88 protein-coding genes, 1 pseudogene and 2 riboswitches (1 of these 91 only partly in view) are annotated in these 115343 nt (G+C 48.3%); of the genes and pseudogenes, 27 read left to right on the top strand and 62 right to left on the bottom strand.

The window, feature by feature from the left end; all coding sequences use genetic code 11:
* From FB479_RS14635 to FB479_RS14560, 16 genes are all read right to left on the bottom strand, one after another.
* On the bottom strand, window positions 1-932 hold the 5' end (the start) of the coding sequence (locus FB479_RS14635) for a BglG family transcription antiterminator (protein WP_142065794.1). It extends 1174 nt beyond the left edge of the window; only the first 932 of its 2106 coding nucleotides appear in the window; its start codon is at window positions 930-932; its stop codon lies off the left edge, out of view.
* Between the two features lie 63 nt (window positions 933-995).
* A complete protein-coding gene (locus FB479_RS14630; RefSeq protein WP_142065793.1) occupies window positions 996-2426 on the bottom strand; it encodes a PTS mannitol transporter subunit IIBC in 1431 nt (476 codons plus the stop codon).
* Window positions 2427-2632: 206 nt separating this feature from the next.
* A complete protein-coding gene (locus FB479_RS14625) occupies window positions 2633-2809 on the bottom strand; it encodes a hypothetical protein (RefSeq protein WP_232030179.1) in 177 nt (58 codons plus the stop codon).
* 149 nt (window positions 2810-2958) lie between these two features.
* A complete protein-coding gene (cshA, locus tag FB479_RS14620; protein WP_106654920.1) occupies window positions 2959-4476 on the bottom strand; it encodes a degradosome RNA helicase CshA in 1518 nt (505 codons plus the stop codon).
* A 251-nt stretch (window positions 4477-4727) separates the two neighbouring features.
* On the bottom strand, window positions 4728-5585 hold the full coding sequence (locus tag FB479_RS14615; protein WP_106654921.1) for a transporter substrate-binding domain-containing protein: 858 nt from the start codon (window positions 5583-5585) through the stop codon (window positions 4728-4730).
* Between the two features lie 117 nt (window positions 5586-5702).
* A complete protein-coding gene (locus FB479_RS14610) occupies window positions 5703-7676 on the bottom strand; it encodes a methyl-accepting chemotaxis protein (protein WP_106654922.1) in 1974 nt (657 codons plus the stop codon).
* Window positions 7677-7749: 73 nt separating this feature from the next.
* Window positions 7750-7848, bottom strand: a riboswitch (cyclic di-GMP riboswitch).
* A gap of 139 nt (window positions 7849-7987) precedes the next feature.
* Complete coding sequence (locus FB479_RS14605; RefSeq protein WP_142065792.1) at window positions 7988-9616, bottom strand: formate--tetrahydrofolate ligase; 1629 nt, start codon at window positions 9614-9616, stop codon at window positions 7988-7990.
* Between the two features lie 147 nt (window positions 9617-9763).
* Complete coding sequence (locus FB479_RS14600) at window positions 9764-11128, bottom strand: FAD-binding oxidoreductase (RefSeq protein ID WP_142065791.1); 1365 nt, start codon at window positions 11126-11128, stop codon at window positions 9764-9766.
* 16 nt (window positions 11129-11144) lie between these two features.
* Window positions 11145-12419: a TRAP transporter large permease gene (locus tag FB479_RS14595; RefSeq protein ID WP_142065790.1), complete on the bottom strand. Its 1275-nt coding sequence runs from the start codon at window positions 12417-12419 to the stop codon at window positions 11145-11147.
* 7 nt (window positions 12420-12426) lie between these two features.
* Window positions 12427-12894 carry a TRAP transporter small permease gene (locus FB479_RS14590; protein ID WP_106654926.1) on the bottom strand — a complete coding sequence of 156 codons (468 nt, stop codon included), beginning with the start codon at window positions 12892-12894 and terminating at the stop codon, window positions 12427-12429.
* 64 nt (window positions 12895-12958) lie between these two features.
* Entirely contained in the window at window positions 12959-14014 is a 1056-nt protein-coding gene (locus tag FB479_RS14585) for a TRAP transporter substrate-binding protein (protein ID WP_106654927.1), read from the bottom strand.
* 62 nt (window positions 14015-14076) lie between these two features.
* Window positions 14077-14847: an SDR family oxidoreductase gene (locus tag FB479_RS14580; protein WP_142065789.1), complete on the bottom strand. Its 771-nt coding sequence runs from the start codon at window positions 14845-14847 to the stop codon at window positions 14077-14079.
* Window positions 14844-16268, bottom strand: a complete 1425-nt coding sequence (locus FB479_RS14575) for an aldehyde dehydrogenase family protein (RefSeq protein WP_142065788.1) — start codon at window positions 16266-16268, stop codon at window positions 14844-14846. Before FB479_RS14575 ends, FB479_RS14580 begins: the two co-directional genes overlap by 4 nt.
* Before the next feature lie 20 nt (window positions 16269-16288).
* Window positions 16289-17365: a tartrate dehydrogenase gene (locus FB479_RS14570; RefSeq protein WP_142065787.1), complete on the bottom strand. Its 1077-nt coding sequence runs from the start codon at window positions 17363-17365 to the stop codon at window positions 16289-16291.
* 478 nt (window positions 17366-17843) lie between these two features.
* The gene (locus tag FB479_RS14565; RefSeq protein WP_007724549.1) at window positions 17844-18074 is read right to left on the bottom strand and encodes a hypothetical protein; all 231 of its coding nucleotides are present in this window, start codon (window positions 18072-18074) and stop codon (window positions 17844-17846) included.
* Between the two features lie 261 nt (window positions 18075-18335).
* Window positions 18336-19181 (bottom strand): DUF6973 domain-containing protein, encoded by an 846-nt coding sequence (locus FB479_RS14560; RefSeq protein WP_142065786.1) that lies wholly within the window; start codon window positions 19179-19181, stop codon window positions 18336-18338.
* A gap of 236 nt (window positions 19182-19417) precedes the next feature.
* Here FB479_RS14560 and FB479_RS14555 point away from each other — a divergent pair, with 236 nt between their 5' ends.
* A complete protein-coding gene (locus FB479_RS14555) occupies window positions 19418-20692 on the top strand; it encodes a helix-turn-helix domain-containing protein (protein WP_142065785.1) in 1275 nt (424 codons plus the stop codon).
* Window positions 20693-21154: 462 nt separating this feature from the next.
* Here the strand turns inward: FB479_RS14555 and FB479_RS14550 are convergent, their stop codons facing one another.
* Window positions 21155-22882, bottom strand: coding sequence for a sigma-54-dependent Fis family transcriptional regulator (locus FB479_RS14550; RefSeq protein ID WP_142065784.1), 1728 nt, complete (start codon window positions 22880-22882; stop codon window positions 21155-21157).
* Window positions 22883-23147: 265 nt separating this feature from the next.
* On the opposite strand from FB479_RS14550, the gene adh reads away from it, so the two are divergent.
* Window positions 23148-24668, top strand: coding sequence for an aldehyde dehydrogenase (adh, locus tag FB479_RS14545; protein WP_142065783.1), 1521 nt, complete (start codon window positions 23148-23150; stop codon window positions 24666-24668).
* A gap of 3 nt (window positions 24669-24671) precedes the next feature.
* Window positions 24672-25022: a DUF779 domain-containing protein gene (locus FB479_RS14540; RefSeq protein ID WP_016739606.1), complete on the top strand. Its 351-nt coding sequence runs from the start codon at window positions 24672-24674 to the stop codon at window positions 25020-25022.
* 57 nt (window positions 25023-25079) lie between these two features.
* Here the strand turns inward: FB479_RS14540 and FB479_RS14535 are convergent, their stop codons facing one another.
* Both FB479_RS14535 and FB479_RS14530 read right to left on the bottom strand, forming a co-directional pair.
* On the bottom strand, window positions 25080-26654 hold the full coding sequence (locus FB479_RS14535) for a DEAD/DEAH box helicase (protein WP_142065782.1): 1575 nt from the start codon (window positions 26652-26654) through the stop codon (window positions 25080-25082).
* An 18-nt stretch (window positions 26655-26672) separates the two neighbouring features.
* Window positions 26673-27293: a class I SAM-dependent methyltransferase gene (locus FB479_RS14530; protein ID WP_185746375.1), complete on the bottom strand. Its 621-nt coding sequence runs from the start codon at window positions 27291-27293 to the stop codon at window positions 26673-26675.
* Between the two features lie 174 nt (window positions 27294-27467).
* Between FB479_RS14530 and FB479_RS14525 the strand changes: the two genes are divergently transcribed.
* Both FB479_RS14525 and FB479_RS14520 read left to right on the top strand, forming a co-directional pair.
* Complete coding sequence (locus FB479_RS14525; protein WP_142065780.1) at window positions 27468-28160, top strand: response regulator transcription factor; 693 nt, start codon at window positions 27468-27470, stop codon at window positions 28158-28160.
* A complete protein-coding gene (locus FB479_RS14520) occupies window positions 28138-30291 on the top strand; it encodes a sensor histidine kinase (protein WP_142065779.1) in 2154 nt (717 codons plus the stop codon). Before FB479_RS14525 ends, FB479_RS14520 begins: the two co-directional genes overlap by 23 nt.
* Before the next feature lie 64 nt (window positions 30292-30355).
* Here FB479_RS14520 and FB479_RS14515 read toward each other — a convergent pair whose 3' ends face one another.
* From FB479_RS14515 to FB479_RS14480, 8 genes are all read right to left on the bottom strand, one after another.
* Complete coding sequence (locus FB479_RS14515; protein WP_007724557.1) at window positions 30356-30619, bottom strand: HPr family phosphocarrier protein; 264 nt, start codon at window positions 30617-30619, stop codon at window positions 30356-30358.
* A gap of 28 nt (window positions 30620-30647) precedes the next feature.
* Window positions 30648-31487 (bottom strand): Cof-type HAD-IIB family hydrolase, encoded by an 840-nt coding sequence (locus FB479_RS14510; protein ID WP_142065778.1) that lies wholly within the window; start codon window positions 31485-31487, stop codon window positions 30648-30650.
* Between the two features lie 13 nt (window positions 31488-31500).
* Complete coding sequence (locus tag FB479_RS14505) at window positions 31501-32823, bottom strand: 6-phospho-beta-glucosidase (RefSeq protein ID WP_106654938.1); 1323 nt, start codon at window positions 32821-32823, stop codon at window positions 31501-31503.
* Entirely contained in the window at window positions 32820-33146 is a 327-nt protein-coding gene (locus FB479_RS14500) for a PTS sugar transporter subunit IIA (protein ID WP_106654939.1), read from the bottom strand. The genes FB479_RS14505 and FB479_RS14500 overlap by 4 nt, the downstream gene beginning before the upstream one ends.
* Window positions 33147-33158: 12 nt before the next feature.
* Complete coding sequence (chbG, locus tag FB479_RS14495; protein ID WP_142065777.1) at window positions 33159-33905, bottom strand: chitin disaccharide deacetylase; 747 nt, start codon at window positions 33903-33905, stop codon at window positions 33159-33161.
* Window positions 33906-33926: 21 nt separating this feature from the next.
* Window positions 33927-35270 (bottom strand): PTS cellobiose transporter subunit IIC, encoded by a 1344-nt coding sequence (gene celB / locus FB479_RS14490; protein WP_370511688.1) that lies wholly within the window; start codon window positions 35268-35270, stop codon window positions 33927-33929.
* Window positions 35271-35283: 13 nt separating this feature from the next.
* Window positions 35284-35586, bottom strand: coding sequence for a PTS sugar transporter subunit IIB (locus tag FB479_RS14485; protein ID WP_015893830.1), 303 nt, complete (start codon window positions 35584-35586; stop codon window positions 35284-35286).
* Between the two features lie 204 nt (window positions 35587-35790).
* Window positions 35791-38469 (bottom strand): sigma-54-dependent transcriptional regulator, encoded by a 2679-nt coding sequence (locus FB479_RS14480; protein WP_106654942.1) that lies wholly within the window; start codon window positions 38467-38469, stop codon window positions 35791-35793.
* A 199-nt stretch (window positions 38470-38668) separates the two neighbouring features.
* Between FB479_RS14480 and FB479_RS14475 the strand changes: the two genes are divergently transcribed.
* From FB479_RS14475 to lplT, 4 genes are all read left to right on the top strand, one after another.
* Window positions 38669-40048, top strand: coding sequence for a HAMP domain-containing sensor histidine kinase (locus FB479_RS14475; protein ID WP_142065775.1), 1380 nt, complete (start codon window positions 38669-38671; stop codon window positions 40046-40048).
* Between the two features lie 19 nt (window positions 40049-40067).
* Window positions 40068-40706, top strand: a complete 639-nt coding sequence (locus tag FB479_RS14470; RefSeq protein WP_106654943.1) for a response regulator — start codon at window positions 40068-40070, stop codon at window positions 40704-40706.
* Between the two features lie 109 nt (window positions 40707-40815).
* Window positions 40816-42924 (top strand): AMP-binding protein, encoded by a 2109-nt coding sequence (locus FB479_RS14465; RefSeq protein ID WP_142065774.1) that lies wholly within the window; start codon window positions 40816-40818, stop codon window positions 42922-42924.
* A 1-nt stretch (window position 42925) separates the two neighbouring features.
* Window positions 42926-44116: a lysophospholipid transporter LplT gene (gene lplT / locus FB479_RS14460; RefSeq protein ID WP_142065773.1), complete on the top strand. Its 1191-nt coding sequence runs from the start codon at window positions 42926-42928 to the stop codon at window positions 44114-44116.
* 69 nt (window positions 44117-44185) lie between these two features.
* Here lplT and FB479_RS14455 read toward each other — a convergent pair whose 3' ends face one another.
* The 5 genes from FB479_RS14455 to FB479_RS14435 all read right to left on the bottom strand — a co-directional run bounded on the left by FB479_RS14455 (window position 44186) and on the right by FB479_RS14435 (window position 51038).
* Window positions 44186-46129, bottom strand: coding sequence for a bifunctional metallophosphatase/5'-nucleotidase (locus tag FB479_RS14455; protein WP_370511689.1), 1944 nt, complete (start codon window positions 46127-46129; stop codon window positions 44186-44188).
* 199 nt (window positions 46130-46328) lie between these two features.
* Window positions 46329-48104 (bottom strand): DNA helicase RecQ, encoded by a 1776-nt coding sequence (gene recQ / locus FB479_RS14450; protein ID WP_142065771.1) that lies wholly within the window; start codon window positions 48102-48104, stop codon window positions 46329-46331.
* Between the two features lie 396 nt (window positions 48105-48500).
* Entirely contained in the window at window positions 48501-49046 is a 546-nt protein-coding gene (locus FB479_RS14445) for a VanZ family protein (protein ID WP_142065770.1), read from the bottom strand.
* Window positions 49047-49249: 203 nt separating this feature from the next.
* Window positions 49250-50359 (bottom strand): sensor histidine kinase, encoded by a 1110-nt coding sequence (locus FB479_RS14440; protein ID WP_142065769.1) that lies wholly within the window; start codon window positions 50357-50359, stop codon window positions 49250-49252.
* Window positions 50349-51038 carry a response regulator transcription factor gene (locus tag FB479_RS14435; protein ID WP_221629577.1) on the bottom strand — a complete coding sequence of 230 codons (690 nt, stop codon included), beginning with the start codon at window positions 51036-51038 and terminating at the stop codon, window positions 50349-50351. The genes FB479_RS14440 and FB479_RS14435 overlap by 11 nt, the downstream gene beginning before the upstream one ends.
* A gap of 199 nt (window positions 51039-51237) precedes the next feature.
* Between FB479_RS14435 and FB479_RS14430 the strand changes: the two genes are divergently transcribed.
* A complete protein-coding gene (locus FB479_RS14430; protein ID WP_106654951.1) occupies window positions 51238-52005 on the top strand; it encodes an SDR family oxidoreductase in 768 nt (255 codons plus the stop codon).
* Between the two features lie 63 nt (window positions 52006-52068).
* Here the strand turns inward: FB479_RS14430 and fumC are convergent, their stop codons facing one another.
* From fumC to FB479_RS14375, 11 genes are all read right to left on the bottom strand, one after another.
* A complete protein-coding gene (gene fumC / locus FB479_RS14425; RefSeq protein WP_106654952.1) occupies window positions 52069-53457 on the bottom strand; it encodes a class II fumarate hydratase in 1389 nt (462 codons plus the stop codon).
* Window positions 53458-54005: 548 nt separating this feature from the next.
* Entirely contained in the window at window positions 54006-54683 is a 678-nt protein-coding gene (locus FB479_RS14420; RefSeq protein ID WP_115984399.1) for an MgtC/SapB family protein, read from the bottom strand.
* 173 nt (window positions 54684-54856) lie between these two features.
* Window positions 54857-56212 carry an MATE family efflux transporter gene (locus FB479_RS14415; protein WP_142065767.1) on the bottom strand — a complete coding sequence of 452 codons (1356 nt, stop codon included), beginning with the start codon at window positions 56210-56212 and terminating at the stop codon, window positions 54857-54859.
* A gap of 169 nt (window positions 56213-56381) precedes the next feature.
* Window positions 56382-57866, bottom strand: a complete 1485-nt coding sequence (locus tag FB479_RS14410; protein ID WP_142065766.1) for a lytic polysaccharide monooxygenase — start codon at window positions 57864-57866, stop codon at window positions 56382-56384.
* A gap of 237 nt (window positions 57867-58103) precedes the next feature.
* On the bottom strand, window positions 58104-59813 hold the full coding sequence (locus tag FB479_RS14405; protein WP_142065765.1) for an adenine deaminase: 1710 nt from the start codon (window positions 59811-59813) through the stop codon (window positions 58104-58106).
* Window positions 59814-59831: 18 nt separating this feature from the next.
* Window positions 59832-60893 (bottom strand): ABC transporter ATP-binding protein, encoded by a 1062-nt coding sequence (locus tag FB479_RS14400; RefSeq protein WP_106654958.1) that lies wholly within the window; start codon window positions 60891-60893, stop codon window positions 59832-59834.
* Between the two features lie 15 nt (window positions 60894-60908).
* On the bottom strand, window positions 60909-61697 hold the full coding sequence (locus FB479_RS14395) for an ABC transporter permease (protein WP_106654959.1): 789 nt from the start codon (window positions 61695-61697) through the stop codon (window positions 60909-60911).
* A gap of 5 nt (window positions 61698-61702) precedes the next feature.
* Window positions 61703-62524 (bottom strand): ABC transporter permease, encoded by an 822-nt coding sequence (locus FB479_RS14390; RefSeq protein WP_106654960.1) that lies wholly within the window; start codon window positions 62522-62524, stop codon window positions 61703-61705.
* A 26-nt stretch (window positions 62525-62550) separates the two neighbouring features.
* Entirely contained in the window at window positions 62551-63483 is a 933-nt protein-coding gene (locus tag FB479_RS14385; RefSeq protein WP_142065764.1) for a nucleoside hydrolase, read from the bottom strand.
* Between the two features lie 80 nt (window positions 63484-63563).
* Window positions 63564-64637, bottom strand: coding sequence for an ABC transporter substrate-binding protein (locus FB479_RS14380; protein ID WP_142065763.1), 1074 nt, complete (start codon window positions 64635-64637; stop codon window positions 63564-63566).
* Window positions 64638-64834: 197 nt separating this feature from the next.
* Window positions 64835-65191, bottom strand: a complete 357-nt coding sequence (locus tag FB479_RS14375; protein ID WP_173610495.1) for a Na-translocating system protein MpsC family protein — start codon at window positions 65189-65191, stop codon at window positions 64835-64837.
* A 220-nt stretch (window positions 65192-65411) separates the two neighbouring features.
* Window positions 65412-65514: riboswitch (SAM riboswitch) on the top strand.
* Window positions 65515-65615: 101 nt separating this feature from the next.
* Between FB479_RS14375 and FB479_RS14370 the strand changes: the two genes are divergently transcribed.
* The 6 genes from FB479_RS14370 (at window position 65616) to FB479_RS14345 (ending at window position 70093) form a co-directional block, all read left to right on the top strand.
* Window positions 65616-66446: a MetQ/NlpA family ABC transporter substrate-binding protein gene (locus FB479_RS14370; RefSeq protein ID WP_106654964.1), complete on the top strand. Its 831-nt coding sequence runs from the start codon at window positions 65616-65618 to the stop codon at window positions 66444-66446.
* Between the two features lie 42 nt (window positions 66447-66488).
* Entirely contained in the window at window positions 66489-67526 is a 1038-nt protein-coding gene (locus FB479_RS14365) for a methionine ABC transporter ATP-binding protein (protein WP_106654965.1), read from the top strand.
* Window positions 67526-68188, top strand: coding sequence for a methionine ABC transporter permease (locus tag FB479_RS14360; protein WP_017246619.1), 663 nt, complete (start codon window positions 67526-67528; stop codon window positions 68186-68188). Before FB479_RS14365 ends, FB479_RS14360 begins: the two co-directional genes overlap by 1 nt.
* Before the next feature lie 149 nt (window positions 68189-68337).
* On the top strand, window positions 68338-68772 hold the full coding sequence (locus FB479_RS14355) for a hypothetical protein (RefSeq protein ID WP_106654966.1): 435 nt from the start codon (window positions 68338-68340) through the stop codon (window positions 68770-68772).
* Complete coding sequence (locus FB479_RS14350; protein ID WP_142065762.1) at window positions 68760-69053, top strand: YxcD family protein; 294 nt, start codon at window positions 68760-68762, stop codon at window positions 69051-69053. The genes FB479_RS14355 and FB479_RS14350 overlap by 13 nt, the downstream gene beginning before the upstream one ends.
* 176 nt (window positions 69054-69229) lie before the next feature.
* A complete protein-coding gene (locus tag FB479_RS14345; protein ID WP_142065761.1) occupies window positions 69230-70093 on the top strand; it encodes an ABC transporter ATP-binding protein in 864 nt (287 codons plus the stop codon).
* A gap of 338 nt (window positions 70094-70431) precedes the next feature.
* Here FB479_RS14345 and FB479_RS14335 read toward each other — a convergent pair whose 3' ends face one another.
* From FB479_RS14335 to FB479_RS14315, 5 genes are all read right to left on the bottom strand, one after another.
* Window positions 70432-71418, bottom strand: a complete 987-nt coding sequence (locus FB479_RS14335) for a siderophore ABC transporter substrate-binding protein (protein WP_142065760.1) — start codon at window positions 71416-71418, stop codon at window positions 70432-70434.
* A gap of 104 nt (window positions 71419-71522) precedes the next feature.
* Window positions 71523-72281 carry an iron ABC transporter ATP-binding protein gene (locus FB479_RS14330; RefSeq protein ID WP_142065759.1) on the bottom strand — a complete coding sequence of 253 codons (759 nt, stop codon included), beginning with the start codon at window positions 72279-72281 and terminating at the stop codon, window positions 71523-71525.
* Window positions 72278-73216 (bottom strand): iron chelate uptake ABC transporter family permease subunit, encoded by a 939-nt coding sequence (locus tag FB479_RS14325; RefSeq protein WP_142065758.1) that lies wholly within the window; start codon window positions 73214-73216, stop codon window positions 72278-72280. The genes FB479_RS14330 and FB479_RS14325 overlap by 4 nt, the downstream gene beginning before the upstream one ends.
* Window positions 73213-74166 carry an ABC transporter permease gene (locus FB479_RS14320; protein ID WP_106654972.1) on the bottom strand — a complete coding sequence of 318 codons (954 nt, stop codon included), beginning with the start codon at window positions 74164-74166 and terminating at the stop codon, window positions 73213-73215. The genes FB479_RS14325 and FB479_RS14320 overlap by 4 nt, the downstream gene beginning before the upstream one ends.
* A 252-nt stretch (window positions 74167-74418) precedes the next feature.
* Window positions 74419-75183, bottom strand: coding sequence for a DUF4097 family beta strand repeat-containing protein (locus tag FB479_RS14315; RefSeq protein ID WP_142065757.1), 765 nt, complete (start codon window positions 75181-75183; stop codon window positions 74419-74421).
* A gap of 310 nt (window positions 75184-75493) precedes the next feature.
* Here FB479_RS14315 and FB479_RS14310 point away from each other — a divergent pair, with 310 nt between their 5' ends.
* Complete coding sequence (locus FB479_RS14310; RefSeq protein WP_106654974.1) at window positions 75494-75850, top strand: response regulator; 357 nt, start codon at window positions 75494-75496, stop codon at window positions 75848-75850.
* Window positions 75851-75900: 50 nt separating this feature from the next.
* Here the strand turns inward: FB479_RS14310 and FB479_RS14305 are convergent, their stop codons facing one another.
* Complete coding sequence (locus tag FB479_RS14305; protein WP_142065756.1) at window positions 75901-81816, bottom strand: AAA family ATPase; 5916 nt, start codon at window positions 81814-81816, stop codon at window positions 75901-75903.
* Between the two features lie 129 nt (window positions 81817-81945).
* Here FB479_RS14305 and FB479_RS14300 point away from each other — a divergent pair, with 129 nt between their 5' ends.
* Complete coding sequence (locus tag FB479_RS14300) at window positions 81946-82572, top strand: cupin domain-containing protein (RefSeq protein ID WP_142065755.1); 627 nt, start codon at window positions 81946-81948, stop codon at window positions 82570-82572.
* A 111-nt stretch (window positions 82573-82683) separates the two neighbouring features.
* On the opposite strand, the gene FB479_RS14295 is transcribed toward FB479_RS14300, so the two are convergent.
* The 8 genes from FB479_RS14295 to FB479_RS14260 all read right to left on the bottom strand — a co-directional run bounded on the left by FB479_RS14295 (window position 82684) and on the right by FB479_RS14260 (window position 96911).
* Window positions 82684-83418 (bottom strand): MBL fold metallo-hydrolase, encoded by a 735-nt coding sequence (locus FB479_RS14295; protein ID WP_106654977.1) that lies wholly within the window; start codon window positions 83416-83418, stop codon window positions 82684-82686.
* A gap of 203 nt (window positions 83419-83621) precedes the next feature.
* Window positions 83622-86126: a GAP1-N2 domain-containing protein gene (locus FB479_RS14290; RefSeq protein ID WP_142065754.1), complete on the bottom strand. Its 2505-nt coding sequence runs from the start codon at window positions 86124-86126 to the stop codon at window positions 83622-83624.
* On the bottom strand, window positions 86126-87391 hold the full coding sequence (locus tag FB479_RS14285) for a TRAFAC clade GTPase domain-containing protein (RefSeq protein ID WP_106654980.1): 1266 nt from the start codon (window positions 87389-87391) through the stop codon (window positions 86126-86128). Before FB479_RS14285 ends, FB479_RS14290 begins: the two co-directional genes overlap by 1 nt.
* Window positions 87392-87404: 13 nt before the next feature.
* Window positions 87405-88040: a beta-mannanase gene (locus FB479_RS14280; protein ID WP_106654981.1), complete on the bottom strand. Its 636-nt coding sequence runs from the start codon at window positions 88038-88040 to the stop codon at window positions 87405-87407.
* Between the two features lie 17 nt (window positions 88041-88057).
* Entirely contained in the window at window positions 88058-89335 is a 1278-nt protein-coding gene (locus tag FB479_RS14275) for a vWA domain-containing protein (protein WP_142065753.1), read from the bottom strand.
* Complete coding sequence (locus FB479_RS14270; protein WP_142065752.1) at window positions 89332-91680, bottom strand: hypothetical protein; 2349 nt, start codon at window positions 91678-91680, stop codon at window positions 89332-89334. Before FB479_RS14270 ends, FB479_RS14275 begins: the two co-directional genes overlap by 4 nt.
* A gap of 34 nt (window positions 91681-91714) precedes the next feature.
* The gene (locus FB479_RS14265) at window positions 91715-95104 is read right to left on the bottom strand and encodes a tubulin-like doman-containing protein (protein ID WP_142065751.1); all 3390 of its coding nucleotides are present in this window, start codon (window positions 95102-95104) and stop codon (window positions 91715-91717) included.
* Between the two features lie 13 nt (window positions 95105-95117).
* On the bottom strand, window positions 95118-96911 hold the full coding sequence (locus FB479_RS14260; protein WP_106654987.1) for a vWA domain-containing protein: 1794 nt from the start codon (window positions 96909-96911) through the stop codon (window positions 95118-95120).
* A gap of 365 nt (window positions 96912-97276) precedes the next feature.
* On the opposite strand from FB479_RS14260, the gene FB479_RS30515 reads away from it, so the two are divergent.
* The 7 genes from FB479_RS30515 (at window position 97277) to FB479_RS14230 (ending at window position 107327) form a co-directional block, all read left to right on the top strand.
* Entirely contained in the window at window positions 97277-97426 is a 150-nt protein-coding gene (locus FB479_RS30515) for a hypothetical protein (RefSeq protein ID WP_007724683.1), read from the top strand.
* Window positions 97423-98358, top strand: a complete 936-nt coding sequence (locus tag FB479_RS14255) for a hypothetical protein (RefSeq protein WP_106654988.1) — start codon at window positions 97423-97425, stop codon at window positions 98356-98358. Before FB479_RS30515 ends, FB479_RS14255 begins: the two co-directional genes overlap by 4 nt.
* A gap of 14 nt (window positions 98359-98372) precedes the next feature.
* Complete coding sequence (locus FB479_RS14250) at window positions 98373-100133, top strand: SH3 domain-containing protein (RefSeq protein WP_142065750.1); 1761 nt, start codon at window positions 98373-98375, stop codon at window positions 100131-100133.
* 152 nt (window positions 100134-100285) lie between these two features.
* Window positions 100286-100918, top strand: a complete 633-nt coding sequence (locus FB479_RS14245) for a LysE family translocator (RefSeq protein ID WP_142065749.1) — start codon at window positions 100286-100288, stop codon at window positions 100916-100918.
* Between the two features lie 10 nt (window positions 100919-100928).
* Window positions 100929-101561, top strand: a complete 633-nt coding sequence (locus FB479_RS14240; RefSeq protein WP_142065748.1) for a YHYH domain-containing protein — start codon at window positions 100929-100931, stop codon at window positions 101559-101561.
* 263 nt (window positions 101562-101824) lie between these two features.
* Window positions 101825-102442, top strand: a complete 618-nt coding sequence (locus tag FB479_RS14235; protein ID WP_142065747.1) for a class D sortase — start codon at window positions 101825-101827, stop codon at window positions 102440-102442.
* A gap of 52 nt (window positions 102443-102494) precedes the next feature.
* Window positions 102495-107327, top strand: a complete 4833-nt coding sequence (locus tag FB479_RS14230) for a collagen binding domain-containing protein (protein WP_142065746.1) — start codon at window positions 102495-102497, stop codon at window positions 107325-107327.
* Between the two features lie 54 nt (window positions 107328-107381).
* Here FB479_RS14230 and FB479_RS14225 read toward each other — a convergent pair whose 3' ends face one another.
* Window positions 107382-108332: a lipase/acyltransferase domain-containing protein gene (locus FB479_RS14225; protein WP_142065745.1), complete on the bottom strand. Its 951-nt coding sequence runs from the start codon at window positions 108330-108332 to the stop codon at window positions 107382-107384.
* A gap of 241 nt (window positions 108333-108573) precedes the next feature.
* On the opposite strand from FB479_RS14225, the gene FB479_RS14220 reads away from it, so the two are divergent.
* Window positions 108574-110196, top strand: a complete 1623-nt coding sequence (locus tag FB479_RS14220; RefSeq protein ID WP_142065744.1) for a family 10 glycosylhydrolase — start codon at window positions 108574-108576, stop codon at window positions 110194-110196.
* Window positions 110197-110266: 70 nt separating this feature from the next.
* On the opposite strand, the gene FB479_RS14215 is transcribed toward FB479_RS14220, so the two are convergent.
* From FB479_RS14215 to FB479_RS14200, 4 genes are all read right to left on the bottom strand, one after another.
* The gene (locus FB479_RS14215) at window positions 110267-111229 is read right to left on the bottom strand and encodes an iron-hydroxamate ABC transporter substrate-binding protein (protein ID WP_142065986.1); all 963 of its coding nucleotides are present in this window, start codon (window positions 111227-111229) and stop codon (window positions 110267-110269) included.
* A gap of 161 nt (window positions 111230-111390) precedes the next feature.
* The gene (locus FB479_RS14210; protein ID WP_185746374.1) at window positions 111391-112320 is read right to left on the bottom strand and encodes a hypothetical protein; all 930 of its coding nucleotides are present in this window, start codon (window positions 112318-112320) and stop codon (window positions 111391-111393) included.
* Window positions 112289-112876 carry an RNA polymerase sigma factor gene (locus tag FB479_RS14205; protein ID WP_142065743.1) on the bottom strand — a complete coding sequence of 196 codons (588 nt, stop codon included), beginning with the start codon at window positions 112874-112876 and terminating at the stop codon, window positions 112289-112291. The genes FB479_RS14210 and FB479_RS14205 overlap by 32 nt, the downstream gene beginning before the upstream one ends.
* Window positions 112877-112977: 101 nt before the next feature.
* On the bottom strand, window positions 112978-114075 hold the full coding sequence (locus tag FB479_RS14200) for a nitric oxide synthase oxygenase (RefSeq protein WP_142065742.1): 1098 nt from the start codon (window positions 114073-114075) through the stop codon (window positions 112978-112980).
* A gap of 385 nt (window positions 114076-114460) precedes the next feature.
* Between FB479_RS14200 and FB479_RS14195 the strand changes: the two are divergent.
* A pseudogene (locus FB479_RS14195) lies at window positions 114461-114880 on the top strand (DUF4280 domain-containing protein); the annotation flags it as partial.
* Window positions 114881-115343 lie beyond the last annotated feature (463 nt).

Genomic DNA, 115343 nt, shown 5'->3' with positions numbered 1-115343 from the left:
GGCCATACCTGGTCATCCGGAGAATGCCGCAGCTTGGCTCCCCGCAAATGCATCGTAATATAGCCGATCTCATCCGTTGGGATCTCCATCTGGAAAATTTGCTTCAATCGCTCCATGATGTTGCTGGCTATTTCGTACTCGGGTGTTCCAATCAATTCACTGAGGGTGTTCTCGTCAAAATGAATGCCTTCCCCTTTTTCAATCCGTTCCATGGCCAATGCCAAATGGGTGACCAACCCGAGATAGGCGCTGTCTGCCAAAGGATACGGAAGCTCCTCGTCCAGATGGCTCAATGCATTCTCGACCTTGATCAGCTTTTCCCGGTCAATCAGGCCGAGCAACCGTTTCGAAATCGAGTCGATGTCTCGCAGTGCCTTGTTTTGAATATTTTCTTTGATGATCCCAATCAGCTCGTGATCGTCCAGATGCTCGGCAATCAGTCTGCTGATAGCCCGTCGCTTGGACGACTCGGTACCTTGCAGCTCTACGCCGTACCCTCTTTTTCGCAAGAGTGACAGATCGTAACGAGCGAGCATGGTCTCCAAATCATCCAGATCATGGCTGATGGTCGCTGTCGTCACTTTCAAATCGATCGCCAGCGAAATCAGCTTGACTGGCTCTGATGCCTCTAGGAGCGCACACAGGATGATGGCCTTACGTTCCTGCACGGTGTACTCCTTCGTCATGTGATGCAGGACAGACATTCTGAGTGCACGCTTTTGCTCTACAGTCCCAACCACTTCAAGCCCTGAACCTGTTTTTCTGACCAGCTCCAGTTCAAATTCATCAAACAAAGAAGCCAGCGCATCCAATTCTCTGTGAACGGTACGGCCGCTGACACCAATCTGCTCGGCGATCGAACCAACGGTAACTCCTTTTTGTTCCTTCAATAAAATCTCGATAATAGATCGCTGTCGAGAGGATACATGCATGTCTTCGTTCCCTCCTTAACGCCAAAGAGGGAAGACGCTAGCTCTCACTAGCGTTGATTCCCTTTACCCCAGGCGTTTGACCAACTTGTCATACTCGGGACTATTCAAGAAATTTTCAATGGAGATATGCTCCGCAGAAGGCGCTTTGACCTGCGCTCTTTCTGTTAAAGTCTTGTGCGTAATGACGATATCAGCGTCGCTTGGAATGTCGTTGATCGCTGTATTGATGACCGTAATCTCGGTCAGGCCCGCATCCTTGAACTTTTTGCGCAAGGACGCCGCACCCATCGCACTGGAGCCCATTCCCGCATCGCAAGAGAAGACGACTTTCTTCACGTCAGCAGCAGCTACTTCATGCATCACTGGAGCTTCTACCGTTTCTTGTGCCTTCGCTTTTTTGCCTTTCATCTCTTGCATTTTTTCTGTCGCTTTTTCCAATTCATCTTCGTCTGTCTTCGCGCTCATTTTCAAGAGAGCAGATGCAATGAGGAAGGACACGACAGTCGCTGCCAACACACCTGCGAGTACCGGTAGCAATCCACCACGCGGTGCCATTGCAATCAAGGCGAAGATACTACCTGGAGACGGTGGCGCCACCAATCCTGCGCCAAGCAGCGTGAAGGTAAACACACCAGCCATCCCGCCACCAATGGCCGCCAGAATCAAACGCGGATTCATCAGCACATACGGGAAGTAAATTTCGTGGATACCTCCGAAGAAGTGAATGATGACAGCACCCGGAGCCGATTGCTTGGCACTACCTCTGCCAGCAAGCCAGTATGCCAACAAAATCCCCAGACCTGGTCCTGGATTGGATTCAAGCAGGAAGAAGACGGATTGACCCATCTTCGCTGCTTCATCCAGACCGATCGGGCTCAAAATACCATGGTTAATCGCATTATTCAGGAACAGAATCTTCGCTGGCTCGATGAAAATGCTCGCAAGCGGCAGCAATCCCGCACCTACAATAACTTCTACACCTGCTGCAAGCGCTTTGCTCAAGCCCACAACGACAGGTCCAATTGCTTGGAATGCCAAAAGTGTCAGTAACCCACCAACAATCCCCGCAGAAAAGTTATTTACCAGCATTTCAAAGCCGGAACGAATTTTTCCTTCGAACAACTGGTCCACTTTTTTCATAACCCAGCCGCCCAAAGGCCCCATGATCATGGCTCCCAAAAACATCGGGATGTCTGCGCCTACGACAACCCCCATCGTAGCGACGGCACCTACGACCCCACCTCGAACATCATGGACCATTTTCCCGCCGGTATAACCGATCAGCAGTGGCAGTAAATACGTAATCATCGGTCCAACCAGTTTGGCCAAATTTTCGTTAGGCAGCCAGCCTGTCGGAATAAATAAAGCGGTAATCAATCCCCAAGCGATGAAAGCACCGATATTCGGCATGACCATAGCACTCAAGAATCGTCCAAACTTTTGTACCGAGACCCGTATTCCACCCGAAGAGTTTTTTGTTTCCACGCTCTCCATACTGAACCCTCCTTTACCCCTATCTATGAGATGTTGACATGATTGAAATGGTAATGTGTACACCTCAAATATAAAGCGTTTTCACAGAGGGTAACAACAAAATCAAAGCGCGAATTTGTCTGACTCGTTGTTGCCAAAACTTAATTGCACATAGGAAAAAGACCTCTACCCAGTTGCAGAAGCCTTCTCCTTACAAATTCTCGAATTCAACTTTGATCACTTTTCCGGTCTTTCACATCGACATCAATCTCAAACACCTGATTTTGCTCGGTGAGAATCTCCTTCGCTTGATCAAAGGAATGTCCAGTTGCATGAACCGACATCCCCCCTCCCAATACGGCGAGCCAAATACCAGCCCACTTTCCTATGGCTGTTTTCCTCATACTTGCACTCTCTCCCTGCGCGAAAATTCGTGCCAAAACACTCCTAGTTTGTCACGGATTCCCCTAAATATTCGCAGGCAGGTCAGCACGAAAAAAAGACCGATGCGCACATGTGCACACCAGTCTTTGCTTGTGATACCGCTCAATTCCTAGCTGCGTGGTGAACGAGATTCGCCACGTGGACGGGAGTCGCCACTGCGTGGACGAGAGTCACCGCTGCGCGGACGAGATTCGCCGCCGCGAGGACGATATTCGCCATTGCGCGGGCGAGATGGACGCTTTCCACCAAAACCGGAACCGGAGCCGAAGCCACCTTTTCCTTTTGGAGGCAGCTTTTTCTTCCCGACACGAAGAGGAGCCTCTTCCGTCAGGCGAACAGGAGTTGTATCCGGCTCTTTGGTCAACAGCTTGAGTGCTGCGGATACCAATGTCACGGAATCAACATCCTCCAACAATTGCTCTGCCAATGTTTTGTAAGCAGACAGATCATCTCTGCCAGACGCTTCCAAAATTTTGTCTACCGTCATTTTTTGTTGACCTTCCAGGGCTTCTGCCATCGAAGGAACGGCACGACGCTCCATGCGACGCTTGGTCGTACGCTCAATCAGACGCAGATGGTCGATTTCACGGGAAGTAACAAAAGTAATCGCGAGACCCGTTTTACCAGCACGTCCCGTTCTTCCGATACGGTGAACGTAGCTTTCGGAGTCTTGTGGAATGTCAAAGTTGAATACGTGCGTAACCCCGCTGATATCCAGACCGCGGGCTGCAACGTCAGTCGCTACCAATACTTCGATTGTACCTTCTTTGAACTTGCGAAGTACGCTGTCGCGTTTTGCCTGGTTCAGGTCTCCGTGGATACCTTCTGCTCCATAACCGCGCTTGGTCAGCGCTTCGGACAGCTCATCCACTCTGCGCTTGGTTCTACCGAATACGATAGCCAGCTCAGGCGAATGAATATCCAGCAAACGGCACAGAACATCGAATTTTTGTCTTTCTGCTACTTCCATATATTGCTGCTCGATGTTTGGTACGGTTACTTCTTTTGCTTTCACTTGAATGATGGTTGGTTCGTTCATGAACTGCTGGGCGATTTCCTGGATCGCTCTTGGCATCGTCGCCGAGAAGAGCAATGTTTGACGATTGGTAGGAACCTCTTTCAAGATTTCCTTGATATCGTCGATGAAGCCCATGTTCAGCATTTCATCCGCTTCATCCAGAATCACCATTTCAATCGCATCGAGACGAATCGTTCTTCTTCTCATATGGTCCATGAAACGTCCAGGTGTTGCTACAATGATTTGCGGGCGTTTTTTCAACGCCTTGATTTGACGCGTGATGTCTTGGCCACCGTAGATTGGCAGGGCAGAGATGTTTTTAAATTGGGCAATTTTATTAATCTCTTCTGCTACCTGAACAGCCAGCTCACGAGTAGGGGTCAGTACAACCCCTTGAATGTTGCCGTTGGTTTCGTCCAAGCGTTCAACCAGTGGAATACCGAATGCAGCCGTTTTACCAGTACCTGTTTGTGCCTGACCGATTAGGTCACGACCTTGCAGTGCTACAGGAACCGTTTGATCCTGAATCGCTGTAGCCTCTTCGAAGCCCATGTTGCTCAAAGCTCTAACAATGGAGTGGTGTAAGCCAAAATCATTAAAAGTCGCCAATGAATGTCAGTCTCCTTTATCAATACCTTCATCTATAAAATTCTCAAAAAAAAGGGCACTATTCCTTACGATCCGGAACATGCCCTTTTATCCCGATTGTACGTAGCGCCCTAAAGAACATAGCTGTAATCGTACCATGCAATGACTGAAAAAGCAAACTGCTTATATACCCAAATTGTTTGATTTTTTGGTGATGCATCTTGTAAAAATAACAAAGCAGCCCAGGAGAGGGCTGCTTGTCTGTTACGGGATTATTTTACCCATTTTTTGTAAAGCTCATCAAATTTTCCTTGCAGCTTCATCTCGTCCATCCACAGATCCAAGTAGTTAGCGAAGATCGTGTCTCCGCGGTGAATCATGTACGCTTTTTCACTTTTGGTGAACGGGTTGTCAGTCAGAGCAGCATACAGGCGGGAATCTGCTTTGGAATATACAATCGCTTCCAGCGTATCCGTGATCATCACATCGTACTTACCGCTTGCTACCAGACCAGGAATGTCGAGGTTGTTTTGTTCAACAGTCACAGTTGCTTTTGTCAGGTGCTCACGAACGAATTTTTCATTGGTGCCTCCTGGATTCACACCAATGCGCACCTCTGGCTTGTTGATGTCTGCTACACTCTTGTACTTGTCCTTGTCTTCTGCACGGATAAGCGGAGCTTTACCGAACATAATATAAGGATCGCTCATGTGTGCTTTTTTCTGACGGTCTGTGTTGCGCGTAACGCCTCCAACAGCAATATCGAATTTATTTGCCAAGAGGTCGTCCATCAGTGTTGGCCAAGAGGTTTGGACAAAACGCGCCTCAACTCCCAAGCTTTTTGCGAATTCTTTCATCGCGTCGATATCGTAGCCTTCGAATTCATTCGTTTTTGGATTCAAATATGTAAACGGTTTGTAGTCACCTGGCGTACCAACGAGGATGTAGCCTCTCGCAATGATTTCATCCAAACGGGATTCAAACTTTTTCGCTTGCGGTTTTTTAGCAGCTTCAGCAGCTACGGTTGGGACAGGCTTAACCGCCGTTGCGGCAAATGCACCTGTTCCTCCAGTCATGAGCATAGTTGCAGCGAGTGTGCTCGCCAAGATTGTCTTTGTAAATTTTTTCATCTGGGTTTCTCCTCCTGTTGTTCGGTAATGAATTTAGTTATCAGAAACAAACTCCATCATCCCCTAATGGCATCCCCCCTTTCAAAGAAGAGGACTTACAACCTGTTGAGCTGCCTCTTACACAGTGAACCTGCCGATACCTTGCTGTAGTTCTTCTGCCACTGCGTTCAAACGCTCGACAGACTGACCAATTTCCTGGATGGCTTGAAGCTGCTCTTCGGTTGCCCTTGCCACTGTTTGTGCGTCGAGTGAAGCATGTTTGGCAATGTTATGCATTTCATCCACAGAAGCACTTACCTGCTCAGAGCCTGCTGACATTTGTTCAGATGCTGCAGATACTTCCAAAATGTGCGCAGCAACGTTACGGGAAGATTCTAAAATGTACCCGAAGATTTCGCGAACCTCTTCGACCAGTTGAATACCTTGCTGTGCGTTTTCGTTGCCCTCGGTCATGACCTCTACCGCGTGACGGGTATCTTGCTGGATTTCCCCGATCAGCATCGCGATTTTGGATGCGGACTCCTCGGATTGGTTCGCCAGCTTTTTCACCTCTCCGGCAACTACAGCAAACCCACGTCCATGCTCGCCAGCACGTGCTGCCTCAATCGAAGCGTTTAAGGCTAGCAGGTTGATTTGCGAGGTCAACTGACTGATGGTATCGAGAATGCCTTCGATTTCTTTGGAGCGATTGTTGAGCTGCTCGATTGCTACTGTCGCCTTCGATGTTCCCTCGCCAATGCTTCCCATCTGGCGAACTGCCTGCTCTACCACAGCAGTTCCTTGTTCTGCCTGCTCTGTTGCTATCTGGGCAGCCTCTGAAACATGTGCAGACGTCTCCGCGATTTTCACGATGCCTGCTGCCATGTCAGTCATCGACAATGCGACTTCCTGCGAGCTGGCTGCCTGTGCCTCTACTCCCTCAGAAATCTGTCCAATAGACAAGCCGATTTGGTTGATGTTTTCCGTCGCTTGTTTAATACCTTCGGATACTTCCTGACTAAAACGCTGTACTTGATCAGACGACAGAGATACGTCTTCGATCAAATTTTTCAAGTGCGATACGGTTTGGTTAAAGTCACGGGACAGAACGGCAATCTCGTCTTTCCCTTCCACCGTAACTGTCTCAGCCAAATTCCCCTGAGCCACTATGTTTACCGCTTGATTCAGACGCTCAATTGGTTTCACCATGCGTACAGCCAAGAAATAAACCAGGACTACCCCAACAGCCAACACGATGAGGGAAATGATCATCAATTGAAGCGACAGCGCATCTACGGGAGCATGCAGCTCTGCTATCGGTGCCGTGATGTATACGCCCCAATTCAGACTGGTAGGTGCATAGGAAACAAATTGAGGTATTTGCTCGTATTGGTATTGAGTGACTCCATGAGTTCCGTTCTTGATGTCTTCAAATGCTGTTTGAAGCTCAAGAAAACCCAGGTTGAGAATCGATTCCTTCAGAATGTACTCACTCGTCGGGTGATAGATAAAAGTCCCTGTTTTACTAACTAAAAAGGCGTAACCGCTTTGCCCGAACTTCTCTTGAGACACCTTTTGTTGAATTTCATTGATCGGAATGGTTGATCCGACATAACCGTATTGACGATTGTCCTTCATCAGGGGAACGATAATCGTCACAATGTTATTCCCCGTCCGTTTCGAAACCACTGGCTCGGAAACGATTACCTTTCCTTCCCCTTTGCCAGCTTCCTGAAAGTGTGGTCGGTCCGATGGATTGGTCACTTCTCCTTTGAAATTGATCACTTTCGTTCCGCTTAAATCATACGAAAAGAAGAAGGTCTCAAACTCAGGATTTTCCTTTTGCGCTTCTTGAATCAACTTCAGGTCATGATCGAAATTGTTATCCGCGGAGATCAATCCTCCTATCGTTTTTACAACTCCGATTTTTTCTTGAAAGAAACTGTCGATACGAATGGAGAGATTACTTGCGGCCAGCTCAGCTTCTTTGTCAAGACTGTCTGCCAACAGCTTCGAAGCACTCCAATAGCTTGCACCGCATACCATGCCCAAACTAACAAGCAAAAGCAGGCACAAAATGATAATTAGCTTATTCTTCAAACTATTTTTCATACACTACCACTTCTCCCTTCTCTTCCTTTCAACAAAAAAAAGACTGCCTACCGACAGCCGATCATGACTACGGTACGGCAACCCGGCTGTCCTAGTGCGAAAATCATAGATCCTCGACTTTAGACCCGTGGCTTTGCGTCCCTGCCTTTCAACAGGTTTGCCTTTGTCATTCCTTGTTGTTTTTAGTTTTAGTCCACACTTTTTCAATCTCATCGTTCTTTTCCCATATTTTCTCTGTTATAAACCACAAATTTTTTAAAAAAAGCTGACGACCCGGAAACAGGTGTCAGCTCTCTTGTATATTCTCTTGATCAGCTCAATCCGATCACGTGTCCATTCTCATCTACATACAGCGATTCAGCAGCCGGCTTTTTCGGGAGGCCTGGCATTGTAACCAAGCTTCCGGTCAGTGCGACGATAAAACCAGCTCCTGCCGATATGCGCACTTCACTCACTTGAATCGTGAAGTCAACAGGTGCTCCCAACAGATCAGCGCGGTCCGTAAAGGAGTATGGTGTTTTCGCCATGCATACAGGCAGATGGGACATGCCCATTTCTTCTACCTTTTGCATCGTTTTCAATGCAAGCGGCGAAAAGACAACTCCTGATCCACGGTACACTTCTTTTACTACTGTCTCAATCTTGTCTCTAATGCTGAGGTTCTCCTCATACAAGAATCGGAAGGAGGAAGGCCGCTCTGCTGCACGCGTCACTTTTTCAGCCAGCTCGACACCGCCAGCTCCTCCTTCTGCCCACACTTTAGAGAGCGCCGCTTCGGCTCCGGCCGCTTGGCACAGCGCAATAACGGCATCGATCTCTGCCTGCGTATCCGTCGCAAAATGATTGATGGCCACCACTGCTGGCACACCGAACTTCTGCAGATTTTCCAGATGGCGCTTGACGTTTTCGAAGCCTTTTTCCAGAGCAGACAAGTTCTCCGCTGCCAGGTCAGGTACTTTTACCCCGCCGTTGAATTTCAAGGAGCGAACCGTAATGACCACGACAGCAGCCGATGGTGTGAGGCCTGCTTTTCTGCACTTGATGTCAAAAAACTTCTCCGCTCCTAAATCCGCACCGAAGCCCGCCTCTGTTACGACGTAATCCGCCAGCTTCAAGGCCATCTTGGTTCCGATCACGCTGCTGCACCCATGCGCGATATTGGCAAAAGGTCCGCCGTGAATAATGACCGGAGTTCCTTCGATTGTCTGTACGAGATTGGGCTTGATCGCTTCCTTCAAGAGAACGCACATCGCATCAACCGCATTGATTTCTTCTGCCCGTACAGGCTGATCATCGAAATCGTAGCCAATAATGATATGGTTCAACCGCTCGCGCAAGTCTGCCAGATTCTCACTTAAGCATAGAATCGCCATGATTTCCGACGCAGTCGTAATCATGAAGCCGTCCTCACGCGTCATCCCATTGCCGTCACCCAGACCAACAACGATGTTACGCAGTGCGCGGTCGTTCATGTCCATTGCCCGTTTCCAGACGATTTTCTTCGGATTGAGCCCGCGCGGATTGCCATGGAAAATATGATTGTCGATCATCGCTGCCAACAAGTTATGGGCAGCTGTAATCGCATGAATGTCCCCTGTAAAATGCAGGTTAATTTCATCAGCCGGGAGAATTTGTGCCTGACCGCTTCCGGTTGCGCCTCCTTTGATCCCCATGCAAGGACCCAAGGACGGCTCGCGAAGCGCTGCCATTGTTTTCTTCCCGAGATAATTTAATGCTTGTGACAGACCAATCGTCGTGAGCGTCTTGCCTGCTCCCGCCGGGTTAGGGTTCATCGCTGTAACAAGAATCAGTTTGCCATCAGGGCGATCCTTCACTTGCTCCCATAGCTCATCTGATAGTTTGGCTTTATACTTTCCGTATAGCTCCAAATGCTGTTCTTCGATACCTGCAATCTTGGCAATTTCAACAATAGACTTCATACTTGCCTCCCTGCCACACCAGAATGTAATGCACCAGTTACCAATCTTCTACATTCTGCATAATCATCCTTTCTCCTTTCCTCTTCGACACATTACGCAAAAGAAAAAGCCCACATTCCGACAAACGTTCAGAATGCAGGCTCTCATTTATTTCCCGAAAATTTTTCCCGGATTCAAAATGCCGTTCGGGTCCATCACTTGCTTCATCGCTTGCATGATGTCCAGTGCTTCTCCGTGTTCCTTGTGCTGGTACTTGATTTTTCCCACACCCACACCATGTTCTCCCGTGCAGGTTCCTCCCCGACTCAATGCGTATTCCACCAGATGGGCATTTACTTCCTCGGCACGAGCCACTTCTTCAGGATCATTCAGGTCGATCATCAGGATCGCGTGATAGTTCCCATCCCCGACATGCCCTGCAATCGCTCCATCCAGCCCAGCGAGATCAATGGCTTGCCGCGCATCCACAACTACTCCTGCCAGCTCGGAAATCGGCAAGCAAACATCTGTCACCATCAGCTTTTTCCCGGGCGATTTGTGCAGGAAGGCATACGCCAGGTTATGACGAGCGTCCCAGAGCTGCGTCCGCGCCTTCGAATCGGTTTCAAAAAGAAACTGCGTGCAGCCATGACCATCGGCGATGTTCTGGGCAAAGTTGATATCATACGCGAGCCCTTGTTCACTGCCGTGGAACTCGATAAACAGCGTCGGTGCTTCCGGGTAACTCGTTTCCTTGTACAGATTCACTTGTTGGATGGAACGTTCATCAACCAGCTCGATTCGCGCTACTTGAATACCCGCTCCGAGAATATCCACGACGGTATCGACGGCATCCTGAACAGAGGGGAAGCTGGCACGCGCCGCCGTTGTCGCCTCAGGGATACCGTAGACACGCAAGGTCAGCTCTGTGAATACACCGAGCGTTCCCTCCGACCCGACAAACAGCCCAGTAAGGTGGTAGCCTGAGGAAGATTTGGCTGTCATGCTCCCTGTACGGATGATACGTCCGTCCGCCGTCACTACTTCCAGATCGCGAACCTGATCACGCATCACGCCATAGCGAACAGAGGTTGTTCCACTGGCGTTTGTAGCCGCCATCCCACCCAAAGTCGCGTCCGCGCCAGGATCGACGGAGAAAAACAATCCGTGCTTTTTCAATTCTTTATTGAGCTGGGTCCGCGTCACACCGGGCTGGACTCTCACGAGGAAATCCTTCGGTCGAACCTCCAACACTTGGTTCATCAAGGAAAAATCCATGCTAATTCCGCCCGCATAAGGAATCGCGTGGCCTTCCAGACTGGTCCCCATGCCAAACGGCGTTACCGCAATGCGCTTTTCGTTGGCTAGCTTCATGATTTGACTGACTTCCTCTGCCGTCTTCGGATACACGACTACATCCGGAAGATGCGGGGTATGGTACGATTCATCATGACTGTGGTGCTCCAGTACAGTGGGGTTAGTCGATACTCGTTCTTCCCCCAGCAATCCCACTAACACTTGCTTGTAATCCACGTTGGTTCCCCCTCCGTTACTTGCTCAAGTTGACAAGGAATAAACTGATTTCAGGAATGTAGGTGATAAGCAGCAAGTCGACGATCATGATGATCAAAAACGGGATCACCGCTCGCTCAATCTCCGTATTCTGGAGCTTCGCAATATTTCCTGCTACCAACAAATTGATCCCAACCGGTGGCGTCAGCATACCGATGGCGGAGTTGACGACCATGATCACCCCGAATAGCACCGGATCAATGCCCAAAGAGTTCGTGATCGGCAGCAGGATCGGTGTCAGGAGAATGATCGTAACCGCCGTTTCCATGAACGTCCCCAAAATGAGCAGCAAGATGTTAATAATAAGCAACGTAATGATCGTGCTGTCAGTAATCCCGAGCATGAATTGCGCAATTTCCTGCGGGATGTTTTCCCTCGTCATCAGATAGCCAAATGCGTTGGCGGTCGCGATAATCAGCATGATGACCGCTGTCATACTGGCAGAGCTAGCGAATATTTCCCCCAAGTCCCTCCACTTGATCTCCCGGTAGACGAAAAGCCCGACAACCAGACCGTAAATTACGGCTACCACTGCTGCTTCTGTCGGAGTAAAGATGGCCCCGTATATACCGCCAAGAATAATGATCGGCATGAGTATCGCCAAAATGGCGTCCTTGAAAGCCTCCCATATTTCTTTGGGGGTATGCTTCTCTCCGCCACCCCAGCCGTTTTTCTTACTGATCCAATACGAGTACAAGATCAGCGAAATCGCTACGAGAATACCCGGTCCAATCCCGGCAATAAACAAGTCACTAATCGAGGCACTCGCTGCTACCCCGTACAAAACCATCGGCACGCTCGGAGGAATCATGACACCAATCGTTCCGCCTGTTGCATGCAATGCCGCAGAAAACCGGACATTATACCCTTTTTTGACCATGTGCGGGATCAAAATTCCCCCTACGGCTGCCGTTGTCGCGGCAGAAGAACCCGATATCGCTGCAAAAAAGGTACACCCCATGACCGCCACGATTGCCAATCCCCCCGGCAGGTTCCCGACAATCGTATTCGCAAAGCGAATCAGCCTGGCCGAAATTCCGCCTGTTTCCATCAGTTTTCCTGCCAAAAGAAAGAACGGAATGGCCATCAGCGGGAAGGAATCTGTCCCGTTGAACATTTTTTGAATCACAACCAGAAGAGGGATGTTTCCCTCCAGCATAAACACGACAACGACAGATAACCCCAGTGCCACCCCAATCGGTACATTCAGGATCAGGAGCACCAACAGTGTTAAAAACAAAATCGTACCCACAATCTGGTCACTCCTTCCCGGTAATGTCTTTCCACGTCACATGGATCACGTTCATGATGAGCAAAGCACCGCTGATCGGAATCACCATGTATACATAACCCATGGGAACGAGCAGAGTGGGTGAGGTTTGTGTCATGCTTCTCGCAGACAACAAATAGCCTTGCTGAACCATGACGAAAAAGAAGACCAGACTACACAAAGCGGCAATAACCAGCACCACTTTGTTCATGCGAGGCGACAAGTACTTTTGAATGTATTCCGTACCGATGTGTGCTTTGATCGACATCGCATACGCTGATCCTAGAAACGTAATCCAGATCAGCAAATACCGAGCCAATTCCTCCGTCCAGGCCAAGGGCTGGTCGAGCAAAAAACGGAAAAGCACCTGCAGGAAGACAGCGACCACCATAATAGCCAGAAGGGCAATGATGAAAAAACGAAGGATGCTGTTTATTTTGGAAACAAGGTTGCCCACACACAATCTCCTTTCGCAGGAAAAAGGGGAGAAAAGCCAGAGTGGCCCGTCTCCCTTCTGCCGTTTATTTTGTATTTACAATTTGATCCACCAGCTCTTTGCCAAACTGCCCGGAAAATTTGTCATAGACAGGCTTCATCGCATCGCGGAAAGCTTGCTTATCAACGTCCTCGGTTATGACTACACCTTTTGCTTTAATATTCGAGATGGCCTCTTCTTCCATCTTGATCATCAGCTCGCGCTCGTACTGACCCGCTTTTTTGGCTTCCTCGGCAAGAAGTTGCTGGACATCTGCCGGGAGCTTATCCCATACAGGCTTGCTGAACAAGATCATCGCCGCTGAGTAGACATGCCCGGTCAAAGCCATTTGCGTTTGCTTGGATTCATATAGCTTGTAGGTCTGTGCGACAATCGCCGGATTTTCCTGGGCATCGACGACTCCTTGTTGCAGCGCCGTCAGCGCCTCTGTCCAAGCCATTGGGGTCGGCTTCGCTCCCAATGCTTCGAATGCAGCCAGATGAATCGGGTTTTCCTGTGTGCGTATCTTTAGCCCTGCCACATCCTCCGGCTTCTTGATCACCTTCGAACCGTTCGTAATATGGCGGAAGCCGTTTTCAGCCCATGCCAGCCCGACCAGATTGGCGTTTTCCAAATCCTTGAGGAGGTCCTGTCCGACTTGTCCGTCGAGGACCTTGTACGCTTGCTCACGGCTCTCAAACAAGAACGGGAGATCCAGCACGCCCAGCTTCGGATGGAAGTTCATAACGGGCGCAGTCGAGGTAATTGACATATCCGCCGTTCCAAAGGTCAGTGCCTCTGTCAATTCACGCTCCGCTCCTAGCTGGCTCAACGGATACACCTCGATTTTCACTTTCCCACTCGAGCGCTTGTCGACATCCTCGGCCATTTTTTTCAATGCCAAATGGTACGGATGATCCTCTGTCAGCGAATGCCCTGCTTTGAAAACATAGCTTTGGCCGTCACTTTTCGGCGCTTCTGTCCCCCCGGCTTGTCCCGAAGGCGGGGCAGTCTGTTGACCGCCTCCTCCTCCGCACGCCGCCAGAAATAAAGACACAGACATGATGCCAGCTAGCACGAAGCTCCACTTCTTCCGAAACATGCGATAGTACCCCCTGTTGATTCTTTTGTTTTTTAAATAATATGAAAATTTAGTTCATTTTACTAGATCCCTCTTCCACCGTCTACATTCATGACCTCGCCCGTGACAATTTTGGATAGATCAGAAGCCAAATAGAGAGCCGCCTGCGCGATATCCTCCGGCTGAATCAACGTGCCCAACGGAACACTGCTGATGAAAATATCTTTTTTCCCAGCCTCTACTTCCGCTTCATCTCCATTGATAAACTTACCTAGCATCGGCGTCTCTGCCGGCCCTGGATTGATGACATTGACTCGGATTTGAAAAGGAGCGAGTTCAATCGCCAGTGCCTTGCTCAACATGATAGCGGCCCCCTTGGACGCACAGTACGCATTCAGCCCCGGACGGGCTCTGATCCCGGCAATCGAAGCGATGTTGATGATGCTGCCCTTCCCTTTCTCCTTCATGTGAGGAACCGCATGCCTTGTCGTCAAAAAGATCGACTTCGTGTTCACCGACATGATTCGATCCCACTGCTCCAAGGTCAGTTCCTCAATGGGGGTAAACGCTTGGGGAACACCCGCGCAGTTGACCAAGACATCGATCGAGCCGTACGCTTCGAGCGTTTCCTTCACGAGTGCAGCGACGCTCGTATCGTCTGCCACATCCGTTTGCACCGCATGACCTTTCCCTTGTGGCAGCTCTTGAGCGACCACTCCTGCCGCTTCTTTGTTCAAATCAGCCAGGATGACGTTGGCTCCCTCGGCCGCAAAAAGGATCGCAATGGCCTTGCCCATTCCTGACGCGGCCCCTGTTACAATCGCCGTTTTTCCTTGCAAAAGTTGCCCGCTCATAGGTTGATCACCACCATTCGCTCTTCTGTCATCTCTTCGACTGCGTAACGCGGACCTTCCTTGCCTAGCCCGCTGTTTTTGATTCCGCCGTATGGCATGACGTCATTGCGATAGGTCGATACGTCGTTGATCACCACGCCGCCGTACTCCAGCACGCGTGCCGCTTTCATCGCGACGTTCAAATCACGGGTAAAAATCCCTGCCTGCAAGCCGTACTCCGAATCGTTGGCTTGTGCAAACGCGTCATCCAGATCACTGTACGGAATGATCGTAACGACGGGGGCGAACACTTCCCGGCAAACCACCTTCATCTCTGGCCTTGTATCCACCAACACAGCCGGATAGAAAAGAGCACCCTCCCGTTTGACAGGCAAGAGCGATCTGGCCCCTTGGCTAATCGCTTCCTGTACCCATTCCTCGGTACGGCTCGCTTCTTTTTCACTGATCATCGGTCCGACATCCGTGTCCGGGTCTTCCGGGTCCCCTACCTTCAACTGTTGGACATGCGAGATATACAAGTCACTGAACGCCTGCATAACCGATTCATGCACGTAAATGCGCTGGACAGCAATGCACGCCTGACCGGCATTGTGAAAGCTGCGGGCGGCTGTTTGACGGGCTGCCAGCTCCAAATCTGCATCGAGGTGGACGATATTGGGAGAGTTGTTGCCCAGCTCCAGGGCAACGGGACGCATGCCACTTCGCTCCTTGATGCGGCGACCGACCTCTCCTGACCCGGTAAAGGTATACATGGCGATGCGCTCTTCATCGAGCAGCCATTCCCCTACCTGACTGCCTGCCCCTGTCACGATATTTACATAGCCTTTTGGCAAGCCCGCTTCCTCCAGGATCTCCACCAACAGAAAGGTTGCGATAGGCGTGACTGTAGCTGGCTTAACCACCAGCGTATTTCCTGCGGCTAGTGCTGGCGCGATCTTGTGTGTGCTGAGCAGCAAGGGATAGTTAAACGGCGTAATGGCACCAATCACTCCCTTTGGCACCCGAATGGTAAAGCCCAGTCGGTTTTCCGAGCCTTCTGTTGCTTGCAGCGGAATCATTTCCCCGTGAATTTTCTTGGCTTCCTCTGCCGACAAGCGCAGCGTATTGATCGTCCGATCCAGCTCATTCATCGCGTCCTTGCGCGTTTTGCCCACCTCGCGAATCAAGGATCGCTCCAGCTCATCCCTGCGTTCCTCCATCAGCTCAGAGGCTTTCAGCAAGATTTTGTACCGTTGAAAAGGAGTCAATTTGTCTGCTTTAAACGTCTCCCATGCAGCTTCCACCGCTTCTGTTACATATCTCTGCTCGGCCTTGGCAATACGCGCGATGCACTCGCCCGTGTATTTGTGTAGGACGGGAATGTAGCTCTCGGTTTTCACCCATTCTCCACCGATGTACAAATCATACGATCTCGCTTCCATGTCCTCTTCCTCCCTTATATTTATCTCGTTGTTTGATAGATGTGGCGAACGATTTCGTCTCCCAATTCTTTCGTTGTCGCTGTTCCCCCAAGATCAGGAGTGAGCACCTTGCCATCTTGCAACACGTTTTCGATGGCGTTCATAATGACAGCACTGAGCTCTGGCAGATCGAGATGATCCATCATCATGGCGAGGCTCCATACTTGTGCGATCGGATTGGCGATTCCTTTCCCCGCGATATCTGGCGCAGAGCCGTGAATGGGCTCAAACATGGATGGGTACTTGCGCTCCGGATTGATGTTCGCGGAAGGAGCCAAGCCCAAACCACCGACGATCGCCGCCCCGAGATCGGTCAAAATGTCTCCAAACAAGTTGCTCGCGACAACGACGTCAAACGTTTCTGGTCGCGTGATGAAATAGGCAGCAAGTGCGTCGATATGATACAGATTGGTCTGGATACCTGGGTATTCCTGACTGACTTCCTTGACGATCTCATCCCAGAACGGCATGGAATGGTTGATGCCGTTGGACTTCGTAGCCGCGGTCACGCTCTTTTTCGAACGTTTTTCCGCCAGTGCGTAAGCGTATTTGAGGATGCGCTCTGTGCCGTACCGGGTAAATACGTTGTTTTGCACCGCCATTTCGTACGGTGTACCCTGGTGCATGCGCCCGCCCATATTGGAGTACTCACCCTCTGTATTCTCCCGCACCACGACGAAATCGAGATCGGCATGTCCTTTATAGCGAAGAGGGCTTTCCAGACCTTTGAGCAGCTTGACCGGGCGAAGGTTCACATACTGCTGGAATGCCCGGCGAATCGGCAAAATCAGCTCCCACACGGATACGTGGTCAGGAACCTCCGGCGCACCAATTGCCCCAAGCAGAATCAAATCATAGTCTTTTAAAATATGTAGTCCATTCTCCGGCATCATTTTGCCGTGTTGGAGATAGTAGCTACAATTCCAATCCATGACATCACACACAAACCGAATGCCACCGTGACTCTCTTCTATGGCACCCAACACCTTCAGGCCCTCTTCCATGACCTCGGGACCGATTCCGTCTCCTGGAATTACTGCAATGGAATAGTGAAGCAACGGTCTCCCTCCTAAAAATCTAAATTTTTTGACTTTATGCAGCACTATCCACTTGCATGATTAATGCCAAGCTCTGTATCATGCACCCTGACCGGATAAAAGCCTTCCATCCGTTCCTCTCTATGCATCACTCGTCCGGTGACATTGCAAAACAACGCAACAAAATGTTGCAACACGCATTGCAACATTTGTTCACGCCAGACTATACCGTTTCATCCATTATCGGGTACAGCCGAGATACATGCAAAAATGGGTCATAGTCTTACTTTTATTTCCAAATGATGATTTTATCGAATTCTCCTGCCATGCCACAAACTGCATTCGAAAAATGACAATTGCTGTAAGCTTGCGACCCAAAATTACTCGTATCTCGGCTGTCCCCCTAGATGTGCTACGGCTTTCCTTTGATGGAAAAGAAACAGCAACCATTCATAAATCCGGTTGCTGTTGTATCTCTCATTTTGGTTACTCAACATAACTATGTACAACATTGTGCTACTTTCAATTCATCACTTCTTCTTATCCATAAAGATCCGTCTTCTTTGATCATATAATCTATTTTATTACTCTTTAAAGCTTCTATCTGTTCTGAGGATGCTCCATCAGAAAATCTATAGTAATCATTTCCAGTCCCCACATATAAAAATCCAAATACTAGCACCACAACTATTGCTGTTGCAGCCAAAGACACGATTAATTTATTCTTCATAAATATCACCTTCTTTCAAAAAGGAGAATCAGGAATGATTATTCCTGATTCTCTCAGGCTGTCGAGAAACCCCCATCCTGAATTTCACGGATTGGGCAGAAAAAATTTGACCTTCTAGAATCGCTCCTAACGCGTTTTGCGAGGGTGGGGAGACATATTTGTACCCCCTAAAATCAAGCGAAAAGTCCCCTTTTTTTCGGAAAGGGACTTTCTCTACACTCTGGGAGAATCAGGAATGATTATTCCTGATTCTCTTTTTTCTTACGTAATAGGGGGAAGATCTTGATCTGCATAATCCTCTTCTTTACCTGTAAATCTCTCTAGTGTCCAGGTACTCTCTTTTTTGTTTGGTTTATTAATTTTTTTAAGCTTTCCGCTTTTGTATAACTCATCAATCGCAATTTTAACGTCTGAACGACTGCTATCACTGTCTATCCCCTCTTGTGCTGCTTTGTATCGTCCTTCTTCATTATTGTGCATATCCATTTTATATGTTAAAGATTTTTTGTTTTGATAGGAAGCACCATCTTCGTGTGCACTCGTCCACTTTTCTGCCCAACTATCATTCACTGCCCATACTATCCACATATTCCATAACGCATGTCGAAAAGCATCTGATTCTTCATCAGTACCATTTCTACCGAAAGCTAATTCTGTATAATTCCATGCCCCTTTCCCTGCCATAAGAGCTTTAAATCCTTTTGACGGCGATTGATCATACAATGCCTGCTCTTTTGGATTCAGTGTAACTACTCCATCAGCATAATCATAGAAATCATCCCAATCACCATCAGAGCTTGAAGCCAGGTTCTTTATATTTTTGTTATCCTTGTTGTATATTTCGCACAGTTCCAAAAAATGTTCATTAATTTCATCTTCAGTCGCTTTTGGGTGATCCTTTTCATATTGAGTCAACTCTTCTAAAATTATTTCTGAAAATCTAAAGTCAACTTTCTCATAAGATTTTTCGTATTTCTTTTCCTCCTCGGCAATACTTTCAGCGATTTTCTCTGTACTTTTAGCAGATGCTGGCGTCAAGACTGACACTGGAGCAACTAATAATGAGAACACGACAAAAGGCACTAATACTCTTTTAAATTTCTTCATAGCTTCTCTATCCCTCTTTTCATGTTTCTACATCTTTACGCTTCTGACTATAATGGGCATTGCCCGTTGTGAAAGCTCCTCCTTAATGGATTATCCAAATTGTAACATGATTTCTAAAAATTACCTTACTTCCTTTTTATAGAAAATATAGAAAAACTGGAAAAATTATTTTCTCGATAGAATTACGTGTTATATTAGTATCCATAAAAAGGAAATTGCATTGGGGGTTAATAGCTGTGGTTGTGGCGGAAATGAGATCGTCGTTTGGCTGCGTTTTGAAAAGGTATCGAGAAGAGGCGGGGCTGACTTTAGCGGAGTTATCTATAAAAACAGACATATCCTCTGGCACGATCAGTAAGATCGAAACAGACTCTCTCACTTTGCCAAATATGCGGAATGTAATTCGATTAGCTGAAACGCTAGATATATCTTTGTACGAGGCGGTTATGCCATATTTAGATAAGATTAAAAGGACTAAAACGTTTGAATTATTGCTGGAAACGGCGATCAATCAGGGGAATGCCGTTCTTACACAAAAAATCGCTTCTAAGCTATTAGAATGCCCTAAGAGCAACACGTTTCTTTCGTTAGATTATCTTTATCAATTGGCGGGAAACACGGAAAATATAGAATTTCGATTTTTAATATATGGTGTGATTTCTCAGTATTCGCGCGAACATGGTATTCCTGTATTTTTAGCCAGGTCGTTATATCAGAAATATCTTATTCAACGTGATAGCTTTAAAAAATTGGACGAGTCGTATATAGAAGGTATGGAGTTATTGCACTATATTTCGTATCTACACGTGGATGAAAGAGTTATGACTTACTATAAGTTGGGTTCGCATGCGTTATTTCGAGGATGTCATGAAGAGTGCATTCATCTATGTAAGAAAGGTATTAATGAAGATCATAAGCGAGATGAGCTGACAGCAAAAGCGTACCTAGCTATTATCATCGCTTACATTGAGTTAAGGGACTATATTCTTGCTAAAGTATATTTGGATGCGTATGAACAATTAGATTGTTTAAATGTACAGAAAGAATCTCAATATCTTCGAGCTATATTATACGCAAAGACTACGGATGATATTGAAAAGGCAGTACCATTATTATTAGATTGCTTGCACATGCGCCCGCAAAACGAAAAGTTACCAGTGGTAAATGATCTGCTGGATATTTATATAAGATTAGGTGATGAGTTGGGGGTCGTAGATATTTTTCGGTCAGAATCGTCATTTTTGCCGACTAACGTTGGTACACCGAACCAATGTACTCATCTAGGTTTATATTTTCGCGCAAAAGGGAATTTTTACATTGAAAAAGGCGATTTAGATATGGGGTGTGCCAGTTTATTAGAAAGTGCTATGTATTATAAGAAAATGATGAAATTGGAAGAAGCGATTAAAAGCATTGGGTATATATTTGAGTACTATACAGCTAACAAGGAAAATTTACCTTTCGGCATACTCCAAAAAATGGAAATATTGTATACTGTACATAATACCTAAACCCGCAAGGGGGTGATACTCGTGAAAAAGTTGATGATGTCTTTATGTATTTTATCCGCGTTATTTGTCGTACCATTTGGGGTAGATACGTTAAGTAAAGAACCTCCGATTGCAAAACACTATCCTGACCCATGGTAAGCCAATTTGCTCCCGACTCCGGTCGGGTTTTTTTGTGTTCAAAGGGGTAGCGCCAACAGTTTGACCGATTTATACGCTTAGCATTAGCGGACATGTATTTTCGTCGTTCCTGATGACCGATAATGATGTTTAGCGGTCATTCGCTTAGAGTAAAAGAAATCGGCTTTTTATACAGCTTAACGTCTTTAGCGTATATTTCCGTTAAAATGTTGGCGGTCGCCCTCAAAAAGCATGCTTTTTGAAATTGCTCCAAATAGATGAAATTACCATTTTTTTAAGTTTGTGACCCAGAATTACTCGTATCTCGGCTGTACCCCATTATGACTATTCCTGATTAATCGCTGCCCCAATCTGGTATTCTTCTATTTTGCGATACAGAGTATTTCGACCGATTTGCAGCATTTTGGCCGCCTTGCTGACATTACCGCCACTTTTTTCGAGTGCCTTTTTGATCGCTTTTCTCTCTGTTTCACGCAACGAAGGAATGGCATGATCTGTAGTCTCTGGCGATTCGGCTTCCATCAATCCCTCCAGCTGGATATGATCGCAATCAATGATGTCCCCCTCTGCCAAAAACACCGCTTGAATCAGCACGCCTTGCAGTTCCCGGATATTGCCCGGCCACGCATAAGCACACAGCTTATCCTGCGCCTCGGTGGTCAGTATGTACGGTTGCTCTGTGTCGATCTGCTGCAACAGATGCTCTGCCACCTGGATGATATCACTGCGTTTTTTCAACGACGGCAAATGAATGGAAACCCCTTTGAGCCGGTAGTACAGGTCTGCCCGAAAACGTCCCGCCTTGATCTCCTCTGACAGGTTTCGATGCGTAGCGGCAATGATCCGCGCATAAATAGGGCGGGATTGATTGCTCCCCACCGGGGTGACGACCTTTTCCTGCAAAACGCGCAGAAGTGCCGCTTGCGCACGCAAAGACATATCCCCGATCTCATCCAAAAAGATCGTGCCTTTTTTCGCCGCTTCAAACTTTCCGATTCTTCCTTCCCGATGTGCCCCTGTGAATGACCCACTTTCATATCCGAATAATTCACTCTCGATCAAATTTTCTGGAATTGAACTGCAGTTCACTGCGATAAAAGGCTCATGCGCGCGCGGACCTGTCTCATGGACCATTTGAGCGAACAGCTCTTTTCCCGTACCGCTCTCCCCCAAAATAATCACAGGAAAATCTACCTGAGCCGCCTTTTGTCCGAGCATCTTTGCCTGCAAGAAGAGCGGGCATGAACCAGCTAGACGCGGAAACGGCTTCAGCTGTACTTTGGGTGCCGCAGACCAAAAACGCGGGCGATGATCTTTCACATTACTGCTAGCACGCTCTTGCTCCGCACTTACTCTTGTTCCCAAGGCTTCCTTTCCGAGCTGCTGTTGCGCGGCCTCATTTAGGCCCACGATACGCTCATCCCGATCCAAGCCGACGAGTGCCAGCTTTTCTCGACCATCTCCTGGGCGTAATGAAGTTGGCAAGGCAATCACACGCTCCGCATCTGCTAACAAAAAGCGGTTTTGCAGAGCCTCTGCGATCATGCAAGCAATGGTTAGGGCAAACGGATGGGAATATTCTTTACGCGTACTAATGTCAATGATGCCCAACAGCTCACCCGCTGGTGAAAAAATAGGTGCCGCCGAGCATGTAAGAAAGCGATTTTCCAAGAAGTAGTGTTGCTCTCCCTGTACCTGAATCGGCTGTTGTGCGATCAGTGCTGTCCCAATCGCGTTGGTTCCTTTGTAATCTTCTGTCCAGTTCGCTCCGATTTGCAGCTGTACTTTTTGTGCCTGGTTGGCGAAGACTGGGTCCCCGATCGTTTGAATAATATTTCCTTCCCGGTCAGACAAGAGTGCGATGTGCTCTGTCGATAACAAAAAGGGAGCAAGCTTGTTAAAAAGCGGGAGACTTTCGCGAATCAGAGGGTGATTATCCTGAATGATTTCTTTGATTCGTCGGGCAGAAATGATTTGATCATTGGCCTTCTCCGTTACCTTGAGGTTCGATTCCTGACAGCGCTTCCAAGATTGCTGAACAATCGTCGACAACACGATTCCCTCCCCCAAAAATCATTCCTTCTCAGTATAACATGAGAGTCTTTGCTATTGAAAAACCAGTCGAATCATAAGCACATTTGTCCGACTGGCTGCTCTTTTTGTCCCAATACGGAACACGACATGATCCAATATGGAACAATTTCTACCCTCATTCACTCGAGAAAACGCTGTCACTTCGAGCTTTTTCACGTTGGTACGAGACTTGCTTTTAGAGAGGGGTGTAAAGAAATATGTGATAAATGAGGAGGCGCTCGCAATGATCTATGCTCAGCCCGGCCAAGCCGGTTCCAAGGTGACTTTCAAAAACCGCTATGAAAACTACATCGGGGGTAATTGGGTTCCGCCAGTGAAAGGTGAGTATTTCGAAAACGTATCACCTGTAACAGGCAAGGTCTTTTGCGAGGTAGCCCGCTCGACAGCCGAAGATATTGAGCTGGCACTGGACGCTGCCCATGAGGCAAAAGGCGCGTGGGGTCGTACCTCTGTTGCACAGCGCGCGAATATTTTGTTAAAAATTGCGGATCGCATGGAAGCAAATCTGGAGATGCTGGCAAACGCAGAGACGTGGGAAAACGGCAAGCCCGTTCGTGAAACGCTCGCGGCCGACATCCCGCTGGCGATTGACCATTTCCGTTACTTCGCCGGAGCGATCCGCGCTCAAGAAAGTACACTCGCTGAAATCGATAACGATACGGTCGCTTATCATTTCCATGAGCCACTCGGTGTCGTTGGTCAAATTATTCCGTGGAACTTCCCGCTCCTCATGGCTACATGGAAGCTGGCTCCAGCCTTGGCTGCGGGCAACTGCGTCGTCCTCAAGCCAGCGGAGCAAACACCTGCATCCATCATGGTGCTGATGGAGCTGGTCGGTGACCTGCTCCCTCCTGGCGTCGTCAACGTCGTGAACGGCTTCGGTCTGGAAGCGGGTAAACCTCTCGCTTCAAGCAACCGTATCGCGAAAATCGCCTTTACAGGTGAAACGACCACAGGACGCTTGATCATGCAATACGCTTCCCAAAATATCATTCCGGTGACACTGGAGCTGGGCGGAAAATCCCCAAACATCTTCTTCCCGGATGTGGCTGCAAAAGACGATGCCTTCTTTAACAAAGCGATTGAAGGATTCGTACTGTTTGCGCTCAACCAAGGTGAGGTTTGCACATGCCCATCCCGTGCGCTCATTCACGAAAGCATTTACGACCAATTCATGGAGCGTGCCCTGCAACGCGTTGCCAATATCAAGCAAGGAAATCCGCTCGATACAGATACGATGATCGGCGCACAGGCTTCCTTGGAGCAGGTAGAAAAAATCCTCTCCTACCTGGATATCGGCAAACAAGAAGGCGCAGAATGCCTGATTGGCGGCTCTCGTGCACAGCTTGCAGGTGATCTCGAGGGCGGCTACTACATCCAGCCAACCGTCTTTAAAGGGCACAACAAAATGCGCATCTTCCAGGAAGAGATCTTCGGTCCGGTCGTCTCCGTAACGACCTTCAAGGATACAGAAGAAGCACTCGCCATGGCAAATGATACGCTGTATGGCTTGGGTGCAGGTGTATGGACACGCGATACGAACACAGCCTACCGCATGGGACGCGAAATCCAGGCTGGTCGCGTCTGGACCAACTGCTACCACGCTTACCCGGCTCACGCAGCGTTTGGCGGCTACAAAATGTCCGGTATCGGCCGTGAGACACACAAAATGATGCTGTCTCACTACCAACAAACGAAAAACCTGCTGGTCAGCTACAGCGATCAAGCTCTGGGCTTCTTTTGATCCATGAGCCAGCCAGAAAAAGTGCTCGCGACAGATGCTGCACTGGCATTAATCGAACGGCTTCGCGCCAAACACGGTGACCTGATGTTTCACCAGTCAGGGGGCTGCTGCGATGGCAGCTCCCCTATGTGTTACCCGCTCGGAGAATTTCTTGTAGGTGAGCAGGACGTTCTGTTGGGCGAGATCGGCGGCTGCCCGTTCTACATGGGCAAAGCGCAGTATGAGTATTGGAAGCATACGCAGCTCATCATTGACGTCGTGAATGGACGTGGCGGGATGTTTTCGCTGGAAGGACCCGAGGGGGTACGCTTCCTCACACGTTCACGGGTATTTCCGGACACGGAACCGGAATAAAAGGAAGACCGCTCCTGCCTTTTTACTGGCTGGAACGGTCTTTTTTTGATTGGATGGCTATCTCGATTTTTTGCGAGAGGAACGTTTTGCAGGAGCAGTGTTTGCCCGATTGCCTTGTTTTGCATTCGGACGTGCTGAGCCGCGTTGAGCAGCCGCTGGCTTGCGCTTGGAATTGCTCGACTTGCGATCAAAACCACCTGCTGTTGCTCGGTTACCGTCCTTTGGCTTGCGATCAAAATCAGCTGCTGCACGATCCCGATCCTTTGGTTTGCGTTCAAAGCCACCTGCTACCCGGTCTCTCCCCTTCGGCTTACTCTCAAAACCGCCGCCCTTCTGTTGACGCCCTTCCCCTTCTCTTCGACGCTCCCCAGAGCCTTGCTGTCTTCCGTCAGCGGACTTTCCTTTCCCTTTCCCTTTCCCTCTGCCCTGCTTGTCGCCGCGCCGATCTGCTTTCTCGGCTCGCTCCCTCTCAGGCTTTTGCTTTTTCTGATCGCCCGACTCTCCACGATCCATTTCACGACGCTCCAGAGACAGGTTGATTCCTGCTTCAATCTCCGCAAGCTGCATCCGATCCTTCGCGGCTACCAACGTATAAGCGATCCCTTTTTCCTTGGCTCGCCCCGTTCTGCCGATCCGATGTATATAGCTGTCCACATCTTCTGGAATGTCATAATTGAAAACGTGCGTGACTCCCTCTACATCCAGCCCACGCGCTGCCACATCCGTTGCGACCAGAAACTGAATTCTTGCCTCGCGGAATCGCTTCATGACATCCTCGCGCTTCGCCTGTGACAAATCGCCGTGCAGCTCGTCAGAAATATAGCCAAGGGCTTGCAACGCATCATTCAGCTTACTCGCTCTGCGCTTCGTTCGGCAAAAAATCACCGCGAGAAACGGCCTTTCCTCATCAAGCAAACTGCACAGCGTAGCTTGCTTTGCACGATCTGTCGTCTCCACCACGATTTGGCGAATATCGTCTAGCGTGATGCGTTTGCCCTGAACTTTGATATTTTCTGGCTTTTGCATAAAGCGCTTTGCCAGTGATTGCACCTGTTCCGACATGGTGGCCGAAAACAGCATGATCTGCTTTTCAAAAGGTGTTTTGGCCATAATATCCTCTACCTCTGGCAAAAACCCCATATGCAACATCTGATCCGCCTCATCCAGGACAAACTTTGATACCTGCGACAGATCGATCGTCCCTCTTCGCAGATGATCCAGCAAGCGTCCCGGCGTAGCGATGACCACTTGTATTTTTCCAGTCAGCTTTCTCAATTGCTGATTCACATCTTGTCCACCATAAACAGCAAGCACATGCACGTCATCCAGCATTGCTACGAGCTTTTTCACCTCTGCCGTAATTTGCAAAGCAAGCTCCCGGGTAGGCGTCAAAATCAGTGCCTGAACATGCGTTGCTTCCGGATCAACCTTTTCCAGGATCGGCAAAATAAATGCAAGCGTCTTTCCCGTTCCCGTCTGCGCTTGCGAGATGACATCTTTTCCTTCGAGTACGACGGGGATTGCTTTTTCCTGAATCGGTGTCGGTTCGGTAATCCCGTTCTCTTGCAGAGCATGTATCAATTCCTTGCGAATTCCTAATCTCCAAAAATCAGCCAGTTTCGCCATCTCCATTCATAGATCGATCCGTCATTATTTCGTACATACTGCCATGCCGATAAAGTACCGTACGCCATCGCGGGGTGTTTTTTCAAACGTAACGCCTCTCTGATAGTACATATCCACGTCAGAATAGCGTACAAACAGCTCCGCGAACTCTTCCGGCGTCAACTGATGAACATGGAAGGGCTCACTCGTCTCTTTGCCTCGCCCTCTGCCAAATGGACTGGACAGCACAAGCGTACCACCTGGTGCAAGCATCCGATACAAGTTATCCATAAACAGCAAATCGTCTGCGACATGCTCAATCGTCTCAAAGCTCAAAATCGTATCAAACAACCCCAATTGCTCGGGAAGCGCCGGATCAAGCGCGTCACCCTGCTGATACGTAATCTTTTGATGGTTGTATTCCCGATTGGCGTAAAATATCGTCGCCTCATCGTTGTCGACTCCGATCAATTCTGTCAGCTCTCGTTTTCGATCCTTTGCGATCATATGACATCCATAGCCGGTACCGCAAGCGATGTCCAGCACTCGACCTTTTACATAGGGTGCCGCAAAATAATATCTGGCTATATGCTCCAGCAGCATGCCATTCGTAGGTTTTAACAGCTTGGGGATGATTCTCTCCCCTGTCCATTCCAGCAAAGCCATCACCAATTTTCTCGTATTCTTCCTCACATCTTACCTTATTTATCGGCTTGATCCTATCAGCTAGCATTTCCTGAACGCGGTTTATTAAGAAATTTGTAAGACATTTCATTACTGTTTTGTTAGAGCTGGGCGTTAAGATAGTACCATGAATGCATTCATAAGGTGGGACGAATCATGACCAAATATCAAGTCCTCGTAGTCGACGACGAGGCTGAAATCCGCGACGCAATCGAAATCTATCTCAAAAATGAATCCATGACCGTATTCAAGGCTAGCAATGGACTGGAAGCGTTGGAAGTACTGGAGAATGAAGAGATCCAACTCATCCTGATGGACATCATGATGCCAAAAATGGACGGGATGACCGCTACCTTTCAAATTCGACAGAAAAAAAATATCCCCATTATCATGCTGTCTGCCAAATCAGAGGATACCGATAAAATCCTCGGGCTTAACATCGGTGCCGATGACTACGTGACGAAGCCTTTTAATCCCTTGGAGCTCATCGCCAGGGTCAAATCTCAGTTAAGACGTTTTACTAACCTGGGAAGCGCTCAAATGACAGAAGATGAGATCGAGGTACGCGGCTTGACCTTGAACAAAAGCACCAAAAATGTAGCCATTGATGGTAACGAGGTCCGGCTGACTGCTACCGAGTACAAAATCCTGGAGCTGTTAATGGAAAACAAGGGCCGGGTGTTTTCGATCGAGGAAATTTATGAACGGGTCTGGAGAGAGCCTTATATGAACGCGGAAAACACGGTCGCTGTCCACGTGAGGCGGATTCGGGAAAAAATAGAGATCAACCCGAAGGAACCTAAATACTTGAAGGTGGTATGGGGAATTGGATACAAAATCGAAAAATAAACGCTTTGCGGTACCCGTGCTGATCGTCCTGATCGTGAGTATTTCGCTCGCTCTCCTGACGATGGCCGATCTCTACCATAAACGCGAGAATCTCCATGAGGATAATTACTTTCAAAGCTCAGGCTTCAATCGTGAATTAGAGATATTTGCTGAGCTGGTGAAAAAGGTTCATGTAGATTATGCAGACTACACTCCAGGAAAACTGGACGAGAAGACAGCGAATCAGCTAAAAAAAGAGCATGAGGAAACCCTCCGAACGATTAAAGAAGATAACCCGCTCTTAGATTCGATAAAACGGGCAAAAAGTGAGGGTGACAACGAGAGAGTCGCCCAATTAACGGAAGAATATTCACAAAGCTTGCAAGAAAACATCGCAAAAGCAACGTCGCATTATCAGGAGCAGGTGAACAACAGAATCGCCGAAAGAGATACCGAGTACGAGGAACAAAAAAACAGCCTCACCTTGCGAAGCGGCTCCTTCAAATACTACGTCACCGATAAAAAGAACAACAAAGTTTACACCAATCTCGCGCAAGAACCTACAGAATGGGAACTAGCCCGATATGCGCGCTATACAATCAACCTCCCTAATACGAACGGGGATTTGGAAAGCATCAATCGCACTTATCAACTGAATCAATTAAGCGGTATCTTTTATGTCCCAAAAGAACCAGACGGATATAGTCAGGTCCACGCAGATGCCCTTTACTACGATTCTATTCGGGAGCGGCTGATTGGCGAGTTTGTCTTGCTTACGGTTACTCTCCTTATCATTGCTTTTAGCTTTTTATACTTGCGAACAGGCAAACCGGCGGAAGTGCCTATTGTTACAAAAAGCATGGCTCTGTTCCGCCTTATCCCGCTGGATATTCGGATGGGTCTGTTGTTCGTACTTGGAATTACGTACTTCCTTATGTTGGCGAACCTGCGCTTTTTCTTCTTGCCGATTGATGGTGAGCATATCTTTACCCTTGCGTTCGTATCCTTGTTCACCGCTTACCTGCTTTTACAATTGCTGGAGGCGCGGCTCATGTACAAAGAACCTGAGAGATTCTTGCAACAGTGGCAAAAGAGTATCTTTGCCAGACAACGTGTCCTTCTTCAAGAAAGCTATGCCAATCGCGGCATGTTCTTCAAAGTATCCACGTTGTTCATCCTGACTGTCATGTTCGGAATGAGCATCGGTTTCGGATTCGTCGCCCTAATCGAAAGTTCCGGTAGCTTACTGTTTTTCAGCTTTTTGTATGGCATGTTTTACATGATCGTCGTTTTCCCATACTCGCTTAGACGCTTGGGACTGATGAACCGCATCATGCAAGGTGCCTCCGAAATGGCTGGAGGCAATATGAACGTTACCATTCAGAAGGTGAAAAAAGGGAAGTTATCTGATTTGGCCCACTCGCTCAATAACATCACAAAGGGACTCAAGCACGCGGTGGAAGAACAAATGAAGAGCGAGCGCATGAAATCCGAGTTGATCACAAATGTCTCCCATGATTTAAAAACACCACTGACGTCGATTATCAACTACGTTACCCTGCTCAAGCAGGAAGATTTGACACCAGAGGAACGCAAGAGCTACATCGATATTTTGGATCGCAAAGCAGATCGACTGCGCGTCCTCATCGACGACCTGTTTGACGCTGCCAAGATGTCCAGCGGCGCGGTGGAACTGAATATCGAGCAAGTGAATGTAGCCTCCCTGCTCAACCAATCCATCGCAGAGTTCAGTGACAAAATCGAGCAATCGACGCTCACCTTCCGCGTAACGACGGAGCAGCCTAAGATCGTCGCTCCTCTGGATGGCAAGAAAACGTGGCGCGTATTTGAAAATCTGATCGGCAACGCCCTGAAGTATTCCATGCCGAATACGCGCGTCCTGATCCACTTGGCAGAGACACAAGATGACGTCATCCTGACGTTCAAAAACGTCTCCGCCTACGAGATAGACTTTGATGCCCAAGAGCTGTTTGAACGTTTTAAACGCGCCGATCAATCCCGCAATACCGAAGGCTCCGGCCTCGGCTTGGCTATCGCAAAAAGCATCGTAGAATTGCAAGGCGGCAGGCTGTCGATTGATATTGATGGCGATTACTTCAAAGTCATCGTCGTATTCCGCAAACACGCATAAGAATCAAATAGAAAGGCCAGTGCCCGATCATCAGGCACTGGCTTATTACGTGGTTTTCACCCTGTTAGATGGCAAAGTTCCTTTCAAATAGAGACTCAATACTTGCAGCCACTTCCTGCTCATCGGCCCCCTCCACCTCAAACATAATTTCGTCTCCGGTCTTTGCCCCCAGAGCCATTACGCTGAGGATGCTTTTGCCATTAGCCTGCTTATCATTATAGATCATCTTGACCGACGAGCTGTATTGATTGAGCAGGTTCACCAAGACAGAAGCAGGGCGAGCATGGAGACCTCCACTCACGGCTACTTCCAGATTCATTCGGATCAATTTCACGCCTCCCTTCCTGTTCGATCTCTTACAGAAAAAACTTCTCAATGACCTCTGCCACCCCATGCCGATCGTTCGTTTCCGTGACATGCCGAGCCAGCTGTTTCAGATCGTCAGGAGCATTGCCCATCGCCACACCCATTCCGGCGAATTGGAGCATCTCTGCATCATTGTAGTTGTCGCCTACAGCAACAATCTCGTCAGGCTGAATCGCAAGCCTATCACTCACTACTGCTAGACCACTTGCCTTGGAGATGCCCACAGGCAATATTTCCAAATTATTCGCGCCCGATGCCGTCACGCGAACCCCCGAAAGCTCGGCTTTCTCCAGCTCTTGTCTCGCTGCCAACAGACGCTTCTCGTCGCCCGTAGCGAAAATTTTCGGAGCACACACTTCATGTTTACGAACGTATCCGGCTATCAACCGCGAAGCCTGGATTTTGAGCGGGTATTGATTTTTCCAGAGCTGGCGCAGTGTCCAAGCATTTAACAGCGGAAACAAGTCCGTCCACTTCCACGTGCGATTCGTGACAGCATAAGACTCATGCAGCAGCATGACATCCAAGCCATGCGATACGAGTATATCTGTAACCCTCGCCGCTATCTCATACGGAATACGCTGTACATACAGCACCTGATCCGTCTTGGGATCTGCAACGTATGCGCCATCATGGGAAACAAGTGGTGCACTGATCTGGAACTGCTGGGCCAACGATTTGGCCGATGGGTATGCCCTGCCGGTTGCCAGTGTGACGTGGACGCCTTGCTTCACCAGCTGGGTAATAGCCCGCTCTGTTACTTTGGATAAGGTATGATTCGACATCAAAATCGTTCCGTCCACATCCAAGGCGAGGAGTTTGTATTTCACACGAGTCCCATCCTTATGTGACGGGCTTGAAAAACTGGGGCAGATGCTCCTTGTGCGCCTCCAGCATCTCATCGAGTATTTTTTTGGCGATCACATCAGACGGCACCAGCGGGTTAATATTCATCGCCAACAGCGCCTTATGGTAATCACCCGTTACAGCTGCCTCAGCTGCCACTCGCTCAAACGATTTGATTTGCTGTACGAGTCCACGCACGGGAACAGGCAAATCCCCAACAGCCAAAGGAATCGGTCCTTCTCTTGTAATGACGCAGTTCACTTCAACTGCCGAATCATCCGGAATGCTGGCAATCGCTCCATTGTTGCGAACATTTACCGTCTGGATATCGCGCTTGTCGTTGTAAATGGAGTAAATCAGATTGCAAGCAGCCTCACTGTAATAGGCCCCGCCGCGCTTCTCCAACTGCGGAGGCTTGATATCTAGGTCTGGGTCTTCGTAGAGTGCGAATAGCTCCGCTTCCACCTGCTTGACCACTTCAGCCCGCGTACCCTTCTGCTCCGCTTCTTCCAGCTCATGCTCAAGCATCGTGCGGGTCTGGTAGTAGTAACGATGATACGGGCACGGGAGAATCCCCAATGCTTTGATGAAATCTTTATCCCAACCAAGGTCCAAAATGTTTTGCATCGTAATACCCGATTGATCACCCGTGATCTTATCGATTACCTGGGAAATGACATTTTCCCCATCCAGGTACACACCCAGTCCGAAGATCATATGATTCAATCCGGCAAAATCAATATGAACCCGCGATTGCTCGACCCCTAAAACAGTGGCAACACCCATTTTCATCCCGATGGGAACATTGCACAGCCCAATGACCTTTTTGCGGTTGGTATATCGCAGCACTGCCTCTGTGACCATACCCGCCGGATTCGTGAAGTTAATCAGCCAAGCATCTGGACATAGCTCTTCCATGTCGCGACAAATGTCCATAATGACCGGAATGGTACGCAAGCCTTTAAACAAGCCGCCGGGGCCATTGGTTTCCTGACCGATTACTCCGTATTTCAAAGGAATACGCTCATCCTTGATCCGCGCGTCCAACAGGCCTACGCGCATTTGTGTCGTAACAAAATCTGCGCCCGCAAGTGCTTTTCGCCGATCCATCGTCAAATGGATCTCGATAGGCACCCCTGCCTTCTCTACCATCCTTTTGGCCAGGGCACCTACTGTTTGCAGCTTTTTCTCGCCCTCCGGAATGTCCACCAGCCACAATTCCCGCACGGGCAATTCATCGTAGCGTTTGATGAAGCCTTCCACCAGCTCAGGTGTATAGCTAGACCCTCCACCGATCGTTACAATTTTGATTCCACTCATACTCCTGCCTCCTTCCCTGCATGGATTTGGCTGTACAGCTCGACAAACTCCGTAGCCAAATCCTTGACTGTTATCGCGTTCATCAAATGATCCTGGGCGTGAATCAAGAGCATGCTGATCTCAGTCTTTTCGCCCGCTATCTCCTTCTGGATAAGTGCCGTTTGATTTTGGTGTGCACGACCGAGCTCTTCTCCTGCACGCTTCAACGCGTCCTCTGCGCCTGACATGTCTCTATTTTTAGCCAGAGCGATTGCTTCCATTGCCAGACTCCGCGCGTTTCCTCCGTGAAGTATTAGTTGAAAAATAACGTCTGTATGGTCCAAATCTATCTCCACCTATCCAAGTTCGCTAAAAGTCACGAGCTGTATTTTTTGATCACGAATGTATTGCTTTAACGCTGCTGCCGTTAAGATTTTCAATTCTGTGGTTCGTTGCTTTGCGTATGAGCTGCCTGTCAGTATCGCTTCGTCCAAATAAGCAGGGTGCGTCATGATCTCAACTACAGGATAATCTGCCATATCCTCTACGATCCTGACGAAGGATTGTACGGTTAGGTCATCTCCATAAAAATGATGAGAAAAGCCTTCTGTCGTCAAAACACTCGACTGGTCTCGCTGCTCCTGAGACCCGGACATCCACGGATAGCGAACTGGCACCCTATATTCCTCTGCCAGCTTCAGAACAATCGGCAAAACGGCTGGATGTGCATGTACATGGTGGTGGCTGTCGATATGCGTCAGCTTGAGCCCTGACGCCACGAACCTCTCCAATTGAGCCCGCAGCTCCCGCTCGATCTCCTCCGGTGCAGCAGATGTCAAATGATCTTGCCCGCGTCGAAAACGCCCCTCTCCATCCGTTAGCGATGGCACATCCTGACTGACTGGCGATCCGCATGTGAGTACCAAATGAATGCCTACTCCGAGCGTTGGATGTTCTTTTGCCAGCCCTACAGCGTGCTCGAATCCCTCCATATTGACCATCAAGGTCGCAGAAGTAACGACTCCTTCCCGATGCGCTTCGACGATGCCCAGATTGACGCCTTTGGAATACCCAAAATCGTCTGCATTCACAATCAATTTCATAGATAGCCTCTCCTCTAGCGATTACATAGTCACAGCTGTATCGGAAGCAGTACCAGCTTTTTCTTCACTTACCTTTTGTTTATCCCACAAGCGGAAGAACGGATAGTAGATCGCGAGCGAGATGAGGAAGTTCACCGCTTGAAGAACCATCCCCGATACTTTTCCACCTGTAGCCAAATATCCGCTGACAAATAATGGTGTCGTCCACGGAACAGATACCCCGCTTGGCTTTGCTACCCATCCGAGCGACATCGCAAAATAGCTGATAATAACCAATAAGACAGGGGTAAACACAAACGGAATAATCAAGAGCGGGTTCATGACGATCGGCATTCCGAAGATGACCGGTTCATTGATGTTAAACAAACCAGGTCCGATCGAGAGTCTGCCGATGTTTTTCATCTGTTTGCTGCGTGCCATGAATACCATCAGGACAACGAGAGCCAAAGTGGCACCTGATCCCCCTGCATATATCCACATGTCAAAAAATTGCGTGGTGACGACGTTCGGCAATTCACCGTTTGGATTTGCCTGAAACGCCGCTCTGTTCTGGTCCATCAATGTCAGCCAGATGGGACTCATAATGCCACCGACTATCGCCGCACCATGCAAACCGACAGCCCAGAGTACATGAATAAGCAATACACAGATGATGGCGCCAATCAGGCTGCTGCCGACCACACTCAATGGACCGACTAGCAAATCTTTTACAATATTATGAATACTTTCAAAAGAGGTGTTTTCCAGCAGAATCCGAATCAGCCAGACAACGATAAGCACAGCACCCGCAGGAATCAATGCTACAAACGAACGGGAAACGGCAGGGGGAACTCCGGGTGGCATGGAGATGACGATTTTCATTTGGATGATTTTGCGATAAATCTCCGTTCCTAAAATCGCCAATATCATAGCTACAAACAATCCCTGGCTACCCATCAGCGTAAGTGGAATGACTCCTCCTACCTCTTGGGCTGCACTCGCTCCTTCAGGGGTGAACATTACTTTATACGGAGTAGCGAGCAAGAAGGAAGCGACTGAGATCGCTCCGGCCGACAGCGGATCGACCTTGTATTTTTCCGCCAGTCGGTAGGCGACGCCAAAACTGACAATCAATCCCATGACGTCAAAAGTAGCACCTACCGGATACAGCAGCTTCGTCCGCCATTTTTCGCCGAAAATACCGCCCATGAATTCGTCATAGCCAGGAATCGGTATGAAGCCAATGATGAGGAACAGAGAACCAATGATCAACAAAGGCAAAGTAAGGATAATTCCGTCACGAATGGCCTGCAGATGCTTTTGCTCTGCCATTTTTCCCGCTATCGGCATCATGCGGTTTTCCATAAAAGAAACAAATCCGCCCATACGCATCCCCCTCCTACTGTTTTAGACGAAGTGCAAACTCAAGCACGTTTTTCCCGTTCAACGTTCCGTAATCGACGGTACTGATTACGTCTACAGGTATTCCTCTGGATGCCCCTTCTTTTTTCATCTCTGTCAGCTTGTAACGAACTTGTGGCCCCAACAAGAGCACTGCTGCTTGATCGATATGATTCTTCACTTCATCTGCGGAAACTGCCCATATTTTTGCGTCCAACCCTTTTTCTCTGGCAGCCTCCTCCATTTTTTGAACCAGCAAGCTTGTCGACATACCCGCTGCGCAACACAATAAAATATTCATTGTACCCCCTCCTCTCGACGAGTTATGCCTTTTTGTAAGAGCAAGTTACGTGCCAAAACACCAAAAAATGTATGCGCTTTCCAGAAAAACCGCATGGTTAGTCTTATTTCGCTGCTTCATCGCCTGTCATCCTCATTAGTGTTTTTATGTAAGCGCTGTAGTGTTTGATTTTAAAGCTGGAAAAGACAAAAAATAAAACACTGGTTACGCCAGTGTTTTATTGTGTATAAAGAAATTCATGATAAAGCAAACGTCGTCCTCACTGATCGCTACCTCATACTTGTCTTCCAGCGGCAATAATTCATGGCGGATTAAGCTGTACAGCTTGCGGTTCTCCAGTAAAAAGCTGTCTTTTTGTATATACGCCACCGATTGCGCCCCTGCTTTCAAACGATCTACCAAGCAGCAGATGTGCAAGTAGGCCCCAATTCGCGTGTCAAAAACCAAATAATTGTTCAGTCGCTCTTCCATACGGCCGACACACATTCTCACGTCAGCGAGAATATCTTGTCCATCTACCATTTGCAGATGCTCCCCCAGCGACTCTTGCATCTTCAGGTAGGCCTCTTCCAGGTCGATCACTTGCTGGATATCTGACATCGCCTCTCCATTCAAAACATCATCCATGCTATGGTGGCGCAACTCGCGGTCAAGAATGTAATTGCTCACCACGAAGAGAATTTTTCTCTCCTCCTTGATTTTTCGAAGCTGACTGCGGGCCTGTACCTTATCGATCAGTTGCAGCGGCACAAATTCCAGCAGGTTTTCGTCGTATCGGAGCCTCGATTCCAGCAGCTTTTTCAAAAACAAGGCACTGCCTTCCCCAGACAGGCAGGCAGCGACGATCGTCAGCGCCGGAACATGCTTTTGCACCTGCTCTTTTGGCTGCTCCTCCCGCTGGTAGAGTGACATTCCCACGACATCTCGATAAACGTCCTCCAGCGAATGACCGAGCATGGCCTTCCGAGTGGCCTCAATCACATGTGGTGTGCTGACCATCGGAATGACCTTGACCGGAATGCCGATCTCCCTCTCAATAATCTCGCCAAAGCCGAGCAGCGACCCCATATCTACGAGCAACAGCATTCCAGCCTTGCTCCCGATCTCTCTGGCTACTTTCAGTGCTTTTTCTAAAACACTCATGGAATCTTCTTCAAGCGGCAGGTCAATGGCTCTCGCATACTGTGTGACCAGCAATCGGTTCGTCACATCGACCATCGCTGTCGCACCGCCGCTGCCGTGCGTAATCACGAGCACCCCGATTGTTTCCCGCTCTTCCTCCATGCTGACATCGTCGAGCACGAAAAACATGGTCAAATATCCAGCCTCACCAATCGGCAGATCCATGAGTATCGCTTCTTCTATCATGCGCACGCACTCGAGCGCCACAGCAAACTCTTTCTTGTATTTGATTCGCACATGGTTGATTTGCGGATTTACGATCTGTTTGCCTTGTGCGAGGCGCTCCTTCGATGTCTGAATATGCAGCGCGAGACCAAAGATCACCTTCTGGCTCAAAATCTTCTCCAGCTTGGCCTCTGCGAAGCGAACGATCTCTTCCACAAGGTGAATGATGAACGGGTCGATAATCCGGGCCATGTCGCCCTTATTCACTCGTTGATGGACACCTTTGATAAAGGTCGTAAAATAATTCTCGATATCAAACTCCAATTCTTCCTCACTCACACCGAGGTTTTGCAGCTCATGTATTTTTTGTTCGATCTTTTCGTAGACACTGTCCGTCGCATCCCCTGTTTCCCGTCCGATCCAAATGCCTTCCTTTGAAGGCTGCACGACAAAGTAATTGTGCTCCGTCCCAATGATTTGATCCAGCTCCTGCTTGTAATCCTTCACCAAAAGAAGCCCTTGCTTGACATGATGCGGCAGGTCTTGGACCGACACGTGCAGTTGATTTTTCTTTAACGAAATAAACTCGGCATAAGCGCTGGCGCAGGTGAGCTGAATATCTGTTTTTAACTGTCCAATATTATTTGGGCAGTGGTAGCACAAGAACGCCTGTACAGCATTGGCTGATATCTGAATCTCTCTCCCCAACCGGAAAGCCTCTTCTTGGAAAATTTCCATCGTAATTCGGAAACGCTCTTCCAAGCCACGCTCTACTAACGATGGCAGCTTGATCACCATGGGAATACGCCTCATGAACGTTTTTAAGAGACTCGACTCCGGATTCTCAGTCGTAGCCATAAGAATCTGGACCTGAGCAGTCCGCTCCACCTCGGTTTCCCCTACGCGGCGGAAAATCCCCTTATCCATGAAAGTAAAAAAGATTTCCTGTCCTTCCGCTGGCAGCCGATGCACTTCATCGAGGAATAGAATGCCACCGTCTGCCTTTTCCACCAGTCCTTTGCGGTCCATCTCCGCTCCGGTATACGCCCCTTTTTTGACTCCGAACAATTGACTGATCAAAAGCTGGGGGTTGTTGGCATAATCAGCACAGTTAAAAATCACGAAAGGAGCACGCTTATCCAGGCGTCCAATATCAACGGCAAACTCGTGAATCATCCCAGCAAACCACGATTTGCCCACACCCGTTTCCCCCAAAATCAAGCAATGCATCCCTCTCGGCGGATACAAAACGGCCGCCTTTGCCTGCTCAATACGCGTGATCAGGCTCTTGTTGGTTTTCGCCAGCCTGTCCAGCGACGTCTCCGCCAAATAGAGCGAATCGTTTCCTTGCTTGGCAAAAAACAGCGTCGGACGCCCTTCTTCCTTCTCGATTCGGCCTTCCTTCCACAAACGGTTCAAATCGCTGCTCACATTCGCTCGACTCAAACCAAGCCGCTCAGCCAACTCTGAAGCGCTTACTTTTTTATCAGGACCAGCGTCTACCAACGTCTGGAATATTAAATCTAATCGTTTCACTCTATCACCCGCCGTTGAATAGATAGAAAGTCACGAAATGCACAACCAATCCTTTTCAATTCCACGAATATTTGGGAAAACCTGCTTGCTGCTCTTTTCCCCCTTCCCCCGTTTTTGTCCCGTTGATTTATTTTTCCGTCTCCTTTCCCTGGTGTACGATATAATAGATAAATAATGATTGACAGGAGATAGCAAATCCATGATGGTTTTCATCTTGTTTACCATATGGGCATTAGGTCTGTTCGTGCTGTTCACAGACCCGAAACGAACATCAATCCGCTGGGCTTGTGCGACTGCCTTTGTTGGAGCTGGGGGCTTTATCTCAGGCGTGATTGACGAGACGATCATGCCCTATTTTGCAGATTACCTGGCCGCAAAGCCCGGGACCACGAACACCCTGATATTGGCAAGCCGCATCTCTTCTTTTATTTGCCAAGCGGGTTTGCCCTACACGTTTCTCATGTTTGCCGTACACTCAGCTGAATTTTTGTCTCGCAGAGTAAAGCTGACGATACAATACGCTGCTCTTCTCATGCCACTTGGAATGCTTTGGATTACACCCGTTTATCCCGAGCTGCTTTTTAACTACTGGATTATGGTGGCATGGGTGATTCCGTTTTTTCTGTTCTCCTGTACGCTGCTTGTCGTGCAGTACATGAGAGAAAAAGATCCACTCGTGAAAAAGAACAGCTTTTTCACGAACGTACTCATCATCGTTCCGTTGTTTTTCGTCTTTATTTTCATCTACATCATGCGTATCCAGAACGATTACGAAGCTTGGCGCTACAACATGCTCGTAGTCACGATCCAGTTTATCCTGATCGTTGCCATCAGTCTGAAATACGGTTTCCTAGGCGTCCGTCTCCGCGTAGAAAAAAGACGTCTGGACAGTACCTTGCGCGCCTTGACCTCCGGTGCGCAAATCATTAACCATACGATCAAAAATGAAGCAGGCAAAATCTCGCTGTATGCCGACCGTATCGAGACATATGCAGATGAAACCAACCAGCCGTCGCTAAAAGAAGACGCGCTTGTCCTGATGCAATCCTCGCAGCATATGCTGGACATGATGAATCGGATTCAAAACCAGCTGCGGGACGTCGAGCTGCGCGAAGAACCATGTGACCCCGGCCAAATCATCGGGCAAGTCACACAAAATTTGACACCCTATATCCTGAAACAACAGGTAGAAGTTGTTAGTGAATTGGACGAAACACTTCGCTTGTATGGCGATGGAGTACAACTGCGCGAAGTCATCACCAACTTGTGCATGAATGCGCTGGAAGCCATGAAGTCGGGCGGCAAGCTCCATCTTCAGCTATTTTTGTCCCACAAGCATCTCATCATCACTGTCGCAGACACAGGCACAGGCATCACAAAAGAGAACCTGCCTCACGTGCTCGATCCTTTTTTCTCGACAAAAAGGACAGGGCAAAATTTTGGTCTTGGGCTCTCCTACTGCTACAATGTCATGCAAAAGCATCAGGGCCAACTGGAAATCTACAGTGAGCAAGGCAAAGGAACCACCGTTTTCCTGTTCTTCCCGAAAAAGCGCGTCATCATAAACGACTCAGAATAGCGAAAGGACGCTCACAAACATGAATCCAATCAGGGTATTTTTAGTAGAGGACGATCCCGTCTGGCGCAAAGGTCTCATTGACTTCCTGAACAAAGAACCGGATCTTACTGTAGTTGGGGAAGCCGGGTTCAAAGCAGAAGCAATCGAGCGCTTTTTGCCTGCCAAAGCGGATGTCGTCTTAATGGACATTAACTTGACCGAGAACAATTTGGACGGGATCGAGACGGCAATCGAATTCATGGCACTCCAGGCTGACAGTAAAATCATCATGCTCACCTCTCTGACAGACGAGGCAGTGATCGTGGAATCCTTCTCAGCGGGTGCCGTCAATTACATCAGCAAATCGAGCTTCAAGGAAATTCCTGACGCTATCCGTGCTGCTCACAACAGGCAGTCTGCCATTCACCCTACGGCAGCTGCGGCACTGCGTAACGAATTTTTGCGTTTGAAAAACGATGAAAATCAAAAGCTGTTATCTCCCGCAGAAAGAGACATCCTACAACTAATCCACCAGGGTCATACGCAGACGCAAATTGAACAATCTCTCCACATCACGAAGCGTACGATCAAAAATCACATCAACCGAATCCTCAAAAAAATGGGCGTCAAAACAAGCAAGGAAGCGGCCGCAAAAGCCAGCCAAAAAAAGCTATTCTAGGTCTTATTACCAGGTACCAATGAATGTTGGTACTTTTTTTACATGCTCCACTCTTTACAATGAAAGCTATAGAGCAACGCAAATTATCCTTTGTAAAGGTGTGGTCCACATGGCCCTTATTTATTCTTTCTTAAAAACGATCCTGATGCTGTGGTTTCGCCCTCGTGTGCTTGGACTCTCCAAAATTGACTTGTCGAAGCCATCTCTTATCACTCCCAATCACGTCTCCTTGCTAGATGCCGTACTCTTGTCGTTTTGCTTGCCAAAAGAAGCGACCTTTGTCGTCAACACGGAGATCGCCAAGCGGTTTGCGTTTTTCCTCCGCTTCCGCAAGCATATCGCGATCGATCCACTCAATCCGTACTCCATCCGTCACATGCTCCGCGTCCTCCGCAACGGACAGACGCTGGTGATTTTCCCAGAAGGTCGGATCACGACGACGGGCGGCATCATGAAAATCTACAGCGGTGTCGGCTATCTCGCTCTACGCACTGGCGTAACGGTTTACCCGATCATCATTAATGGCCTGGAACGTTCGATCTTCTCGTATTTGAAAGGAAAGCTGAAGCTCTCCTGGTTCCCGGATGTGACCATGACAGTAGGCACTCCGTTCACCATCGATCGCGATCAGAACCTGTCGATGCGCGAACAAAAAGCCACGGCCAATGATCGTATCCTGCGTATTCTCCAAGAAGGCTTGTTCGAGAGCCGGATGAAGCAAAACGTGAATCTGTTTGATGAAGTTCTCGAAGCAGCACGCCTGAATGGTGCAAAAATGGAGATCGCCAAGGATCTGACGTCCGCGATCAACTACAAGACCTTGTTAATCGGCAGCTACTTACTCGGCAACAAATTGCAGCCAATGCTCTTGGGAAAACCGGTCGTCGGTGTATTCCTTCCCAATTCAGTGGGTCATCTCGTAACGTTGCTATCGTTGTTCCGCATCGGAGCCACTCCAGCCATCCTGAACTTTTCGCTTGGCATTCGTTCCTTGCTGGATTGCTGTGAGACTGCCCATATCGATACGATCCTGACGTCGCGTGTATTCATTGAAAAAGGAAAGCTGGAGCATATCATCGCAGGTCTTTCACCGAGCATGAAAATTGTTTATCTCGAGGATTTGAAAGCATCCGCGACTGCTTTTGACAAAGTGTCCGCACTCTTCTCTTATTTGCGGAAGAAAAAGGCTTCTGCGACTAGCAACGAGCTGATTCTCTTCACCTCCGGCAGTGAGAGCAAGCCAAAAGGTGTCATCCTGACGCATACGAATCTGTACGCGAATATTCAACAAGTGACCAGTGTGATTGACATTACGAGTCGCGACAAGTTTTTCAATGCCCTGCCTATGTTCCATAGCTTCGGTCTTACTGCAGGAACGCTTTTACCGGTAGTGAAAGGCATCCCGGTTTATCTGTATCCAAGTCCGTTGCATTATAAGGCGATTTCGGAATTGGTCTATGATCAAAACGCAACGATTCTCTTCGGAACCTCGACCTTTATGGCTGGTTACGGACGTATGGCCCACCCTTACAACTTCTACTCCTTGCGCTACGTATTTGCAGGAGCAGAAAAGCTGAAAGACGATGTGCGCAAGCTGTGGATGGAAAAGTTCGGTGTGCGGATTTTTGAAGGCTATGGGGCAACGGAAACAGCTCCGATCCTGTCGCTAAACACCCCGCTGGCTAACAAACCAGGAACCGTCGGTCGTTTGATGCCTGGGATGACCGCCAAGCTGGAACCAGTCGAAGGAATCGAGGCTGGCGGAGAGCTGTTGGTGAAGGGTCCAAACGTCATGAAGGGTTATATGATTCACGGAAAAGGCTTTGTACCGGCTGAGGAATGGTACCACACAGGTGATTTGGTTACAGCTGACAAGGACGGCTTTTTCAGCATCCAATCCCGCCTGAAGCGCTTCGCCAAAATCGGCGGCGAGATGGTTTCGCTCAATCTGGTTGAAGAACTGGCTATGCAATGCTTCGGACACTCCGGTTTTGCTGCGATCACAGTGAATGATGCGCGAAAAGGTGAGCGTGTCCTGCTGTTTACCACAGATGAATCGGTTCAACTGAGCCAATTGCGCGCGTATTTGACGGAAAAACAATACTCGCCTCTGCTCATCCCAGGTACGATGCAAGTCATCAAGGCTCTACCACTTCTCGGTAGCGGCAAAACGGATTACGTCAGTCTGAAACAGCTGGCCGAAACGGGAGGAAAATGATGTGAACATACGATTAAAACCACTACAAGCCCTGTACTTCACTCAATTTCTATCGGCCTTTGCCGACAACATGATTTTGTTTGTCATCGCGAATCTGCTGCGGGAGAACGGTTTTTCTCCCGCGATGCTTGCACTCGTATCAATTTCATTCTTTCTTCCTTACGTTTTTCTCGCTCCACTGGTTGGGCCTTTTGCCGACAAGCACGCCAAGTCAATCGTACTGGTGATCGGCAACCTGATTAAAGCGCTTGGTGTCGTCCTGCTGTTTTTCATCGACCAGTCGAGCATCATGATGCTGATGTTGTGTTACTTCACAGTCGGAGTCGGAGCGGTCGTGTATTCTCCGGCCAAGTACGGAATCTTGCCGGAGCTGACTCGAAATGAAGATGAACTGTTTCATGCGAATGCACGCATCGAAGCCTATACGATCTTTGCGATTTTGACAGGAATCGGTGGTGGTGGAGCAATCGCTAACATGACAGCGCCGCTTATCTCGTCAGGAATTTGTCTGCTGATCTATCTGCTGTCGCTTGGCATGACTTTCTTCATTCCGCGCATGAGAGGGGATGCATCGATTCGCTATGGGGCAGAAGCACGACGCTTTTTCATCGACTTCCAGCACCTGATGAATCGTCCGGAAACGAGCTTTGCCCTGATTGGAACCGGAGCATTCTGGATGTCCTCTGCTGTCCTGCGCGTGGCCGTTCTGGCCTGGATTCCCCTCGCGCTTGGGATTAACCCGGAGAGCTTCTCTGTATCGCTGATTCTTGCGACGACATCCATCGGAATTATCGCCGGAGCTTTTCTCGCTCCCAAGCTCATTCCTTTGTCTCATTTCACTCGATCGCTGACATACGGATTCGGAATGTTTCTCATCATCGTTCTATTTCCTTGGACGAATATCACCTTTGTTGCGATCTGTCTATTGCTTCTCGTTGGATTCATGGGCGGCGTGTTCATTATCCCGATGAATACGGTCTTGCAGGACGAAGGCAAGCGGATGGTTGGTTCCGGGAAAACGATTGCGATTCAGAACTTCATCGAGAATCTGCTGATGGCAGTCGGCTCCGGCATTTACTACCTGATCACCTATATCGGCGTCTCCATCTCCGGTGCGATTGTTGGTCAAGGGCTGCTACTGCTCGGGTTCCTGCTGTACTTGGTGAAGTATCGCAGAAGAATCGTTCGTTGACAGGTTTGCGTCATAGAAAAAGAAAAAGCCGTGACTACTAGCGTCACGGCTTTCTTGCGTCAATCTATGCTATTTCTTTTGCTGCGTATTAGTTGTCGGTGTACCCGATTTCTCCGCAGCCTTTCTCGCTTCGTTCAGTTGCTGATAAAATTCACCTTTTGTTTTGACGGACGAAAACTTCGCTGCATCGACTTTTGCTTTTGCAGACAGCTCGGTGATTTCTTCTTTGGTTACCGCGTCCTTGATGTTGATGGAAGCGATATTGGTGTATTTGCCATCTGCCGTTTTCGGAACGCTCAGAATACCTGCATTGATCAGCTCTACTACGTCCTTGCGTTCAGGTGCAGTGGCGTCCACACCTGTAATCTTCCAGTTGTTTTGTACTTTTGGCTCGTAAACGCCTTTTTTCACTTCTTTCAGGTACGCAATAGCACGGTTGCGGATCGTTCCACCTGTTTCACCAAATGCACTGTTGTCCTTGGAAGACCATAGCTGTTCGAACTTGCGTCCTTCCAACGCCCCACCTTTTGCTTGCAAAGCTTCCATCCGGTATGCGTTCATTCCGAGCTTCAAGCTATCTGTAGCCTTGATCGGTGTCTCATCGAGCTTTCGCAGGTTCGTGATGCGGCTGCCGTACGGCTTGGTCAGATCGATTTCGTATTTCACGCCACCGAAGAAATCGTTCGTGCTGTATTTGGAAGCGCGGCGTTTTGGATCAAAGCTTACGGTCACGTCACCAGCGCGCGTGGAATTGAAGTAGCCCACCGCCCATTCCATATAGTCCTTCAAGTCTTTTCCGGTTACTTTATAAACGGTAATCTCGCCACCTGCGTATTGGTAGTTGTAGGCGATATCCTTTTTCTTGATCGGACCGACATCCAGCTTGGCTTTGTCGTTGTCGATCTGGTGAGCAACCACGTCTGCCTTGCTGTAGTAGAGCATCACTTCATGGAAAAAGTCAGATAGCGGCGTCTCCTGAATTTGGACCGTCGGGATGCCCTCGATCTCGTTTTTCGGCACCAGATCCATGCCTTTGAGCTCTGCTACGACGATGTTGGCATCTGCACGCGCGAATTCATGGAAAGGCTTGAGCTTGGTCTCCAGCGCTGCATCGGATACCGCCAGTGTGCCATCTGCGCCTTTTACAGGGACCGCAGTCGCTTCCTTGTCAGTCAGCACGAGCTTGCCGTCTTTCTTCTCGAAAGTCAGGTCAATGCGAGAGAGATGCGTTCCGTATTTATCCGGCTCTGTGATCAGGACGCCGTTGATCTCTTCCTTCTTCACAAGCTTGTGCATGTGCCCTGCAAAAATCGCGGTCAGTTCTGGAACGGCGTTCGCGATATCTGCTACGCCCGTACCCGGAATTCCGTTTTCATTCTCGATGCCCATGTGCATGAGACCGATCATGACGTCTACTTTGCCTTCCAACTCTTTTACGGCTTTCTTGGTTTCTTCTACCGGGTTTTTGATCACGAGGCCATCCAGATGATCGGTTCCTTTTTCGAAATCGGTAATCATCGGTGTATTCATCCCAATGACGCCGATTTTTACGCCGGCACGCTCAATGATCGTATACGCAGGGAGAAAGCGCTCGCCGTTTTCCTTGTAAATGTTTCCTGCCAAAACAGCGCCTTTGTATTGGCTGCTGACCTTGTCTAATACATCAAGTCCAAAATTAAATTCATGATTGCCAAAAGCCCACGCGTCATAGTTCATTTCGTTCATCGCGACCATGACAGGAGACTGCGGTTGGTCATTGAACAGCTCTGCCGAGTTGTCTTGGATCGAATCGCCTGCGTCCAGCAACACGGTGTTCGGATTTTCTTTGCGAATCTCTTTAATCATCGTGAACAACTGCGTCATGCTGCCATTTTGATTCGGGCCATCCAAAGCATAATCCCACGGCATGAATCGTCCGTGAATGTCAGATGTACCCAGCAACGTAATTTTGGTAGGTGTTTCTGCGGCCTTTACCGGTGCGGCGATCCCCATCATCGCACTGCCAAGCACCATGGATGTAAGTGCTACGCTTAATAAGCCCTTCGCTAGTTTTTTCATGTTTTCCCCTCTGTCTCTCTTAATCTGTCAGTGCCCCTCGATGGTGTTGCTCTTATTGTCCTCCTATTCTTTTATATATGAAAATTCTGGTTTGCTATCTAACTATAGCAGGCATATGAAAGGAAAAATAGCAAAAAAAGCCGTGACGAGGATGTCACGACTTCATTACGGCATAGTTTTGCAGGCATTCGAGAAACAGTTCCCCGTACTTCTCGAATTTCGCCTCGCCTACTCCTTTGATCTTGAGCATGGCCTCTCTGTCAGTCGGGCAAACACTGCTCATTTCCTTCAAGGTACTATCTGGGAAAATCACGTACGGCGGTACTTTTTGTCGCGTAGAGATTTCCTTGCGCAACGCTCGCAGGTGCTCGAACAACTCGTCATCCTCTGTCAGTTGTACAGGACGTATCGAGATTTTTTGCACGACGCGCTCTTCGCCCCGCAGAACAGGCAGTGCCCGCTCCCCCAGCTTGACGATTGGATATTGGCTCTCCGTTACTTGCAAATAGCCCTCTGCAATGAGGAGCTGGATCAAGTCTGCGATCTCTTTTTCCTTGTATTCCTTCATCAGACCGTACGTAGGCAGCTGATCGAAGGAAAACTGAGTGACCTTTTTATTCTTCGAGCCTTTCAGTACCTGCGCGACGAGTGCGGCACCGAAGCGCTCTCTCATACGTTTGACGCAGGAGAAAATCTTCTGTGCTTCGAGCGTAATATCGGACAGCTCGGTCTCATCGGTACAGTTCGCGCAACGTCCGCACGCGACAGCATCTGTTTCTCCGAAGTATTGCACGATGTTTTGCTGCAAGCAGCGCGGCGTCCGGCAATAGTCGATCATCGCGTACAGCTTTTTGTACTCCAGCTCCTTGCGCTCGTCCAGCAGTTGATTCTGCTCGATGAAAAACGTTTGCGTCTGGATATCCTGCGGCTGAAACAGTAGAATACACTCGCTTGGCTCTCCATCGCGTCCCGCACGGCCTGCTTCCTGGTAATATGCCTCCAGGTTTTTCGGCATGTTGTAATGAATGACGTAGCGTACATTGGACTTGTCGATTCCCATGCCAAATGCGTTGGTCGCGATCATCGTCCGGACATCATCGAACAGAAATGCTTCCTGATTCGCCGCACGCTCCTCCTCCGTCAGTCCTGCATGGTATTTGGTCACAGCAAAGCCACGCTTGTCCAAATCTGCATGCAAGGCGTCCACGTCTTTTCTCGTTGCCGCATAAATAATACCCGCCTGCTGCTTATTCGCCCGCAAGTACGCCTGGATGAATTCTCGACGGTTCTCCCCCTTGCGTACAGACAAGATGAGATTGTCTCTGCCAAACCCTGTGATAAAAAGGCGCTCGTCCTTTAATTCTAGCTGTCGCTTGATGTCTTCGGTTACCTCTGGAGTCGCTGTGGCGGTCAAGGCTGCGACGAGCGGGCGCTGTGGCAAGGATTGAAGAAAACGGGCAATCGCCAAATAACTCGGACGAAAATCATGCCCCCACTGCGAGACGCAATGCGCTTCGTCCACTGCTACAAACGAGATCGGTACATCCTGAATCAGGTTTTGGAACGCTTCGGATTCCAAACGCTCCGGGGCGATATACAACAGCTTGTACTCTCCCCGCGCTGCCATACGCAGTCGGTCGCGAACCTCGCTATAATCCAGTGAGCTGTTAATTTGGGTGGCGGGAATGCCCATGCTGACCAGCACGTCTACCTGATCCTTCATCAGTGAGATGAGTGGGGAGATCACGATGGTTACGCCGTCCTGGAGCATCGCTGGGACTTGATAACAGATGGATTTCCCTCCCCCGGTTGGCATGATGCCTACGGTGTCATGTCCAGCTAACAGGCTTGTGATGATTTTCTTCTGGCCTTCTCGAAATGATTCGTAGCCAAAGTACTTTCGTAAAATCTCTTGCGCTTTATCTAACAAAGAGAATCACCTTCTCTTTCGACAGGAATTTTCAATGGGTCTCTATTAGTGTAAACATAGGGATTGGGACAAAACAAGGGGGACTGGTTGGTTTGAGTCAACATAGTGGAGGAGAAGAAAAAGCACAGTTCTCTTCGACTCTGACACGCCAGCATGGGGGGATTGACTGGCCGTCTCCACTTAAAAAAGGGGACCGTCGAGCCAAAGCCACCCTATGGGCGGAAGTATCTCAAAGAAGAAGTGTTCGACAAGCGTGGTCCCCTTTTTTAAGTTCCGACTGGGTGGGCGTTGTCAAGGTCTGCGAGCCCTGTGCTTTTTCTTCTCACCGGCTTATCTGGTTCATCCATACCTTTTCTTACAATACAAAAAGCACCACATGGGTGCCTAATAAGTAGCCTATGAAGTTACCGAATAGATGAATCGTTTTTTCTGTAGAAGCCAAATGAACAAGTAGACCACATACCCAATAATACCGCCCGCTGTATTCAGGAGTAAATCATCGACATCAAACGTTCCTACATTCATTACGAGCTGTGTCAGCTCCAGACCGAGGCTTAGCATCAGGGATAGCAGGATGACTCTGAACAGGGAGCCGGCTTTTTTCGGGAACAAAAGTGGTAGCAAGAAGCCTAACGGCATGAAGGCGATCACGTTTCCTACGAAGTTCACCGCACTATGCCAGCTTTGGTTATACCGAATGCCTTTGACATAGTTTTCGATTTCGTGAAACGGCACCAAATTACTTCGGTGGCGCAACCGGTCCGCAATCACAGACGGATCGCTCCAAATGATTTTCCACTGGTCCAATAGCAAGCTGGTATCTAAATTGCCGAATTTAAACAGCAGTACCTTCACGACGAGAAACAAGTAGAGGGCAAACACTGCATAACCAGCAATAGCAAGCAGTTCTGTCGGTCTCTCCATTTTTTGCACGTTATCCATTGTCAAACCCTCTCTCCATCTGATTCGCGTAAAAGCGTCAACCCGACGAATATGGTCAGCATGAGCACAGCCCATGTTGTTTTCCTCATAAAAAAAGCCCTCCTACACCTGCAAAAACAAAGGCTGTAACCTTCATGCAGTCAGGATAGACTTTTCGATTAAAATTAACGGAAACGAAAGGTAAAGAAAAAGTAAAGCTTTTCTCAAATGCTTGAGATTGTACGTGGCAGCCGAACGGTAAAGGTCGTCCATTCGTTTGTGCTTTCGACGGAAATGCTGCCTTGGTGCAGATCGATGATGCTTTTGGCGATAGCGAGACCGAGACCCGAGCCTCCTGTCTCTTTCGAACGTGAGGCCTCCACCCGAAAAAAGCGTTCAAACAAGCTCGGCACATATTCAGCCGGGATCGGCGCTCCGTTATTGGCGACAGAAATCGCGACACCTTCTCCTTGCTCGAAGACGCGAATGATAATTTCTGTACCATCGTGTCCGTATTTCACGGCGTTGGAAATGAGGTTTTCCAAAACGCGAACGAGCTTGTCGGTATCTCCTGCCATTTCGATTTTTTGATCAGGCGTATCTACGATTAAACGCAGCCCTGCCTCATTCGCCACGAGTCGAAAGCCGACCGATACTTGTTCAACCAGCTCTACCAAGTCAAACTGCGTTCGCTTCAAATACGCTCCGCGATTGCGGACCTTCGTGTACTCAAACAAATCATTGACGAGCACGTTCATCTGTTTGGCCTTCTCATAGGCAATATGTGCGTAGTTCTTTAGCTTCTCCTCGCCCTGGTGTTTGTTCTGCTCAATCAGTCCAAGGTAGCCAATGATGGAGGTCAACGGCGTTCGCAGATCATGGGAAACGTTGGTGATCAGCTCATCCTTCGATTGCTCCAGCCGCCGCTCCTCCTCCATCGCATCTAAGGCGCTTTTGACTAGAGCATGGATGCTATCGACGACTTGGCCCAAGCTGCCGTTCGGACGAATGGAAATCTGGTGGTGATAGTTGCCTTTTGCAATGAAATGCAGCTCGTTAATGATTTGTTCCATTTGCTTTTGTTCCAAGTACTTGCGGATACGAACGACGGACCACGCTGCAAACATACCGGTTGCCAACAAAATAATTGGGATTTTAAAGGAGTTGATATCGAAATTGACCCGCAACTTCCAGATGAACTCTCTGATTTCCGGGATGGTGTACAAATAGTTGTTGGCAAAAAAATCAGCCATTTGAAAAACAGCGTAGATGATCATGAGGCCAAGCAGCAAATCGAAAAGGATGCGAATAAAATCCTTGGCTCTAAGCTTCAATTTTGTAGCCGACCCCCCAGACCGTCTGTATCACCTTCTCGCCATTGGTCGCCTTCTCCAGCTTTTCTCTCAGATTGCTGATGTGAACCATTACCGTCTTGTAGGAAACGAAATTCTCCATTTTCCAGCAGCGGTCAAAAATTTCTTCCGAGCTGAATACCCGATTCGGATGACTTGCCAGAAGATGCAGGACGGAAAATTCCAATGCCGTCAGCTTGATCGGGGTGCCTTCTTTTGTCTGAACGAAGTGACTTTGCTTGTCGATAATCAATGGCCCCGCCTCAATCACATGATCCTGTTTGTTTGCCTGCGTGTAGTTCGCCCGTCTCAGGAGAGACTTGACCCGCGCAATCACTTCCAGCGGATTAAACGGCTTCGCCACATAGTCGTCTGCACCCGTCATCAAGCCCAGGATTTTGTCCATATCATTCGTTTTGGCACTCGCCATCAGAATGGGGATGGTCGAGTTTTTTCGTATTCGCTTAGTCACTTCCAGCCCATCCAGATTGGGCATCATCACATCCAGAATGACGAGATCGATGGCCTTCTGCTCCAGCCTCTCCATCGCTTCCAGACCGTCAAAAGCCTTCTCGATCTCATACCCTTCGTTGCTCAAATATATCGCCATCAACTCTACAATCTCTTTGTCGTCATCTACAATCAAAATCCTCACGGACAAACACCTCCGAACTCGTGCATGGTAGATATAGATAGCATCACTATATCAAGAATTGTTAAAGAAAAGGTAAAGCAACTGATTGTTCTCTAACATTATCGCCATTCCGTTCAGGAGACCAACCGAGCGAGTGAGAGAGCAATATTTCAAACATCCCCTTGTGTTATAACTAACTTGAATTTCAATCAGGGGAGATGAAACCATGCGTAATTTGAAAGGGAAAATGGCATTGGTAACCGGAGCAAGCCGTGGGATTGGTCGTGGCATCGCATTACGTCTGGCACAGGATGGCGCATTGGTCGTCGTACACTATGGAAGAAGACAAGAAGAAGCAGAAGCAGTCGTACAGGAGATCGAACGAACGGGAGGCCAGGCATTCGCAATCGGTGCAGACTTGCGCACCCTTGACGGCATTCGCGATTTCTATGCGACATTGGACGAAGCACTGCAGAAGCGTACAGGAGATCATCGTTTTGACATTCTCGTCAATAATGCTGGGATCGGACAAATCTTAACGTTGGAAGAAGCTACCGAAGAATCGTTTGACGAGGTCATGAACATCAATGTCAAAGCACCGTTTTTTATGATCCAACAAGCTTTGCCCCGCCTAAGAGAGGAAGGGCGTATCATCAATCTCTCATCCTTTGTGACTCGTGCAGCTTCCCCAAGTGTGTTCACTTACAGTATATCGAAGGGGGCTATTAACACACTGACGCTAGCTCTGGCTAAACAACTGGGGAGCCGTCATATTACGGTAAACGCGATTCTGCCGGGCATTATTAACACCGAGATGAATGCTGGCACGTTGCAAAATAATCCGGATGGGCAGAAGTACGCCGCTGGACTTTCCACCTTCAATAGATGGGGAGAACCTGATGATGTAGCGGATATTGCCGCCTTCCTCGCTTCCTCGGACAGCCGTTGGGTAACCGGTCAATTGATTGATGCAAGTGGCGGCTCGCATCTGTAATGGTTCTCAAAAAAATAACCGATGGCCACAAACACGGGACCATCGGTTTTGTTTATGAAGATCCTATTCTTTTGGATGAATCATTTGTTCAGGGCGCACGACTTGATCGAATTGCTCTTCGGTCAGCAAATTGCTCTTGATCGCCGCTTCCTTGAGCGTGATGCCTTCTTTGTGAGCCAGCTTCGCTACGGCTGCCGCATTTTCATAGCCAATATGCGGGTTCAGCGCCGTCACCAGCATCAGCGAGTTGTTCAGGTTTTCTTTGATCACTGTCAGATCAGGCTCGATGCCTACTGCGCAATTGTCGTTGAAGGACTTCATTGCGTCTGCCAACAATCTTGCGGATTGCAGGAAATTGTAGATGATCACTGGCTTAAACACGTTCAGCTCGAAGTTCCCCTGGCTAGCAGCAAAGCCAATGGCAGCATCGTTGCCCATCACTTGGCACACGACCATCGTCATCGCTTCGCTTTGGGTCGGATTCACCTTGCCTGGCATGATGGAGCTGCCTGGCTCGTTCGCTGGAATGATAATCTCACCGATTCCGCAACGCGGGCCGCTCGCCAGCCATCTCACGTCATTGGCGATTTTCATCAAATCCGCTGCCAGTGCTTTCAGGGCACCATGTACATGAACGAGCTCGTCATGGCTGGTCAGCGCGTGGAACTTGTTTTCTGCGGTCATGAATTGATGGTTGGTTTCCTTGCTGATTTCTGCCGCGACCATTTCACCGAAGCGCGGATGCGCATTGATGCCTGTTCCTACCGCTGTTCCGCCAATCGCCAGCTCACGCAGGTACTCATTGCTCTCCTTGATCATCTTTTCGGATTTTTCCAGCATGCGTACCCAACCGCTGAATTCTTGGCCCAGCGTCAGCGGAGTTGCGTCCTGCAAATGCGTACGACCGATTTTGATGATATCCATATAGGCTTCGCTTTTTTCTTTCAGCGTTGCCTTTAACAGCTGGAGTGCAGGCAGTACTTGCTCCTCGATAGCGACCAGTCCAGCCATGTGCATCGCTGTCGGGAATGTATCATTGGAGCTCTGTGATTTATTCACATCATCGTTGGCGTGGATGCGAGCCGAGCTGCCCTTCTCTTGAAGCAATTGGTTCGCGCGATGAGCAATGACTTCGTTAACGTTCATGTTGGATTGCGTACCGCTGCCAGTTTGCCAGACAACCAATGGGAAATGCTCATCCCATTTTCCCTGGATCACTTCATCTGCTGCCGCCACAATCGCTTCTGCCTTTTCATTGTCGAGCTTGCCCAGCTTTTGATTCGCCAGAGCAGCACTTTTTTTCAGGATGGCAAACATGCGAATCAATGGAAGTGGCATTTTTTCTTCGCCGATCTCAAAGTTTTGGAAGCTACGTTGTGTTTGGGCGCCCCACAGCTTATCCGCCGGAACCTTTATTTCTCCAATCGTGTCCTTTTCAATTCTGAATTCCATCTCGCATCCTCCTCAATATCGAACGTATTACTTATGTCAAAAAGGGAATGAAGCAGTTCTTCTCAACTAAAATGATAATGATTTTCATTCTTGTTAGCAAGGGATGAAGTGTTTTTTCAGAAAGAATAATGCTGTCCTCCAACGGTTGTGGTCGGGGGAAGACATGTGACAGTGCTTTCGTACAGCTTGTGTGTAGTAGGAGCTTTTACAACGTTTTGTAAGCAACTCCAGGGAGACTTCATGAGCTCCCTTTCAAGAAGTAAACAAAAAGCCCCCGTAGAAGAAGCGCTTTTCCAGTCCAAGCGCCTCTGGAGCCCGACCCAGCGTAGGAAAAAATGGCGGGGAATTTCAGCTTCACCTATGGAATCCTTCCTCGAAACATCTACGTTTGAAGCGCTCCCGCCATTTTTTCCGAAGCGGACAGTCTTCACCCTCAGCAGGGCGGAGGCCGAAGCGTAGACTGGAAATGCGCTTCTTCCCTCACGACAGCCACTTGTAAATGAAAAAGACGAAAGCCACACATGGCCTCCGTCTTCTAGTATTCCTTATTATCTGCTTTCTACTTCTACCGAAATGACATGATCGACGGCCTTCAGCAAGCTGTAAATATCTGTCGTATACGTATTTTCCGATGCCGTAATCATCATTTCCAGCTTTTGCAACGTATTATCCAAGTCTTTGACTTTGACCCGCTTCACTTGCAGATCGAGGTGCTTAATCTGCTTGAATACCAAATCTAAATCGCCCCCGCCTTCGACCACAATCTTGATCGACAAATCTCTTTGTCTGAGCGATTCCGGACCAATCAAGCGAAGAATGATCGGGAACAAATTAATCGCCAAAATAATGAGGATCGTCGCGGTTACTGCCTCAAAATAAAATCCTGCTCCTACTGCAATCCCAAGTCCAGAAGCTGCCCAGACCATCGATGCTGTGGTCAAACCCGAAATGACATCATTACTCCGACGTAAAATCACACCGGCCCCAAGGAAACCGACACCGCTCACAATTTGAGCAGCCAGTCGAAGTGGGTCCATATTGGTGTGTCCGGGCATGGAGAATCGATGCACGGATTCAATGGAGACAATCGTAATGAGACAGCTCGCTACCGAGATGACCATACTGGTTTTGACACCAAGCGGTTTGTGTTTGAGCTGTCGATCCATTCCGATCAGTAAACCCAGAAATAATGCGACTCCTAGTTTTAGCAAAAAATCATACGTCATGAATGCCGAGAGTGACATGAGTTTCTCCCCCCATCTGCCTTGATGTCAGGTTATCTTCCATTTCCTATGATAGAAAGTATATATCGTCTTGCTCCTAGTGTAAACGAGCCCTTGTCTGTTCATGCAAAAAGCGGAAAACCCCCTTATGAGGGATTTTCCGCTTATCTGTTTCCTTATGAATGGCTGCGAATCATGCGTTTCTGTAACGACAGCAGACGTCCAAAAAGGAAGATGGCACCGGCAGCCAATCCCGTAATCAGACCAATCCAGTATCCGAATGCTGCAAGCGAAGTGAATTTCGCCAGAATGTATCCCAAAGGCAAGCCAATCACCCAATAAGATATCAGCGCAACGATAAAGGTAATGGTCACATCCTTGTACCCGCGCAGCACCCCTTGAATAGGAGCCGCAACGGCATCAGAGATCAGGAAGAGGATCGAGTACATCAAGAAATGCTGGGCAAGCTCCAACACCTCGATGTCGGTCGTATAAAAACCAGCCACTTGCTCACTGAACATCAGCAAGCTAATTCCAAACATGAGGGCGATACCAAGAGCGATACCTATCCCCATATAACTGTACTGCTTCGCGTCCCGGAACCTTTTGGCTCCCACCTCAAAGCCCACGACAATCGTCAACGCCATGGATATGCTCAATGGCACCATGTACAGGAATGATGCGAAGTTCATCGCTGCCTGATGCGCCGCAATCGTAATCGTGCTGTACTCACTCATGAACAAAGTGACGGCCGCAAAAATGCTAACCTCGCAAAAGATCGAAAATCCGATAGGAAGCCCCAGCTTCAGCAGCTCTTTCCATCCTTTCATCGAGATCCGGTGAAATTGGGAGAACAAACCGAACTCAACGAATGGGTGTACGCGATTCACGACAAACAGCGTAATCAGCAAAATACACCAGTACGTAATGCCAGATGCAAGCCCAGCACCGATTCCGCCCAGTCGAGGCAAGCCAAAGTTACCAAAGATAAGAGCGTAGTTCAAGAAGACGTTAATCGGCAATGAAAGCAGGGTAATGAACATCGTTACCCGTGTTTGTCCTAATGCGTCGATAAAGCAGCGGAGCACCGTATAAAGAAACATCGGAATAATTCCAATAGCGATTGCATGCAGGAAGCCGCGAGCAATCGTGCGCACCTCAGGCTCCAGTTGCATCCAGTTCAGGATCGGATCAAGCACCAAACCACCGATGATGATGACACCGACCGCAATCCCCACACTCAAATACAAGGCTTGCATAACCGTGTAAGGAACCTGCTCTCGTTTTCCTGCCCCTACCATCTGGGCAACCATCGGCATGACAGCCATCAGAATCCCCGTCAAGCCTGCTTGAACCGGAGTCCACAGACTAGCCCCAATCGCTACACCCGCCAAATCTGTCGGACTGGCATGTCCAGACATGATGGTATCGGCGAACGTCATCGAAAATAGCGCCAGTTGTGATATCAAAATCGGAAGCAATACAGCCAAAAACTGTCGCCATTTTTCTTTTAGCGAATAGGTTTCGTTCATTTTTCATTTCCTTCTAACCTTATAAAATGGGCAAACAATCCCGGATCAATGTAGCAGGAGACTGTTTATCGTTCAAATTATAAGTATATCAAAACAAGTAGGAATCAGCAAAATACTGGGTGCATTTAGACAAACAAAAGCCCAGGGAGATCACCCGGGCTTTGCAACATTATTCAACCAGCTTCCATACATCGGCTTTCCCTGGCTCTTCGCCCTTGGTCCACCATTTTGCCTCATAAACCTTGTCTTCGTAGTTCACTTGCGCTCCGCCATCATACGCTTTGCCGGAATCCCACGACAGTACGACATCGCCTACCAGTTTCCACGCATCGGAACGGTCTGGCTGTTCACCAGTTACCCACCATTTTGCTACGAATTCCAGTCCATCATACAAGACACGGTCTCCCTGTACATACACAGCAGAGGAATCCCACTCGGCGATTTCACCTGGTACTTCAGGCTTTTTCTCCGTTGTGCTTGCAGCAAAAGGTGCGCTCTCTTCGGAAATATTACCTGCCGCATCAACTGCCTTGATCGTATACGTATAAGATGTTCCTGCTGTTAATCCTTTATCAACAAAGGAAGGCTGCTCGACTGACCCTACACGGGAACCGTCACGGTACACCTCGTATTTCACTACGCCGACATTGTCACGGGAAGGACTCCACATGAGGTCGATTTCTGTCTCTGTTGGATGGTGAGTCATGATTCCTGCTGGTGCCGTCGGTGCTTCTGTATCCACGATATCTTCAGCTTTTGTGCGAACGGTAAGTGCTTTGCTCGCGTTAGACTCTTTCCCTTTTCCATCGACCGCCACAACGGTGTAGCTGTAAGCCGTAGCAGGCGTCAAATCTTTGTCCGTGTAAGCTGTTTCTTTCGTTGATGCGATTAATTTACCATCGCGATACACATCGTATTGCTTGATTCCCTCAGATGCCACGGATTTTGTCCAGCTTAGCTCAATGCTTGTAGCTGTTTGCGACACAGAAGTTACATTGCCTGGAACGGTAGGCTGTTCTACGACTCCTGTTCCCGTGTTAATCAAATTCACGTCAATCGCCTGATAAAACGCCATGCCTGTATCTGCAATTTCCCAAACAGCCAAAATAATGTGGTAACCGCTGCGATCTGTCGGTACATTGCACGAATGCGTTACCGTGAATGGCGGTCTTTTCCCTCCGTCCTGGAACGAGCAGAACAGTTCCAGATCCGCTCTGGCAAGCGGCTTGTTAGGATTCCAATCTTTTTTCGTGATGTAATATTTCCACTCCGCTGTGCTATGCGGGGCTGTTAGATTCCAAGTAAACGCATTTTGTCCACCCTGCAAGGTAACCTTGGTCCAGCGATCTACTGTTTGTGCGTAAAGCTCAGGATAGCGGCCTGCACCGGTAAATTCACCATCAGCAGGACCCGATTGCGGGAACCCTCCAATGCCCTCCACGCTTTGCGGTTCCCACTGGATTTGACCGCAGCCTGTGTTTTGCCCCGTCTTACACAAGTAAGAGCGACTCGCTGGCGATTCGATGTACCCGTGAGCCGAGGCTTTCTCAGCGAACACGAGAGTAGCTGCGCCCGCCACCAGCATCATTGCCAGCATGAACAAAAGCGACAGCCCTTTACTGCACAGTTTGTTTCTCAACCCTACATTATCCATTTATCTATCTCCTCTTTTCTGGATTAGGATCGAATACCATGTTACAGAAAATTTTTCCAGTATTACAGATTCTGAATACCTAAACCAAAACCTACCAAATACCCGAATTCCAGTCAGAAAATAGGGAGATGATTCGGGAGTGTATACCTATGCATAAAAATTTATATGTTTCTTTCGGGACTTTTTGATCAAAAAAAATTGCCTGCCGAAAATAATATTCTCAGCAAGCAACTTTTATCACATCAAGAGCAACGGAACGATTTTCCCATCATTTACATCGATCAACCCCAGATCCGTCAGCTTCAAGGCTGGACTGACCGGTAAGGAATGCGTGCTGATCGACATAATCGGGTTGTAGTGATCGTAACCGAGCGACTCCATAGCACGACGAAGTTGCTCGACTTCCTTTGCGGTTTTTTCCAATGGTTCTTCTGTCAAAATGCCTCCGACTGGCAAATGAAGGCTCGCGATCACCTTGCCATCCTCGACCACGTAAAAGCCGCCCTGGTTACGGATGACTTCATTGGCTGCGACCATCATATCGTGCGGATTGTGTCCGACAACCAAAAGATTGTGGTTGTCATGCGAATAGCTGGTGGCTACCGCCCCTCGCTTGATCGTATCGCCGCTGATCAAGCCGTAACCGCGATTGCCGTTTTTACCATAGCGTTCAAAGACGGCGATCAAGCCGTACGGGCTCTCCTCCCACAAAAGTTGTCCTTCCCGCACCTCAGCGATTCCACGGTGATCCTCTGTAAAAGTAGAACCGTTTTGCACGAGCATGACCCGACATGGATAGCGATTGTCTGGCACATCTACTGTGACGCGGAAGTCTTGCTCTGTAAGCGGCGATAGCTTGATGCTCTCATAAAAATGCGCAGGAAACTGCTTCTCTTTGACTACTTGTCGGTACTCTTCCTTGACGTCGTAAGCTTTCTTCCCATTTTTGTAGACGCGTTCGATCTTGAGTTCATGCAGATCAGACAGCAACAGGAAGTCCGCTATTTTGCCAGGAGCAATCGCCCCTCGATCCGTCATGTTCATACGTCTGGCTGGGGTAAATGTACTTGCGTATATTGCGCGCTCTGGTTGCATGCCCATTTGCATGGCTTTTTTCACGATATGGTTCAAATGTCCACGATTGACCAAGGAGTCGGTCATCACATCATCCGTCACGAAACAAAAATGCTCAGAAACATCTTCCTTGATCAAATAGTCCATGACTTCATCCGTCATCGATTTTTCTTGAATCTCCAGAAACATGCCCGCTGCAATTCTCGCTTCCATGCCCTCACGCGTCTGGTGCGTATGATCGGAGTCCACCCCCGCATAAATGACGCGATGCAGGTCCAAATCGAGCAGCTTCGGGACATGCCCCTCGATAACGAGCTTTGAATACGTTTTGCGGATATGCTCCAGGATGCGATTCGTCTTGCAGTCAGGGTCCTTGATGATGTCTACATAATTCATGATTTCGCCGAGGCAAATGATCTCTTCAGAACGCAAGAGCTCGTCCATGTCTGCAATCTCGACAGACCCACCTGTCGTTTCCATCGAGGTAGCTGGTACGGAGCTCGGGATCGCGTACAGCATATCAACGACACAATCACGGCTCGCACGAATCATCTCTTTGATCCCTTCGATTCCGAACACATTGGCCATCTCATGCGGCTCCGGTACGATCGTCGTCACTCCGTTTTGAATCAAGCCAAAGGAAAACGTCTCCGGTGTCACCATCGTGCTCTCAATATGCAAGTGAATATCGACCAGACCAGGAATCATGTAGCGGCCTTGTCCGGCCACGATCTCGGCAGCTTCAAATGTTTCCGTACCCCGCTCACCGATATAGAAGAAGCGTCCATCCAGTACAGCGACATTTCCTTTGATGAACTTTTTAAAATAGCTGTTAAACACTTGGACGTCTTGAATCAACAAATCGACCTTCACGAAAATAACCTCCTGTCTTTAGTCCACGAGTACCACTTTGTCTTTTGGAAACAGCAGATTGACGTTCAGGCCAGTCTTGTACGGTGTCTCCATCTCTTGATTGACCGTGAAGTCACCCAACTCTGTTTCCACGACATATTGATAGCTGCGTCCCAAAAACGTGCTTACCTTTACCGTTCCGCGCAGACGGTTCATTCCCGCCTCAGCACTCTCTTCTGTCGTCACGAGGAGGTCATCTGGTCGCATTGCGCATTTTTTGCCGGACGGATTCGCCGTACCTGGATTTTTGGACGCGGTAAAATCATGGTCCCCAACACGCAAGCCGATTTCTCCGTTCTGCTCGGTGCGCTCTGCGAAGTCGATGAAGTTGGTAAAACCGATAAAGCGGGCGATGAACTCCGTCTTCGGATATTTGAAAATCGTGGCTGGATCGTCGAGCTGCTCGATCACACCCTTGTTCATGATCGCCACCTGATCCGAGATGGAGAAGCACTCCTCCTGGTCATGCGATACGTACACAGTCGTAATTCCCAGCTCCTGCTGAATGCGACGGATTTCTACGCGCATGTTGATCCGCAGGTTGGCATCGAGGTTACTGAGCGGCTCATCGAACAGCAGCAGGTCAGGCTGAATCACCAGTGCCCGGGCAATCGCCACGCGCTGTCTTTGACCACCGGACAGCTCCTTCGGGAAACGCTTTTCGTAGCCGCCGAGACTCACGACTTCGAGAATTTGCTGCACCCGAGTCTTTACCTCTGTTTCATTGACCTTGCGCAGGCGCAAACCGAACGCCACGTTATCGAAAACAGAAAGGTGCGGAAACAGCGCATAGCTCTGGAACACAAACCCGAAGTTGCGTTTGTTGACCGGAACGCGCGTATAATCTTTTCCTTCAAACATGAACCTTCCATCTTTTGCTTCCAGAAAACCCGCAATCAAACGCAGTGTCGTCGTCTTTCCGCAACCGCTCGGACCGAGCAAAGAGATGAGCTGTCCTTTTTCGATATTGAGATTGAAGTTTTGCAAAATATATTGATTGTCATAGGCAACCGATACGTTTTCCAGCGTGAGCAATGCCATGAGTTGATGCCTCCGTTATCGTTTTGTAAAGTAGGAAAGCCCCATCAGACGTTCAATGATGAACATGAGAATAGCCGTAAGAATCATGAGCAGCACGGAAATCGCGGCGATCGTCGGATCGAAGTTGTTTTCTACGTACGTCAACATCTGGATCGGCAGCGTGCTTACCCCTGGTCCCGTCATGAAAACAGAGATATCTACGTTGTTGAACGACTCCAGAAAAGCGATCAGAATCGCAGCAATAATTCCGGAGCGAATATTTGGCAAGACGACTTTGAAAAAGGTTTCGAGACGACCTGCCCCAAGGCTTAAAGCCGCTTCTTCAATGGCGAAGTCAAAGTTGGACAAGGAAGATGCAATGACGCGAATGATAAATGGAAGCATCAGCACCGTATGACCGACGAGAAGTCCCGCATAGATCGGCAACTCGTACACGACGATGACGTATTTCAGCATGGCAAAACCCATCACGATGCCAGGAATCAGGACAGGTGAGATGAAAATGCCATTCAGGATGCCTTTGCCCCGAAAATCAAAGCGACTGAGCGCATAGGCAGCCGGAATCCCCAACAAGAGCGCCAATAGATTCCCTAGCAAGGAAACGAACATCGACGTCTTGAACGTCGTCATGAACATCTCTACCTCAAAAATGTTTTCGTACCACCGCCAGGAAAAGCCCTCCGGCGGAAACTTCAAGACGCTCCCCGGCTCAAACGACGTAAAAGAAATGATAATGAGCGGCCCTAGCAAAAACAGAAAGACGAGAGAGGTAAACAGGGCCAACCCGCGATTTTTCTCCTGCATAGCTTCTACCCCTTCGGATTTAATTTCGTCGCCAGCTTGTTCATGAAATAGATGACGACAAATGTAATGACAATCATGATTGTGGCAATGACAGATGCCAAATGCCAGTCATTAAGCGTAATCGCATTTTGATACAGAAACGTGGAGATGACCCGCTGTTTTCCACCTAGCAGGGCAGGCGTGGTGTAGGCGGTCAAGCTTCCGACAAACACCAGAATGCTACCAATGATGAGTCCCGGTACACTAAGTGGCACAATGACCTTCCAGAAGGCCGTCAACTTGGAAGCACCCAAGCTTTCCGCCGCCTTCAGCAAATCCGGGTCGATGTTTTCCATCACCCCTACCAGCGTAATAATGATCAGCGGCAGGAACAGATGAATCAAACCAATCATCATCGCAGTCGGCGTATACAATATTTCCAACGGCTTATCGATGAGCCCGATTGCAAGCAACGAGCTGTTCAATAAGCCCTTTTTTCCGAGAATAATCATCCAAGAGAACGACCGCACGACAGAGCTGGTCAGCAAAGGAAAAATCGCCAATGCCAGCAGGATGCCCTTTTTGCGTGGGCTGAGCTTGGAAATGTAGTACGCGGCAGGAAAACCAATCAGAACACATGCAATCGTCGTGACCAGACTGACCTGAAGCGTCGTCAGCATAATTTTCAGGAAGTACGCGTCGGTAAGAAATTGGAGATAGCCTTGGATCGTAAAGCTACCCTCTTGATAAAAGGTGGACGCAATCGTCATCACGATCGGAATGACCATGAACAGCGTCAAAAACAGCACACCTGGCAACAGCAATAAATAAAGACCCGTTTTTCTCATCTGATTAACTCCTGTTCACGGTATCGTCAGGCTTTCAATGCGCCGAGAAAACGCGCAAAGAACGCATCTGCATCTACGTCCAGACAGACGTTTATGTTCGGTTCTTTTTTCAGGCGGTTTTGAAAGTCGCAAACCGTTTGCCCATCACACAGCTCACTTCTCGTTTCGATATCCACATACAGCTTTTGCGTTGTCACCAGCTTCGGATCGAGTGCGACTGCGACAGCCAATGGATCATGCATGGCGCACGCATAGATGCCATTTCGCCCGAAATAGCGATGGAGGTAATCAGACGTACTCTGTCTTACGTACTCGCCCATCGGTGTATCTCCCAGCTCGCGAATATGCCCCTCGTTCAACAGCACTCTTCGCGTCACATCCAGTCCAACCAGCGTCAATTGCGGGAATCCGGCATGAAACACAACCTTGGCTGCCTCCGGATCGACGTACATGTTGTACTCCGCAACTGGTGTTACATTGCCGTGCTCACGAACCACTCCACCCATGAAAATGACTTCCTTGACGTGTTGGACAAGCTCCGGGCATTTTTTCACCGCCAGCGCCAAATTGGTCAGCGGCCCCGTCATGATGAGCGTAATCTCGCCGGAATGAGCGAGCACGTTTTCCACGATAAAATCAGGAGCAAAGCCAGCAGTCGGTTCCTTGTAAATCGGAACTCCGGCAAGCGCACCTCCCAAGCCATCCTCACCATGTACGGCGTGCTCGAAAAACAACGGTCGCAGCAGCGGTTCAGATGCTCCACAGACGACAGGGATTTGCTCGCCGACTTGCAAGAAATCGAGAATTTTGCACGTGTTTTCTGTGGCTTTTCGCAACGACACGTTGCCATTCACCGTCGTAATGCCAACCAGATCCAATTGCCCGCTCTTCACAGCGAGAATAATGCCCAGCGCATCATCAATGCCCGTATCCACATCAAGAATGATCTTTTGCTTCACGAGTGGTCCTCCTCTTCCTCAAGAAAACGAGGGTATATCCGTAAATGTCTATACCCTCGCCTCTGTTTTTCTATCGTTCGTTATTGCGTGATTTCACGATTCCAACGGTCAATCCATGCTTTGGAGTGCTCGTTAACGAATTTCATGTCCAGCATTTGCAGCTTGCTTACAGTTTCTTCGCCGTACGTTACGCCTTTTGCTTCTTCTTCTGACAGTTGAACCGTCTTGTTTACAGGGGAATCGATTTTCGCTTTTGCTGTTTTCTCCTGAACTTCCTTGCTCAGCTGGTAGTTGATAAAGTCTTCTGCGAGTGCTTTGTTTTTCGAGCCTTTTACGATGTTAACTGTATTCATGACCGCATATCCGCCGCTTGCAGGTGCTACGAACACCGCTTCTGGCACAGCTGCTTTGATATCTTTAAAGTACATTTCCATGATCGGTCCTACGCCGATTTCTTCTTGACCAAACATGTTCACGTATTCGGAGGTCTTGTCGTAGAACTTCACTACACCTTGGTTGACTTCTTTCATTTTCGCGAAGGCTTGATCCTCGTTAAATTCCTTGCTGCCCGCTACCTGGGATGCACTGTCGAGAACCATTGGGCCTGTCGTAGACGTAATGCTTGGCAGTGTCAGCTTGCCCGCCAGCTCTGGGTTCCACAGGTCTTTCCAATCCTTGATCTCGGTTTTCACGAGCTTTGGATTGTAAGCAATCCCGAATTGGCCAATCGTATAAGCTGGACCGTACTCCTCGCCCAGTGGTGCTTTGGCAATATCATAGATTTGATCCAGATTCGTGATGCGGCTGCGGTCGATTTTTTCAAATGCACCACTCTCAATTCCTTGCTGTGCATAGTAGTCGGAGAGGTAGATCAAGTCTACATCGGAGCTGCCTTGGCGAATTTTGTTCAGACGCTCTGCGTTGTTTCCGATTTCCAGCACGATTTTCACGTTATGTTCTTTTTCAAACGGCTCATATACTTCTTTGCGGAAAAAGTCTTCGGAGAAGCCCCATGTGGAGATGACCAGCTTTTGTGGTTCGCCCTTGGCTTCGCCGCCAGCCCCTCCCGCTTGTGGTTGATCATTGCTGCCACAGCCAGCGAGAGCCAGTGACATCATAGAAAAAGACAGGATTCCAGCAAGTAATTTTTTCATCGTAATTCTCCTCCAGTTGGGTTCATTTGATGACAAAATATGGTGTGACAATAAAAAGAAAAGTACCCTTGATTAGAACGTATCATTCTAAACAAGAGCACTTTTCTTCGTAAACAAAGAGAAGTGACACCCGTTTTTACGCAAAGTCTACGGTCTCCCCTTAAGATAGATCAAAAGAGAAAATCCGAACGATTGCGTCAGGTATTCAGTTCTGATTCAGCTAAAATAACATTCGTGATTGCCCACTGCGTAGGCGCATCATAGTCCCGCAGCACAGCTTCCAACGGCAACCCCATCTCTTCTTCCAGTCGTTCTCTCAGTTTCTTCTTATAAAGAAGAGACATGCGAAAATCGACTTCGAGCTTGAGGGCCGGCGCTTCTCCTTCCAACGCTTGTGAGCGCGGAGAGCGGCGATGCTTGGCTTGGAACGTAATCATCTGATTTTCAATCGTGACTCGGAGCAAAGTCGTTCCAAATCCGAACAACTCTTTTGCTATCTCATTATAGATGGCAGACAGCTTTTTTCTGGTTTCATTGGAGTCCACTAGAGTCATGTCATCACCTGCGATAGCTGGTATCGGGTTCATTCGCTCTCATTATACAAATGATTTCTTAATTCTTCAATAGAATATTCGTATTTAGATCAATTTCACATTTTTCCACCAAGTCATTCGTTTGCAAAAACAGTTGACATCGAAAAAATCAGTCGTTATAATCCAACTATCCAAATAAGAATTAACAACAATGTTTGGAATGATAATTTCATAGCACATTCTCTTATGAAGAGAGGTTGAGGGACTGGCCCTATGACACCTCGGCAACCTATCACAAACGATACGGTGCCAAATCCAGCGGAATTTATTCCGACAGATAAGAGAGGTATTGTTGCAGTGTGGATACATACTCGCAGTTTTCGCCTCTTCTGTCGGAAGAGGCTTTTTCTATTCCATCTTACATCCAGAGAAAAGGGGTATTTTCATGAAAAAGACTGGTCTACTGCTCACTACACTACTGCTCGCTGCATCGCTCGTAACGGCTTGCGGCGGTAAACAAGAAGCTGCGCCTGCTAACGGCGGCACTGCTGCTGAACAAACCTCACTGAAAGTGGGCGTCACTGGCGGCCCGCACGAAGAGATTCTCAACAAAGTAAAAGAAGTCGCCAAAGGCAAAGGACTCGACGTCGAAGTCGTCGTTTTCAATGATTACGTACAGCCGAACCAAGCGCTCGATAAAGGAAATCTCGATGTAAACAGCTTCCAAACCATCCCGTTCTTGGCGAAATTCAATCAAGATCACAAAACAAAAATCGTCGAGGTCGGAAAAACCGTCACGTACCCAATGGGCCTATACTCCACCAAGCATAAAAAAGTCGAGGACATCCCGGCAGGCGGCGTTGTCGGCATTCAAAACGACCCGACCAACCGAGCACGCGCCCTCTTGCTCTATCAGGCAGCTGGCTTGATTAAACTCAAAGATGGCGTGGGCGACAACGCAACACCACTGGACATCATAGAAAATCCAAAAAATTTGCAATTCAAAGAGCTGGAGGCTGCTTTCCTGGCACGCTCGCTGAAGAACGTAGAGGTCGCTTCGATTAATACGAACTTCGCGATGGAAGCTGGCTACTCCCCGAAAAAAGATGCGATCTTCGCCGAGACGGCTGACTCTCCATACGTGAATATCTTGGCAGCCAACGAAACCAATAAAGACAACCCAGCTGTCAAAAAGCTGGTCGACATCTACCGTTCGGAAGAAGTGAAAAAATTCATCGACGAACGTTTTGAAGGAGCTGTACTGCCGTCCTGGTAAGATCGACGCCAGGAACATCAAGAACAACAAGGAGAACTCGTTATGATACAGCTAACCGATATTCATAAGTCGTATCAAGTAGGAAACAAGCAGGTAGAAGCATTGAAGGGCGTATCCCTGCAGGTGGAAAAAGGGCAAATCTACGGAGTTATCGGCTTTAGCGGAGCGGGGAAAAGCACCCTGCTCCGTACCATCAACCTGTTGGAGAAGCCGACCAGCGGTTCTGTGATCGTCAATGGTCAGAACATGCTGTCCCTCAAGGAAAAAGAACTGCGGCAAGCTCGCAAAAAGATCGGGATTATTTTTCAACACTTCAACCTGCTCTCTTCCTATAATGTCTTTGACAATGTGGCGGAAATCTTGCGGATGAATCGCGTCCCCAAAGATGTCATTAAGCGCAAGGTAGAAGACCTTCTCGGCTTGGTTGGCTTGTCTGATAAAGCAAACGCTTATCCTTCTCAGCTATCCGGTGGACAAAAGCAACGGGTGGGCATCGCTCGTGCGCTTGCGACTGATCCGGAAATCCTGCTCTGTGACGAAGCGACTTCCGCTCTCGACCCGCAGACAACCGAATCGATTCTGGAGCTGTTGCTCGACATCAATCGAAAGTTCAACCTGACCATCGTGCTGATTACACATGAAATGCAGGTCATCAAGAAAATCTGCGACCAGGTAGCCATCATGGAAAACGGCGTCGTCATCGAGCAAGGCTCTGTTCTGGATGTTTTCAGCAATCCGCAAGAGCAAACGACCCGTAATTTTATCAAAACGGTTTTCGACGATCAGGTACCACAGGAGATTTTGTCCAAGATAAAAGAAACTGGACCTGTCTCCAAAATTGTCCGCGTTGCTTTTCGAGGCGATGCCGCTCTCGATCCTGTCCTAGGAACACTGTCTGCACGTTTTCCGATTAGCACCAATTTGTTGTACGGCTCGATTACGACCATTAAGGGAACGGCTCTCGGCATTTTGCTTTTGCACATTTCCGGTGAAGACCAGGCCATTCAGGATGGCATTCGCTTCTTGCGCGAATCCGTCTACCGCGTAGATATTGTGTCACCAGAGGAGGTGCGGAGCTAATGGAGCGCTTGATTGAAATGATTCCGGTATTCGGGCAATCCCTGCAAGAGACTGTCATCATGGTCGGGTTTTCGTTGTTCATTGCGACACTGATCGGGATTCCGCTCGGGATTTTGCTGGTCATCACACAGGCGAATCACCTTTTTCCGAACAAAATCATCTATCACACCCTGAATACAATCATCAACATTGTGCGTTCGTTGCCTTTTATTATCCTGATGGTTGCGATCATTCCTTTTACGGAGTTGATCGTGGGCACTTCGATTGGGATTGAAGGAGCCATTGTGCCGCTCATCGTCTATACATCGCCTTACATCTCACGCCTGATGGAAACGGCCCTGCATGACGTAGATCGCGGCGTTATCGAAGCGTACCAGGCGATGGGCGCATCCCGGACGCAAATTATTTTTCGCATCATGCTGCGTGAAGCACGGCCTGGCATCGTCCTCTGCCTGACCATCGCTACCATCGGTTTGATCGGTGCTACTGCTATGGCTGGCGCAGTCGGTGCCGGCGGACTGGGTGATCTCGCCTTGCGTTACGGCTACCAGCAATGGGACATCGAAGTCATGATCATTACTGTCGTCATTCTCGTCGTCTTAGTCCAGCTCATTCAATCGTTGGGCAACTGGGCAGCTCGAAAACTGAAAAAGAGCGCGTAAATCGTAGAACCCCTGACCAGATTGCTCGTCAGGGGCTTTTTTGTAGGTATTTAGACCGATCGTCACTGAAAGTTCGTTGGAATTTCGCCCGATATTCATGTAGACTTATATATAGAAGTCATTTAAATGAGAGGGGCTACTCAAATAACATGAAAAAACTCATCATGATGTTGGTTGCCGTAATGCTCGTACTCGCTCCAGCCGGAGGTTTCATTGATCACGCCGACGCGAAAGGCTATAAGTCCGGGAAAAAATCGTTCAATTCTAATACGGCTCCTACGAACACGCAAACGCCTAACAAAGCCGATACGAACGTAAATGCTTCAACAAATAAAGGTACGACCACAACTCCTGCTGCTACAGCAAGCAAAAGCGGCGGATTCATGAAAGGTCTCATGATTGGTGGTCTGGCTGGTTTGCTGTTTGGAACCCTGTTCGCTGACATGGGTATTCTGGGGTCCATCCTTGGCTTCATGATCAACCTGATGGCGATCCTCGCTGTGATTATCCTGATCCGCAAAGTGATCGTCTACTTCAAAACCAAGCGTGAGAAGGAACAGGAACTGAACGCATGGAAAAGATAACATTTTCTGAACAAGATATCATTAATGCGATCTGCATTCACGCAGCCTACAAAAAGCAGTTGAAGCCGCAAGACATCTCCGTCGAGTTGATGTGGGACGAGGAGTATGGCTTCTCTGCTGAAATACACTGGATGGATCGCCAACAAATCTTCGTCGAGATTAATATGATTGAAGCGATTCGCTACTACCTGGAGACCCAGATGCAGCGCAACCCTTACTCCGCCGGTATCGAGCTGGTATTGGACGACGAACAAGGGATCATCGCTCATATCACCTACTAAAACAGGATAATCATTTGTTAACCCAAGGCCAATTTGTTCACGCATGTGAGCAGGTTGGCTTTTTACATATTGAATTTGACCTCGTTCCGTTATATACTTAAACTTAGTGAAAATGATTATCATTACTATGTTTACTTATACAGGTACATACTTTCATAAAAAGGAGTTGGCCCATTGTGGAGCGCTTATACACGCAAAAGCTGGACATCGGATACGGTGAGCTTTCCATTGTCAAAGACTTGAACATCAGCATTCCTTCTGGAAAAATCACTGCCCTGGTCGGTGCAAACGGTTCTGGTAAATCGACGATCCTCAAAACTCTCGCGCGGATTATGAAACCAACAGGCGGACAAGTATTTTTGGACGGCAAATCGATCCACCAGCAATCGACCAAGGAAGTCGCCAAGCAACTGGCGATTTTGCCGCAAAACCCAACCGCACCCGATGGCTTGACCGTGTCTGAGCTCGTTACCTATGGCCGCTTCCCCCATCAAAAAGGCTTCGGTTCCTTGACCAAGGAAGACAAGGAGATCGTAAACTGGGCTATCTCCATGACCGGCATGGCAGATTTTCATGATCGTCCGGTCGACCAGCTATCCGGCGGTCAGCGCCAACGCGCCTGGATTGCGATGGCTCTGGCGCAAGGAACAGACATCCTGTTCCTGGATGAGCCTACGACCTTCCTGGATATGGCTCACCAGCTGGAAGTTCTCAAGCTTCTGCAAAAGCTGAATGACGAAGAAAATCGTACGATCGTCATGGTCGTCCACGATTTGAACCACGCAACCCGTTATGCACAGCACATGGTTGCAATCTCTCGCGGTACCGTTGTCGCTGAGGGAAGCCCTGCTGAAGTCATGACGCCTGAGATGCTGCGTAAGGTATTCAACATCGAAGCAGACATCCTGACTGATCCTCGCACGGGTGTACCGCTCTGCCTCCCTTATGAGCTGTGTCATGCTGTGGATCAAAAGCAACCAAACGAAAACACGACCCAACCTGTTTACACGGAAGAGCGCAAGCTGGTTGGAGCCAGATAATTGTTAGATTCCGCAAGCAAAAAGCCGGTTTTCACCACGTTTTACGGTGTAACCGGCTTTTTGCTATCCCTACCGATTACAGTTTTTCTGAATTTACTTCCGCTGATATTCTTGTTGTTCCCGGTTGCAGTCCGCCGAATTTCCAGTTGATTTTGGAATACGATCCCCAGCCACCGTTTGACTCGGGTTCACCTAAGAAGGCACCTGCTTTGTTGGTAGAACAAATAAGAGGGATGTTACAGGAGTTTGCCAAGCGGGCCCCGGATATAAATGAAAAAGGCGACAGCCCAGGGAATATCTGACTCCCCTGGGCTGTCGCCACTTTCTTTTCTAGCCTCTTACCACTTAACTTCTTTCAAAACTTCTTCAGCCATGCTGCCAGTGGAAACCAATCCGCCACCGGAGAGGTACCAGTAGTTTGCATCGAGGTAAATGATATTGCCGTTTTTAAACGCTTTGGTGTTTTTGATCAAGTCGTTTTCGATCGTTTGTTTTGCAGAAGTGGAAGCGTCTTGGTTCTTATTCACAACTCCGCGGTCTACAACAAACAGGTAGTCCGGATTTTTTTCCATGATATATTCAAAGGATACACTTTGACCGTGGCCTTCTACTTTGATGTCTTTGTCTACAGGAGTGATACCAAGCTCTTTGTGAATCATGCCAAAGCGAGATCCTGGACCATAAGCGCTCAACTTACCTTCGTTCACCAATACGATCAGTGCATTTTTACCGCTTGCTGTTGCTTTCTCATTCACTTGCTTGATAGACTCATCGATTTTAGCCAGCTCTTCGTCTACTTGTGCTTCTTTACCGAAGATGGTACCCAATGTCTTCATGCTCTCTTTGAAAGATTCCATGTACTTCTCGTTGTCTACGCCCATGAAGATGGTTGGAGCGATTTTGTTCAGCTCTTCATATGCAGGCTCTTGACGACCGGAGATGAAGATCACATCAGGCTTCATTGCGTTAATTTTTTCAAAGTCTGGTTCTTTCAAACCACCAACATTTGTGTACTTCGCATCTTTGAACTTTTCCAGGTACGGAGGAATGTTAGACGACTGTGCAACACCTGCTACTTCGATACCTAATTTATCCAAGGAATCCAGGACACCGTAGTCAAAAGAAACAACGGTTTTTGGATTCTTTTTCAGTTTTGCTTCACCCAATTTATGCTTGATGGTAATTTCCTCAGATGTTTGTGCAGCTTCAGGTGCTTTTGTCGCATCTGTCGCTGGTGTTGCAGGTGCAGCGCTATTTGAGCCGCATGCAGCTGTAAATACTGCCATCAGTACTGCCATAAACAGCACGAGTAGTTTTTTGTTCACTTCTCTCACCTCTATATAGAATTTAAAAAGATATAAAATTATTGATAGCTTGCTGATGAAAACCCCTGCAGGCCATCAAAATTTTAACGATAGGAGGATGGATCTTACGCGAAATATACGCATATTTTGTTCTGTTCAATGTCTTCGATCTGGATATCCATGTCATAGACATCTTTTAGAGTTGGACGTGTGATGATCTCGTCTGTGGTACCCTCTTTTACGACCTTGCCGTCCTTGAGAGCGACAATATAGTCCGAATAAACAGAGGCAAAGTTAATGTCATGAATCACGATGACGACCGTTTTGCCCATTTCGTCTACCAGACGTCGCAGTACCTTCATGATCTGGACGGAATGTTTCATATCCAGATTGTTGAGCGGCTCATCCAGAAGGACATAGTCTGTATTTTGAGCGACGACCATAGCGATGTACGCACGCTGGCGTTGACCACCACTCAGCTGGTCGAGGTACTTGTGCTGAATGTCCGTAAGCTCCAAATAACGGATGGCATCATCTACATACTTCCAATCCTCTTTTGTCAAATTCCCCTGCGAGTACGGGAAGCGACCAAAGCTGACCAGCTCGCGGATCGTCAACCGTACCGTAATGTGGTTTGATTGCTTGAGAATCGATATTTTTTTGGCCAGCTCACTGCTCTTCGTCTGTCCAATCTCCTGGCCCTCAATGAAAACCTCGCCTTGATCCTTGGTCAACAGACGACTGATCATGGACAGCAAGGTGCTCTTCCCGGCTCCATTGGGTCCGATAAAGGACGTGATTTTTCCCTTGGCAATTTTCACAGAGACATCTTCCACGACATATTTGCTACCATATTGTTTTGAGACATTCCGGACTTCTATCACGCTTTATTCTCCTTTAACAGAAGATAGATGAAGTAAACCCCACCAATAAAGTTGACAATGACACTGAGTGTTGTGGAAAAAGTGAATACGTGCTTCACAATCAACGAACCGCCAACTAGAGCAACGACACTGATTAAAGCAGAGCCTACAAGCAAATGTTTATGCTGATAAGTTTTCATAAACTGATGGGCGACATTCGCTACCAACAGTCCGAGGAAGGTAATCGGTCCGACCAAAGCTGTCGCAATGGAGACGAGGATCGCAATCACGATGAGAAATCGCTTGATGACAAACTCATAGGGAATCCCCAGATTGATCGCCTGATCCCGGCCGAGCGATAACACATCCAAATACTTGATGTAACGCCAGAAGTAAATTGCAATCGCGATGACCAACACAAAGCTGATAATCAGCAAATCTGTTTTTACGTTGTTGAAGCTGGCGAACATCTTGTCTTGTACAACTAAAAACTCATTCGGATCGATCAACACTTGCATGAACGTGGACAAACTACTAAACAACGTGCCCAAGATCAATCCGATCAATAACAGGAAGTAGATGTTTTGCCCTTCTCTTTTAAACAGGAATTTGTAAAGCAGTCCTGCGAAAAGTACCATCCCCCCTGTTGAAATCAGGAAGTTCACATTGGCGTTCATCAAAGAGGTTGCAGAACCAAAAACAAAGATCACAAACGTCTGGATGAACATATAGAGCGAATCCAGGCCGATGATGCTAGGCGTCAAGATTCGGTTATTCGTAATTGTCTGGAAGACCATCGTGGAAAAGGCGATGATGCATCCGGTTAAAATGATGGCAAGGATTTCCTTGGTCCGCCGAGGAAGGACGTAATCCCAGTTGCCACTGGCGTTAATCGTCATGAATATGGCTATTAAAGCAATGGCCACAATCGACAGGGCACCTATCTTCGCTTTCATTGTTCATATGCCTTTCTTCTCATGAGTAAGTACACGAATATCCCGCTGCCTATGACCCCAACCATCAAGCCGATGGAAATCTCGTACGGGAAGATGATGAGGCGTCCCAGGATATCACAGGCCAGTACAAACACCGCGCCAAGCAAAGCGGTATGAGACAAGCTTTTCTTCAGGTTGTCTCCCAGGTACAGCGTAACCAGATTCGGAATAATGAGCCCCAAAAACGGAATCGCACCTACCGTGAGAATCACAACCGATGTCACACAAGCAACGATGATCAGTCCGATATTGACGACCTGCTTGTAATTCAACCCGAGGTTGATAGCAAACTCCTCACCCATTCCGGCAATCGTGAACTTGTTCGCGTACAAGTAGGCGATAATCACCAGCGGAATGCTTATGTACAAAAGCTCGTAGCTGCCTTTCATAATGGTAGAGAAATCTCCATGCAACCAAGCAGACATGTTTTGCATCAAATCGTGTTTATAAGCGAAAAACGTCGTAATGGAACCGACGATATTTCCAAACATCAATCCCACCAACGGGATAAAAATGGAGTCCTTGAATTTGATTCGGTCAAGGATCTTCATAAAGATAAACGTTCCCAAGAGAGAGAAAGCAAAAGCAACGAGCAGTTTTACCCATGGACCGGCATCGACGAATACCAAGAGTGAGATCAAAATTCCAAAGCGAACGGAATCCTCTGTCCCCGCAGTCGTTGGAGAAACAAACTTGTTTCGGGTCAACTGCTGCATGATCAAGCCGACGATACTCATGCTTATCCCTGCGATGATGATACTGATTAATCGCGGAATCCGGCTGATCCACAGTACTTGCACTTTGTCATCCGTGAGATTGAACAGATCCCATGGCGATATATTTTTGACACCTATAAAAAGTGAAACGAACGAGAGCAAAATAAGTGCTACAACCAAATATCTCTTTTTCATCGCGTCCCTACTCTTCTTACGTTTTCCTGGAGTTCTGTCACGTATTGACCCGAGTAATTATATAGAGAATAATTCTCACCATTATCATTAATAAAGAGATTCATTCTCAATTAGAACTACCTTTGTTATATTAGCACTTCTTTATCGGAAGGGAAAGCTTTTTTTCATTAGTCGGCTAATTTTTTCCTCAACCTGTCAAAATACGGACAAGAACAAGAAAACCGCCAGGGAAAAAACCCTGACGGTCTTAATTTATTTGGATGTGTACGAGCCTTTTATGTTTTGAACGGATCGCTCTCCGTTCCCATCATTCTCAATCAGCACATTTCCTTCGACGGTATCAATGACGATATCGCCGCTCTGGTCCGATATCGTCATGTCACCTTTATGCTTCCTGATATCCATATCACCGGACTGATCGTGAATCTCTACATTTCCACCCGTATTTTCCATGGCGATATCACCTGAATCGTCTTCGATCAGTTTGAGGGCTGACGCGTCCTTGATTCTGATGTCACCGGACTGGTCACGAATCTCTACCTCTCCGCCCGTATTCGTCAATCGAATATCACCGGAGTCATCCTCAATCGTGAGCTTTCCTATTAGATCCGTCATGTCAATATCTCCTGATCCATCAGTAAGGGCTATCGGGAGCTGGGGAGGAACGATTACCGTTATCGTCATATCCACATAGTTAAAACCGATATCCGTGTTCGTTTCGGATCGTAGTGTTGCGGTATCCCCATCCTTCTCGAGTGTAATGATGATTTCTTCGGGTTTGACATTTTTCGATTTGATATCAGCCTCTACATGAATCGCGGTTGCTTTTTCATCACCTTTGACAATCAAATCGCCTGAATCCGTCACAATATTCAACGCCTCGATGGACTCCGCAGGTAATTCAAGCTGTCTCTTTTCTTCTTCGATCTTGATCACGTTATCGCTGATCGTGCATCCAGCCAAGCCGATTCCCACAGCGATTAGACCTACTCCTATCCACTGTTTCATTTGTTTCATCCGTTTCCCCTCGATATTGGTTATTTTTACAAGATAAGTTCTACAACATCATAGCAAAACAGCGTAGAAGACAAATCAGGCTACAGGGTTGTTCTCTCGTCAGTCCGCAGACGGATATTCTTCTTGGTGATTGGTGAACACAAAGCAAACGAACCCAGTTACATTACGAGCTGGAATTCGTTTGTTTTTTCGTATGTTCGACTGTACTTTTTATGATCAAATGATTGCTACATTTTTCCTATCAGTGTTATGGTAAAAGTAGACAATTCACTTACGAAGAATAACTAACCGTTTCGAAACAGGAGGTTTTATGGCTCGTATACTGATAGCAGACGACTCCCTTGTAGTACGAGATTACATGAAAATCATTTTGGAACGGGCGGGCCATCAAATCATTGCAGAAGCAACGAATGGATTGGACGCCTATCAAATGTATACGGCCCACCTCCCCGACGTGGTGACGATGGATATCAATATGCCAGGAATGAATGGCATAGAGACCGTCAAAAAAATCATCGACACCTTCCCCGACGCCAACATCATTATGGTCAGCACCAACGGATTAAAGCCGCTCGTTTTTGAGGCAATCAACGCTGGAGCGCGCGATTATATTCTAAAACCGATCGATGAAGAACGACTTTTGGCTTCCATTACGAATTCGCTTTAGTCGATCAAACAAAAAACTGAGGCACTGTCGCCTCAGTTTTTTCTATGGGTCTAGCGAATTTCTTCCAACGGGATTCGGAAGGTAAAATGGGTGCCTTCTCCTTTTTGGGTATGAACCTGAAGGGTTCCTCCCAACTGGTCAACCTCTTGTTTGACAATGGACAGGCCAATTCCTCTGCCCGATACGAGACTCGCATGTTCCTGTACCGTGACATGCTCAGCCAATGCCAACTTTAGTTTTTCCATATCGCCGCCCCGCCCATCATCACGAATCGTGACGCACAGGGAAGTATCCTCTTGCCAAATGCGGCATTGAATCTTGCCGCTGCGTTCTTTTCCGCATGCCAATCGTTCTTGCTCTTCTTCCATTCCATGATCGATCGCATTGTTGAATACGTGAACCAGGCTCCTCGCAAAATTCTCGAATCGCTCTGGATCGACCAATACTTCTTCTGCGTCCCATTCGACCCGATCGATGGTCTTGTTCAGACGGATGGCAAGCTCACTTACATAGTCTTCATACCGGGACAACATGTCCTTTATTGGACGGTAGCGAAGCTTGCGGATGCGGTGGAGCAGCTCCTGCTGAGCCTCCCCCTGTACCAGACTGGTGATCTCATGCTCGAAGCTTTCCCATCGCTCTTTTGCAATGGTGTACACATGCTCGTTATGATCCAGGAACCCGATCCCGAGCTTGTGCTGTATGATTGACAAATCCTGTTGCATCGCAGCTTGAACCTCTGCGAACGACTGCTCGGCGCGCATCCCCTCATCGGATAGGCGCTCTTCGGACTTTGCCCATTGAATCAACCACGACTCCAAATCATGCAGCTTTTGCGGTGTATGAATCAAATGTAATTGGCTGAAGTCACCTTTAAACTGATGAATCTGAGCGATCAATTTGAATAGTTTCTCGGTTTCTGCAATCTCTTCTCTCAGAACCTGCTTCCACCCATCCTCAAAAAAAGCGTCAAAAGCTCGCAGTACCTTTTGGAAGAGCGGGAGACTAATCGCCACAGTTACGACCATATTCAACCTTTGCCATTCTCGCTCCATCTTAGATTCGAGCGCCCGCTGCTCACTCATATCGGTCAGGATCAGCATCAAGCCCTCTGGCGAATCGCGCCGATCTTCATAAATCGGCTTACAAGCCAGCTTCAACGGAATTTGATTGATTTGGATCTCCGTAGGAAATAGACTGAGATACAGCTCTTTTTGCCCTTGGTCTTTTGCTTCAAAATACTTTTCCAAAAGGGATACAATAAACACGCCATCCTCTGGACGATCTGGGTATAGTAGCTCTGCGACCGATACCCCAGCCAGTTCTCTGCCAAAAATCCGGAGACATTCCCGACTGTATTCGGAGTGGACCAGCAGGTTTTTGGAAAAGGAAAGGAAGCCTTGTCCCGCATTGTTTAACAGATTTTTATTCGCCTGCAATAGTGCCTGTATCTCATTGGTACGCTCTGTCACAATCTTTTCCAAGGATTGATTCCATTGCTCCAATTGATGATACAGTCTCGCATTTTCAATAAAGATCGCAATTTGCGAGAAGATCAGTCTGAGCGGCTCTGAGCGTTTTTCGTTGAACACATGTGTCGTCTCGTTGTTCTCCAAATAAATGACACCGATCATTTTTCCCTGCTGCCATAGCGGGGAGCATAGAATTGATTTCGGCTTGTGCTTCGCAATGTACGTATCGCGGAAAAAGACACCTTCAACTGAAGCGTTGTGGAGCACCAGCATCTCTTCTGTACGAATGGTGTAATTCACGACAGCGACAGAGAGCATCCCGCTATGCTCAAACGGGACAGACTGCATGATCTCCACGTCCAAATCGACAGAGCCTGCCGCTTCGATGAGCCAGTCACCATCTTTTTTGAGCAGGAGGATTCCTTTCTCTGCACCTGCATTGCTCATCACCGTGCGCAGCATCGTCGCCAACAGCATTTCCAGGCGGAGCTCGCTGGCAATCGTTTGCGACGCCTTGATGACACTCATTAAATCGACGAGGTCTGCTGTCTGGTCAGTCGTGGCAATCTCGGCGGAAGCTCCCAAGCTTCTTACCCGTTGCAAAAGATAAGGGTGCCGTTCCTCAATCTCTCGTGCCTTGGCGACCGCTCCCCAAAGCATGTAAACCTCGTGCGCCTCAGTCATGTATACCTTCGCAATCGTTTCGAGCCCGAGTGCCAAGTAATGCCGGGCAGCCAATTCATTTGCCAGCGCCTCGTTTTGCAAGAAAACATCTTTTTTGGCGAGTTGAACCGCCTGTTCATAAAAAGGACCTGCTTCTTGTTTTTTCTCTGTGACACGCAGCCACTCGGCATGCATCAGCAACCACTTGTGCTGAAAATTTTCCGGGCATTCCTTTGCCCACGTCTTCATCTTTTTGATATTTGCTCTGATTTTTTTCCCATACTTCGATTTTTCCTGTCGGTTAGCGTTCTCATAGAGCCCCGTCAATGCCAGTGTTTGCATAAAAACTTGCTGGCTGACAAGAACTTGTCCGCTGACTGAATCCATCCATTGCTCAGCTTCAGCCAGCAGCTCGGCAGCCTCCAGGTAGTTCCCGTACATGAGATGAACCATCGATTTATAGTAGTGGTACATGTACCGTTTGTAGCTGTTTCCTTCTTTTTGCAGGTTGCTTACATATGCCGCTTCGTCAAAGCCATCATGGCAAAACGCCGTTCGTTCATCGTCCGTCCACCGTGTAAAAGTATGCAGCGCCTGGCGCAATAACAAGAGCCGATCATCGTGATCAACGACCTTGATTTGTTGAATCATATCGCTGTATTCCTCGATTTGCTGCTCCAATTCTTCCACTGGTACACCGCAATAGAGCATGGCCTCCAAAAGCCCATGGGCATTGTAGGCAGCATAAATGTTGCCTCCACCGTCCAAGCCGAGCTGAATCGCTTTTTTCAGGAGAGGGATATTCGTCCGCGCATGCTCGCACCAGTGATTGATCAGCAGGGCAAACGCGCCATACGCCTTCGTCATGGCGATCGGATCGGCGAAGCTGTCTGCTACACGGCAAGCTAATTGTCCAAATTCGTAAGCCTCTCGATACTTTCCGAATTGAGCAGCTTGTACGATCCCGTAACCGGTATAACCGTTCGCTGAGGCGACCGCGTTTCCGTGCACGAGTGACAGATGAAGGGCACGCAAAATCGTTAAAGCAAACCAATTGAGATTGACATAGTAAGCAGATGGCCCAGCGTAGCTGATGATGCTCATCGCCATCTGATAATTTTCATCGGGAACATCCGGCAAATACAGCAGCTCATCTATTTTTCTGCCTTTGAGGTGGCGTTTGATATGAAACATTTCCTTCACGATATCGAGCTTGCCAGGCTTTTTGGGAATCGGTACGCCCAATAACCCCAAGGCTTCGCTTGCGATCTCCATAACACGCGGAAATTCAGCCAGTCGGGTATACATGCGAATTTCCATTTCCAAAATGCGTACTCGTTCCCGGTCTGTTTTGGCATGCTGCATCCCGCGTTCAAACAATTGTTTTGCCTCATCCAATTGATTACAGAGGTACGTCGTCTCCGCAGACAACGCACACAGCTCCATGGTCAGATCATGATTGCGCTGCCAGCCCTCTTCCCCCACCAGCTCGAGGCCTCGTTGGAAATACTGCAAGGCCGACTCAAATGCCGCAGAGGATTTTGCTTTTTGTCCGGCGAGCAAATGACATTGTGCTACATGCATGCGCTCCGCCTGATCCTCCAGTATCTCTTTGCCCCGATACATATGATCGCAAATTTCAAACAGGAAGCCAGATTCGCTTCCTTGGGACATTTCCCACATTATCCTGCCCAGCTTGACATGAATCTGTCCGCGTTCTGCCTCTGCTAACAACGAATAAGCGGCCTGTTGAATTCGATCATGCACAAAGCGGAAACGAATCCTCATCTGAGACGCCACTTCTTCTTCCACGAGTGCAGCGTATGTCAGATATTCCGCTCCTTCGATCGGATAGATGAGACCTTCCTCAATCGCAGGCCATATATGCTGGATGGCTTCGGACTCCGTTTGATTTCGTGACGTGGCTATCAAATGAAGCAAAAACGAGTTGCCCAGACAAGCAGCAAAAGCAAGCTGCTGCTGAGTAGAATCAGGCAATCTTCTCATTTTTTCTACAAGAAATTCGGCCACATTTTCCGTTGTACCCAGCTTCTCAATTTCGGCCAAATCCCATTGCCAGTTCCTCTCTTCTCTCACATACCACAACAAGTTCCGATCATACAGCGTCTTAATGAATTCTCTTACATAAAACGGATTCCCAGCTGTTTTTTGCATGATAATCGCAACCAGCGGCTTCGTCATGTCCGGATCACTATGCAATGTATCCGCTAATAACGCATTGAATTCGTGTTCGCGAAGCGGCAATAACGTGAATTGGCGCAAAATGCGGCTCTTGATGCCTGTCTCGGTCAAAATGGCAATCAACGGATTCATCATACTGCCATCATGCTCACGATACGCACAAATCAACAGAAAATGACTGATATGCATATCTGCAACCAACTCTCGGATCAGGAAAAGCGAAGAAGAATCCGCCCACTGCAAATCATCCAGAAACAAGACGAGTGGATGGTCTGGTCGTGCCCAAATCCGAATAAAGCGTTGCATCACCCATTGAAAGCGATTTTTTGCTTCTGCTGCAGGCAGCTCAGGTACGGCAGGCTGTTTGCCGATCACTGCCTCAAGCTGTGGAATGACATCCACGATCACTTGACCAAGTCCTTGCATGGCGTCGAGTATCACCTCTCGCCAAGCGAGCAACTCGCGTTCGTGGCCTGCCAATAACTGCTTGATCAAATCCTGAAAGATTTGAATGATAGCTGAATAAGGTACGGCTTGATTATATTGGTCGAACTTTCCTGATACAAAACGTCCCCGGCCTCTCAAAAACGCTTTTTGCGCTTCTAACACGAGAGCAGATTTACCCACGCCTGGAGAGCCACTGAGGAGAACCATCCTCGTAGCGCCGTTTGTGACTTGCTCAAATGCATCGATGAGCATCTGGATTTCCTGCTCACGTCCATACAGTCTCTCTGGAATCCGCAAGTGATCAGCACGGTCTTCTAAAGCGAGCGGAAACGGCGTGATCAAACCGTTTTGTTCAAGCTGGTCATAGCAACGCTGCAGGTCTGCCAGTAAGCCAGACATGCTAAAGTAGCGATCCTCTGTATTTTTTGACAGACACTTCATCACAATGTCCGATAGCATCTCTGGAACGGATGGTTTTACACTGGAGGGAGCGAGCGGCTTTCTCGCCATATGAGCATGTATGAGTTCAAGCATGTCCGAAGTTAAAAAGGGCAGCTTTCCAGTCAATAACTCGTAGAGCGTGACACCAAAAGAATAAATATCAGAGCGGTAATCGACGGTGCGATTCATTCTCCCCGTCTGCTCCGGCGAGACGTAGCGAAGGTTCCCCTTCCACTCTTTTGGATTCATCACACTTTGGTATTCTTGGTGGCATTTCGACGCCAAGCCAAAGCTACCAAGCTTTACCTCATAGGTTTCAGGATGAACCAGAATGTGATCGGGATTTACATCCTTATGGATGATTCCGTGCTGATGGATTTCCTTCAAGCAGGAAGCCATGCGGACCGCAATGAAGAGCATCTCCTTCAATGACAGTCCTTTCATTTTCATCAACAAGGAGAGCGGCACTCCCCCGAAATCTTCCGTAATCATTACCGTCTCACGGTTGTGATTAACGAGTTCGATGATCGTTTCCACTGCATGGGATTCCAATGATTGAAGAATGCGATATTCATGCTTCAGTTTCCACAGAGATTCCTTATGGGAAGGTCCTTCCATCGGTACTTTGAATAAGACAGGGAGATTGTCGTTATTTCTGTAACCCCGATATATTCCCATTTTTGAATGAGTGGAAAGAAACTCTGCCACCCTATAACCTGGAACCACGATCATGCCGCTCATACTATCCACTCCATCTTTAGGTAGAACATCCTATCTTTTTAATTGTTGCCCCGGAACAAATAATCTATATTTAATCTATATTCTGTCTTAATATAATCTCTTTTTACTATTTTTCAAGGAGGTATAGTTTTGTCAAATCTAAGTCGCAGTGTAAGTAACCCGCATAATCATGAAGTGGTTACCTTTTTGAAGACAACGGAAGAAACGAATGGCGAATATTTGTTATTCCGTACCGATCTTCCACCTGATAACGGGATTTTTCTACACTATCATACAAAACTTGTCGAAACCTTTGAAGGTGTAATTGGAAATTTAGAGGTAACCATTGATGGAAAAAAAGTAATCCTGAAGCCGGGAGAGAAGCTAAACATACCAACAGACAAGGTTCATGGGTTCCACAATCCCTCTAACGAATTCGTCAGCTTCCATGTCGAAATCCGTCCGGCTGGTACTTTTGAAGCGTTTGTCCGCTGTGGATACGGGCTCGATACAGACGGGCGCAGCTTTTACTTGCCGATTCTCAAGCAATATATCCCGAAAAATATTCTCCTCTTGGGAACGATCTTTGAGATGGGGCAGTTTTACCTCCCAATCATTCCGCGTTTCCTGCAAAAAGGCATGTTCGCTGTGTTCGCTGCACTAGCTCGTTGGACAGGCTCAGATAAATCGCTAGAAAAATACTACAAACCCTCTCCAGCTACACCAGTCTCTCATACCGAATTCGAGCAAACAGCGCAAAAGACGTTGCAAGGATAAAATGAGAAAGACACCATAGGGATTACTCCAGCTTGGTGTCCTCCACGCTTCTTATATCCACATATTCCAACCTGGATTTGTTGTTTTAACGTATAAGATCGTGTAACTACTTCACCGTATCAGAGCGTGAAGCTGCTCTTGCACGTTGTCTTGGCACATGCCTCCATGATAACAAATGATACTATTAATTTCCAAGTTATCGAATTTTTTTAATGAGTTTACTGCCATTTCCATATCGAGAGTGGTTTGCGGAATCGGTCCTCGTAGTGCTTCGTTCATGTACACCATTGCATCGCCTGCTATCAATGTCTTGCTATCTTGTACATAAAGGCTGATATGCCCCGGCGTATGTCCGGGAGTATGAATGATGCGAATTCCCCCACAATACGGCAGAATCTCTGTGTCTGCCAGTGTCTTGTGCACCATTGCCTTTGGCGGATTTTCGCAAAGCCATTGCAAGTGCTCGCGTTCCTTTTCAGGCAACATCGCAAGTAAAGGGGCCATGCTTTGGGGGTTTGCTTTGAGGAGAGGGCGTGTGCCTTCAATGTACGGCTGATCTAGCTCATGCGCGTATATTTCAACCTGTCCGCCAAGCTCACGAACGATTTCTGGAAGACTGCCGATATGATCAAGGTCCTGATGTGTCAAAATGATAGCCTGTAAACGCTCAGGTGGTATGCCAGCGCGGCTCATCTCCTGACGAATGGTCTCCCATGAACCAGGCATTCCTGTATCTACCAATACTGCTCGGTCATCATCCCAAAGCAAGGTGGGATAGATCACCATCGGCTTGCCAAATGCCTCTCCTTGCAACGGAATCATTTTCACACCTGCGTTTGCTTTCATATCCTATTCCTCCTCACACCATTTCATCGCACAACTACTTTTTTATCACGGAGTGAGGAGTCATTTCAACAACAAAATATTTAATTATACCACAAATAAAAATATTTGTCAATGCATTTTTATGACGTCTTCTTGTACAACAAAAACACCGGAATTACGCGGTCGCTCCTACCAGAGCAGACCGCGTTGGCGTTTTTATCCTCTTAGGGTGTAGTTGTCTGAACAGGCTGACTACCCGTGGATGCATCTTGGCTGCGCTCCCCCAGAACGCCACGGACAGGTTGAATGTCAGGCTCGTCCACCATCAACCGATAAACCGGTACGAATACAGCCGGTGGGCGGATCGGTTCAGGCTGCGTTTCAGTTTCAGGTGGCTGCACATGCGTACTCGTACCTCCCCAAACCATATAGCCTCCCCACGCTCCAGCACCTAGCAAGACAACTGCGCTGGATATCACCGTTGCTTTGTGCCGAAACAGCTTCACAAACGGATTGGCTGTTTCGCTGCGTACCTCGTCCAAAAGCTTGCGGAAATCAGCATTTCGAATCGCATACCACCGTTTTCGCCATTCTTTATCCCGCAATCTCTTGCCTTTCTCCTCAAGGAAAAAGGCCTTCAATGCTTTTCTGTATGCAGGCAGCAAATACTTCCCTTCGAAAAACATCCGCTGGCCCATCGTCCATTGGATAAAGGACAGTGTAACAGCTTCCCCGCCATTTTGCTGAACATACTCCAGCAATTCTGCAAACTGGAAGCCTTCCTGACCAAAATGATCTTCCCGGTAAAAGACCAGCGGCACCTGCGGGAACTCGTCAGCCTGGAGCGGTTTGCTCAACATATTCTGGATCATTCTTTGCTGCACGGAAATCGCTTCCCGATCCCATTTTCGGAAAAACTCTGCCGGATGTGGCGTGCTTCTCTCTTCATGCAGCTTCGCTAGATTCATGAGCATTTCTTGCTTGTGGCGACTCTCCATATCCAGCGTTCCGAAAAAGCTCTGTGGCTTCTCCTCCAAAAGGGCGATGAGCACTTGGAAATCATCCTTGGATAGCGTGTCTAGCGCGACGAGCTTCATCAAAGACTTGTCCAGTTCATCCAACAGCTCATCGGCATAGCTGCGCGCGCCATCGATGTTTTCAAAAAACTGGTGGATGGTAATGGCCGCAGCGAGCTTTTGACGTTCACGCGTAAATAGACGCAGAACCTTCTCCGTCGTAGTAGAAATAAAAACAACATTGCGCATGGCTTGCGGTTCTGTTTCCGTCCAAAACCGGATTTCCTTTAACATCTGATCCAAGCTGGTCACGGCGGCTACCCGCTCGGTCATATAATCCTCAAAGAGCGGCTTCACCAATTGTGGATAGCCGAAAATCGTCCGCATCATGAAGCCAAACAGCTCCCGATTGCTCGACAAATGCTTGTACACCTCTGCCACGTAGCTGCTCTGTCTCGAGGTCTTAGCCTTCATCAACACGTCCATCAAGAAGCGGATCAAATCCATTTGCAGACGTTCCTGCCTGGTGACACGGTAGGATTCGATTATTTGCTTGATCGTCTCGCTGTCAGGCAGCTGTTTGGACGAAAGCGCCTCTACCTCGATCCGCATCAGCATTTCCTGAAGCTCGATCAGCCGTTTCTTGCGCGTCAAGCTACTGTGTCCCAAATAGCTGTTCAACGCCTGCCAAACGCCCGCCCGCTTGCTCTGATACACGGACGTTCGTCCCTTTTCAATCAAATACAGTGCGCACAGCTCATAGTACGTGCGAATGTTCAAGGCCAGTGCATGGTCTGCTCCAGCCAGCACTTCCTCACAAAATTCGTGGAACGCATCCAGAATCCGTGGCTCATTCACATACTCCCAAGCAAAGTCGAGGTATTCGTGTCCTCCGTCCTGCAAATCGACGTTCTGAACGCGACCAAGGGAGAAGTCGAACAAAAAGTCTTTGTCGCTGTGCCCCCCGCCTGGGCGTATGCTTCCTTTTTCCACGAACGTGACGTGGATATGCTTCTTGCTCTGCGGCTCGTTGCTAAACGTGAGAAAACCAAAATGTCTGCGCATCTCATAAGGCAGACAACTGTACAAAATCTCCAACATTTGAGCAGCACTCTTGGATGAGGCACTAATATCCACATCCAGGCTGATGAACACCTTCTTTTTCGCTGCGAGCGAGGACATCACCGCAAAAAGAAGCTGTTTGAATAAACGCTCATCGATGCCCAATTGCCCAAGCAGCTGTTTTCGGTCTTGCGACAAGCCTTTTTCTGAAGGGATGTCATCGACGGCAGGAAGCTCCTTGCCCGCTGCATCGTCGTGGCGATCTGCAAAAGTGCGCACTCCGAAGATCTTGCCCGGGTTCTTGATAAACTCGTCCCGGCGCTCTACCGGAATGACATAGTTGTGGCTGAAAAACGTATTGCGCTGCCCAGTAAAGTCCGCCCCGACAAATACACTTCTGCCGAGAACCATCTCTCCTGATTCGGCTTGGAAGCTGACAAGGGCCTCCGGAAAGAGCGCCAGATTGCTTTCCGCCCGCTCTTGAAGCTGTCGCGGCGCGTCATACACGCAAAACGGATGGAGTGCCTTTTTTATGAATTGGTTATCCAGCCCTGGCGTTTTGGCGACAGTATCGTATCCTTCGTTCGAACGGAAAACCCCTTGTCGCCCGCGGGTGTAGTACTGCTGCAAAATGGGCTGACGGTTGCTCACTACCGCTCCCTCCCCTCGATGTAATCAAGCTGGTGCATCAACCAAATAAACGGTTCATCGACGCGAATCGGTGTCACGACACCACTCACCCTTTGATTGACTGGATTGCTCCCCAGCGCAGATACAGCGAAATAGGCCGTATTCGTAAAGTAAACATCCAACGCGTCTTTAAACGGTCTGTCCACCTTTTCGATGAATCGGCGGATTTCCCCATCGATGTTCTCGAATTCAGTCGTATTTAAATATTGTTCATGGACGAAATTGCGGAAAACATTGCTGTTGGACTTGATGTATTCGCCGTCGTCTTCCTTGATCAGATGCAGCATGTCGCTCTTCGTCAACACGACAGCAGTCGGAATATGTGTCTTGCTCTGCTCCTGATAGCCGATGAAGTTCTCAAACAGCGTAATCACGACCTCACGCGGCTCGTCGTACCTTGCCGTGAATTCCCCTGGCTCATCCCCTGCTTGCAGCATGACCCGATCGCGAATTGTCTTGATTTGCAGCGGATCGACCAGGAATAGGATGCCAGACGAGTTTTTCACATGCGCCGCATACAGCTCCAAATACTCGCGGTCGACCATTCCCTCGCCTGCTACGTCGAAAAACACCAGGATCAACGGTGCCTTATCGCTATCCTTGAAAATGAACTGGAAGATGAACGGCTCCTGACGCTTTTCTTTTTGCGTGGAATCAAGCAGCTGTCCGCGTTCAAACAAGGGTGCCTCGTAGTTCTCACGGAACTTGCGGCTAATCTGCGCATTGAGTGGCATACACGCTGCATCGAAGTGATTCGCAGTCGTGTTCTGCAAGGTATGAATCAATGAGGTCATGTAAACGGACTTACCGACCTGCGACGCCCCGACAATCGAAATAATGTTGCTCGGCGCTTTACCTGCCGTAATCGGCAGCTCATTGTGGCATTTCGGGCACAGTCTGCGCTTGGAAACCATGCCGTATCGGTCCGTCACACCTGCGAGGACGTTATCGACGTACAAATGGTTTTCCGACGGGATGGATTCCGGATCGATCACCGCTTCCAGCTCGTCGATGGCATCCAGTCCAAATTTATCCCGATACGCATTGAGAATCTCATCCTCCTGCAACGCGTAGTCTTCGTCATCCTGGCGATGATGTGTGGCACGGAAGACAACTTCGTCCGGTCCGTATTTGGCGAAGCAGTACGGGCAGACAATATCGTAAAAAGGAAGCCGTTCCTTGACCTGCGGCTTCTTTTCAAACATGTTTTTCAAAAACGACAGCATGGCGCATCCCCTCCTATTCAGGAATCAGTTCGTACATTTCTCCGTATTTTTTCCCGTCCGTAAAAAACAGGCGGACGACGTCTTTTTTTCTGACCTCGATCTCCGGCATCAGATTGACACCGGGCTCGAGATCGCGAATGAAATTGTATCGGGTTCCATCATCCTTGTGGGCGGGAGGAGAGCCTTCTTTTTTTACGTAGCAGAGTACGTCCCGCGCGATCGGAATCTCTGAAAAAATGCGAATCTGCAACGATTGATGCTTGCTGAACCAGCTTCCGCCCCGTTTGAACGAGTAGTAGATTTTGGCCTTTCCTGTGCTGACATGGATCACATGGGCATCGCCGTCTGGCATGAGCAGAATTGGCTTGCCATTTTCCAATCGGCAAGGAAAGATGCGGTATGTGTATCGGCCGATGCCGTCTGTTTTTTCCCGCAGCCCTTTGTGGACTTTGTATTCCTCTCGGGTGTACAGCTTGAACTGACGATCATCCAGCTCGTTTACGTCAAAAGGGGCGCCAAACTGCGTCTTGTGCACGTACACGCACGGAATATCTTGCGCCCAATGCCAATTGAGCACGTATTCGCTCCCTTGATGCTGGCAGGTGACGTCCTTGATGAAGGTGTCTGTTGTTTCCTCCCGATTAATCATGATTCATCATGCTCCCTTTACAGATCAAACCGCTTGCTGCTCTGGTTCCCGGCGTCCAAGGCACGGGGGCTTTGTCTGGTGTTCAGTCTGCGCTTTGCAAAAGACGATCCGTCACTCGTGGAAGCTGGCACAAAGAGAGTGAACAATGTCAGGATGACGGCGAGCAAAGAACACGCCAGTAAACGTACCACCATATCGAGCAAATCGATTGACGACAGACCCATTTCCAAAACAAGTCCAGCTAACAATCCTGATACTGCCCCGCCAATCGTGAAGCTTTTGGCCAGATAGCGATTGTCAAAAACCAGACCCAGCGCCAAGCCGAGCAAAGCACCGATGATCAGAACACTGACCACACGGGTGATGGCGTAAAACATGCTTTCTTCTGTCGCTCCTGTCCGCTCGGAAACAATATTGCGGTCTGTTCGGCTCATATCGTAAATCTGTCCAAAGATTCCTGTCATTTGGTCCGCGTGTTCGACATTGAAGTAGCTGCCGCCAGTCTCAGCAGCGATCTTTTGAAGCAGCGCCGTTCCGTCTGCATCGATTTGGCTCATGCCGACCGTATGGACAATCACTTGGTTTTGCTTGTAGGGCGCAAGTGCGGCAGGGACATCCAGATCACTATAGCCGTCTGACATCAGCACGACGGTACTGTTCGCCATTTGATTGGCTTGCAGCTGGTCCAGCCCCGCTTGCAGTGCCAGGTCGATCCGGGTGCCTCCATCCGTTCGCGGATATTGGAGCAGCTTCTTCACAACCTCATCCTTCGCAGACTGGCTACTCAGCTCAGTGAGGGGTTGCAGCACATTCGTTTGATCGTGAAACGTAACCACTGCTATGTTCATGTCACTGTCCATGCGCTGCACCATGTCGGCTGCTGCTTTGAACAATTGGTTATCCGGGTCAGACGACTGCATGCTGCCTGACGTATCCAGAACCATAATAATATTGTTGGCCCCGCTGGCCTGTTGAAACGATGACCCGTACAGCAGCTGAAGCAAGAGCGCCACTACGCCCACCATCAAAAACGTGCTGGGCACGAGCATTTTCCAGGAAAAGCCCAGATAGCGCTGCTTCCAGCCGATTCCATTCAGTCGTGGCGAGATCATTTCCGCAATGAGGCACATCAGTCCTACGAAAAAGGCATATTGACCAAAATAAAGTCCCATTAACAACCATTGCGGTATTTCTCCGGACAGCTTGCCGAGCATGACTTCCCCGACCAAAAATCCGATCACGCCACCTACCAGACTACACACTAGCATGAGTAAGCTTACCCTTCTCTGACTCATGACGACTCATCTCCTTCTACACGGCGAAAGACAAACCCGCTGTCCTCATAGGAAGCATGGTATTTCTTGTTATTGCGGTAAAACATCAACTCTTCCATGCCGAATCCACCCATCTGGTTCATTTTTTCTATCCCGCTTTTTTGTTCCTCGTGGATGCAGCCCAGCTTGTAAGTTCGTGTGCTCTCATCCTTGTGCAGCGCATACTGGACGAAGTCGTTGTGAATATCGGCAAAGAAGTACTTCTCTTCATAACGATGCTTTTGCAAGAAATGGAACACTTCGATGTGAACCGCTGCCCGCTCTTCCAGCACCAATGCCAGATCGAGGAACAAATCCTCCTTCGTCAGCACGGTTCGGTTATCGTAAGCAGCCCCGACGTTGGCACGCGCAAGCAGCTCCGCTTCAAAAGACAAAGCAAATGGCGCACGGGTGAGAATCTCGTTCCGGCAAAACTGACACAGCCTCTCCACGAGTCCGGCGAGTCGATTCCCGCTGAGCAGAGCGCCGCTGCCAATATACCGTTGTTCCATGTAAAAATCACTGCCGCGTGAAGCTTCCAATGACCGGATCGTTTCATGGACGACAGATTCGTAATATTCGTCTACGTTTTTGCCCAAGTAGTCAGTCGCTTCTCGAACGCTCGTCTGGGCGATTTCCCGCAGTTGCTTATGCAAGGCTTCCAGCTGCTCGACTTGCTCACCTAACTGCCGATGAATCTGCTCTGCCTGTTTCTCATAGCTCACAAGGATGGAGAGCATCATCTCCCAATCCAGCAGCTCCAGCTTTTTGCCATAAACAGCGTCCAGCAAATGGCGAATGAAGGTCCGCACACGCTCCTTATCCCGTGTGAAAAACCCTCCTACGCGAATGTCCTGCCGATCCACCCGCTCTTGGTAGAGATCGACCAGCTCGGCTTTAATTTTTTCAACCTGTCGAGATGTCTCGCGAATGCCAGTGTGCAGCTCATCCAGCAGGTTTGCTCCATTGGCATGTTCGGCAGTGAGATAGTAAGCCGCATACAGCCCAAGCCGTTCATCCTCGATGACGGCTTTCTGAATCAAATCAGCCAAGGACTCCTGAGACAGCATGTGCTCCAGACGTTTACGCGCCCCGGAAACGACATTCGCCTCAAAAAAAGCTTGGCTGCTGCCGTCAAACAAAGCCAGCTCCGCTTCGCGCATATTCATACTGCAAAGCTCGCTGTAGCTGATGCCAGAGGTCATGAGCCCCGTCATTTCCTCCAGAATATGATCCTCAGGGAGAATGCCAGCCAGTTTTCGCTGCAAATCATGCGCAGTCAATCCGAGCTTTTCTCTCGCTTTTGTCTTCGGCAAAACCTCGCCGTCCTGGAGTCGCTCCCAATAGCGGTCAAATACTGCGGACAGCACCGTCAGCGCAATTGCATGAGTCGGTCGCTTCACTTTGGATAGACCAGCAGACGCGAACTTGGTCTGCCCGTGGTCAACCGTGATGCTGCGCATAAATTGCAGCTTGTTATAGCCGTCGTTGCTTTCATGGAACTCCGACTCTACCTTTTTGTTGTTCAAAAGCACCAGCTTGCTGATCAGCTCGTAATTTTCCTGCATGCCGCCTTCGATAAACAAGCCGTGCTCTGTCTTGTCACTCAATAGGTACACCAGCGAAAATAACGGTGCGTTCACATGCTCCACAGGCAGTTTCACGAGATCCTCTGTTACCAAGAGATTCGCCCGATAGCTGTAGTCGCTCCGCTGATAGCGATTGACCTCTTCCAAAAAGCTGACCGAGAGCGCTGTCGAGAACCCGAATGCTTCCCCGTTGTTCTTTTCCTGTAGCAGAACGTACAGATCAACTGATACGTTTTTAAACAGCTCGTTGAGGTAGCCCTTGAGAAGCAGCGTCAGCTCTGGCAAAAGGATCGTGGCAGGGTCATCCGCCCTTGCCACGACAGCAATATTGACTTGCTGAAAAGCAGTGAACAACTTGCCCATTTCCGCTACCCGCACGCTTGCCAGCTTCATCACCTTGTTCAGTTCCATGGTGACAGCTTCATCGAGTAAAAAACGCTCGTGGATCGAGGTACGCATCTTTTTCTTGTCGGCATCTGCCTGCGGCAAGCGGCAGCCGATTACTTGCGGATGCTCCCACGTTTTGTCCTGATACGCATGGACATAAAGAACACCGTGACCATTTTGCCAGTTGCGCTCATTGTGGGCACGAACAGCTTGCAGTGCCTCTACGCTCTTATCCCCGAGAAAGAGGAAGAGCACGGGGTTTTGAATGCTTCGCTGTCCGTTTCCGCTATCCAGTTGTCTTTCCAATTCCGTAACGTATTGGGTCGCGAACTCTCCAATCAAATCCCTCATGCGTCCTCCTCGGTTATTAAACGATCGTGATTGTTTATTGCAGCGTCTTGCGCATATCGTTTACTTTTGACCAAACCTTTTTGTAGAACTGGAACAGCTCTTCACCGTTCACGTATTCGTCGCGGTCGTATTCCAGATCGTTTTTCGTTTCTTGGAAGGTCGCCGCAATTTCATCGAGTTTTGCCACCAGTTGTTGCGTATCCTCTGCGGAGGTCATCGCGTCACTGCGTTTTGCAGCCTTGCGCTGGATCGTTGCCATGCTCTTGTGATCCAATGCGCGGAATTTTTCATAGATAGCGAATTCGACGTGCTTGTTGACCTTCATCAGGTTGATGAATGGCTCCCACGCATCTTCTTCCTCATCCTTGTCGTAGACGTACAGCGCACCGCGCTTGCAAATCGTTCCTGTGTAAAGGGCTTCGATGAATCGGGTTACCAGCTCTTCTTCGTCCTTGATGGCACCTACGATCTGCTCCAGCTCCTGGATTTTGGCCTCGATTTCTTCGTATTTGCGCACTTCTTGTTCGATCAGGCGAATCTGTTCAGGATAGCGAATCAGGTTTTCTTTTGCCATCTCTTCATTGATACTGCCGAACACATCACGCGTAAATTCTTGCTCCAGACCATCCTTCATAAAGGCTTTGAGCTCAACCAATGCACGCTTGATCTCACCAGGGCTCAGCTTGGTCGCGTCTCCTTGCGCTTGGTGCTTAGCCAAGAATGTAGCAAGCGAGAACGGCTTCGTCACGATGGATTCATAGCGGTTGCTGGTCTTGCTGTCGCTGCCTTTTTCGCGGATGACTCCGTAGCGCACTGCACGGTCAAACAGTTCGCGTACTTTGGCGTTGTACGCTTTGATCCGTCCGTTTTGGTACGTATCTCCCCACGATTTTTCAGGAATAGGGGATGGGAGGTACGCCCAGTTGTTCTTTTCCGTTTGAACGAGGTGGCGTCCGATACCCTCTCTGTCCAGAATTGTACGTTCGTAGCTTTCCTCGTAGACCTTCAACGGTGTGTAAGCGAACAGTGGAACACCGTTTTTCGTATTCAGCCAGAAGATGCGGTTTTTGACTTCGCTTTCTTTGACGGTAAAGCGCGATCCGCTAATCGCTGTATTTTGATAGTTTTTAATCCCCTTCAAGATCGATGGTGCTTTCAGCGGCACGGATACAAAGCCCCAGGAAGGGAAGTGCATATTGCCGAGATTGTTGCTCAGATGGAAGACCGGAATCGCCTCTTCATCCAGCTTGCTCGCAATCTTGCGCTCTACGATGCGATCGAGTGTCTCGTCCTGACCGTATTTGATCACGAGGAATTCTTCCATCGACTTGGTGATCACCTCACCGAACTTCTCCGAGAGGAATTCGGAAATCGAGCTGACGATATCCAACTCCTGCTCTTTGACCCACTGATCGGAGTGTCGCAGCAGCTCGCTGGTGAAATCGCGGATCAGGTCATCCGCCTCTTTTTGGTCCAGAATGTTGCTGACGACTTTGGAGATATCCGGCACACTGACGATGTTCCAGTAGTATGTCTTGTTGCCAGTGCGGTCGCTCTCTTCGCCGCCGTTGATCAGGATGTCGCCGTTTTGCTCGAAAATTTGGTTGAGTGCGTTCAAAATCTCAGTAAATACGTTATAAATGCGATTGTTTTCTGCATTCAACAAACGGTGCAGCTCTTCGTAGAATTCGATCATTTGCTCCAGCTTTTCCTGATCAGCCAGGAGCTGGTATTCGTTGATCTTCGCTTCGATGTAGCTGTTTTTCTTCTTCTCCTTGGAGATGAATGCACTGCGGGCATCGCCCAGCTTTTCATTCGCGTTTTCGCGAGCGCCCTCGATCTCAGGCGGGAAGCTCTCCAAATTCGCCTTGAGGCTCTCTATGTAGGAGAGGATCATTTTCATCAGGCAATAGCCTTTGTCCGAATGAATCAGACGGGACGCATAGAATGGTCCTTGCTGCGGGTGCAGGAATACACGCGTGATCATTTCGCCAAAAACAGAGATCATGTCGCCTGGCATCTGCTTTTTGGACTTGATGTACGCTTCGCGCGCTTTGGCGAGATAGCCTTGCTCCAGCTCGTGGTCGATGCTCACGACTTGCTGGGTGATCACGTTGCTGTAGTTCAGACGCTCGCTATTTTCATAGCCTGGCAACGGTTCAGGAACGCGCTCTTCGAACTTGCGGGAAATCGAGTCGATGTCGATTCCGAGCTTGCGGGCGAATTTCTCCGCATCTTCTTGCGTCGGTGCTACCGTGAACATTTTTTCCATCTTTTTAAACAAGCGATATGCCAAGTACGTTGTCATCTCTTCGATTGGCAAGACAGCAGAGGAAGCACCGATGACGTTGTATTGGTAGTTGGCTGCGTACGCTTTTGGCATCTGGTTGATGTTCGTACGGATGTTGCTGATATAGTCGTGGATCGCAAACTCTTCACCCGAGCGCTTTTCTTCGCTCGCCATGAAGTTCGTAATGTTCTCCGCAGTTACGTTCATGCAGTAATCGTAGGCGTTTTCCAATGCTTTGCCTTCGAGATTGGTCGCAGAAATCAAATGGCACAGGTTGAATGGCGGCATTGGTGATTGGACGGTGAGCACGTTGCCGTATTGCTGGCGGAAACGCTCGTTGCGCTCATCCGCATTCATCCAGTAGTCCAGCTCTTTTAAGGCCGCATAACCGTTTTTCATGATGTAGTCGCGTGTGTGTGAGCTGAGGCTCTTGTTCGACAGGTTGACGTCAGGCGTGAACAGGTAGCCCAGCGTATTCACCTTGTCTACCCCCGCACTGCCGAAGTCGCGCTCCAAAATGCCTCGCACGATATAGGCGATGTCGAGGAAGCAACCACTCCCCGTTCCCCCGGACAAACCGCTCAAGAGGAATACGGTCAGCTTTTTGTTCGTGCCCTCGCACAGCATCTTGATCTTTTTCTCAATGGTTTGGACCACCTGCGTAATTTTCGTAAAGAGAAGAAGTCGACCTGCCTGGCGTACACCCGATGCTCCGCTGATTCCGTCCGTAATCGTCAGCTCTGGTGAGAGCCAGTCAGTGATGTACGGCTCCAGAATGCTGCGATTCTGCAACACACCGCCGATCTCAGGATTGGACAGGAGTACGAACTCCGTCACTGGATCGAGTCCGATGCCCTTGTACTTTTTGTTGCGGTCATGCTCATTCGTTTCAAACGCGATGAATTCAATATTGTCCGGCTTTTCCTTGCGCTTCTTGGAAAGCTGGTCTACCGGCAGCTTGAAGCGTCTGTTCACTTGGTATTTCAGGCGCAAAAGCGCATCAATTCCTGTACCGCCAAGACCGATGACGAGCATCGGGTTATCGATTGTATCTACGCGAATCTTGTCACTGACGATTCCTCCGCCGAGGGATACGTCCAATTGTTGAATGTGTTCTCTCACAACTGCTTTCATAATCGACTCACTCCTAGACGATGTAATCTACATATAAGGACTTGTTCACATTCGTTAACGAAATTTTGATGCGATCGTTTTTCTTCAGCTCTTTGCCTTTGCTTGCATCGAGTACACGTCCCGCCTTTTCGATTCGGCAGCTCGAACGGTTTTCGATGATCAGCGTATCGTTTTTCCCTGGTAAAAAGATGACTTTCTCTGTCTCTGCAAACTCAGGGGCGAGCTGCAAGAGCTGGTGCAGCTTCACTTTTCCTTTGAAAGCGTTCAGTTTCTTGTACTGCGGGTTGGACTTTTCGCCCGTATCCTCATCCACGATCTCGATAGCGATTTGGCCCGCGAAGCCCTTGTTCGCCTTGCGATAGATCGACAGTGCGTACAAGCCAGCACCGATCAACAGGATGAGAACTACGGTACCTCCTACTACGGTCATCCACGGAAATGGTTTCGATTCGGTCACAGGATCAGTAGTTGTGGCCGGCTTGTTCGCTCCAGAACCTGCCGTTTGGGAAGCATCTAGAAGGAGCGGCTTCGTCTCCCGATAAAAGCTAGTGTCTTCTGCCTTGATTTTTATCTCGTACGTATGGTCAGCCGGGATTGTGAAGCTGCCTTCGAACCCGCTGCCCGTGTTGTTCAGGACGACCTCATTCGTCTTATTGTCCGTCTTGTCATTAACAATCAGTGTCGCCTTCATCTGCTTGTACAGATCAGGGCTCGCTACCTTCTGTCCATTTGAAACAAGTGCAGCCTTGATCGGTACGACATCGCCAGCCTTGAAGCTCTTGGCTGTGACTGGCTCCATCTCCAATTGCAGATCGTAGTTGAAGATGAGGTTAATATCGATTTTATCCTTCGGGGCACCTTTTACCTGTAGCTTCCAATCACCCTGCTGTGGCTTGACCAGCTTGATCATCGTGTACGCATTGGACTTCGACATTCTGACCTGGTTGGAAGGGATTGGCACTTCCTTGCCCGCTGGGTCATACAGCTTCGCTTCCACCTGTTTTTGCGACATGATCGAGATATTGGCTTCCATGACGCTGCCATTTGGGATTGGGATCGGAATCTCCTGAGCTTGACCGTTTGCGACGAAGCTTTTAACCGGGACAACCTTCAGCTTCAAGTGATTCGCAAAGATTTCGCTTAAGATTTGCGGGAGCTTGTCCGCTGTGCTCGTTTCAAAAAATTTACCATTTGTCTCCGCAGCAATCTGCTGTAGTGTCGTGCGGTTAAGCTGACCGTCTGCGTTCAAGCCAATCGTGTAAATCGGATAGCCTTTGTCCTTGGCCTCCTTCACTGCTTGCTGCAGCTCTTGATCAGACTGTGCTTGGGTACGGCTTGATGCTTTGTTCAAATAGTTGTTTCCATCTGCCAACAACACGATGATCGGCGCATTGTTTGGATTGCGTCCCGCATCAAGGATTTTTACGGCTTCCGTTACCCCGACGGAGATATCGGTGTAGGCTCCTTTTTGCAGGCTATCGATGAAGGCTTTGATATCGTTCTTGTCTTCTTCGGAATTAATTTCAAGCAGTGCCTTTTCCCGCTCAATCTTGTCAGTATAGGCGACTACACCGACTTTGTTCGCTTGAATCGACGTCATGTCGACGAACATTTTCATCGCTTCGTTGCTGACTTTGTTCTTATCGCTTTGGGTCATGGAATTACTGACGTCCACGACCAGGACAGCGTCCATATTGTTTCCGCTCGTTTGCGCATAGCCTGGGTGAGTGACGGAGAGGACACTGACCAAGAGCAGGGCAAGACATGCTACGTATCGACATAACATTCGGAATCGTATTATTTTCATAAGAGCTCCTTTTCTTGTTTGGAATCATGTTCAAAAAGTTGACTTTTCAGCACCGAGAAGATGGCGAGAACCGTAAGAAGGAGGAGCGGAATGTAGGCTATCTACATGAGCACCGGACTTCTGAGGTGAACGCCATATTCGATGTCGAATAACCTTTCTTGACTGCTTCGTGATCAAAAGGCGACTTTTTGAACCATCCTTTGTGAAGTGTTGCAAAGAAAGTAAGACTATGACACTATTACCACTAGATTCAAGATATAGAAGACAGATGATAAAAAAGTACTAGAATGATTGCCCCTTACTCGTAATACGATACGACATGATTCTTTGTTACAGATTTCGACAACTTCGTTAGGAGAAATTTTATGTTAACTTACTTTCTGTTGTTTGCGGCTTTTTTGCTGCTGGCGGTCCGATTCCTCAAGCTGCTGCGACTAAAACGGCGCAATCTCTCCAACGCCGAAATCGATCAGCATCTTCATGCCTTACTGAATGAGAAGAGGGATTCACCATGAGAAAACGAATCGGCGTCCATTTTCGCAAAACCCGTAAAACCACTCATACGTACGAAAGAATTCAAGCGTGCACGCGATGCCATACGTACCATGTCCTGTGGGAGACGCATTGTGAGACCTGCGGGAGAGCCTACACACCGATCCGCCAGGTTTCCCACGCTGTGACGCGCCGCTATGTGCAGACACGCTTTTTGCTCTTGGGCTTGTTCGTCTGTCTTGCTGTCCTTTCTGCGGAGACCCTTTTGCAATTAGCTCTCGCAGGAGGGATTGGCTGTGTGTTGTTCGTCCTGTTTTTCGTGATGCAAAAAAAATACGGCATCTATGAAAGAGACGTACAATTTCAACACTTTTTAACGAAGGAACAGGATACGCTCAAGAAGTCACTCCTCCGTCATTTGGAGGAAGTGGGCAACGACGTCAAAGAAGGACACCTCAAGGAAGCTTATGAAAAAACGAGAGAGATCGGACATTTCATCGATTCCGATACGATCAAGATACGGAAGATCATGTTCCTCAATCATTACGTCCTGCGCAAAGACATGGAGCTGGAACTCGAAACACTCATCCCGTCTATGTACGACAAGGACTTCATGGAATATGTGCGCGAAGTCATCAAGGTCCAGCCTTCGCTTGTCAAAAAATCCGTGCTTACCTATGTTAGACGTTATAAAAATCAAATATTGTTGCTGGAAAACGGGGATCAGCTCATCGGTCAAGTGGCAGGTGCAGCGCTCCGCATGAAGTCTTATGTGGACGAGTATCAGGATCTGATTATCGAATTTATCGATTTTTTGCCTCGCGAGCGCCTTCTGCGATTGGCAAAAATGGTACAAACCCATAAGAATGAAGGTTGGGAACAACTATATCATTCTACCAAAAACAGGGTAGATACGCATTACGCGTTTGACCCGGATTTCAAAGGCATACTGTGAAGGAGGAGCCTTTTATGCTGCCTATCTCTCCCTATCATAGGTCCCTCTGGGTCCGTAATATTTTTCTCGGACTCTTTGCCTTGGGTTTGATCGCTGTTCTGTTCAAGCTCGGATTCGGGTACAAGCAGATTACGTTATATAAACAGGCAAAGGCGTTTTATGAACAAAAGAACCTGCTGCAAGCCGAGGAAACCTTTTCTCGTGCGCATGATATGGCTGTCCTGACCTACGGGGATGACGAATGGAATTCCATCATGCTCCAGCTGACTTCTATCCGTATCGAGCTGGAAGGGCTTTACCAGTACTCGCGTTCAGCCATCTCGGAGAAAAAGGTCGCAGAGATCGGTGCAATCTATGAACAATACCAAGCAGTCAAACAGAAATACCAGAATCAAAAGGACGTACCAGCGATGTTTTTCCAGCAATTGTCCGCTCACTTGGGTATGGATAAGAGCTTTTCCGATTATTACTTGAATGCCTTGCAAACAGCCAAGGCTCAGGCACAATCGAATCTCGAAAAGGAAAACTATCAGGACGAATCTTTCATCGAAACACTCCTTGCCATTCCAGATGAATACTACGGTGGCAAAGAGAAGAAGCAGGCTGAGCTCTCGGCCTTGTTCCAGAACTATGAAAAGACAAAGCTGCGGAAATTGATCGCTTCGGCTTCTTTTGAGGAAGTCATCACCAAAACAGCTACCAGCATACGCCAATACAAAAAACTGGGTATCGAGACAGATTGGTTAGTGGGTCAGTTGGAAAAGTATGCGCTAGCTGAAATCAAGGAAGTCATCCGATCGAAGGATTTGAGTGCCTTCGTTGACATGGCAGCCGCCTATCGCAAAATCGAGGATGTACTGTCCAGTGATTCACCTGTCCTCGATTCGGTCACCCGCTATCTGGAAGGCAAGCTCAAGCAGGCAGAACAATACATCAAGTCGTTCGAGTTCACCAAAGCGCGTGAATTGTACGAACAGTTGAATCCGCTCCAGGATACGGCTACACTCCTGTCCGATCTGGAAAAGCTCTGGTTGGAATACGATCCAGCACGCCTATTGCAATTGAGATATCCAGACAGAACGTTCACCGACATGCTCTCCGGCACAGATCGCTGGGGAGCAAAGCTTTACGCATTTGGACTCTCTAAGGCAGATCAGCGTCTTTATTTCGCAGCGAAAATGCCAAATGACTCGCTCCTCTATCTGGATCAGTCGCTCGATGTGGACATGAAATCGGCAAAGGCTAAGATTGACGATACTCTCGGGAGTAAAGAAAAGCCTGTGATTATCGTGAGTGCATCCGGCAAGGAACGTGCTAACGCCTACGCGGCACTGTCTCCGAATTTGACAAAAGAGTCACTCGAAAAGCGCTTTTTGGTCGAAGCTGATGAACTCAGCGTAGAGGACTCCGAGCATGTGATCATGAAAAATACAGTGGGAAAAGGAGAAAACGAAATCGCTTTGTTCAAGCTCGAGGACAATGGCTTGGCTTACATTGAAAAGCTGGCTGACTTGGAGGAGAGCTCCGAAGAAACGACCGAGGGAACTGAGTCAGGAGAAGTGACTTCCCCTGCTGACGGGTCGACACAGGAGACGGATCAAACTCTCCCTGCCACTCAAAAAATCGATGTTTTTGCAGGTCCCGGTGAAGAATATGAGAATATCGGTCAGGTAGCAGATGGTTCCTTCCAAGTCATCGCAGATCTGAATGGCTGGTACCAGATTGTGTTCGATGGAAAAGAAGGCTGGATACGTGCTACCGAATCAACGCCGTAATCTGTTTGCTGAATGAGGAGCTCCCCTCGCGATCATGGCACACCTTCCTTGATCTGCGTCAGGAGCTTTTTCTCATTTTTTCACATTGCGCCAGGTATCAGATTATTCTATAATTTATTTTTATTTTATAGGCAGATAAGGAGTGAGAAGAGATGTTTGGAATCGTTCATTATGAAGCATTTCTGATGACCGCGATCATGTTGAACCTGATACCCGGCTCAGACACGATGTACATCATCACCCGCAGCATTTCGCAAGGTAAACAGGCAGGTATTCTTTCGGTTCTCGGCATTTTGACAGGCTCACTCATTCACACGCTCTTGGCTGCTTTCGGCTTGTCGCTCATTTTGGCGCAATCCATCGTGCTTTTTAACATCGTCAAAATATTGGGCGTCGCCTATCTCGTCTATTTAGGCATTCGGATGCTCATGACGAAGGAATCACCAGCTTTTGATACAGCCGATTCCAAGAAGCTGAAGGGTGAAAAGGTCTATCTGCAAGCGATCCTGACAAGTGTCACGAATCCAAAGGTCGCCCTGTTTTTCATCGCCTTCCTTCCGCAATTTGTTAGCGCGACGGAAGCCGGACCACTCCCTTTCCTTATTCTTGGCCTTACTTTTACCGTTACAGGTGGCATCTGGTGCAGTCTCCTCGCCCTGTTTGCTTCCTTCGCTACGCAAAAATTGCGCAATAATCAGAAGTTCTCTGTCATTCTCAACAAGCTGACGGGGATTGTGTTTATCGGGATGGGGTTGAATCTGTTGCGGGCGAAAGCAAATCCTTAGGAGGTTATCTATGAAAAAGATTATTTCTGTACTCGCACTCATTCTTTGCTTTGCTTTTTTACCTGTTCAAATGATTGAAGCGCATCCAGGCAGAACAGATGCAAATGGTGGGCACACCTGTAGAACAAACTGCGAAAAATGGGGATTACAGTATGGAGAATATCACTATCACAACGGTGGCAGTGGTTCTTCCAACAGCCAAGTGAAAAAATCGGCCCCTCCAAAACCAGCGGCCCCCCGTACACAACCTAAAATACTACCTTCGAAAACCATTGTAGCTGTAAACAATGCTAACGTTTATTCTGCTCCATCAATTGACTCTGTCGTTACTGCAACCCTATGGTATGGTTTTGAAATCAAAGCATCCGGTACACAGCCGGAATTTATCTCCATGGATCAAGGTTACGTTTCCAAAGCAGTGGTCACCTCTTATACACCAATGACTCCTAAGACTGTCAAAATTCAAGGAGAGAAAGGCTACTTCTTCTCGACCCCTTCGCCAGAAAGTCCAGGCAGGGGCTACGCTGTCAGAGATGCACTTGTTCAAGTAGTCGGTGAACATGGAGATTGGTATTACGGCTCCACCATCGATGCAAACGGGAAGGTTTTAGTTGGATTTGTTTCGAAAAGCGTTGCCTATTAACCGTAGAATGAAGACTGAAAAAGCCAGGCAGGAGATTCTTTCTCCTCTGGCTTTTTTCATGTTCAGAAATTGTTTAGGTCGAAAGATTATGATACCTCTAGGCATTTTTTCACAATTGGAACAGCGGGTGAATCTGTTGTTCTCGACTAGCAAGATTTGTACAACGAAGAATGCCCTTGCCGAAAAAAGTTTAGCGTAACTTAAAAATGGACAAGGGGGGAAAGATGAATTGAGTTAACGGTGCAAAAAGGGAGTTGAAGAATGTGCGAGTGCTGTTAAGTGCTGGGTTTATTTTGGCAGGCTTATTCCTCCTTTTCTATCCTCAATGGGAAACGGCGGTATCTGCACAAAAGCAAGAGCAGCTCATCGAAGCGTTCGAACAACTGAGCAACGTCAGCGAGCAAATAGAAACGTCTGCATCTGAGGATCCACCAGCTCCTCAGATACAAGAGCCGCTCGCTATGTTGGAAGGTGCCAGAGGCGTGATTCGGATTCCCAAAATTGATCTGGAAATGATGATTTTTGAAGGCGCGGACAAGCCTGCCTTGAGTAAAGGTGTTGGCCTGATCGAGCCAGACAAGGAATTCGGCGTGAACAATGTTGGACTGGCAGGTCATCGCGGGATTACTTACGGTAAGCAATTCAATCGCTTGGACGAACTAACACCTAACGATGAGATCGAGATCAAGACAAAAACGGCGACCTACCAATTCGTTGTCGTGAAAACCTTTGTCGTCGATCGTACACAAGTAGAAGTTCTAGAGGATCAAAAGAAGCCATTGATCACCTTGGTCACGTGCACCCCTGTTGGAGCCAAAGATCCGAAGGACAGACTGATCGTTCAAGCTGAATGGAAACAAACGACTTCATCTCAGCCTTAACACTTCCTACTGAAAGACGGAATGAGCTAGTTTTTAAGTACAGGAGGAGCATATGCAAAGGAACTCTTGGATCGTTGTGGTGGCACTTTTGCTCATCATCCAAAACTTTTTCGGTTTCACGACAACCTCGTATGCCCAAACGCAAGGTGAGGTTATCGTTGGTGGGGAGCCGGGCAATCCTACTGATCCGGGCACGGGTAACCCTACCGATCCGGGCACAGGCAACCCTACCGATCCGGGCACAGGCAACCCTACCGATCCGGGCACAGGCAATCCTACCGATCCGGGCACGGGTAACCCTACTGATCCGGGCACAGGCAACCCTACCGATCCGGGTACAGGCAACCCTACCGATCCGGGCACAGGCAACCCTACCGATCCGGGTACAGGAACTCCTACCGATCCGGGCACGGGCAACCCTACTGATCCGGGCACAGGCAACCCTACTGATCCGGGTACAGGCAACCCTACCGATCCGGGTACAGGAACTCCTACTACGCCACCTGTTGAACCACCAGTTCCTCTACCAGAGGTACCGGTACCAGTTCCAGATCCTGAAGACAACATCATTAAAGACAACATCATCACCAGCGTAGTCATCAAGGACAAAGACGGAAACAACATTGAAGACATCCGCCCCGATCAGGGCTCGCGTGTTCAAGTTGATTTCACCTGGCAAATCCCTGCTGGACATCCTTACTCGGAAGGTGCCACCTTTACCTTCACTCTTCCAGACAAGTTTCGGACCGATCGGACTTTGACCGAAAATCTGAACGGAGGCTACGGCACCTATGAAGTAACAACAGACGGTACTGTCACCTTCACTTTTAGTGATGCCATCAATGACGGCACAGAGATCAATGACGGAACGTTCTATGTGTGGCGGGAATTCGATGAGAAAAAGTTTGAGGGCGGCACGAGACAGGAGATCGATTTCAATTTCAAGGGTATCGACCCGATCTCTGTCCATTTCAAAGGCAAAAACAACACTGAAATCGACAAGAACGGAAAAGCAAACAAGGGCATGAATCCTAGTCATCTCGACTGGACCGTCGATTTTAATCTGAGTGAAAACCCGATTAAAGGCGCTGTCTTTACGGATGAGCTTCCAAGCGGTCTGGATATCGATATGAGCTCGATTAAGGTCTTCCCATTAGAAGTTCAGTTGAATGGCTCTGTTAATCCAAAGGCTGAGGTAACCACCTTCACTCCTGAGAAATTAACAGAAGGAAACGGGTTCAAAATTAACTTTGGCGACATCGACGGTGCTTATCGCGTCGCGTACAAGACCAACGTCACCGGTACGACAGATACAACCTACACGAATAAAGCCACTGTCACAGGAACGAACCTTCCAAAGGATTTGATCGATTCCGCGAATGTCTCTGTTCGATTCAGCCAGCCTTTGAACAAAAAAGCGCTTGGCTATGATTACAACACACAAACGATCACCTGGGCTATTCAGTACAACTACAATGAAAAATTGATCAAGCAAAGCGATGCATGGCTCGAGGATCGTTTCGATACCGGTCATCAAGAGCTCGTGGATGGTTCTTTTACCGTTCATAAAATGACCATCGGTGACAACGGAAACGGAACAAAAGACGGGGCTGCCATCACAGGGTACAACGTAACCCCATCGGCTATCGGCTTCCGCTTGGAGTTTGATCATGACGTGTCGGCTGCTTACGAAATCACTTACCAAACCAAAGCTAAAAATCGGGTCCACCAAGACAGCTACCTCGTGAAAAATGAAGTAGAGATCTATGATGGAACCAAAAAAGATGCATCCCGAGAGATCACTCAAGCAATCTTCTGGAAAAACGCAAAAAAAGAAAAAGTGAACTACCTGGATAAAACGATCGAATGGACACTTAGTCTAAACGAGGACAATCAGGTGATGGATGATGTCGTCATTACCGACAGTTATGCGGGGCAAGGGCTGACTCTTCTTCCTGACAAAGTAAAAATCAACGATTGGACAAAGGATTTGGAAGAAGGTCCTGACAAAGACTACAGCATCTCTCCGAATCCAAAATACGAAGACGGATTCAAGATTACCTTCCACAAACCAGTCACAAAAGGTCTAGTCATTACGTACCTGACGAAGTTCGATCCTACATCCAAAGACCGTCCATCCGTGTACAAAAACAAGGCTGAACTGAACTGGAAGGAAAACGGGAAAGCACAAGACCCCATCACGAAATCCGCCACTGTTAAACCAGACAACTACACCAGCAATAACGGCAACAAAACGGGTACATACGACGCCCGCACAAAAGAAATCACGTGGACAATCGATGTGAACTATAACCTCCACAAGATTAACAACGCGATCATCCGGGATTTTTATACCGGAGAACAAACTTTTGTGAAGGAATCGTTACGAGTGCATAAGTTGCTGCTTACAGGTGGAGCAGACGGCGTGAAAGTGGTCGAAGGACCTGTTGTTCCTATCAAACTCGACCCATTAACCAACGGTTTTGAGCTGCATCTTGGAGAGATCGACTCGGCCTATCGCATCACGTACACAACCAGTTTGGCTAATCTGCCTGTCGGACAAGTGTACGAAAACAATGCCACTATGCATGATAGTGACATAACAGGCACTCCACTCTATAAAGGCAAGACGACCGTCAGACCGACATACGGTGGGGAGTACGTCCTCAAAACAGGCGTACAAGGTACAGGAGCAGATTCAGAGTATGCAACATGGACAGTAAAAATCAATCCGAGCCAGTCTTTCATTTCAGCAGGCGCTGTATTGACCGATACGCTGTCCAGCAATCAAATTCTGATGAAAGACTCCTTCAAACTTTTTACGACAACCGTCTCTGAATCCGGTGCCCTGGCTATCGGAAAAGAAGTGGCATCCGAGGACTACACGTTAGAAGTGACCGGCAACACCTTTCAACTGACTTTCAAAAACGACCTGCACACTGCCTACATCCTGGAGTACCGCTCCTTTATCAATGCTGATCATGGAGAGATCATCAAAAACGAAGCCTCTTTTGCAGGGAAAACAGTTGTAGGTAAAGGTAAAGACGGACAAGAAGGTGTCAAAGTCAGCTTGTCTGGTGCTGGTGGCGGAGCCGGCACACCTGGTAAAGGCGATTTGAAAATCGTCAAAACAGACGCAGATACGAAAAAAGCTTTGGCAGGCGCCACGTTTGGACTGTACGACAAGGCGGGGAAAACCTTGCTGGAAACAGTCGTGACCGATGAAAACGGCATCGCCACCTTCAAAGGCTACAAATTTAAAGCGTACAAGTTAAAAGAACTATCCGCTCCTGTTGGCTACGTCATCGCAGACGAGTACAGAAACGGAAAAGACATTACGTTAAAAGCTCCCGCAGGTGCTGACCCTGCTGTTCCAGTTGCAATCGAAGTGACCATCGACAACAAGCTGCTTCGTCAAGGATTTGAGTTAACCAAAGTTGACGCGGAGAATGCTGGCAAAACGCTGGAAGGCGCTGTCTTCCATCTACAGGTTGAAAAGGGCGGAGCATTCGAAACGATCGCGGAGCTGACAACCGGCTCTGACGGAAAAGTCGCCAAAGGCGATCTGGCAGAAGGAAACTATCAGCTAGTCGAAACGAAGGCTCCAAAGGGATACAAGCTGGATGCGACTCCTATTTCATTCAAAATCGCCTCCAACCAGACAGAAATTGTAACCCTTACGAAAAAGAACGCCAAAAATATCGGGTCCGTTCAATTGCTTAAAGTGGACCATTACACCAAAGAGCCACTTCCTGGCGTAACCTTTGAGCTTCAAGATGCTGATGGGAACGTACTGCAAAGTGGACTCACAACGGATAAGGACGGTATCCTTCTCCTCGAGAACCTGAAAGCAGGATTCTACCAGCTCGTGGAAACAAAAGCGCTTGCCGATTATGAGCTGGCTGAACCACTGAAATTCGAAGTAACAGATGAAGGTACGGCCTCTCTCACGTTGACCAACAGATTGATCCCAGGATCTGTGAAACTGACCAAAATAAGAAAGGGATACCCAAATCATAAGCTCACAGGAGCTGAATTTACGCTCCGCGATGAAAATGGTCAGGTAACCAAAGACAAGAACGGCCAAGAGCTGACAAAGCTGACAACTGACGCAAACGGTGAACTTCTAGTCGAAGGCCTAAACCCTGGCAAGTACGAGTTTATCGAGACGAAGGCTCCTACTGGTTATGTAATAAACAGCAAGCCAATTGCTTTCGAGATTAAACGGAATCAAGTAGTTGGCGAGCATGTGCTTGTTACTGCCGAAAATGACGTGACCTCCGGTGGAGGTGGAGGCGGCGGAGGCGGCGGTGGAGGCGGAAATCCTGAGCCAAAACCTGAACCGAAGCCAGAGCCGAAGCCAGAGCCGAAGCCAGAGCCTAAACCAGAACCTAAACCAGAACCTAAACCGGAAAAGCCAGAGAAACCAGACAAACCGGATAAACCAGACAAACCAGACAAACCAGATAAACCAGATAAACCAGATAAACCAGATAAACCAAGCAAACCAGATCAACCTGGAAATCCAGACCAACCTGGCAACCCAGACCAACCTAGTAGCCCAGACCAACCTGGCAACCCGGATCAACCTGGCAACCCAGACCAACCTGGTAACCCAGATCAACTGGGCACTCCTGATGCAAACAACAACACTACGAACCCCAACACTTCCGGGGAGTTGAATCAGACAGGAAATACGAGCAAACCGAACGATTCGGGAGCTGCCAACAACTCCAACGTCTTGGAAACCAGCAACGAATCTCCATCTACAGGCAAAGTATTGCCTCAGACTGGAGAACAGGCTAACCCACTCCCAATCGTTGCAGGTATCGCTTCGATCTTGATCGGTATTTCGATCATGTATCGCAGAAACAAGAAAGCGTAGCTCATCGAAAGGACCAAGTCCAGGGATTTTCCCGGCTTGGTCCTCTTTTTTCCCCTACTCTAGCAATTGCCGAAGAAGCGGTTCACTTTTATATAAAATCTCCAGATGTGTCGCCTCTACGTAATAACGCTCACCCTCCAGTGCGAATACACTGTTTGCCATGACACTCCCATCCCCAGCGTCACTATTGATCGAGCCCACTACTCTTCCATCGACCCATTTATCGGGAGACAGCGAAGGGACTGTTCGCAGGTAATGAATCGTTTCGTGTCCGATGCCAGCTACCAGCGTGACGCGAATATTGCGGGCTGCGATAATCCCCATCGTTGCGTTCAAGTAGTCCATGTATTGATTTTTCACGACCATCTTTTCATAAGGCACGAAGGCTTCTACCCCCTGTTTTTTCTCCAGCAAATAATCGCCATATGCTGATGACGGGGTGAGATCAAGGAGACTGGGAAAGTGTCTGTGAATAGCTTGTATACGACGAAAAGGGATGCTTTGCTCCAAATAGGCCAGATAAACATTCATGTATAGCTCCACGACATTTCTTTTGGCAGAAACGGAGCGCGGCAGCTTCCCTCCTGCCCAATAGCTGTAGGCGACAGGCGATCCTGCGTTGGGAGTCGCAAAAATGAGCAGCTGATCCACATCATTTTGATAAAATTCACTTTGGACATAGGCTCTAGCAACAAGGCCCCCCATGCTATGGCAAATGAGATTGACATAAGGGGAACCGGTCGTTTGCTTCGCTCGCTCGATGACAGGCAGCAAAAAGCGCTCGGCTGAAATATCGATCTGCCTTCGCCAATCATAAAAGGCTACAAACAATTGTTCATTGAGCGGGTAACCCATTTTTCCAAGCAAACGGATAAATGGCTCGTAAGCCGTTCGGGCAAACCCGAAGCCCCAGTCACCAGTACCCGGAATAATTCGATCACTCATCGACCCAAACAGCCCCGGAACAAAAACAATCGGTGCCTTTTGCGCAAGAAAATAACTCATGCTTGCACTCCTCCCCCTCACTTTTGTCCCATGACCAGAAGGAAAACAACATATGCTTTTGCCTATGCCAGAGCAGCTTGGGTGGTTCCCTTTCTTCGATAAGTCTCGTCATTCTTTGCCGAAATGGAACGAATCGTTACAATAATCTTCCCACTTGAGCGTAACAAAGCGATATAATAAAGCGTCTAAGTATTGGCTAAAGTTTTACAGCAAATCTAAACTTGTCGGAGGATTGGCAAAAATGAAGGTACGCAAGTGGTTTATGCTTTTGCTAATGTTCGTACTATGTATTCCAACGATGGGGATATCCGTGCAGGCCGCGCAGACATCCTCTGGCATCAGCATCTATTTGGACGGGCAACAAATCAAAAGTGACGTCGCTCCGTACATTATTCCAAAAGCAAACGTAACGATGGTCCCTATGCGAGTGATCGGTGAAAATCTGGGAGCCGAAGTAAATTGGGAGCCAAAGTCTCAAACCGCAACGATCAGCAAGCAAGATACCTTGCTGTCCATGACGGTTAATCAAAAGAACGCTCTTGTTAACAACAACAGCGTCCCACTCGATGCTTCTGTTCAGAACAAACAAGGAAGAACCATGGTTCCGCTGCGTTTTGTCTCCGAGCAATTGGGCCTTACGGTAAACTGGGAAGACAAAACTAGAACCATTCGTCTGCAAAGCGGCAACGTCGCTACCATGACTCCGCCACCACAGGATGTATTGAGTGAGACTGGCGGAATGGAGCCAGGCACACCTGTCGTGACAAATGGAGATTTGCGCGGGGTGTGGATATCTACGGTCTACAACTTGGACTGGCCATCTTCCGGTTCTTACGGAAACCCAGCGAAACAACAACAAGAATACATACAGCTTCTCGATGAGCTGCAAGCCATGGGAATGAACGCTGCTTTCGTGCAAGTGCGTCCATCTGGAGATGCACTGTATCCTTCTGCACTCACTCCATGGTCGAGATTTTTGACGGGAACTCCAGGGAAAGATCCTGGCTACGACCCACTTGCATTCATGGTGGAAGAAACGCATAGACGCGGGATGCAATTCCATGCTTGGTTCAACCCGTTCCGTGCCACTACGGATGCAAAAACAGACCAATTGCCAGCGAATCACGTGATCAAGCAGCACCCTGACTGGATTGTGAATGCCAACAAAAAGCTGTATATCAACCCAGGTGTTCCTGCGGCACGTCAGCAGATTATCAATGAAGTAATGGAAGTCGTGCAGCGCTATGACATCGATGGTGTGCATCTGGATGATTATTTCTATCCTTCCAATGTCGCCTTTGCAGACGATGCAGCTTTCAAGGCTTACAACAGCAAAAAAATCGTGTCCAAAGCAGACTGGCGTCGCGATAATATCAATCAGTTTGTTCAACAATTGAATCAGTCCATCAAGAGTGTCAAGCCTCACGTTCAGTTCGGGATCAGTCCATTCGGTGTATGGCGCAATAGCAACGTCGATCCGACCGGCTCCGATACAAAAGCTGGCGTTACTGCTTATGACCACATGTTTGCCGATGTGCGCACATGGATTCAACAAGGGTGGATTGATTATGTGACTCCGCAAATCTATTGGAGCTTTTCCTTCGCTCCTGCCCAATACGACAAGCTCGTTACCTGGTGGGCAAACGAAGTACAAGGGACGAACGTCAAGCTCTACATCGGTCATTCGCCATACAAGCTGGGAACGGCTGAGGCAGGCTGGCAGAGTGCCCAGGAGATTATCAACCAGTTGAATTACAACGCGATGGTTCCTCAGGTTCAGGGCAGCATTTTTTTCAGTGCCAAGGACTTGCGGAAAAATCCATTAGGTCTGCTCCCAGCTCTTAGCAGCTATTACAACCGCTAGATAAATAGCAAAAATCCCCGAATACCGTAGCAGAGCATACTTGCTACATGTGTTTCGGGGGTTTTTTCTTCTACGTTAATTTTTCAACAATGAACGTGAGTTGCGCTTCCAAGGAGATCGGGTCATTAAAAAAGGAGCCTTTCTGATCAATCCGAAAAACCTGGTTATTTTTTACTGCCGGCAGACCCTTCCAAACATTTGTACCGTATACACTCTCCGGATCGACATCATCTGACCATGCACTAGTAAAAATGTAGTCTCCCGCAAAGTCCGGCAATGTTTCAAGCGAAACTTCCGCATAGCCGATATTGCTATCAATCGCTTCTTTTTGTACGGCATTTGGAGCCTTCAACTGGAATTCACCGTAAAGGATGTCTCCACCCCTTCCGAAGTTGTGCCCAAACGCATAGATCCCCTTGGCGTATGGCTGCAAAATCGAAACGGTTTTATCTCCTACCGCTGCTTGTACCTTAGGTTTTGCTTCAGCAATTTTCTTGTCCCATTCGGCAATCCACTCATTGGCCTTGTCTTCTCTTCCTGTCATTTTGCCAAACTCCCGCAGTTCTTCGCGGATTGGCTTCTTACCGTATTGAATCACTACCGTTGGCGCTATTTTGGTGAACTGCTCGATATTCTTATCCCCTTCAAACACAATAAGTAAATCAGGATTCATCGCCAGTACTTTTTCTACCGATGTTCCGTCGCCCACGCTTTCGATACCATCCAGCTTCCCTTTAAAATACGGGTTTTCCATAGCATGGTCCGTGATACCGATAGGCTTGATCCCCAGTGTCAAAAAATGTCCAACATAGCTGTCCGCAAGTATCACAGCCCGTTTTGGGTTCTTAGGAATTCTCACTGTGCCGTTAAACGCCTCGTAGCTGATATATTCGTTGTTATTCTCGTTACCTGAACTTTGCTGCGCAGGTTGAGCAGTTGAATTGGCTGGTGTCTGTCCGCAGGCTGATAACATGCTGATCATGACCATAATAAGGGCAGCCATTATGATCTTATCTAAGCCTGATTTTCTCATTCTCAAAAGAACCTCTCCTTCAATAAGATTTGAAATTGATAATCATTCTCGTGAATTTTAGCATAAAGAGCTTGCTCTGCCCATCTTTTTCGTTTTCCGAGATACGATTTACAATCCGTCACAAAAAAATGCCGCGAAGCATGTTCGCGACATTGGTAGCTTTATTTTTTCGGCATCATGGCATTTACAAACTCACTGATATTACCTTTGGTCAATACATCCCCAGTCGCGACTACTTCATACTGCATCTTCTTTCCAGCATACTCCATCACCCACATGATGCTCTTGTCAGTCCGGTCTTTTTTGGCTTCCTCTGTATAGAGCACCTCGATTTGCCCTACTTTGACTACCTCTTTTTTCTGTTGATCCAGATTGGCTACATAAGTTGTACTTCCTTCTACTCCCTCATAATTCGTGATGTTCAAATTAATATAGCTTTCTCCAGATCGATATGTCGTATACAGATACTCCAATTCATTTGTCCATGCTAACGGCTGCATGACGTATTCTTTCTTCTCTTTTTCCGCCTGCTGATACAAGGCAGCTTTGTCATATTCGTTTTTGATGCCAAACTCGAGTCGGGCATCCAAAAAAGCATGGCGTCCTGGCAAAGTTTCTGGCAAGAATATCTGCTCTCCCACTTTCTGTTGAACATCAGCCAAAGTCTTAAAATCAAATGGAGCCGTCATCGTCACGATCTGTTTTTGAGGATTGTGAGGAACGATGTAGACAGCTGCGGCAGTTCCTGGCTCCATATTATCCTCGATTTCCCAACGTTTATTTAAAAAGGCATCCATTTCTTGATCTGGCTCTTTTACTGTTTTGGCGCCTGATTGTTTTGCATCTTTCTCTTGATACAGCACCTCACCTTGTGGGCTCTTCAACTGATAGAATTGAACAGCAGCATACCCCGACGAAATACTTGCGATTAACCCGATTGCAACCAAAATACTCACCTTGTACTTCACAAAAAATCTCTCCTTCTCTCGTTTGATTTTTGTCATCACTTGATGGCTAATGTCAATCTCCTGCGGGATGCGCGGGTCATTGAACAGGTCCTTAATATTCTCGTGCGATTTGTTTGGACTCATCGTGAGCTGACCCTCCCTTCCCTAAAGGAGAATAAGCGGATCGGAACTTCGCTGACGTACGCTCGAATTTTTTGCGCAGACTCGCAGCGTTTTTGTTCATGATCAAGGAAATTTCCTCGTAGGTCTTTTCTTCCACGCCTCGCAGCAAGAGAAGCGTTCTTTCCTCTACCGAGAGTGTCTGCATGGCTAGAAATACATCCTCACTGAAATAAACATTTTCAATATGCCGCTCGATGTCTGATTGAGGCTCTTTGTCCTGCATCAAAAATGGCAACAATTTTGTCCATTTCCTTTTTCTGATGAGATCGATGCAATGGTGATAGGCTATTTTATAAAGCCAAGCTGCGAACGGAATGGTTGGACTGTATTTTTTCAAGTTGCGATAAGCTTTGAAGAAGACCTCCTGTGTGGCATCTTCCGCTTCGCATCGGTTCCCCAAGATGTGATAGCAGTAGTGAAATATGGGGGTTTGGTAGCTTTTCATAATGGCAGCGTAGCGGTCATCCGCTCCCTGAATAATCTCATTCACGAGTTCTTCTATCTGTTTCGTGTCCACTCTCTCCCTCCTTCCAACTGGTATAACGCACCATATCCCCCTGTATGTGACATCGCGTGCAAAAAAAATGCCGCGAAGCATATTCGCGACATTTGAAGGCCTTATTTTTTGCCGAGCTCCGGCTTGTCCTGGTAAAAGAAATTCGGCGTATGGATTGTGTTGTCGTACAGACTGTGGAAAATGTGTGTAGCTGTTCCGGAGATCGGCGGAACCAGCCATGTCCAGTCACCCGTAACGGCTCGACCACATTTCTCTTCTCTTTCCTCAAATCGCTTGAATTGCTGGCTCGCCGTATGGTGATCGACAATCGATACTCCTTTTTCCTTGAAGGAATGCAGGACGGCTACGTTCAGCTCGATGAGCGCTTTGTCTCTCCAAAGTGTCGCTTCCCTGCTCGTATCGAGCCCCATGACCTCTGCGACCTTTGGCAGCATGTTGTATCGCTCTTGATCGGCGAAATTGCGCGCACCGATCTCCGTTCCCATGTACCAGCCGTTAAAAGGCGCGGCCAAATAGTCGATACCGCCAATCTCCATGCGCATATTCGAAACAATGGGTACCCCATACCATTGCAATTCCATATCAGCAAAGCCCGGCACATCGGGATGCACGATCGGCACCTCCAAGACCAGCTCCTGAGGAATCTCAAAAAACCGCGGGGTCCGATCCCCGATCTGCACGACAAGCGGCAAAACGTCGTAGTTGGTGCCTTTCCCTTGCCATCCCAAGCTCTCACATAGCTTCGTCAACGAAAGCGAAATCGGGTCACCCAGTACGCCGTACTCTGTCTCATATCCGGCGTAGCGAATCAGTTGGTCATTCCAGATGCGCATGGGAGCTCTGCCTGCTACAGCAGGTGCAAAAACAGTGATGGTCGGGCGAATTTTCCCGCCATTGGTGGCAAAGTCGATGTGGCGGAGCATGGCCTGCGCCATCTCTTCTTCTGTTTCGACATGCCGCTCATCTATCACTATCAACGATTCCCAAAAGAATCGCCCAATACATCGATTGCTGTTGCGCCAGGCCATCTTTGCTCCGTGACGAAGCTCTTCGGCTGTATGCTCATAGTATCCCTGCTGATGAATCAGCTGTCGTACTTCTTGGAGCCGTCGCTCCGTTTCGTCCGTTGTCTTGTCCAGTTCACGATAGCATGTCCGAATAAATTGCTCTGCCGCTTCCATCAATTGAATTGGTTCCATATTACCCTCTTTTCACGCTGAAGGGTGTCTCTTCGCTGTTATTTTCTTCATCGTAGAATTTTGTTACCTACATTATAAAATTACTCGTGCTTGATTACCAATCATGTAGGCATATGGACACATATCTGTAAGAATCATTGCCTGACGTGGTTACTACGCACGATAAATAAGCAGCTTGGGTAAAGAACCGGGTGTTTTTGGATGAAACTATTCCAAATACCTATGTATTCACAACTTTATATCTATTGTTAGTGACCGCTCTACACCCGATATTTCATTTAGTGGGTATAACTTCCTTTTTATATATAGATTGGATATTCGGCGAATCGATTAACATGAGCATTTTTTATCTGCATCGAAAACTTTACAGAGGGGAGGAGACTCTATGCCCAATATTGAAGGTATCACCGTCCAGAAGTCGAATGCGGAACGAAAGAGCTATGTGGTTGTTGGTGCCATTTTATCATGCAGCAGCGGAAGTCAGCTAAGTCGTTTAAAAATGCCATTCAGCCATGGTGTTTTTGTAAAAGGGAAGCCGCAAATGAATATCATGGACTTCGTTCCTAACATAAATATTATGCCCTTTGGAAAGTGCAGCAGCTTGAAAAATCCCGCGGTCGCCTCTGCCACAGCAGCTAATAACGGGGTACTCACGCCGATGCCGTGCACGCCAGTGATGACCATGCCATGGATAGATGGCAAACCAGATAAAATGGTAGGCGAACATCCGGCTTTGCTGAACAAATCAACAAATATGTGTTTCCACTGTGGGCAGATCAAGATTGAGGATGACGGACAGGATTTGGGTGGTGTTACGGTAGGAAATCAGTCGCCAGCAAATAGTGGATCGCCCAATGCCAATTTTGAACAGGGACCAGCTTGTGAGAAGCCACAGGAAAAACCAAGCATGTGGGATCATTTCGTCAAAGGTATCTCGAAGCTGGGAGACGTTCCTGCTGCGATGCAAAAAGCGGCAAGTGAGCTGCCAGGAGCTTTGGAGAAAGCGGCAGAGGATTTGCCAAAGGGTATTGGAGTGTTTGTAAGGGAAGGCTATATCGAGCCAATGCAAGAAGATTTAGATACATTGCGAGATGGTAAAATCAATTTCGCGGATGGAATTGCACTTGGTGGACTTGCTTTGAATGCACTTACGCTGGGGAGAAGTAATAACATTAAGAATGTAGTGGATGTGACGAGAAAAGGGAAGAAGAGCTCGAGTGAATGGAGACTAAATACTTACGGTGATGCACTTCGAAAAAGTCTTGGTC

This window comes from Brevibacillus sp. AG162, from assembly GCF_006715575.1.
GTDB lineage: Bacteria > Bacillota > Bacilli > Brevibacillales > Brevibacillaceae > Brevibacillus > Brevibacillus brevis.
Note: the sequence above shows the minus strand (reverse complement) of the source record. Positions and strands in the feature narration are given on the sequence as shown.

What these genes read in the sequence shown, in the direction of transcription:
- FB479_RS14630 (WP_142065793.1), bottom strand. Translation starts at nt 2,426, where the DNA reads ATGGAGAGCGTGGAAACAAAAAACTCTTCGGGTGGAATACGGGTCTCG.
- FB479_RS14625 (WP_232030179.1), bottom strand. Translation starts at nt 2,809, where the DNA reads ATGAGGAAAACAGCCATAGGAAAGTGGGCTGGTATTTGGCTCGCCGTA.
- FB479_RS14615 (WP_106654921.1), bottom strand. Translation starts at nt 5,585, where the DNA reads ATGAAAAAATTTACAAAGACAATCTTGGCGAGCACACTCGCTGCAACT.
- FB479_RS14610 (WP_106654922.1), bottom strand. Translation starts at nt 7,676, where the DNA reads ATGAAAAATAGTTTGAAGAATAAGCTAATTATCATTTTGTGCCTGCTT.
- FB479_RS14605 (WP_142065792.1), bottom strand. Translation starts at nt 9,616, where the DNA reads ATGAAGTCTATTGTTGAAATTGCCAAGATTGCAGGTATCGAAGAACAG.
- FB479_RS14585 (WP_106654927.1), bottom strand. Translation starts at nt 14,014, where the DNA reads ATGTTTCGGAAGAAGTGGAGCTTCGTGCTAGCTGGCATCATGTCTGTG.
- FB479_RS14580 (WP_142065789.1), bottom strand. Translation starts at nt 14,847, where the DNA reads ATGAGCGGGCAACTTTTGCAAGGAAAAACGGCGATTGTAACAGGGGCC.
- FB479_RS14575 (WP_142065788.1), bottom strand. Translation starts at nt 16,268, where the DNA reads ATGGAAGCGAGATCGTATGATTTGTACATCGGTGGAGAATGGGTGAAA.
- FB479_RS14565 (WP_007724549.1), bottom strand. Translation starts at nt 18,074, where the DNA reads ATGAAGAATAAATTAATCGTGTCTTTGGCTGCAACAGCAATAGTTGTG.
- FB479_RS14560 (WP_142065786.1), bottom strand. Translation starts at nt 19,181, where the DNA reads ATGAAGAAATTTAAAAGAGTATTAGTGCCTTTTGTCGTGTTCTCATTA.
- adh (WP_142065783.1), top strand. Translation starts at nt 23,148, where the DNA reads ATGATCTATGCTCAGCCCGGCCAAGCCGGTTCCAAGGTGACTTTCAAA.
- FB479_RS14540 (WP_016739606.1), top strand. Translation starts at nt 24,672, where the DNA reads ATGAGCCAGCCAGAAAAAGTGCTCGCGACAGATGCTGCACTGGCATTA.
- FB479_RS14535 (WP_142065782.1), bottom strand. Translation starts at nt 26,654, where the DNA reads ATGGAGATGGCGAAACTGGCTGATTTTTGGAGATTAGGAATTCGCAAG.
- FB479_RS14530 (WP_185746375.1), bottom strand. Translation starts at nt 27,293, where the DNA reads ATGGCTTTGCTGGAATGGACAGGGGAGAGAATCATCCCCAAGCTGTTA.
- FB479_RS14525 (WP_142065780.1), top strand. Translation starts at nt 27,468, where the DNA reads ATGACCAAATATCAAGTCCTCGTAGTCGACGACGAGGCTGAAATCCGC.
- FB479_RS14505 (WP_106654938.1), bottom strand. Translation starts at nt 32,823, where the DNA reads ATGAGTGGAATCAAAATTGTAACGATCGGTGGAGGGTCTAGCTATACA.
- chbG (WP_142065777.1), bottom strand. Translation starts at nt 33,905, where the DNA reads ATGAAATTGATTGTGAATGCAGACGATTTTGGGTATTCCAAAGGCGTC.
- celB (WP_370511688.1), bottom strand. Translation starts at nt 35,270, where the DNA reads ATGGGCGGATTTGTTTCTTTTATGGAAAACCGCATGATGCCGATAGCG.
- FB479_RS14485 (WP_015893830.1), bottom strand. Translation starts at nt 35,586, where the DNA reads ATGAATATTTTATTGTGTTGCGCAGCGGGTATGTCGACAAGCTTGCTG.
- FB479_RS14475 (WP_142065775.1), top strand. Translation starts at nt 38,669, where the DNA reads ATGATGGTTTTCATCTTGTTTACCATATGGGCATTAGGTCTGTTCGTG.
- FB479_RS14470 (WP_106654943.1), top strand. Translation starts at nt 40,068, where the DNA reads ATGAATCCAATCAGGGTATTTTTAGTAGAGGACGATCCCGTCTGGCGC.
- FB479_RS14465 (WP_142065774.1), top strand. Translation starts at nt 40,816, where the DNA reads ATGGCCCTTATTTATTCTTTCTTAAAAACGATCCTGATGCTGTGGTTT.
- FB479_RS14455 (WP_370511689.1), bottom strand. Translation starts at nt 46,129, where the DNA reads ATGGTGCTTGGCAGTGCGATGATGGGGATCGCCGCACCGGTAAAGGCC.
- FB479_RS14445 (WP_142065770.1), bottom strand. Translation starts at nt 49,046, where the DNA reads ATGGATAACGTGCAAAAAATGGAGAGACCGACAGAACTGCTTGCTATT.
- FB479_RS14430 (WP_106654951.1), top strand. Translation starts at nt 51,238, where the DNA reads ATGCGTAATTTGAAAGGGAAAATGGCATTGGTAACCGGAGCAAGCCGT.
- fumC (WP_106654952.1), bottom strand. Translation starts at nt 53,457, where the DNA reads ATGGAATTCAGAATTGAAAAGGACACGATTGGAGAAATAAAGGTTCCG.
- FB479_RS14420 (WP_115984399.1), bottom strand. Translation starts at nt 54,683, where the DNA reads ATGACGTATGATTTTTTGCTAAAACTAGGAGTCGCATTATTTCTGGGT.
- FB479_RS14415 (WP_142065767.1), bottom strand. Translation starts at nt 56,212, where the DNA reads ATGAACGAAACCTATTCGCTAAAAGAAAAATGGCGACAGTTTTTGGCT.
- FB479_RS14410 (WP_142065766.1), bottom strand. Translation starts at nt 57,866, where the DNA reads ATGGATAATGTAGGGTTGAGAAACAAACTGTGCAGTAAAGGGCTGTCG.
- FB479_RS14400 (WP_106654958.1), bottom strand. Translation starts at nt 60,893, where the DNA reads ATGGCATTGCTCACGCTGGAAAACGTATCGGTTGCCTATGACAATCAA.
- FB479_RS14395 (WP_106654959.1), bottom strand. Translation starts at nt 61,697, where the DNA reads ATGCAGGAGAAAAATCGCGGGTTGGCCCTGTTTACCTCTCTCGTCTTT.
- FB479_RS14390 (WP_106654960.1), bottom strand. Translation starts at nt 62,524, where the DNA reads ATGAGAAAAACGGGTCTTTATTTATTGCTGTTGCCAGGTGTGCTGTTT.
- FB479_RS14380 (WP_142065763.1), bottom strand. Translation starts at nt 64,637, where the DNA reads ATGAAAAAATTACTTGCTGGAATCCTGTCTTTTTCTATGATGTCACTG.
- FB479_RS14375 (WP_173610495.1), bottom strand. Translation starts at nt 65,191, where the DNA reads ATGACTCTAGTGGACTCCAATGAAACCAGAAAAAAGCTGTCTGCCATC.
- FB479_RS14370 (WP_106654964.1), top strand. Translation starts at nt 65,616, where the DNA reads ATGAAAAAGACTGGTCTACTGCTCACTACACTACTGCTCGCTGCATCG.
- FB479_RS14365 (WP_106654965.1), top strand. Translation starts at nt 66,489, where the DNA reads ATGATACAGCTAACCGATATTCATAAGTCGTATCAAGTAGGAAACAAG.
- FB479_RS14360 (WP_017246619.1), top strand. Translation starts at nt 67,526, where the DNA reads ATGGAGCGCTTGATTGAAATGATTCCGGTATTCGGGCAATCCCTGCAA.
- FB479_RS14355 (WP_106654966.1), top strand. Translation starts at nt 68,338, where the DNA reads ATGAAAAAACTCATCATGATGTTGGTTGCCGTAATGCTCGTACTCGCT.
- FB479_RS14350 (WP_142065762.1), top strand. Translation starts at nt 68,760, where the DNA reads ATGGAAAAGATAACATTTTCTGAACAAGATATCATTAATGCGATCTGC.
- FB479_RS14325 (WP_142065758.1), bottom strand. Translation starts at nt 73,216, where the DNA reads ATGAAAGCGAAGATAGGTGCCCTGTCGATTGTGGCCATTGCTTTAATA.
- FB479_RS14320 (WP_106654972.1), bottom strand. Translation starts at nt 74,166, where the DNA reads ATGAAAAAGAGATATTTGGTTGTAGCACTTATTTTGCTCTCGTTCGTT.
- FB479_RS14315 (WP_142065757.1), bottom strand. Translation starts at nt 75,183, where the DNA reads ATGAAACAAATGAAACAGTGGATAGGAGTAGGTCTAATCGCTGTGGGA.
- FB479_RS14310 (WP_106654974.1), top strand. Translation starts at nt 75,494, where the DNA reads ATGGCTCGTATACTGATAGCAGACGACTCCCTTGTAGTACGAGATTAC.
- FB479_RS14305 (WP_142065756.1), bottom strand. Translation starts at nt 81,816, where the DNA reads ATGAGCGGCATGATCGTGGTTCCAGGTTATAGGGTGGCAGAGTTTCTT.
- FB479_RS14295 (WP_106654977.1), bottom strand. Translation starts at nt 83,418, where the DNA reads ATGAAAGCAAACGCAGGTGTGAAAATGATTCCGTTGCAAGGAGAGGCA.
- FB479_RS14285 (WP_106654980.1), bottom strand. Translation starts at nt 87,391, where the DNA reads ATGCTGTCGTTTTTGAAAAACATGTTTGAAAAGAAGCCGCAGGTCAAG.
- FB479_RS14280 (WP_106654981.1), bottom strand. Translation starts at nt 88,040, where the DNA reads ATGATTAATCGGGAGGAAACAACAGACACCTTCATCAAGGACGTCACC.
- FB479_RS14275 (WP_142065753.1), bottom strand. Translation starts at nt 89,335, where the DNA reads ATGAGTCAGAGAAGGGTAAGCTTACTCATGCTAGTGTGTAGTCTGGTA.
- FB479_RS14270 (WP_142065752.1), bottom strand. Translation starts at nt 91,680, where the DNA reads ATGAGGGATTTGATTGGAGAGTTCGCGACCCAATACGTTACGGAATTG.
- FB479_RS14265 (WP_142065751.1), bottom strand. Translation starts at nt 95,104, where the DNA reads ATGAAAGCAGTTGTGAGAGAACACATTCAACAATTGGACGTATCCCTC.
- FB479_RS14260 (WP_106654987.1), bottom strand. Translation starts at nt 96,911, where the DNA reads ATGAAAATAATACGATTCCGAATGTTATGTCGATACGTAGCATGTCTT.
- FB479_RS30515 (WP_007724683.1), top strand. Translation starts at nt 97,277, where the DNA reads ATGTTAACTTACTTTCTGTTGTTTGCGGCTTTTTTGCTGCTGGCGGTC.
- FB479_RS14255 (WP_106654988.1), top strand. Translation starts at nt 97,423, where the DNA reads ATGAGAAAACGAATCGGCGTCCATTTTCGCAAAACCCGTAAAACCACT.
- FB479_RS14250 (WP_142065750.1), top strand. Translation starts at nt 98,373, where the DNA reads ATGCTGCCTATCTCTCCCTATCATAGGTCCCTCTGGGTCCGTAATATT.
- FB479_RS14245 (WP_142065749.1), top strand. Translation starts at nt 100,286, where the DNA reads ATGTTTGGAATCGTTCATTATGAAGCATTTCTGATGACCGCGATCATG.
- FB479_RS14240 (WP_142065748.1), top strand. Translation starts at nt 100,929, where the DNA reads ATGAAAAAGATTATTTCTGTACTCGCACTCATTCTTTGCTTTGCTTTT.
- FB479_RS14230 (WP_142065746.1), top strand. Translation starts at nt 102,495, where the DNA reads ATGCAAAGGAACTCTTGGATCGTTGTGGTGGCACTTTTGCTCATCATC.
- FB479_RS14225 (WP_142065745.1), bottom strand. Translation starts at nt 108,332, where the DNA reads ATGAGTTATTTTCTTGCGCAAAAGGCACCGATTGTTTTTGTTCCGGGG.
- FB479_RS14220 (WP_142065744.1), top strand. Translation starts at nt 108,574, where the DNA reads ATGAAGGTACGCAAGTGGTTTATGCTTTTGCTAATGTTCGTACTATGT.
- FB479_RS14215 (WP_142065986.1), bottom strand. Translation starts at nt 111,229, where the DNA reads ATGAGAAAATCAGGCTTAGATAAGATCATAATGGCTGCCCTTATTATG.
- FB479_RS14210 (WP_185746374.1), bottom strand. Translation starts at nt 112,320, where the DNA reads ATGAGTCCAAACAAATCGCACGAGAATATTAAGGACCTGTTCAATGAC.
- FB479_RS14200 (WP_142065742.1), bottom strand. Translation starts at nt 114,075, where the DNA reads ATGGAACCAATTCAATTGATGGAAGCGGCAGAGCAATTTATTCGGACA.